Source organism: Bordetella parapertussis (assembly GCF_020735925.1).
In the GTDB taxonomy this organism is placed as follows: domain Bacteria; phylum Pseudomonadota; class Gammaproteobacteria; order Burkholderiales; family Burkholderiaceae_B; genus Bordetella; species Bordetella pertussis.
The window spans coordinates 3,521,369-3,635,558 of record NZ_CP085971.1 but is presented as its reverse complement, the minus strand read 5'-3'; the positions used below and the strand labels follow the sequence as shown (position 1 = coordinate 3,635,558).

Here is a 114,190-nt window from a genome sequence, read left to right as displayed (position 1 = left end):
CACGAAGGCTTCGGCCTGGCTTTCCAGGCGCACGCCGAGGCCGTCGGTGCGCTTGTCGATCGCCGCCGTGCCCGAAACCTCGGCGCTGGCGCCGACTTCCGCGCGTCCTTCGGCATCCAGCTTGAGCAGGCTGCCCAGCGTCACCGATCCCTGGGCTTCCAGCCCCAGCTTGCTCGACAGTTCGGCGCTCACGTTCAGCGACAGCACGGCGTTGGAGCTGGCCTCGGTATCGCCGTCGGCCTCCTCGCGCCCGATGCTGGCCGACAGGGCGGAAGGCTCGAACGACCCGGACACCTCGGCGCGTGCCGTGGACTCGCCGTACAGCCGCAACGAGCCTTCCGCCTCGCCGGCGGCGCCGGCGCGCGAGCCGCTCACGCTCATCTCGATGTTGGCGAACGCCTCCAGCACGGCTTCGCCGCTGATGCCCTTGCCCCTGAGCAGTTCGCCCTTGCTGGCCGGCGCCTCGAAATCGGCGCTGGCTTTGGCGCCGCTTTCGACGGACAGGCGGCCGCCGCTATCGGCGGCAGGAGCGCGGCTCCATAGCGCGCTATCGTCGTCGGCCTGCTGCAGGGCGATCAATCCTTCGACCATGCCGGCCAGCAACTGGGTGCGCAGCAGTCCGACGTCGCCCTGGTGCGAGACGCCGTCGGCCAGGCTGGCCTGCAGCGCTTCCTGCGCCCGCTGCAAAGCCAGTAGCTGCGTCTGCGTCTTGAGGATGGCGACGCCGTTTTCCTCGGCCGTCAGGTTGGGGCGTATGGTGTCCAGGCCCGCGAAGCGCTCGCGCAGCATGGCGGTGTATTCCTGCCATTGCGGCATGCCCACGACGTCGCTCGCCGTGGGCGGCGTTCCGTGTTGCTTCGCCCATTGGGCCTCCAGGTGGCTGTACAGCGCGTCGGTGGATTGCTGCAGGCGGGCGGTGAATTCGTCGGGACGCCGCGTATGCAGGTCTTCGAGGTTCTGCATCCAGACCTTGACGTCGCCTTGCAGCGCCATCGACCCGGCGCGCAGCCCATCCAGCCATTTCACGTCCAGATTGGCATGGCTGGGCGCATGCTCCTGCAGCTGCTGCTTGTAGGCGTCGATGGCGGTGCGCAATTCGGCCACCATGCCGCCGCGCTTGGCGAACTCCTTGGGCTGGCTGGCCTCCCAGTGATTGAGCGCCACTTCCAGGTCGCGCAGCTGCTGCAGCGAGCGGTCGCCGCTGGCCTGGAACTGCCTGACATCGTGCTTGACTTCGCGCAGCGCCTCGCTGCTGTGGCGCAGGCGCGGGCTGGCCACGCTGCGCACGAACTCGTCGTTGTTCGGCTCGAGCAGGCGCATGGAGGGATGTGCGGCGGCCTGGCCGCTGGGCGGCGTCTCGGGCAGGGGGCGGTACGACAGGCCGACGACCGGATTGACGTTGTTGCTCAACATATGCGGGTCCTCCGTGGTTTGGGCGGCGATGGCCGGATGCGGCGCGGGCGACAGCCAGCCCGCCGGGTGCCATGTTGGTAACCGCGGCCTGTCCGGCGTTCTACGCGTCCCGCGCGGCGCGGAGAAGTCCGTGCCCGTTTGGCCGCTTTCCCCCAAGGCGGGCAGCGTTCGCCTGATTAAGGCCGGGCGCCGGGGAGGGCAACATATGTGGCCCCATCCGTGCACATGCCCAGGAGACGCCTATGTTCCCCTTGCTCATCCGTAATCTGCGCCACCTGCTGGGGCTGCCCGCTGGCGCCGACGAGCCGGTCACCTCCCTGGCCATCGATGAGCAATGGGCGGTCCATATCGGATGCGAGGACGACATGGTGACCGTGCTGCTGCCGCTCGGTCCGGCGCCCGATCCGCTACCGGGCGCGGCGCTGGTCAACAGCCTGGCGCAGTGGCCGCCCGTGCTGCTGGACCTGTCCGAGCAGGGCGAGGCCATCCTGTGGGCGCGCGAGCATGTCGGCCGCCTGACGGCCGAGCAATTGCACGCGTTGCTGGTGCGGGTCGCGGCGCGCGCCGCGGCCCTCATGGCCCCGGCCGCCGCGCCGCCGGCGCCGCAGGGCACGGCCGAGGTCGCCGGCCGCAAGGCCTGAGGCCGGCCCTACGGCCGGGCCGTGTCGCTCTGGCGCACCAGCGGGGGCACGCGCTTGGCAAGAAAGTCCAGGAAAGCGCGCACGGCGGGCATCATGCCGCGCCGCGACGGGTAGATGCAATGCACGATGCCTTCCGGCGAGCGCCAGTCCGGCAGTACCCGCACCAGCTCGCCGCGCCGCAGCTCCGCTTCGCTGGCCATCGACGGCAGCAGCGCGATGCCGCGCCCGCGCACCGCGGCCTGGGTCAGCACGATGAAGTCATTGCTGGCCAGCACCGGCTGCACGGCAACGTCGACCGACTCCCCGCGCTGGTTGGTCAGCGGCCAGCGCACTTCGTTCTGCGGGTCGTTGAAGCTGAGCGTGCGGTGCGAAGCCAGCTCCTGCGGCGTTTCGGGCGTGCCATGGCGTTGCAGGTAGGCGGGGCTTGCCACCAGGGTGCCGCTGGCTATGCCCAGATGCTTGACCACCAGCTCGGCATCGGTATCCAGCTTGGTGCGCACGCGCAAGGCCAGGTCCACGCCCTCCCGGATCACGTCCACCCGCCGGTTGGTGACCAGCAGCTGCACCGATACCGACGGCCAGGCGTCGAGGAATTCCGGCAGCAGCGGCGCCAGCATCTGCTGGGCAATCGACACCGGGCAACTGACCACCACCGGGCCCGCGGGCTCGGATTGCAGCTGCCGCATGGCGTCCTCGGCCGCACGCGCGGACGCCGTCATTTCCTGGCAGTAGTGCAGGTAGCGTTCGCCGGCCGTGGTCAGGCGCAGGCGGCGCGTCGTGCGTTGCAGCAGGCGCACCCCCAGGCGGTCCTCCAGTTGCGAGATGCGGCGCGACAGGCGGGATTTCGGGATATCGAGCACCCGCGATGCCGCACTGAAGCCGCCTTGCTCGACGACTTGGGCGAAGTAGTAGAGGTCGTTGAGGTCTTGCATGAAAATTGTTCTAAATTCAGAACGAACAGTTCATCTTAACCGGGTTTATGTAAACAATGATGCCTCTTAAAGTAACGCCATGGCTACACGGCACGACGCCGTACCACTGGAGGCCCACCTTATGAAAACCCTCGTCATCCTGTCCTCGATCCTTGGCGATCGTTCGAATTCCAAGCAACTGGCCGACCATCTGCTGGCCCGCCTGAAGCAGTCCGAACCCGGCGGCACGGTCAAGATCCGCGATCTGGCCGCCGATCCCGTGCCGTATTTCGACGGCGCGACGGTCGGGGCGCTGTTCACGCCCGCCGAGGCGCGCAACGCGGAGCAGCAGCGCATCGCCGCGCTCAGCGATGACCTGGTCGCCGAACTCTTCGATGCCGATCGCATCGTCTTCGCCGTGCCGGTCTACAACTTCAACCTGCCGGCCCAGTTCAAGAGCTATATCGACCATATCGCCCGCGCCGGCGTGACGTTCCGCTATACGGCCGAAGGCAAGCCCGAAGGCCTGGTGCAGGGCAAGCAGGTGCTGATGCTGATCGCTCGCGGCGGCAAGTCCGAGGGTACGCCCGACGACACGATGACGCCCTACCTGAAGCAGATGCTGGCCTTCCTGGGCATGACCGACGTGACGTTCATCGCGGCCGAAGGCATGGCGATGGGCGAGCTGGCCGCCCAGGAAGGGTTGGCCCTGGCCAGGCAGCGCATCGATGCGCTGTCGCTGGATGCGCGCCAGGGTCTGGCGGCGGCCTGATCGAACGGGCGCCGGCCGCCCGGGCTGCGAGCGGCCGGCGCCGCGGCCTCAGTCGCGCAGCCGCTTGATGAGGCTGGACGTATCCCAGCGGTTGCCGCCCATTTTCTGCACATCGCCGTAAAACTGGTCCACCAGGGCGGTCAGTGGCAGGCGTGCGCCATTGTTGCGCGCCTCGGCCAGCACCAGGCCGAGGTCCTTGCGCATCCAGTCGACCGCGAAACCGAAATCGAACTGGTCGTCCACCATCGTGGCGCCGCGGTTTTCCATCTGCCAGCTTTGCGCGGCGCCCTTGCTGATCACGTCCAGCACCAGCTTCATGTCCAACCCTGCGGTCTGGCCGAAAGCGATGGCTTCGGACAGGCCTTGCACCACGCCGGCGATGCAGACCTGGTTGACCATCTTGGCCAGTTGGCCGGCTCCCGGCGGGCCCACCAGCGTCACGGCGCGGCCGAAGGCGTGCGCCACGGGCTTGATGTCCTCGAACGTGGCGCTGTCGCCGCCGCACATGATGGTCAGCGCGCCATTGACGGCGCCGGCCTGGCCGCCGGAGACCGGCGCATCGATGAACTGCAGATTCAGTTCGCGCGCCGCCGCATGGAGTTCGCGCGCCACATCGGCCGAGGCGGTGGTGTGGTCGACGAAGACCGCGCCGGCCTGCATGCCGGCGAAGGCGCCGTCCGCGCCCAGCACCACGCTGCGCAGGTCGTCGTCGTTGCCGACACAGCAGAACACGATTTGCGCGCCTGCCGCGGCTTCGCGCGGCGTGGCGGCGGCCGCCTTGCCGCCGAATTCGGCGGCCCAGGCCTGCGCCTTGGCTGCCGTGCGGTTGTAGACCGTGACCTGATGGCCCGCGCGGGCCAGGTGACCGGCCATGGGCAGGCCCATGACGCCCAGGCCCAGGAAAGCGACGTTGCGCGGGGTGGTGGTGTCGTACGTCTTCGAGCCGATGGTGGCCATGCCGGATCTCCGTTAAAGGGCGCTGTTGGGATACAGGACAGTAACCTTAACGCAATCAAAAGCCCGCGGCGAGTCCGTCGCGGCGGCTGTCGCTGGCCGCGACATAGCCATCGACCGCCGGATCCCCCAGGCGCCAGATGAACTGGCCCGAACCGAAATCCTTGTCGGTCGGCGCCGCGACCTCCACGATATGGCCGCGGGCACGCAGGGCGTCGGTCACCTGCGCGGGCATGGCGGCCTCGATATCGACCGAGAGTCCGCGGTTCCATTTCCAGCGCGGCGCATCGCATGCCGCCTGCGGCTGCTGCCGATAGTCGAGCATGCGCACCAGCGCCTGCAGATGTCCCTGCGGCTGCATGTTGCCGCCCATGATGCCGAAACTCATCAGTGGCGCGCCATCCTGCGTCAGGAAGGCGGGAATGCCGGTGTGGAACGGACGCTTGCCGCCGCCCACGACGTTCGGATGATCGGGGTCCATGCTGAAGCAGCAGCCGCGGTTCTGCAGGCTGATGCCGGTGCCCGGCACCACGATGCCGGATCCGAACCCCATGTAATTGGACTGGGTGAAACTGACCATCATGCCATTGCGGTCGGCGCATGCGAGGTAGACGGTGCCGCCTTGCGGCGCCTGCGCGGCGTTGTAGACGCGAGCGCGGCGCAGGTCGATCAGGCGCGCGCGTTCGGCCAGGTAGGCCGGGTCCAGCAGCTGTTCGACGCGAATGCGCATGTGCGCTGCGTCGGCCACGTGCGCATGGACATCGGCAAACGCCAGCTTCATGGCTTCGATCAGGATGTGCTGGGTATCCGGATGTTCGGCGGGGCGCGATGCCAGGTCGAAGTGTTCGACGATCCCCAGCGCGATCAGGGCCGCCAGGCCCTGCCCATTGGGCGGCAGCTGGTGCAACGCATGGCCGCGGTAGGCCTGGCTGATGGGCTCGACCCATTGCGGCGCATAATCGCGCAGGTCGCCCAGCGTCAGCGCCGCCTCGTGGGCCTGCGCGTGCGCCACCAGCTTCTGCGCTGTTTCGCCTTCGTAGAAATCGCGTCCGCCGCTGGCGGCAATGCGCCGCAGCGTGGCGGCCGCGCCCGCCAGCACGAAATGCTCGCCCACCTCGGGCGCGCGTCCATGCGGCAGGAAGTGTTCGGCGAATCCGGGCAGGCTGCGCAGCGGGTCCACCTGGTCAGCCCATCTTCGCTGCACCGTCGGGGGCACCGCGAAGCCGCGCTCGGCATATTCGATGGCGGGCGCCAGCACGTCGGCGAAGGGCAGGCTGCCCAGCTTGTCGTGCAGGCTGGCCCAGCCCGCCACGCAGCCCGGTATGGTCACGCTGTCCCAGCCGCGCAGCGGGATCGCGCCCTGATGCTTGCGCTGGAAATAGCCGGGGCTCCACGCCGCCGGGGCGGTGCCCGAGGCGTTCAGGCCATGCAGGCGGGCGCCATCCCAGACCAGGGCGAAACAATCCGAGCCCAGGCCATTGCTGGCTGGCTCGACCAGCGCCAGCGTCGCGGCGCTGGCCACCGCCGCATCCGCGGCGTTGCCCCCGAGCGCCAGGATGCGCAGCCCGGCCTGCGCCGCCAGCGGGTGGGACGTGGCGACCACGTTGCGCGCGAAAACAGGAATCCGGGTGCTGGGGTAGGGGTTGTTCCAATCGAACTTCATCACAAGCCGATAGACACGGGTAAACCCGTAGCTTAACGCACTCGCGGCCGATTCATGTCAAATTTGTTGTGATTGGTTGCAGTTTGAAATCTTACGGCCTGGTGCCCATGGCGTACGGGGCGCCCGTCCCTGCGGGGACCGGCACCCCGCGCGTCGGGGCAGGACAGGCATGCGGCACTGCGAAGCCGAGGCAAAAAAAAAGGTTCATCGCGCAATAGCGTGGAGGGGTTTGGCAAGTTTTCGTATTCTTGACGGCAGGTATTTGCCATCAGGAGTGCAGGGAGATGCTGGATCGCAAGTTGCTGGAGTCGCTGGGAGGCTGGCAGGGCTATGGCGTCGAACGCGTGGAATGGCCCGAAGACCCAGGGCGCACGCTGTCGATCTATTTGAAGCCAACGGCCAAGGTGATGCTGTGCGAGCAGTGCGGCGCGCGGTGTCGCCAGGTGCATGAGACCACGGTTCGACGGGTGCGAGATCTGCCGTTATTCGAGTATCGGGTCGTTCTGCACGTGCCGCGCCGACGCTTGTGGTGTGAGCAATGCGGCGGCCCGCGCCTGGAGCGGCTTGCCTGGCTGGGGCGATATCAACGGGTGACGGATCGGCTGGCGCAGGCCTGCAGCCAATTGCTGCAATCGAGCAACGTGCAGGCGGTGGCGAGGTTCTTCGAGCTGGGTTGGCATACCGTCAAGACGCTGGACAAGGCTCGGCTGCGTGCGTCGGTGCGCGAACCGGATTGGTCCAAGATCGAGTATTTGGCGATGGACGAGTTTGCCCTGCACAAAGGGCATCGCTACGCGACAGTGGTGGTCGATCCGATCGGCAGGCAGGTGCTGTGGATTGGCCCAGGACGCTCACGCGAGACGGCCCGGGCGTTCTTCGAACAATTGCCGCCTGGGGCCGCCCAACGCATCAAGGCCGTTGCCATCGACATGACCACCGCCTACGAGTTGGAGATCCAGGCCCACAGCCCACAGGCGGAGATCGTCTATGACTTGTTCCATGTCGTGGCCAAGTATGGACGAGAGGTCATTGATCGGGTGCGCGTGGATCAGGCCAATCAACTACGCCAGGATCGTCCCGCACGCAGGATCATCAAATCGAGTCGCTGGCTGCTGCTGCGCAACCGTGACAACCTGGATCGGCAGCAGGCCGTCCGGCTCGACGAATTGCTGCAAGCCAACCAGCCGCTGCTGACGGTCTATGTCCTGCGTGACGAACTCAAACGGCTCTGGTTCTACCAAAGACCTGCCTGGGCAAGACAAGCCTGGAACCACTGGTACGAGCAGGCCGAGCAAAGCGGAATAGCCGCCTTGAACACCTTCGCTCAGCGCTTGAAAGGCTATCTGCACGGCATCCTGGCCAGATGCCGACATCCCCTGAACACCAGCATTGTCGAGGGCATCAACAACACTATCAAGGTCATCAAGCGGCGCGCTTACGGCTACCGCGACCAGGAATACTTCTTCCTCAAAATCCGTGCCGCCTTCCCCGGCAATGCGCGATGAACCCAAAAAAACCGGGCCCGAGGGCCCGGTTCGCGCCGGCCGGCAGGCGCCGGCCGCATCGAGGGATCATTCTTCCTCGACGAAGGTTTCCTCGCGCTTCTTGCGGATCGCCGGCAGCGCCACCAGCACCACCAGGAAGAGCGCGACGGCCAGCAGGGTCGCCGACAGCGGGCGCGTCACGAAGGTGCTGAAGTCGCCACGCGACAGCAGCAGCGCGCGCCGGAAGTTCTCTTCCATCATGGGGCCCAGCACCAGGCCCAGCAGCAGCGGCGCGCCTTCGCATTTCAGCTTGGCCCACACGTAGCCCACCACGCCGAAGGCCGCGGTCATGAAGATGTCGAACGTGTTGTAGTTCAACGAGTACACGCCGATGGTGCAGAACACCAGGATGGCCGGGAACAGGATGCGGTAGGGCACTTTCAGCAGCTTGACCCACAGGCCGATCAGCGGCAGGTTCAGCACCACCAGCATCAGGTTGCCGATCCACATCGAGGCGATCAGGCCCCAGAACAGCTCGGGGTGGCTGGTCATGACCTGCGGGCCCGGCTGGATGTTGTGGATGGTCATCGCGCCGACCATCAGCGCCATCACCGCGTTGCCCGGGATGCCCAGGGTCAGCAGCGGGATGAACGAGGTCTGCGCGGCCGCGTTGTTGGCCGACTCGGGACCGGCCAGGCCGGCCGGGTGGCCCTTGCCGAAGCGCTCCGGGTTCTTCGAGATTTTCTTCTCGAGCGTGTAGGAGGCGAACGAGGACAGCACGGCGCCGCCGCCCGGCAGGATGCCCAGGGCCGAACCCAGGGCGGTGCCGCGCACCACGGCCGGGGCGGCTTCCTTGAATTCCTGGAAGTTCGGATACAGCGAGCCGATCTTGTCGGTGATGTCGACGCGGTTTTCCTTCTGCTCCAGGTTGGTCATGATTTCGGCGAAGCCGAACACGCCCATGGCGACGATGGCGAAGTCGATGCCGTCCTGCAGCTCGGGGATGCCGAAGTCATAGCGGGCCACGTCGGAGTTCACGTCGGTGCCGACCATGCCCAGCAGCAGGCCGAGGATGATCATGGCGATGGCCTTGGGCAGCGAGCCCGAAGCCAGCACCACCGCACCCACCAGGCCCAGCACCATGAGCGAGAAGTATTCGGCCGGGCCGAACTTGAAGGCGACTTCGGCCAGCGGGGGCGCGAAGGCAGCCAGCAGCAGCGTGGCGACGCAACCGGCGAAGAACGAGCCCAGGGCGGCGATGGCCAGGGCGGCGCCGGCGCGGCCATTGCGGGCCATCTGGTGGCCGTCGAGCACGGTCACCACCGCTGACGTCTCGCCGGGTAGCGCGACCAGGATGGCCGTGGTCGAGCCGCCGTACTGGGCGCCGTAGTAAATACCGGCAAGCATGATCAGGCCGGCCACCGGCGGCAGCACATAGGTGATGGGCAGCAGCATGGCGATGGTCGGAACCGGGCCGATGCCCGGCAACACGCCGATCAGGGTGCCCAGGATGCAGCCGAGCAATGCGTACGCCAGGTTCTCGGGGGTGAACGCCACCGAGAAACCCAGCATCAGGTTGTCAAACAATTCCATGACTCATGGTCTCCTTAGTTCATGCCCAGAAACGACGGCCACAGCGGGAAAATCAGGCCGAGTCCCTTGATGAACGCCAGATAGCTGAAGACCACGAGGAAGATGCCGTTGGCAACGGCCACCTTCCAACTGAATTCGTGGCTGGCCAGGCTGCTGACTACCACGAGGATGAAGACGGACAGATAGACACCCAGCGGCTTGAGGATCAGGGCGTACAGGACGACCGAGCCCACCACCAGGAAAACGATGCGCCAATCGAAGCCTTCGACCGCTGTCTCTGTGGCTTTCTTGGACAGCGCGCTGATCAGCACGATGGCGCCCAACAAAGCCAGGACGAGCCCCAGCCAGAAAGGAAAGTATCCCGGCCCCATGCGGGCGGCAGTACCCATTTGGTAGCTGCTGGCTTGCCAGGAAAATCCCAGTCCGAGGACGATGAACATCACCCCCGACCAGAAGTCCTGTCGATTGCGTAGCTGCATGATTGGTTGGCTCCTGTTTTACAGCATGTATTTAAAAGACTGCCTGCTCCGGCTCGTGCTGGGTGGCGGGCACAAAAAAGGCACTTGGTGGTGCCGTTTGGTTTTCTGAAATCGGCGCTTGCGTATTTTTGAAGGCCGAATGGTAATGGAGGGCAAGGGCGCTGGAAACCCTGGTTTTCCGCCAGTTGCTCGGGGTTTTCCCTAGAAATGCACCTGCGGGGGCTTGAATGTGTAACGGGATCGCCGTGGCGAAGCCAGAATGAAAGCAAACTGAAAGTTTGCAGACAGCTGGCCGACAGCCAAGCCGGCTGGCGGGCGCTCATGGCGCCAGGGCCGCGCCGCAAAGCGGCAAATGCAGGTTCTACCGAATATTGCCGTGTTTCTCAGCTTGCGTGAAGAGGCCCGTTCGGTTCCCGGATGGTTTACGATAGCGCCCATGCTGCAAGACCTCGACCAACTCGCCGCCCGTATCGGGCAATTGGTGCAACGCACCCGGCATCTGCATGCCGAGCGTGACGCGTTGCGTGTCCGCCTGAACGACAGCGAATCCGAACAGCGCAAGCTCAAGCAGCGTTGCGCCGATTTCGAGACGGAGCTGCAGGCTTTGCAGGCCCGCTTGCGCGAGCACGACGGCGCCACCGCGACCCAGTTGGCCGAGGCGCAGCAGACCGAAGTCGCGCTGCGCGAGCAACTGGCGCGCGAAGCCGCCGAACGCCAGGCGCTGGAGTCCCGCGTCAGTGCGCGCGAGGCCGAGCTGCAGGGCAACCTGCGGGCGCGCGACACCGATCTGCAACGCCTGCGCGTGGCCGCCTCGACGGCGCGCGAACGTATCGACGCCGTGCTGGCCCGCCTGCCGGGCGCGCCGGCCGGGGAGCAATCGTAATGGAACGTGTGGACGTCACGATTCTGGGGCGCGACTACTCGCTGGCGTGCTCCGCTGAAGAAAAACCCGTGCTCATGGCCGCCGTGCGCCATGTCGACCAGCTCATGCTGCGTATTCAAGGTTCGGGCAAGGTGTCCAGCAACGAGCGCATCGCCGTGATGGCGGCGCTGCAAGTTGCTGGCGAACTGCTCGCCATGAAGGCGCCGGATGGTCCGCTGGGCGGTTTGGCGGTGGGCGACTTCAAGCGTAGAATCGAGGAAATGAATTTGATGCTGGACGACGCGCTGTCCGGACAGGAAAAGCTGCTCTAGCGTCAACGCGGTAACCCGCGCGCAGTATCGGAATTCATGCAGTATTCATGGTTTGTCCCTGCCGTGCTCGTGACTTGGCCATACATTCTCTGAACCTATGTCTTACGGCATATGGGTTGCGGGAGTGTAGAGCTGGAGTGATCGTCTACTCGTAGACGAACCCGATGCTCTTCGGATCGCGACCACCTTGAACCTCAGGGTTCGAGATGCCGGCCTTGACGGCACAGGCGGGGCATCTATCCAGGCAGGCCTGTATCGCAGGCCTGCCTTCGGATGTCTCTCTCCCTCCCCCACGTTCCCTCACAGGTCCACCATGCTTCGACATTCCGCGTTTTCGCTGACCCGGCTGGGCGCCGCATGCGCTGCCGCCCTGGCCCTGGCCGCCGCGCAGCCCGTCCTTGCCCAATCGCAGCCGCCCGCGGCGGCGCCGCAGGCCCAGGCCGACAGCGCCAGCCGCGCGCCCGAGCTGACGCTGCAGGCGAGCGCGTCTTCCGAGGTCAAGCAGGATACGGTGCGCATCACCCTGTCCGCCGAGGTCGAGGCCAATGACCAGCCGGGCGCCGGCAAGAAGCTGTCGGCCGCGCTCGAGGACGTCGTCAAGCGCGCGCGCGGCGCCAAGAACATCGACGTGCGCACCGGCGGCTACAACGTGTGGCCCAATACCAACTCCAAGGGCAAGGTCATCAACTGGCGCGGCCAGGGCGAGGTCGTGCTCGAGTCCAAGGACTTCCAGGCGGCCTCGGCGCTGGCTGCCAAGCTGGGCGACAAGACCGCCATCACCAACATCAGTTTCCAGCTGTCGCGCGCCGGCCGCGAAGCCGAGGAGCGCAAGCTGCTCAGCCAGGCCGCCACGGCGTTTCGCGAGCGCGCGCTGGCCGCGGCCAATGCCTTCGGCTTTTCGGGTTATCGCCTGATCAAGCTGGACCTGGGCGGCAGCGGCGGGGCGCCCGTCCCGCGCGCGGTGGGCGCGCAGATGATGATGGCCAAGGACGCCGGCGGCGGCGCGCCCAACCCCGAGGCTCCCCTCGAGGCGGGCGAAGTCACCGTCAGCATCGCCGTCAACGGGACGGTGGCCTTGCAGTAAACAGGTACAGGCCGGCGCCGGCCAGCACCATGGGTATCGACAGCCATTGCCCCATGCTGAGTCCGGCCGCCAGCAGCCCCAGGAAGTTGTCCGGTTCGCGCGTGAACTCCACCAGGAACCGGAATGCGCCATAACCCATCAGGAACATGGCGCTTACCTGCCCCGCCGCGCGGGGCTTGCTCGAATACCACCACAGCAGCGCGAACAGGACGATGCCTTCCAGGCCCAGTTCGTAGAGCTGGGACGGGTGCCGCGGCAGCCCGTCGCCCGATTGCGGGAAGACCATCGCCCAGGGTACGTCGGTCGGCCGGCCCCACAATTCGCCATTGATGAAATTGCCCAGGCGGCCGGCGGCCAGACCCAGCGGAATCAGCGGCGCGATGAAATCGCTCACGGTGAAAAAGCCCAGCCGCTTCTTGTGGGCGAACAGCAGCATTACCACGATGACGCCGATCAGGCCGCCGTGGAACGACATGCCGCCTTCCCACAGATAAAAAATCTCCAGCGGGTTGGCCAGATAGTAGGCGGGCTTGTAGAACAGGACATAGCCCAGCCGCCCGCCCAGCACCACGCCCAGCACGCTGTAGAAAATCAGGTCTTCCAGGTCGCGCACCGTCATCGAGGTCGTATGGCCTGACGTGATGCGGCGGCGGCCGAGCGCATAGACCAGCGCGAATCCGATCAGATACATCAATCCATACCAATGGATGGCGAGCGGGCCGATACGCAGGGCTACGGGGTCGATTTGAGGGTACTGAAGCATGTTCCGCCTGGCGCAAGAAGATGTCCGATAATAACCGGCGAGCGTGTTGTTCCGTAGCGCTGCCTTCCGACAGCGATCTGGCCGGCCCGGCATGGGCCTACGCACCTGGAGACAAGACCATGTCCGACAACAATCGTTCCCGTCACATTACCGAGGGCGTGGCGCGCGCGCCCAATCGGGCCATGTACTACGCGCTGGGCTACACCGAGGCGGATTTCCAGAATCCGATGATCGGCGTGGCCAACGGACATTCCACGATCACTCCATGCAACAGCGGGCTGCAGCGCCTGGCCGACGCGGCGATCGAGGCCATCCGCGTCTCCCGCGCCAACCCCCAGGTGTTCGGCACGCCGACGATTTCCGATGGCATGTCCATGGGCACCGAAGGAATGAAGTATTCGCTGGTGTTGCGCGAGGTCATCGCCGACTGCATCGAGACCGCCGCGCAGGGGCAGTGGATGGATGGCGTGGTGGTCATCGGCGGATGCGACAAGAACATGCCCGGCGGCATGATGGCGCTCGCGCGCATGAATGTGCCCGGCATCTACGTGTATGGCGGCACCATCAAGCCCGGCCACTACAAGGGCAAGGACCTGACCATCGTATCGGTGTTCGAAGCCGTCGGCGAATACACCATGGGCCGCATGGACGAAACCGACTTCAAGGCCATCGAGCAATGCGCCATCCCCGGGTCGGGTTCCTGCGGCGGCATGTACACGGCCAACACCATGAGCTCGGCCTTCGAGGCCATGGGGATGAGCCTGCCTCATTCCAGCACCATGGCCAACGAGGACCAGGAGAAAGTCGCGTCGGCGGCGGAATCGGCGCGCGTGCTGGTCGAGGCGGTGCGGCGCCAGCTGCGGCCGCGCGACATCATCACCCGCGCTTCCATCGAGAACGCCGTGGCGGTGATCATGGCCACGGGCGGCTCGACCAACGCCGTGCTGCACTTCCTCGCCATCGCCCACGCGGCGGAAGTGCCGTGGAACATCGACGACTTCGAGCGCATCCGCAAGCGCGTGCCGGTCATCTGCGATCTCAAGCCGTCCGGCAAGTACGTGGCGACCGACCTGCATCGCGCCGGCGGCATCCCACAAGTGATGAAGATCCTGCTGAACGCCGGCCTGTTGCATGGCGATTGCATCACCATCACCGGCAAGACCGTGGCCGAGACGCTGGCGAACGTACCCGATGCGCCGCCGCCCGGGCAGGACGTCATCATGCCCATCGAACGCGCGTTCTACCCGCAGGGGCACCTGGCGATACTCAAGGGCAATCTTTCGCCGGAAGGCTGCGTGGCCAAGATCACCGGGTTGAAGAATCCGGTCATTACCGGCCCGGCGCGCGTGTTCGATTCCGAAGACGATGCCATGTCCGCCATCATGGACCGCCGCATCCGCGATGGCGATGTGGTGGTGATCCGCTACGAGGGCCCCAAGGGCGGTCCAGGCATGCGCGAGATGCTCGCGCCCACTTCCGCGCTGGTCGGCCAGGGGTTGGGCGAAACCGTCGGCCTGATCACCGACGGGCGGTTTTCCGGCGGCACCTGGGGCATGGTGGTCGGGCACGTGGCGCCCGAGGCGTTCGTCGGCGGGCCGATCGCGCTGATTCGCGAGGGCGATTCGGTTACCATCGATGCCCATCAGCTGCTGCTGCAGCTCAACATCAGCGATGAGGAAATGGCGGCTCGTCGCAAGGCTTGGGCCCAGCCCAAGCCGCGCTATGTGCGCGGCGTGCTTGCCAAGTTCGGCAAGCTGGCCTGTACCGCCAGCCGTGGGGCAGTAACCGATGCATTTGAAGAGTAGTCTGGCCGCGTGGGCGGTCCTGGCCTGTCTGGCCGGCGGTAGCGCCGGCGCGCAGCCGGCTGGCGAGGCGCTGGCGCGCAACAAGAACTGTATGGCCTGCCATCAGGTCGACAGCAAGCGGGTGGGGCCGCCTTTGCGCAGCATATCCGAACGCTACGCGGGGCAGTCCGAGGCCGCGGCCTATCTGGCGGGCAAGATCCGTGGCGGCGGGCGCGGCGCCTGGGGCGCGGTGCCCATGCCGGCCCAGCCGCAGGTCAGCGACGCCGACGCGCATGCGCTGGCCGAGTGGATCCTGTCCTTGCCCGCCAAGCCCTGAGCATTCTTTCCGGAGCGAAAGCCATGTCTTCATCCCAACCGGCCGGCCCGGCCACCGAAGCAGCCGTTCTCGGGGGCGGCTGCTTCTGGTGCGTCGAGGCCGTCTTCAAGGACCTGCGTGGCGTGACCGGCATCGAACCCGGCTATGCCGGCGGCCACGTCGAGCATCCCACCTACGAACAAGTCTGCGGCAAGGACACCGGCCATATCGAAGTGGCGCGCGTCGAGTTCGACCCCGCCGTGCTGTCGTACGGCGATCTGTTGCGGGTCTTCTTCGCCACCCATGATCCCACCACCCCGGGGCGCCAGGGCAATGACGTCGGGCCGCAGTACGAGTCCGCCATCTTCTGGCAGGACGAACGGCAACGCGAGCAGGCGCAAGCCGTCATGGACGAATTGCGTGCGCAACAGGTCTTCGATGCCCCCATCGTGACCCGCCTGCTCGCGCCGGCGAAGTTCTGGCCGGCCGAAGACTATCACCGCGACTATTACGCCCTGCATCCAGAGCAGGGCTATTGCCAGTTCGTCATCGCGCCCAAGGTCGCCAAGTTCCGCAAGCAGTTCCAGGACCGCCTGGCACGCTGAGCGCGCCGCGGCGCCCGAAATGACAAGGCCCACCGCGAGGGTGGGCCTTGCTCGCGCCAGGCAGGGCTCAGTCGACCTGCTTGACCACGCCTCGGCGCATCTGGTCGAGTTCGATCGATTCGAACAGCGCCTTGAAGTTGCCTTCGCCGAAACCGTCGTTGCCCTTGCGCTGAATGATTTCGAAGAAGATCGGGCCGATCTGGTTTTCCGTGAAGATCTGCAGCAGCAGCCCGCCGCCGGGCGCGCCGTCGAGCAGGATGCGATTCTTCCGCAGGCGCGTCACGTCCTCGCCATGGTCGGGCAGGCGGCGGTCCAGCAGTTCGTAGTAGGTGTCCGGCGTATCCAGGAATACCACGCCGTTGCGGCGCAGCGCCTCCACCGTCTGGTAGATATCGTCGGTGGCCATCGCGATGTGCTGGATGCCTTCGCCGCGGTACAGGTCCAGGTATTCCTGGATCTGCCCCTTCTCTTCGGTGCCTTCCTCGTTGATCGGGATACGGATATTGCCGCAGGGCGAGGTCATGGCCTTCGACTTCACGCCGGTCACCTTGCCTTCGATGTCGAAGTAGCGGACCTCGCGGAAATTGAACAGGCGCTCGTAGAACTCGGACCACTCGGCCATACGGCCCTTGTGCACGTTGTGCGTCAGGTGGTCGACCAGCGTCAGGCCGGCGCCGGCGTGGTTCACGTCGGTCTGCGCGGTATCGCGATCGATCGGCTCGAAGTCGACGTCGTAGATGCTGATGTCGCCGATGCCGCCGTGGCCCTGCTTGCCGCGCCAGCGGTCCACCAGATAGATGAGCGAGTCGCCGATGCCCTTGATGGCCGGGATGTTCAGCTCCATCGGGCCGCTATGCGAGTCGAACCCCCACGCGCCGAGTTCGAGCGCGCGCTTGTAGGCTTTGTTGGCGTCCTGCACGCGAAAGCCGATGGCGCAGATCGACGGGCCGTGCAGGCGCGCGAAGCGTTGGGCGAACGAATCGGGTTCGGCGTTGATGAGGAAGTTCACCCCGCCCTGACGGTACAGCGTCACATCCTTGTGCCGGTGCTTCGCGATGGCCTTGAAGCCCAGCAGTTCGAAAACCTTGCGCAACGCGACAGGATCGGGGGCGGTGTATTCGATGAACTCGAAACCGGCCGTACCCATCGGATTTTCCCAGGGTTGGAAATTCTCAGCCATGGCTGCTCTCCCTTGTATGTTGTGCAATCAATTTGCTTGAAACCAGAACGCAGATTGTAGGCAGCGAAGGCGGGCAGGCGATTGCAAATATGCCCTGAAAAAGCCTGTTATCGGCAATAATATTGCCGTACTGGTCAAATTTGGGGCTGATGATGCTAGGGGTTGAGTTGGATAGGACAGATCGGCGAATTCTTGCCGAATTGCAGCGCGACGGGCGGCTCAGCAACCAGGAGCTGGCCGAGCGGGTTTCGCTTTCTCCCAGTCCGTGCCTGCGCCGGGTACGGCGCCTGGAGGAGCAGGGCTATATCAAGCGCTACGTGGCGCTGGTCGATGCCGAGAAAGTCGGGCTGGGCCTGCTGGCCTACGTCACCATCAAACTGAACAAGCACAGCGGCGGCAGCCACGCGCCAATGGGCAACTTCGCCCGGGATGTCCAATTATGGCCCGAAGTGGTGGAGTGCTACGCGATGTCGGGGGACATGGACTATCTGCTGCGCATCCAGGTGGCGGACCTGGCGCACTTCTCCCGGTTCGCCATGGACACCCTGATGCAGCATCCGGCCGTGGTCGACATGAAATCCTACTTCGCGCTGCAGCAGATCAAGGAAACCACCGAGCTGCGCGTATAGCGGTCGCCGTATATATAGGGACACGGTGCCGTGTTCCACCATGCCCTCTATATATAGGGGCCATGGAAGGGCGGCGGGCAGCCGCCATCCAGCCTGTCCGAAATAAAAAGGGCGGTTCGTTCCGGAGGGAAAATATGGCGGGCACACAAAATAATTAACGAACCAGCAAAATTGGTGTCACAACGCCAGCGTACGAATTTTTTCTGTGCTATAGTCTCGCTTCTTCGCCGCACTGATCTTTCAGCGCGACGAAGCCGGAACCGCGAATCATGCGGTTTGCAGGTTCTCCGCCCAGGTGTGGGAGCCGGCAAGCCAGGGCAGGGGGCGCGGGCAGCACCGGGGCAGGGCGAGCGGGATTATGCCGATGTGGCGGTTCCCGGGGTTCTGGCAGGTGTTGTTGCACGACGGTTAACGAATCGCTGCCTTCGGGTTGCAAATTCTGCAAAAGTCGTGTTATAGTTTCGGGCTTGACAGTTGCCGAAATCCAAGGGTTAACCCTGATGCCGATCGGCGCGGGTGCTGGGGTTTCGAGAAGTGCCAGGTGAGAGGCGCAGGCCTTGAGGAAGGGGGTGAGTCAGGTGCGGAGCAGGCGAGGCCGACTTGACAAGCTGAAAAAACTTCTTCATAATCTCGTCTCTCTGCTGCTGAAAACGCAGCGCCGGTCGGAAGGCCGGATGGCAGGGCCGCTCTTTAACAATTTAACAACCGATAAGTGTGGGCACTTGGTGCGAGCGCACGGTGGCGGCTACGGTCGTCATCGAAAGCAAAGCATTATCAAGTGCTCACTGAATGAAGTAAGGTTTTTTAAACCTCACTTCCTTTGAGCAAGCGATACGGATCCTGGTTTCGATCAGGGTCCACACACAGAGATTGAACTGAAGAGTTTGATCCTGGCTCAGATTGAACGCTGGCGGGATGCTTTACACATGCAAGTCGGACGGCAGCACGGGCTTCGGCCTGGTGGCGAGTGGCGAACGGGTGAGTAATGTATCGGAACGTGCCCAGTAGCGGGGGATAACTACGCGAAAGCGTGGCTAATACCGCATACGCCCTACGGGGGAAAGCGGGGGACCTTCGGGCCTCGCACTATTGGAGCGGCCGATATCGGATTAGCTAGTTGGTGGGGTAACGGCCTACCAAGGCGACGATCCGTAGCTGGTTTGAGAGGACGACCAGCCACACTGGGACTGAGACACGGCCCAGACTCCTACGGGAGGCAGCAGTGGGGAATTTTGGACAATGGGGGCAACCCTGATCCAGCCATCCCGCGTGTGCGATGAAGGCCTTCGGGTTGTAAAGCACTTTTGGCAGGAAAGAAACGGCACGGGCTAATATCCTGTGCAACTGACGGTACCTGCAGAATAAGCACCGGCTAACTACGTGCCAGCAGCCGCGGTAATACGTAGGGTGCAAGCGTTAATCGGAATTACTGGGCGTAAAGCGTGCGCAGGCGGTTCGGAAAGAAAGATGTGAAATCCCAGGGCTTAACCTTGGAACTGCATTTTTAACTACCGGGCTAGAGTGTGTCAGAGGGAGGTGGAATTCCGCGTGTAGCAGTGAAATGCGTAGATATGCGGAGGAACACCGATGGCGAAGGCAGCCTCCTGGGATAACACTGACGCTCATGCACGAAAGCGTGGGGAGCAAACAGGATTAGATACCCTGGTAGTCCACGCCCTAAACGATGTCAACTAGCTGTTGGGGCCTTCGGGCCTTGGTAGCGCAGCTAACGCGTGAAGTTGACCGCCTGGGGAGTACGGTCGCAAGATTAAAACTCAAAGGAATTGACGGGGACCCGCACAAGCGGTGGATGATGTGGATTAATTCGATGCAACGCGAAAAACCTTACCTACCCTTGACATGTCTGGAATCCCGAAGAGATTTGGGAGTGCTCGCAAGAGAACCGGAACACAGGTGCTGCATGGCTGTCGTCAGCTCGTGTCGTGAGATGTTGGGTTAAGTCCCGCAACGAGCGCAACCCTTGTCATTAGTTGCTACGAAAGGGCACTCTAATGAGACTGCCGGTGACAAACCGGAGGAAGGTGGGGATGACGTCAAGTCCTCATGGCCCTTATGGGTAGGGCTTCACACGTCATACAATGGTCGGGACAGAGGGTCGCCAACCCGCGAGGGGGAGCCAATCCCAGAAACCCGATCGTAGTCCGGATCGCAGTCTGCAACTCGACTGCGTGAAGTCGGAATCGCTAGTAATCGCGGATCAGCATGTCGCGGTGAATACGTTCCCGGGTCTTGTACACACCGCCCGTCACACCATGGGAGTGGGTTTTACCAGAAGTAGTTAGCCTAACCGCAAGGGGGGCGATTACCACGGTAGGATTCATGACTGGGGTGAAGTCGTAACAAGGTAGCCGTATCGGAAGGTGCGGCTGGATCACCTCCTTTAAGAGCTTGAGTGCTCGTGTCAAGTGTCCACGCTTATCGGTTGTTGTTATATAGCTGCTGGATCGGTGGCTGCTGATCCGAGAGAGAAAGGTTTCGCGGGTCTGTAGCTCAGTCGGTTAGAGCACCGTCTTGATAAGGCGGGGGTCGTTGGTTCGAATCCAACCAGACCCACCAAGGTTTCCTGAGAGGGAAATGGGGGTGTAGCTCAGCTGGGAGAGCGCCTGCTTTGCAAGCAGGATGTCATCGGTTCGATCCCGTTCACCTCCACCAGAACCCGTCTTGAAGATGGGAGCGGGTTGGCAGGCGAGACCAGGAAGGCGAGAGAGCAACGCTTAGTGCTGCGAGTCAGTGTTAAGCGTTGGGTTTTGGCCCGACAGCTATATATGTTCTTTAACAATTTGGAAGAAGCACAACGTAAAGTGTTCGTTTAGTAGTCGACGCGAGTCGATGAAGACGGATACGGGTTGTGATTGCATGATTTTGTTCCAAGTCTCAAGAACTGGCTGGGCGCGCAAGCGTTTGGTCAGGTGCTTTGAACTTATGAACGGCACAAGCGCGAATGAACAGCACCTATAAGACTTTAGTGTTATAGGATCAAGCGACTAAGTGCATATGGTGGATGCCTTGGCGATCACAGGCGATGAAGGACGTAGTAGCCTGCGAAAAGCTGCGGGGAGCTGGCAAACAAGCATTGATCCGCAGATATCCGAATGGGGAAACCCACCGCGCAAGCGGTATCCCTGGCTGAATACATAGGCCAGTGGAGGCGAACCGGGTGAACTGAAACATCTCAGTAGCTCGAGGAAAAGAAATCAACCGAGATTCCGAAAGTAGTGGCGAGCGAAATCGGAAGAGCCTTTACGATTTAGCATTTTGCATAGTCGAACGGAATGGAAAGTCCGGCCGTAGCAGGTGATAGCCCTGTAGACGAAATGCAGAGTGTGGAACTAGGCGTAAGAGAAGTAGGGCGGGACACGTGAAATCCTGTCTGAAGATGGGGGGACCATCCTCCAAGGCTAAATACTCGTGATCGACCGATAGTGAACCAGTACCGTGAGGGAAAGGCGAAAAGAACCCCGGAAGGGGAGTGAAATAGATCCTGAAACCGTATGCATACAAACAGTCGGAGCCTCTTTATGGGGTGACGGCGTACCTTTTGTATAATGGGTCAGCGACTTACATTCAGTGGCGAGCTTAACCGAATAGGGAAGGCGTAGCGAAAGCGAGTCCGAATAGGGCGTCCAGTCGCTGGGTGTAGACCCGAAACCAGATGATCTACCCATGGCCAGGTTGAAGGCACGGTAACACGTGCTGGAGGACCGAACCCACTAGTGTTGAAAAACTAGGGGATGAGCTGTGGATAGGGGTGAAAGGCTAAACAAATCTGGAAATAGCTGGTTCTCTCCGAAAACTATTTAGGTAGTGCCTCAAGTATTACTGCAGGGGGTAGAGCACTGTTATGGCTAGGGGGTCATGGCGACTTACCAAACCATGGCAAACTCCGAATACCTGCAAGTACAGCTTGGGAGACAGAGCACCGGGTGCTAACGTCCGGACTCAAGAGGGAAACAACCCAGACCGCCAGCTAAGGTCCCGAATTATCGCTAAGTGGGAAACGAAGTGGGAAGGCATAGACAGTCAGGAGGTTGGCTTAGAAGCAGCCACCCTTTAAAGAAAGCGTAATAGCTCACTGATCGAGTCGTCCTGCGCGGAAGATGTAACGGGGCTAAGCGATAAACCGAAGCTGCGGGTGTGCACTTTTAGTGCACGCGGTAGGAGAGCGTTCTGTAAGCCTGCGAAGGTGGCTTGTAAAGGCTGCTGGAGGTATCAGAAGTGCGAATGCTGACATGAGTAGCGATAAAGGGGGTGAAAAGCCCCCTCGCCGTAAGTCCAAGGTTTCCTGCGCAACGTTCATCGGCGCAGGGTGAGTCGGCCCCTAAGGCGAGGCAGAGATGCGTAGCTGATGGGAAGCTGGTTAATATTCCAGCACCGTCGTACAGTGCGATGGGGGGACGGATCGCGGAAGGTCATCAGGGTGTTGGACGTCCCTGTTGCTGCATTGAAGATGGCGCTTAGGCAAATCCGGGCGCGAGAATCAAGGGTGTGGCACGAGCGAGCAAGTCTCGCGAAGTGATTGGAAGTGGTTCCAAGAAAAGCCTCTAAGCTTCAGCTGTACGAGACCGTACCGCAAACCGACACAGGTGGACGGGATGAATATTCCAAGGCGCTTGAGAGAACTCAGGAGAAGGAACTCGGCAAATTGATACCGTAACTTCGGGAGAAGGTATACCCTGGTAGTGTGAAGCGCCTGCGCGCTGAGCATGAAGGGGTCGCAGAGAATCGGTGGCTGCGACTGTTTATTAAAAACACAGCACTCTGCAAAGACGAAAGTCGACGTATAGGGTGTGACGCCTGCCCGGTGCCGGAAGGTTAAGTGATGGGGTGCAAGCTCTTGATCGAAGCCCCGGTAAACGGCGGCCGTAACTATAACGGTCCTAAGGTAGCGAAATTCCTTGTCGGGTAAGTTCCGACCTGCACGAATGGCGTAACGATGGCCACACTGTCTCCTCCTGAGACTCAGCGAAGTTGAAGTGTTTGTGATGATGCAATCTACCCGCGGCTAGACGGAAAGACCCCATGAACCTTTACTGTAGCTTTGCATTGGACTGTGAACCGGCCTGTGTAGGATAGGTGGGAGGCGCAGAACTCGAGTCGCCAGATTCGAGGGAGCCATCCTTGAAATACCACCCTGGTTTGTTTGCGGTTCTAACCTTGGTCCGTTATCCGGATCGGGGACAGTGCATGGTAGGCAGTTTGACTGGGGCGGTCTCCTCCCAAAGCGTAACGGAGGAGTTCGAAGGTACGCTAGGTACGGTCGGAAATCGTGCTGATAGTGCAATGGCATAAGCGTGCTTGACTGTGAGACTGACAAGTCGAACAGGTGCGAAAGCAGGACATAGTGATCCGGTGGTTCTGAATGGAAGGGCCATCGCTCAACGGATAAAAGGTACTCTGGGGATAACAGGCTGATACCGCCCAAGAGTTCATATCGACGGCGGTGTTTGGCACCTCGATGTCGGCTCATCTCATCCTGGGGCTGTAGCCGGTCCCAAGGGTATGGCTGTTCGCCATTTAAAGAGGTACGTGAGCTGGGTTTAAAACGTCGTGAGACAGTTTGGTCCCTATCTGCCGTGGGCGTTGGATACTTGACGGAGCCTGCTCCTAGTACGAGAGGACCGGAGTGGACGTACCTCTGGTGTACCGGTTGTCATGCCAATGGCATTGCCGGGTAGCTAAGTACGGAAGAGATAACCGCTGAAGGCATCTAAGCGGGAAACTCGTCTGAAGATTAGGTATCCCGGGGACTAGATCCCCCTGAAGGGTCGTTCGAGACCAGGACGTTGATAGGTCGGGTGTGGAAGCGCAGTAATGCGTTAAGCTAACCGATACTAATTGCCCGTGAGGCTTGATCCTATAACTCTCAAGTCTTAATTATTACCGCTGGACAGTAAGCGCCAGCGCCGTTCATACCAACACAACATACACACGCAACCCGCGTCGCTGCCAGTCCCAACCGACTGCCAGGCGCACGCTGTGCTTCTTCCAGATTCAAGCCGTTGACCATGCGTCAACCGCTTAGCCGGTTACGCCTGACGACCATAGCAAGGTGGTCCCACTCCTTCCCATCCCGAACAGGACAGTGAAACGCCTTCGCGCCGATGATAGTGGATGTACATCTGTGAAAGTAGGTCATCGTCAGGCTTTTATTGCTCAAAACCCCGCAGCCTCATGGCTCGCGGGGTTTTGTTTTTGGGGGGACGCCCAGGCGCCCGCACCTCGCCGGGTGCCTGTCCCCGCAGGGGGGGCGGGCACCTGCAGACATCCCCCGCTTCTGACCGTGCTGCCTGCAGCGTGTGTCAGTCCCCGTGCGGGGACAGACACCCGCCGTGGAATCAAGCCTCGGCATCGCTCCTGCCAACCGTGACCGCGGGCAGGCGCCCATGCGCCCGCATCCGCCGCACCTCGCCGGGTGCCTGTCCCCGCAGGGGGACTGGCACCGCTAACCCGCTCGCCAGCTCCGCGCGCTTCGCCGTTGCTTCCATCGGATGCCCCAGGCGTGGCAACGCAAGGCCGAAGCGATGTCCGGACGAGGTCACGGCGATGCGGATTAGGTGTCGCTGGCCTGGCCGTGCCGTGCACTTTCAGGCGCCTTGCCCACGCACGGCGGCAATTCTTCCAAGGCGCGCGAGTCGTCGTCAATACGGAGTGAACCGCCGTCAACAGCGTTGAACAGGACGCCGTCTACAAATAACAACGCCGGCCGAGGCGGGCGTGCATCTTGCGGTAAGATTGCTGTGAACTTATTCGATGGAGCAGTAATCGTGAGTGACCCCCAGACCCTTCAGCCGGGCGGTGCCCCGGATCTGCGCACGCTTACCCATGTGGCTTACGGTCTGTACGCGCTGGGCTTTTTGACCGGCGGTTTTCTGGGTATAGCCACGCTGGCTGCCGTAGTGCTGATGTACGTCAAGCGCGGCGACACCGCGGGCACGATGTACGCAAGTCATTTCGACTGGCTGCTGCGCACCTTCTGGTGGGCCTTGCTGTGGCTGGCCATCAGCGCCATCGCCACGTTGATTTTCATCGGCTGGATCGGCGTGGTGGCAACGGTGGTATGGGTGCTGTATCGCCTGATCAAGGGCTGGCTGGCCTTGCTCGAAGGCAATGCACCGTCGAGCTACACCTGACTCGGGTACAGGCCGCGGTTCCGCTCGCAACGGCTGGCTTTGTGCCAGCCGTTTTCGTTTGCAGGCGGCTGGTGTGTACAGTGCGCAGCAGAAGCAGGATGCGGCAGGATGCGGCAGGATGCGGCAGGATGCGGCAGGATGCGGCAGGATGCGGCAGGATGCGGCAGGATGCGGCAGGATGCGGCAGGATGCGGCAGGGTGCGGCAGGGTGCGGCAGGGTGCGGCAGGGTGCGGCAGGGTGCGGCAGGGTGCGGCAGGGGCCGTCTGGCGGTGCTGCGGATGTTCGCGTGGGGGGGGGAGGCAGGGGAGCAGCTGCGAGGCGGTGCGGACCGGATGTGGGCCAGCGCGTGCGGAGATTGCTTGAAGCGGATTGTGCCAACCGAATGCCCGCTGTTGCGGCAGGCCCGGCACTGAGACGGGAAGGGACGTACGCCGTACGCCCTTTGGCCCGATCGATTACTTCAGGTGCGCGTTGACCAGCTTGGTCAGTTCGAACATCATGACCTGGTCTTTGCCGAAGATGGGGCGCAGCTTGGCGTCGGCGTTGATGTTGCGCTTGTTGCTGGCATCCTGCAGGTTGTGCTTTTTGATGTAATCCCAGATCTTCTTGGTGACCTCGGTACGCGGCACGGCTTCCGAGCCGATGACAGCGGCCAGCTCGGCGCTGGGGGTCAGGGGCTTCATGAACGCGGCGTTCGGCTTGCGTGCGGTCGCGGTTTTGGAGGGTGTGGCCATAATGCGGCGCTCCTTCTCTGGCTTGTTGGAAAAATAGTCCTGCGGGCCGCAGCATAACGTGTCTCTCCCCTAAAGACAAAGCCATTTATCCTCTGTAGCAACTAAAATTACTGATCGGTCCCCCTCGGGACAGCAACCTGTAACTGCCCATGTACGCCCGTTCCCCGCTCGAATCCATCCGGCTGTTTCATGACGAATTGACGGCGTTGAGGCGCGATCTGCATGCCCACCCCGAGCTGGGGTTCGAGGAGGTCCGTACTTCGGGCATTGTCGCCGGCGCGCTGGAAGCGCTGGGCATCGAGGTGCATCGCGGCATCGGCAAGACGGGCGTGGTGGGGATCATCCGGGGCCGTACATGCGACAGCGGCCGCATGATCGGCCTGCGTGCCGACATGGACGCGCTGCCGATGACCGAGGACAACGATTTCGGGCACAAATCGACGAAACCGGGCCTGATGCATGGTTGCGGCCATGACGGCCATACGGCGGTGCTGATCGGGGCGGCGAAGTATCTTGCGCAAACCCGCAATTTCGATGGCACGGCCGTACTGATCTTCCAGCCGGCGGAGGAAGGGCGCGGCGGCGCCAAGGCGATGATCGACGACGGGTTCTTCGATACGTTTCCCTGCGACGCGATCTACGCCCTGCACAACTGGCCAGGCCTCAAGCCGGGCACGGTGGGGATCAATCCGGGTCCGATGATGGCGGCGGCCGATCGTTTCGAGATCACGATCAACGGCCGCGGCGGCCATGGCGCGCATCCTTATCAGACGATCGATCCGGTCACGGTGGCGGGGCACCTGATTACCGCGCTGCAGACCATCGTGTCGCGCAACGTCAATCCGCTCGATTCGGCGGTGCTGTCGATCGGTTCGGTGCAGGCCGGCCACCCGGGCGCGATGAGCGTGATTCCGCGCGAGGCCCGGATGGTGGGCACGGTGCGCACGTTCCGCCGTTCCGTCCAGGAGATGGTGGAGTCCCGCATGCGTGAACTGGCCAGCGCCATCGCCAGCGCTTTCGGCGCCACGGCGGAAGTGCTCTACGAGCGCATTTACCCGGCCACGCTGAATACGCCGCAGCACGCCAACCTGGTCGCCGATATCGCCACCGAGATGATCGGCCGCGAGAATGTGGTGCGCGATCTGGTGCCCTCGATGGGCTCGGAGGATTTTTCGTTTATGCTGCAGATGCGGCCCGGCGCGTATTTCCGGCTCGGCCAGGGCGGCGCCGAGTCGGGCTGTGTGCTGCACAATAGCCATTTCGATTTCAACGATGCCGTGATTCCCCTGGGCAGCGCGATGTTCAGCGCGCTGGCCGAGCGCGGCATGCCTTTGGCCGATTGAGGCCCGCTTCCATGTCCAACCAACACGCTACAGAACTTACCATCACCCGCCCGGACGATTGGCACCTGCACCTGCGCGATGGCAGCGCCCTCGAGGCGGTGGTGCTGGATACGGCGCGGCAGTTCGCGCGCGCCATCGTGATGCCCAACCTCCGCCCGCCGGTGACCACCACCGAGCAGGCGCTGGCCTATCGCGCGCGGATCGAAGCGGCGCTGCGCAAGGCGGGTGGCGATACGGCTGCCTTCACGCCCTTGATGACGCTGTACCTGACCGACAACACGCCGGCCGAGGAAATCGTGCGCGCGCATGAGTCCGGGCAGGTCGCCGCGGTCAAGCTGTATCCGGCCGGGGCCACCACAAACTCCGATGCCGGCGTGACCGACCTGCTGGGCAAGTGCGGCGCCGCGCTGGCTGCGCTGGAGCGCTGCGGCATGCCGCTGCTGGTGCACGGCGAGGTGACCGATCCGGCGATCGACGTGTTCGACCGCGAAGCGGTGTTCATCGAACGTGTCATGCAGCCGCTGCGGCGCGCGTATCCCGGCCTGAAGGTGGTGTTCGAGCACATCACGACCCGGGAAGGCGCCCACTACGTGCGCGACGCGGAAGGACCCACCGCCGCGACCATCACGCCGCAGCACATGCTCTACAACCGCAATGCGATTTTCACGGGCGGCGTGCGGCCGCATTGGTATTGCCTGCCGATCCTCAAGCGCGAGGTGCATCGCCAGGCCCTGGTCGAGGCGGCCACCAGCGGCAGTCCGCGTTTCTTCCTGGGTACCGACAGCGCGCCCCATGCGCGCGGCCTGAAGGAACATGCCTGTGGTTGCGCGGGCTGCTATACGGCCCTGCATGCAATGGAGCTTTACGCCACCGCGTTCGACGCGGTCGGCCGCCTGGATCGGCTGGAAGGCTTTGCCAGCTTCCACGGCCCGGATTTTTACGGCCTGCCGCGCAATACGGGTACGCTCACGCTGCGGCGCGAAGCCTACGAAATTCCGGCGGAGGTCGCGTTCGGCGATACGACCCTGGTGCCGCTGGCCGGCGGCGAGTCGCTCGGCTGGCGGGCCCTGGCCTGAGCCAGGGCAGGCCGGACCTTGCGAGGCCCGGCCTGCGTGTCAGGCGGAGTCGCCCCGACGCGCTTCCAGGAGTTCCCAGCGCGCGAATTTTTCTTCCAGTTCGCTTTCCAGGGTGGCCAGTTCCGCGTTGATGCGTTCGACTTCGTCCGGCGCGTCGCGGTACAGGCTGCCGTCGGCCAGCTTGCCGCTCAATTCGGCCTGACGGGCCTCGATGGCGGCGATGGCATCGGGCAGGGCTTCCAGTTCGCGCAGATCCCAGGCGCTCAGCCGTGCCGCGCGCACCGGCTTGGGGCGCGCCGCGGCGGGCTTGGCGGTTTCGGCGGGTTTCTCGGCCTTGGGCGCGGCGGCCTGGGCGGGCCGTTGCGCCTGCCATTCGTCGTAGCCGCCGACGTAGTCGCGCCAGCGGCCGTCGCCTTCGGCGGCGATGGTCTGGGTGACGACGTTGTTCAGGAAGGCCCGGTCGTGGCTGACCAGCAGCACCGTGCCGGCGTATTCCTGCAGCAGTTCTTCCAGCAGTTCCAGCGTTTCGATGTCCAGGTCGTTGGTGGGTTCGTCGAGCACCAGCACGTTGGCCGGGCGCGCGAACAGGCGCGCCAGCAGCAGGCGGGCCCGCTCGCCGCCGGACAGGCTGCTGACGGGCGAGCCGGCGCGGGCCGGCGAGAACAGGAAGTCGCCGAGATAGCTCATCACGTGCTTGCGCGCGCCGCCGATCTCCACCCACTCGCTGCCTGGGCTGATGATGTCCACCAGCGTCGCGTTCTCGTCGAGCTGGGCGCGCATCTGGTCGAAATAGGCCACCGAGACGTTGCTGCCCTGGCGCACCGTGCCGCTGTCGGGCGGCAGTTCGCCGAGCAGCAGCTTGAGCAGGGTAGTCTTGCCCGCGCCGTTGGGGCCGACGATGCCGATGCGGTCGCCGCGCAGGATGGTGGTCGAGTAGTCGCGCACCACGACCTTGTCGCCGAACGCCTTGCCGACGTCCTGGAGTTCGGCGACCAGCTTGCCCGAACGCTGGCCTTGGGCCAGCGCCAGACTGACGTTGCCGACGCGTTCGCGGCGCTCGGCGCGTTCGACGCGCAGCTGTTCGAGCCGGCGCACGCGGCCTTCGTTGCGGGTGCGGCGCGCCTCGATGCCCTTGCGGATCCAGACTTCTTCCTGGGCCAGCAGCTTGTCGAAGCGGGCCTGCTCCAGGCGCTCGGCTTCGAGCCACTGCGCCTTGCGCTCCTGCCACTGCGAAAAATTGCCGGGAAAGCTGAGCAGGCGGCCGCGGTCGAGCTCGACGATGCGGGTCGCCACCGCGTCGAGGAAGCGCCGGTCGTGGGTGATGATGACGGCCGCGCCCTTCCAGTTGCGCAGCATGGCTTCCAGCCATGCGATGCCGTCGAAGTCCAGGTGGTTGGTCGGTTCGTCCAGCAGCAACAGGTCGGGTTCGTCGACCAGGGCGCGCGCCAGCGCGACGCGCTTGCGCATGCCGCCGGACAGGCTGGCGATCGCCGCTTCGGCCGGCAGTCCCAGGCGTTCGAGCGCGGCCCGTACGCGCGCCGGCCGCTGCCAGTCTTCGGGATGGGCATGGGCGTCGCACACGACGTCGAACACCGTGCCGGTTTCATCCAGTGCGGGTTCCTGCTCGACCGTGGCCACGCGCAGGCCCGAACTGCGGGCGATGTCGCCGTCGTCGGGCTGCGTGCGGCCATCGAGCAGGCGCAGCAGCGAAGATTTGCCCGCGCCGTTGCGCCCGATCAGGCCGATGCGCTCGCCTTCCTGGATGGCGAAATCGGCGTGGTCCAGCAAGGGGTGGTGGCCGTAGGCCAGTTGAACGTCGGTAAGCGTAATAAGGGAAGCGAGGGCCATGGACAGACAGAGTGATGCGTATTGGTCTGTATTGTCGCAGGAACGCGCGGGGCGGGCAGCGCGCGGCCGGGAGCCGGGGCGCCGACTGTACTAAAATGCCGCTCGCAGGGCAGATCGGGCAATCGCGGGGGATGCAAATCCTTCGAGGAAGGTCCGGACTCCACAGGGCGGGATAGCGGCTAACGGCCGTCCGGCGACGCTGGCGGGCTTGCCCGCCGGAAAAGCCGAGGAACAGGGCCACAGAGACGAGTCTGTCATGAGGGCGCGCCTGGCGCGCACCGGCACGGCCATCTCCGTGCCGCGCCGTCCGGAAACGGGCGGCGGCATGACAGGGTGAAACGCGGCAACCTCTATCCGGAGCAACATCAAATAGGCATGCGTACGGCCGTAAGGCCGGGAAGGGCGGCTCCGTCCAAGCATGCGGGTAGGTGGCTGGAGCGGTCCAGCAATGGTTCGCCAAGAGGAATGATTGCCCGCCGGGGAAACCCGGCGTACAGAATCCGGCCTATAGATCTGCTCTGCACTGCATTTTCATGACAGCCGGCCGGAATCCGGCCGGCTGGCTTACGGCGCCCTACGTAAAACAATGAAAACACGCGCCCGGGCCCTACTTCTGATGAATGACATTTAATAGTCGGCGCAAGCTGCTGATTTATCAGCAAGTTTTCCGCGCGCCGTTTTTACAATTGGCTCTAAGTCCTTGTTGTGATTGAAAAAATTGCAACCACGGCCTTGACCCATGAAGTTGCTTCCCGTAGAGTGGGAAAAAGTAGGAATTTGTGCAACTAAGTGGGGCAAACGGGTGTTCCAGGGAAGCAGCGCACTCACGTTGGATGCTAAGGGGCGGATCTCGATTCCGACCCGGCATCGTGACGCGCTCATGGACCGTGCCGAAGGCCGGTTGACCCTGACCCGTCATCCCGATGGCTGCCTGTTGGTGTATCCGCGTCCCGAGTGGGAAGAGAAGCGCGCGCAGATCGCGGCGTTTCCCATGTCGGCGCGTGCGCTGCAGCGTCTGCTGTTGGGCAACGCGCAGGACGTGGACATCGACGGGTCGGGTCGGGTTCTGATCGCTCCTGAGCTGCGCAACGCTTCCGGTATGACGCGCGACGTGATGCTGCTCGGTATGGGCGCGCACTTCGAGCTCTGGGATGCCGCTTCCCTGGCCCGCCGAGAGGCAGAGGACCTGGCTCAGGGAATGCCGGATGTGTTGAATCAGTTTTCGTTCTGAAGCCGGATATGGAATTCGAACATCGGCCCGTGCTGCTGGAGCCGACGGTTGACGCGTTGGTGCTGCCGGATTTCGGCGGCAAGGGCGCCCACCGTCAGGCCGGCGAGCCGGGGCCGGATGCGGCCACGCGCCTGCAGCACGGCGTCTTCGTCGACGGCACGTTCGGCCGCGGCGGACACAGCCGCGCGCTGCTGGCCCGGCTGGGCGCGCAGGCGCGCCTGGTGGTGTTCGACAAGGATCCGCAGGCGATCGCGGTGGCCCGGGAACTGGCCGCCGGCGATGGGCGGGTGGAAGTGGTGCATGGCGGCTTTGCCACCATGGCCGAGGAATTGACGGCGCGCGGCATCGAGCAGGTCGATGGCGTGATGCTGGATCTGGGCGTGTCATCGCCCCAGATTGACGATGCCGAACGGGGGTTTTCGTTCATGCGGGACGGTCCCCTCGACATGAGGATGGATACGACCCGCGGCCCCACGGTGGCGGATTGGCTGGCGCAAGCCAGCGTGGATGAGATGCGGGAGGTCATAGCAGATTATGGCGAAGAACGGTTTGCTTTTCAGGTTGCAAAAGCGATTGCTGCTTGCCGCGCAACACGGCCGCTGCACACCACGCTCCAGCTTGCCGAGTGCGTCGCCGGCGCCGTCCGCACGCGCGAAAAGGGGCAGCATCCGGCCACACGCACCTTTCAGGCTCTACGGATTTACATCAATCGGGAGCTCGAAGAGCTCGCTCGCGCCCTCGCGTCAGCTCTAGACCTGCTTGGCCCGGGGGGGAGGTTGGCGGTGATCAGTTTTCATTCGCTGGAAGATCGCATGGTCAAGCAATGCATCGCGGCGGCGGCTCGTCCGGCCGCCGCGCACGCGCGCCTGCCCTTGCGTGAAAGCGAATTGCCGCAACCGCTGGTGCGCTCGCTGGGCAAGGTTGTCGCCGACGACGTCGAAGTCGCCGGCAATGCGCGCGCCCGTTCGGCCATCCTGCGGGTGGCCGAACGCACGGGCGAGCCGCTGCCGCCTGGCGGCGGGGCTGGTTTCGTCAAGGCCGGCCGGGTGCCCGGCGAGCCGGTGCGCGGCACGCGCGCCGGTTCCAAGGGGAGGCGTCGCTAATGGGGCGCACCAGTCTCATCGTTGCCGCGTTGCTGATGCTGTCGGCCATTTTCCTGGTCACCAGCCGCTACCAGTCGCGCCAGCTCTTCATCGAACTGGGGCGCAGCCAGGCCGAGGCGCGCGATCTCGATACGAACTGGCGCCGCCTGCAGCTGGAGCGGGCCGAGCTGGCGCGCAACGCCCGCATCGACCGTGCCGCGCGTGACGACCTGAAGATGATTCCGATCGTGCCCGACCGCACGCTCTATATGAACCAGCCCGCCGGAGGCGCCCAGTGAGGCGGGTGCCTTTCTTCGACAATCCCGTGCTGCGCGGGCAGCTGCCCATGTGGCGCGCCCGTCTGGTGCTGATACTGTTGTTCGGCGGCTTTGTCGTGCTGGCCGGGCGCGCCCTGTTCCTGCAGGGCCTGTCGACCGAGTTCCTGCAGCAGCAGGGCGAGCGCCGCTACGAGCGCACGCTGACCCTGGCCGCCACGCGCGGCAAGATCCTGGATCGCAACGGCGTGGTGCTGGCATCCAGCGTGCCGGCGCGCGCCATATGGGCGATTCCCGAGGACGCCAAGCCGATCCCGCCCGAGCAGGTGGCCGCGCTGGCGCAACTGCTTCAGACGCCGGTGGCCGAGCTGCGTCGCCGGCTGGCCGACGAAGACCGCAATTTCGTGTACCTGAAGCGTCAGGTGCCGATGGACGTTGCCGACAAGATCAAGCAAATGGCCCTGCCCGGAATCCACCAGCAGCCGGAGTCGCGCCGCTACTACCCGGAAGGCGAGGTCACGGCCCACATCGTGGGCTTCAATAATGTCGAGGACCAGGGGCAGGAGGGCGTCGAGCTGACGTTCAACCAGCAATTGTCGGGCCAGCCGGGCTCGCGCCGCGTCATCAAGGATCGCCTGGGCCGCGTCATCGAGGACGTGCAGGCGGTGACCTTGCCGGTCGACGGCCGCGACCTGCGCCTGTCCATCGACACGCGCCTGCAGTACCTGGTGTACAAGGAACTGCAGGACGCGCGCGTCGCGCACCAGGCCAAGAGCGCGACGGCCGTGGTGATCGACGTGCATACCGGCGAGGTCCTGGCGCTGGTCAACCTGCCCTCGTTCGATCCGAACCATCGCGAGACGTTCCAGGTCTCGACGCTGCGCAACCAGGCGATCACCGATACATTCGAGCCGGGTTCGATCATGAAGCCGTTCACCGCCGCGCTGGCGCTGGATCTGGGCCGCATCTCGACCGCGACCATGTTCGAGACCGGTAACGGCCGCTTTCAATACCAGGGCAGCACGATCAGCGATGTCAGCCGCAACGGCACGCTGGATCTGGCCGGAGTGCTGCTGAAGTCCAGCAATATCGGCATGACCATGATCTCCGAGAAGCTGCAGTCGCGCGAGATGTGGGATCTGTTCACCGGGCTGGGGCTCGGGCAGGCGCCCCAGCTGGGCTTTCCCGGTGCCGCGCCCGGCCGCCTGCGTCCGTGGAACCGCTGGCGCCTGATCGAGAAGGCCACCATGGCCTACGGCTACGGGCTGTCCGTGTCGCTGCTGCAGGTGGCTCGTGCCTATACCGTTTTCGCGCGCGATGGCGACATGGTGTCGCTGACGCTGGTCAAGCGCGAAAGCGCGCCCACCAGCGTACGGGTCTACAACCCCAAGACCGCCGCCACCGTGCGCGCCATGCTGGAGGCCGCCGCCGGGCCCGACGGGGCCAAGCGCGCCCAGGTTCAGGGCTACCGGGTGGCCGGCAAGAGCGGCACCGCGCGCAAGATTGTCGACGGAAAGTACAGCGCTCAGCGCCACCGCAGCTCGTTCGTGGGTTTTGCGCCTGTCTCCAATCCCAAGATCGTGGTGGCGGTCTCGATCGACGAGCCGCAGGTGGGCGGTTATTACGGCGGCGCCATCGCCGCGCCGGTGTTCTCGCGCATCGTGGGCGGCAGCCTGCGGCTGATGGGCGTGCAGCCCGACGCGCCGTTCGAGTCGACCATCGTGGCCGGCAATCCGGAGGGCGCGCGATGAGCCCGACGAATCGCCTGAACGCCGTGCAACGGCAGCACCTGGACCAGGCGCTGGCGTGGCTGCGCGGATGCGTCGCCCCGACGGCCGATCTGCGCCTGGATTCGCGCGAGATCGAGCCGGGCGATGTGTTCGTCGCCTGCCCCGGCCTGGCCAGCGACGGCCGCCAATTCATGGATCAGGCGCTGGCGCGTGGCGCCAGCGCCATCCTGTACGAAACCGAAGGCGCGCCGGTCGCGCCCGCGGGCGCGCAGGCCTTGCCGGTCGCGCAGCTGCGCACCTTGCTTGGCGCGCTGGCCGATGAATGGTATGGCCGTCCGTCGCAGGACCTGAGCGTGGTGGCGATAACCGGCACCAACGGCAAGACCTCGTGCACCCAATGGCTGGCGCAGGTGCTCACGCGCATGGGCAAGCCGTGCGGCAGCATCGGCACCCTGGGCGCGCTGCTGCCCGACGGCCAGTCGCTGGGCGGCAGCCTGACCACGCCAGATGTGCTGACCATGCACCGCACGCTGGCCCGGATGCGCGCCGCGGGCGCGCGCGCGGTGGCCCTGGAGGCCTCGTCCATCGGCATCGAGCAGGGCCGGCTGGACCATATCCGCATCGCGGTGGCGGGTTTTACCAACCTGACGCGCGATCATCTCGATTACCACGGCACCATGCAGCGCTACGAGCAGGCCAAGGCGGCGCTGTTCCAATGGCCGGACCTGCAGGCCGCCGTCGTCAATGCGGACGATCCCGCCGGCGAACGCTTGCTGGCGTCCCTGCCGGCCGCGCTGAAGACCGGCTACTCGCTGCAAGGGGCTCCCGCCGACGTCCACGCGCGCGACCTGCAGGCCACCGCGCATGGCCAGGTGTTCACGCTGGCGCTGCCCGATGGCGAAGCGCAGATCGTCACGCGCCTGCTCGGCCAGCACAATATCTCCAATCTGCTGTTGGTGGCCGGCGCGCTGAGCAAGCTGGGCTGGCCGCTGCCGCAGATCGCGCGCGAACTGGCGGCGATTTCGCCGGTTGACGGCCGCCTGCAGGCCGTGACGCCGGTGCCGTTGCAGCACCTGACCGCGGGCGCCCAAGGGGCGCTGGTGGTGGTCGATTACGCCCATACGCCCGACGCCCTGGCGCGCGCGCTGACCGCCTTGCGCCCGGTGGCGCAGGCGCGCGGCGGGCGCCTGGTGTGCGTGTTCGGCTGCGGCGGCGAGCGCGACCCCGGCAAGCGACCCGAAATGGGCCGTATCGCCGTCGAGCGGGCCGACCGGGTGGTGGTCACCAGCGACAATCCGCGCAGCGAATCGCCGCAGGACATCATCGACCAGATTCTGGCCGGCATTCCCGCCGGCATGCGCGCGGCGGTGCAGCCTGACCGCGCGCTGGCCATCATGCAGACGCTGTGGAGCGCGGCTCCCGACGACGTGATACTGCTGGCCGGCAAGGGACATGAAACCTACCAGGACATCGGCGGCCGCAAATTGCCGTTCGACGATCGCCAGTGGGCCCGGCTGGCGCTGTTGCTGCCGCATGCGGGCGCGGTGTCGACCGATACGCGCCGCATCGGCCGCGGCGAGCTGTTCGTGGCCCTGTCGGGCGAAAATTTCGACGGCCACGACTATCTGCCGCAGGCGCAGTCGGCCGGCGCCTGCGCCGCCGTGGTGGCGCATCCAGTGGCGGATGTGGCGCTGCCCCAGCTGGTGCTGGGCGATACGCTGGCCGCGCTGGGCCGCATGGGCACGGCCTGGCGTTCCAGTTTCACGCTGCCGGTCGTCGCCGTGACGGGCAGCAATGGCAAGACCACCACCAAGGAAATGATTTCCGCCATCCTGGCGCAGTGGCAGGGCGACGACGGCCGCCTGGCGACGGCTGGCAATTTCAACAACGAGATCGGCGTGCCGCTGACCCTGCTGCGCCTGCGCGCGCGGCATCGCGCCGCCGTTTTCGAGCTGGGCATGAACCATCCCGGCGAGATCGAACGCCTGGCCGCGATGGCGGCGCCGACGGTTGCGCTGGTGACCAATGCCCAGCGCGAACACCAGGAATTCATGCATACCGTCGAGGCGGTGGCGCACGAGAACGGCGCGGTCATCGGCGCCTTGCCGGAGGACGGCGTGGCCGTCTATCCGGGCGACGAACCCTACGCCGCCATCTGGGACAAGCTGGCGGGCGCGCGCCGGGTGCTGCGCTTCGGCCTGCAACCGGGCCTGGATGTCTACGCCGAGCGTGTCGTGACGCAGGCGCATGGCACGCAATGCGGCCTGGTGACCCCGGCCGGCAGCGCCGAGCTGGATCTGCCCGTGCCGGGCCTGCACAACCTGCGCAACGCGCTGGCGGCGATCGCTTGCGGCCTGGCGGCCGGCGCGCCCCTGCATACCTGCATCGCGGCGCTGGCCGGTTTCCAGGCCGTCGCCGGGCGCATGCAGCATCGGCAAATGAGTGACGGAACCGTGCTCATCGATGACACCTACAATGCCAATCCTGACTCGGCGCGCGCCGCCATCGACGTGCTGGCGCGGCTGCCCGCGCCGCGCGCATTGGTGCTCGGCGACATGGGCGAAGTCGGGGACAACGGGCCCGCCATGCATCGCGAGGTGGGCGATTACGCGCGCGAGCATGGCATCGACGCGCTTATCACGCTAGGCGAGGCCAGCCGGGATGCCGCACACGCATTCGGTCCGGCGGCGCGCGCCTGCGCATCGGTTGACGAAGTCGTGGCCGCGTTGCGCGGCCTGCGCCCGTCCAGCATTTTGATCAAGGGTTCGCGCTTTATGCGCATGGAGCGGGTAGTGACGGCTTTCAGCGGCAACAATCAGGCGCCTTCGGGGCAGGGGGACAAGCATGCTGCTTGAGATCGCCCGGTGGCTGTCCGACGACGTGCGCGCCATTGGCGTATTCGAGTACATCACGCTGCGCGCCGTGCTGGCGTGCGCGACGGCGCTGCTGATCGGCCTGGTGGCGGGGCCGCGCGTGATCCGCCGCCTGACCGAAATGAAGATCGGCCAGGCCGTGCGCGCCTACGGCCCGGAGTCGCACCTGGTCAAGACGGGCACGCCGACCATGGGCGGCGCGCTCATCCTGATCGCGATCGCCATCAGCACGCTGCTGTGGGCGGACTGGATCAATCGCTTCGTCTGGGTGGTGTTGCTGGTGACGTTCGGCTTTGGCTGGATCGGGTGGATGGACGACTATCGCAAGGTCGTCTACCGCGATCCCGAAGGCATGCCGGCCCGGCAGAAGTTCTTCTGGCAGGCGACCATCGGGCTGGTCGCCGCCGTGTATCTGGCCTTCGCTGTCTCGGCGCCCGCCAATACCGAACTGTGGCCGCTCTTCAAGGCATGGGTGGGTAGCGGGTTCACGATGCCGCTGCCGACGCGGGCCGACCTGATCGTGCCGTTCTTCAAGTCGGTCAGCTATCCGCTGGGCGTGCTGGGCTTCGTGGCCCTGACCTGGGCCGTCATCGTCGGCACCAGCAACGCCGTCAACCTGACCGATGGCCTGGACGGCCTGGCCATCATGCCTACGGTCATGGTCGGCAGCGCCCTGGGCATCTTCGCCTACGTGGTTGGCCGCGTCGATTATTCCAAGTACCTGCTGTTCCCGTACATTCCCGGCGCGGCCGAGCTGATGGTGCTGTGCGCCGCCATCGGGGGCGCGGGCCTGGCCTTCCTGTGGTTCAACGCCTATCCGGCGCAAGTGTTCATGGGCGATGTCGGCGCGCTGGCGCTGGGCGGCGCGCTGGGCACCATCGCGGTGATCGTGCGCCAGGAAATCGTGCTCTTCATCATGGGTGGCGTGTTCGTGGTCGAAACCCTTTCGGTCATGGTGCAGGTCACCTGGTTCAAATACACCAAGCGCAAGTACGGCCAGGGCCGGCGGATATTCCGCATGGCGCCGCTGCATCACCATTTCGAGGTGGGCGGCTGGAAGGAAACCCAGGTCGTCGTGCGGTTCTGGATCATCACCATGATGCTGGTGCTGGTCGGCCTTTCCACACTGAAGTTGCGATGAATACGACTGAAACCTCCCGTGCCGCCGCACCGCTTGTCCTGATCCTCGGATTGGGCGAGACGGGCGTGGCCGCCGCGCGCTGGTGCGCCCGCCAGGGTTCGCCCCTGCGCGTGGCGGACACGCGCGCGCAACCGGGAGGGCTGGCCGCGCTGCAAGCGGCGCTGGCCGATGCCACGGTCGAATACCGGCTGGGCTGCGGCGAGCAGTTCCCCCCGGACCTGCTCGACGGCGTAGCGCAGATCGTGCTGAGCCCGGGATTGGTGCCGCACGAGTCGCCTACCCGCGAACTGCTGGAGCAGGCCCGTGAGCGCAACGTGGAAGTGGTGGGCGAGATCGAGCTGTTCGCCCGCGCGCTGGCCGGCCTGGCCGAATCCCGAGAGTATCGTCCGCGCGTGCTGGCGATCACTGGCACCAATGGCAAGACCACCGTCACCGCGCTGACCCGGCAGCTGATCGAGGCAGGCGGGATGAGCGCGCGCGCGGCCGGCAATATCAGCCCCGCCGCGCTGGCCGCGCTGATAGATGCGCTGGACCAGGATGATCTGCCTCAGGTGTGGGTGCTGGAACTCTCCAGCTTCCAGCTGGAAACCACGCGGACGCTGGCGCCCGACGCCGCGGTCGTGCTGAACGTGACCCAGGACCACCTCGACTGGCATGGCGACATGCAGGCCTATGCGCAAGCCAAGGCCCGCATCCTCAAGCCGGCGCGCCTGGCCATCGTCAACCGCGACGATCCGTTGACGGTCGCCATGGTCGAGAGCCTGCAAGCCTTGAATGTACGCAGCTTCGGCCGCGACGTGCCCGCCCTGGTCGGTGACATGGGCCTGGAGCTGGGTCAGGGCGTTGCGTGGCTGACCGCCTGCGAATCCAACGATTTCGACGAGCCGGCGCCGCGACGCAAGAAGGACGCGCCGCCGCCCACCCGCGCCGGTGGCCGCATGAGCCGCCTGATGCCGGTGGATGCCCTGCGCATCCGTGGCGTGCACAATGCCCTCAATGCCCTGGCCGCGATGCAGCTGGCCCGCTCGCTCGACCTGGGCTGGGGCCCGATGCTGCGCACCCTGCGCGACTATGCCGGCGAGCCGCATCGCGCCGAACTGGTGCGCTCGATCGGCGATGTCGACTACATCAATGACAGCAAGGGCACCAACGTGGGCGCCACCGTGGCCGCCCTGGAAGGCCTGGGCCAGCAGGTCGTGCTGATCGCTGGCGGACAGGGCAAGGGCCAGGATTTCTCGCCGCTGGTGCCGGTGGTGCGCCGCCACGCGCGCGCCGTGGTGCTGATCGGCGTCGACGGGGCGGCTATCGGCAAGGTGCTCGAGCCCACCGGCGTTCCCTGCGTGGCCGCCGCCGACATGCGCGAGGCCGTGCGCCGCGCCGCCGAGCTGGCGCAGCCCGGCGATGCCGTGCTGTTGTCGCCGGCCTGCGCCAGCTTCGACATGTTCCGCAATTACCCGCACCGTGGCGAAGTATTCGCCGCGGAGGTGCAGGAACTCGCGCTCGACCGGGGAGAGGTGGCATGAGCCTGTTCGCCGAACTCACCGCCAGTGTGAACGCCGTACGGCCCGGCCGCACGCGCATGCGCAATTACGACATGCCGCTGATCGTCGCCGCGTCGACCCTGCTGCTGCTGGGCTTGTTGATGGTGTATTCGGCTTCCATCGCGTTGGCCGACGGGCCGCGCTACGCCTCCTACGGCCGCTATTACTTCGTGATCCGCCACGGGCTGTTCCTGACGGCCGGCCTGCTGGCCGCCGCCGTCGTGCTGAGCGTGCCGATCCGGGTATGGCAGCGCCTGGCCGTGCCGCTGTTCATGTTCGCGCTGATCCTGCTGGTGGCGGTGCTGATTCCCGGCATCGGCCGCGAGGTCAACGGCGCGCATCGCTGGATCCCGCTGGGACCGCTGAATTTCCAGCCCTCCGAATTGATGAAGCTGGCCGCTCTCCTGTATGCCGCGGACTACACCGTGCGCAAGCAGGAGCACATGCAGGCGTTCTCGCGCGGCTTCCTGCCGATGGCCTGCGCGCTGGGCGGCGTGGGCATGCTGCTGCTGCTGGAGCCGGACCTGGGCGCGTTCATGGTGATCGTGGCGATCGCCATCGGCATCCTGTTCCTGGGCGGCATCAACGGCAAGTATTTCAGCAACCTGCTGGCCGTGCTGGTGGGCACCTTCCTGATGCTGATCTGGGTGTCGCCCTGGCGGCGCGCGCGCCTGTTCGCCTACCTGGACCCCTGGAACGAGGCCAATGCCTACGGCAGCGCCTACCAGTTGTCGCATTCGCTGATCGCCCTGGGGCGCGGCGAGTGGTTCGGCGTGGGCCTGGGCGCCAGCGTCGAGAAACTGCACTACCTGCCGGAGGCCCATACCGACTTCCTGATGGCCGTGGTGGGCGAGGAGCTGGGGTTCGCCGGCGTCATGCTGGTGATCACGCTGTTCGCGATCATCGTCTACCGCGGTTTCGACATCGGCCGGCAGGCCATCGCGATGGAGCGCACGTTCGCCGGGCTGGTGGCGCACGGCGTGGCCATGTGGGTGGGCGTGCAGGCCTTCATCAACATGGGCGTGTGCCTGGGCCTGCTGCCCACCAAGGGCCTGACCCTGCCGCTGATGAGCTACGGCGGCTCGGGCATCGTCATGAACCTGTGCGCGCTGGCGATGCTGATCCGCGTGGACGTCGAGAATCGCGTCATGATGCGGGGAGGCCGGGTATGAGCGCACCGACCATCCTCATCATGGCGGGCGGCACGGGCGGCCACATCATGCCGGGCCTGGCGGTGGCCGAAGTGCTGCGCGAGCGCGGCTGGCGCGTGCTGTGGCTGGGCAATCCCGACAAGATGGAAGGCCGGCTGGTGCCGCCGCGCGGCATCGAACTGGTTCCCCTGCGCTTCCAGGGCGTGCGCGGGCGCGGCGCCGCCGCGCTGCTGAAACTGCCGTTCCTGTTGGCGCGCGCTTGCGCGCAGGCCTGGCGCAGGCTGGCCGATATCCGGCCGGACGTGGTGCTGGGCATGGGCGGCTATGTGGCTTTCCCGGGCGGCGTCATGGCAGCGCTGCGCCGCATGCCGCTGGTCGTGCACGAACAGAATGCGGTGGCCGGCACGGCCAACCGCTGGCTGGCCAGGCTGGCGCGCCGCGTGCTCAGCGGTTTTCCCGGCGTGTTGCCGCGCGGCGAGGCGCTGGGCAACCCGGTGCGCGCCGACCTGTGCGCGCTGCCCGAGCCCGCCGAACGCTATGCCGGCCGCAGCGGCGCGTTGCGCGTGCTGGTGGTTGGCGGCAGTCTCGGCGCCCATGCGCTGAACACCACCGTGCCGCAGGCGCTGGCGCTGTTGCCGGAGCAGGCGCGGCCCCAGGTGGTGCACCAGGCGGGCGAGCAGCATCTGCCCGCCTTGCAGCAGGCCTATGCGCAAGCGGGCGTGCAGGCCGATTGCCGCGCCTTCATCGACGACATGGCCGGCGCCATGGCCCAGGCCGACCTGCTGATCTGCCGCGCCGGCGCCATGACGGTGTCGGAAGTGGCGGCGGCCGGCGTCGCGGCCCTGTTCGTGCCGTTCCCGCACGCCATCGACGACCACCAGACCGCCAACGCGCGCTTCCTGAGCGACGCGCAGGCGGCCTGGCTGCAGCCGCAAGCCACCCTGACGCCGCAGTGGCTGGCGCAGTGGCTGGGCCAGCGTACCCGACAAGAACTCCAGGCCGTGGCCGGCCGGGCGCGCACGCATGCGCTGCCGCGCGCCGCGGCCCATATCGCCGACGTTTGCGAGCAGGCAGCGAGGCGGGCATCATGAAACATCGCATCCAACACATACACTTTGTCGGCGTCGGCGGCTCGGGCATGAGCGGCATCGCCGAGGTATTGCTCAACCTGGGCTATACCATCAGCGGTTCCGACCTGAACGAATCCGCCGTGACGCGCCGCCTGGCCGAGCTGGGCATGCGCATCGCCATCGGGCACGACCGCGCCAACGTGGCCGGCGCCGGCGCCATCGTCACCTCCACCGCCGTGGCCGGCGACAACCCGGAAGTCCTGGCCGCGCGCGCCGCGCGCATCCCGGTCGTGCCGCGCGCCGTGATGCTGGCCGAACTGATGCGCCTGAAGCGCGGCATCGCGGTCGCGGGCACGCATGGCAAGACCACCACGACCAGCCTGGTGGCCAGCGTGCTGGCGGCCGGCGGCCTCGATCCGACCTTCGTGATCGGCGGGCGGCTGACCTCGGCCGGCGCCAACGCGCGCCTGGGCCAGGGCGAGTACATCGTCGTCGAGGCCGACGAGTCGGACGCCTCGTTCCTGAATCTGCTGCCGGTGATGGCCATCGTGACCAACATCGACGCCGATCACATGGATACGTACGGCCACGACGTGGCGCGCCTGAAGAGCGCCTTCATCGAATTCACCCAGCGCCTGCCGTTCTATGGCAGCGCCATTCTTTGCGCCGACGACGCCAACGTGCGCGAGATCATGCCGTTCGTGTCGCGGCCGATCACCACCTACGGACTCAGCCCCGACGCGCAGGTGTGCGCCCAGGACGTGCAGGCCGACGGCACCCGCATGCGCTTCACGGTGCAGCGGCGCGACCGCGACGTGGTACTGCCCGCGCTGCAGGTCGAGCTGAACCTGCCCGGCCTGCACAACGTGCGCAATGCGCTGGCGGCCATTGCCGTGGCCACCGAGCTGGGCGTGGACGACGCCGCGATCCGCGAGGCGCTGGCCGCCTTCAAGGGCGTCGGGCGGCGCTTTACCCAATGGGGCGACCTGCCGGTGCCGGCCGCGCATGGCGGCGGCACCTTCACCCTGGTCGACGACTACGGCCATCACCCGGTGGAAATGGCGGCCACGCTGGCCGCGGCGCGCGGCGCCTGGCCGCAGCGGCGCATCGTGCTGGCTTTCCAGCCGCACCGCTACACCCGCACGCGCGACTGCTTCGAGGATTTCGTGCGTGTGCTGGGCTCGGCCGACGGCGTGCTGCTGACCGAGGTCTACGCGGCGGGCGAGGCGCCGCTGGTGGCGGCCGACGGCCGCGCCCTGTCGCGCGCGCTGCGCGTGGCCGGCAAGGTCGAGCCGGTCTTCGTCGAGGACGTGGGCGAATTGCCGCAGGCCATCCTCGATTTCGTGCGCGACGGCGACGTCGTGGTGGTGATGGGAGCAGGCTCGATCAGCAAGACGCCGGCCCTCGTGGGAGAACTGGCATGAGCAAGCAATTCGGCAAAGTCGGCGTGTTGTACGGCGGCCGTTCGGCCGAGCGGGAAGTGTCGCTGATGTCCGGCAAGGGCGTGCACGAAGCCCTGCTGAGCGCCGGCGTGGACGCGCACCTGTTCGACACCGGCGAGCGCAGCCTGGCGGACCTCGCCGCGGCGGGTTTCGAGCGCGTGTTCATCGCCCTGCATGGCCGCTATGGCGAGGACGGCACGCTGCAGGGAGCGCTGGAGCTGCTGGGCATTCCTTACACCGGCAGCGGGCCGCTGGCCTCCAGCCTGTCGATGGACAAGATCATGACCAAGCGGGTGTGGCTGCAGCACGGCTTGCCCACGCCGGCCTTCGAGGTGCTGGGCGGCAGCACCGAACTGCGCCTGGTGCCCGACCGCCTGGGCCTGCCGCTGATACTCAAGCCGCCGCACGAGGGCTCGACCGTCGGCATCACCAAGGTGGCGGGCTATTCGGACATGAAGGCGGCGTACGAGCTGGCCGCGCGTTTCGACGCCGAGGTGCTGGCCGAACAGTTCATCACGGGCCGCGAACTGACCGTCGCCGTGCTGGGCTCGGGCGCCGCGGCGCGCGCCTTGCCGGTGATCGAGATCGTCGCGCCCGGCGGCAATTATGACTACGAACACAAGTACTTCTCGGACGACACGCAGTACTTCTGCCCGGCCGACCTGCCCGCGGACGTGGCCGCGGACGTGGCCGCCGTCGCCGAGCGCGCCTACGCCGCGCTGGGTTGCGAGGGTTGGGGCCGGGTCGACTTCATCCTGGACCGGGAGAACCGGCCCTGGCTGCTGGAAATGAATACTTCGCCCGGCATGACCGGCCATTCACTGGTGCCGATGGCGGCGCGCGCGGTGGGCATGAGCTATGCCGACCTGTGCGTGGCCATCCTGGCCGAGGCTGCGTGCAAAGTGCGCAGCCCGGCGCGACAAGATTGAACGGGACGCTCTGTGTGGAACGACGCTCGCACCATCAACCTGATCGCCAACACACTGGCCGTGCTGGCGGTAGCCGCCATGCTGTTGGCCGGCGTGGCGTGGGTGGCGCAGCGTCCCTATTTCACGTTGGCGGCCATCGAGATCGAGTCCATGCCCGAGACCGAGATGCACTATGTCTCGACCAGCGCCGTGCGCGCGGCGATCGCGGGGCGCTTCGGGGGCAATTTCTTTACCGTCGACCTGGACGAAGCCCGCGAGGCGTTCGAGTCGGTGCCCTGGGTGCGCCATGCCACGGTGCGGCGCATCTGGCCCAATACCTTGCGCGTGCGCGTCGAGGAGCAGCAGCCGCTGGCGCTGTGGAACGAGAACCAGATGATCAACACCTGGGGCGAAGCGTTCACCGCCAACACGGGCGAGCTGGCCGACGACATGGTGCTGCCGCACTTCACCGGGCCGGAAGGCACGGAGAGCCTGGTGGTGCAGCGCTACGCCGAGCTGGCGCGCTGGTTCGCGCCGCTGGACATGCATGTGCGCGAGCTGGTGCTCAACCCGCGCTATGCGTGGGCCGTGACGCTGTCCAACGGCATGAAGCTGGACCTGGGCCGCGATCCGGGCGCCGATGCGCCCGATCCGCACGGCCTGCCCGGCGCCTTGCCGTTCGCCGCGCGCATTCAGCGCTTCGTGCAGGCCTGGCCGGTGGTCAGCAGCCGGCTCGAAGGACGCACGGTGACGCAGGCCGACCTGCGCTACCCAACCGGATTTGCCCTGGCGCTGGCGCCGCTGCCGCCCGAGCATGCATCACATTCCAAATCGAAACCTGCCAAGAAACGCTAACGCCATGACCCGTGACATCAAGGACCTTATCGTCGCCCTCGATATCGGCACCAGCAAGGTGGTGGCTGTCGTGGCCGAGATCTTGCCCGAAGGGCGCTTCGAAGTGCTGGGCCTGGGCCAGCATGAATCGCGCGGCATGCGCAAGGGCGTGGTCGTCAATATCGAAACCACGGTCAACTCCATCCAGCGCGCCCTCGAAGAGGCCGAGCTGATGGCCGACTGCAAGATCCGCGACGTGTACGCCGGCATCGCCGGCAGCCATATCCGCAGCTTCAATTCCAGCGGCATGGTGGCCGTCAAGGACAAGGAAGTCACCGCCACCGACGTCGCCCGCGTGATCGAAACCGCCAAGGCGGTGAACATTCCCACCGACCAGCAGGTGCTGCACGTGCTGACGCAGGAGTTCATCGTCGACGGCCAGGAAGACATCCGCGAGCCCATCGGCATGAGCGGCCTGCGCCTGGAAGTGCGCGTGCACATCGTCACGGGCGCGGTCAGCGCCGCGCAGAACATCGTCAAGTGCGTGCGCCGCTGCGGCCTGGAAGTGCAGGATCTGATCCTGCAGCCCCTGGCCTCCAGCCTGGCGTGCCTGACCGCCGACGAGAAGGAGCTGGGCGTGGTGCTGGTCGATATCGGCGGCGGCACCACCGACGTCGCCATCTTCACCGGCGGCGCGATCCGCCACACGGCCGTGATCCCGATCGCGGGCGACCAGATCACCAACGACATCGCGGCGATGCTGCGCACGCCCACGCCCGATGCCGAGGAAATCAAGCTGCGCTACGGCGTGGCCAAGCAAGTGCTGGCGCGTCCCGACGAGGCGGTCGAAGTGCCGGGCCTGGGCGATCGCGGCCCGCGCCAGGTCAAGCGCCAGGCCCTGGGGGCGGTGATCGAGCCGCGCGTCGAGGAATTGTTCACGCTGATCCAGCAGGTGGTGCGCGACTCCGGCTACGAGGACCTGCTGGCCTCGGGCGTGGTGCTCACCGGCGGTTCGGCGCAGATGCCCGGCATGATCGAACTGGCCGAGGACGTGTTCCTCAAGCCGGTGCGCGTGGCGGTACCCGAATATGAAGGCAGCCTGGCCGACGTGATGCGCAACCCGCGCTTCTCGACGGTGATGGGCTTGCTGCAGGAAGCGCGCATGCAGCGTCTGCGCGGCCGCAAGGTGGCGGCGCAGACCGGCAACTTCAAGACCCTGCTGGCGCGCATGAAGGAATGGTTCATGAACTGATCAGGAAGGGACAGGTCGGGGCCTGTTCCTCGGTGCGCGCGGCGGCGGTATTGCCGGGCGGACCGGAAAGGGGAGGCGTCTCAAACCCGTTGCGGACCACGGTCGGCTTCGGCTTTGAGGCGATTCACAAAAGATAGGTTGTTGGGGAATTTTTGTGATTTGCAATTCGGACTTGTGAGGGAGTCATCATGATGAACTTTGAGATGCTTGAGAACAACGCCAAGGGGACCGTAATCAAGGTCGTTGGTGTTGGGGGCGCGGGCGGCAACGCCGTCGCGCATATGATTCGCAGCGGTGTCAGCGGCGTGGACTTCATTTGCGCCAATACCGACGCGCAGGCGCTGGCGGCTACCAATGCGCCGGTGCAGATCCGCCTGGGCCGCACCGGCCTGGGCGCGGGCGCCAAGCCCGAGCAGGGCCGTGCTTCGGCCGAGACGGCGCGCGAGGAGATTCGCGCGGCGCTCAACGGCGCGCACATGGTGTTCATCACCGCGGGCATGGGTGGCGGCACCGGCACGGGCGCCGGCCCCGTGGTCGCGGAAGTGGCCAAGGAGCTGGGCATCCTGACCGTCGGCGTGGTCACCAAGCCGTTCACCTTCGAAGGCAACAAACGCCTGCGCATGGCCGAAGACGGTATCGGCGAGCTGGGCAAGCACGTGCATTCGCTCATCGTGGTCCTCAACGAGAACCTCTACGAGCTGATGGACGACGACGCCACGCAGGAAGACTGCTTCAAGGCGGCCGACGACATCCTGCACAACGCTTGCGCGGGCATTGCCGAGATCATCAATGTCGAGGGCAACGTCAACGTCGACTTCGAAGACGTCAAGACGATCATGGGCGAGCAGGGCCAGGCCATGATGGGCACGGCCGCGGCCAGCGGTGCGGACCGCGCGCGCGTGGCGGCGGAAAAGGCGATCGCCTGCCCGCTGCTCGAAGGCGTGGACCTGAACGGCGCGCGCGGCGTGCTGGTCAACATCACCGCCAGCCGCACGCTGAAGATGCGCGAAACGCGCGAAATCATGGAAACGATCCGCAGCTACGCTTCGGACGACGCCACCGTGATCTTCGGCACCGCCTACGACGAGCAGATGGGCGAAGAGCTGCGCGTGACCGTGGTGGCCACCGGCCTGGGCCGCGAGGCCGTCCGTCCGCAACTGGTGCAGCACACCAGCGAGGCGTTGCGTACCGGCACCGACAACATGCCGGTGGGCAACATGCTGGCTGGCCAGCAGGGCGATTACCGCGGGCTGGACATGCCGTCGGTGATGCGCAACCCGCGCAGCCAGGCTTCGGCCCAGGTGCGCGCGTTGGAAAGCTCCGGGATGGACCACTTCGACATTCCGGCCTTCCTGCGCAAGCAAGCCGATTGACGTAGTGAACCAAAGAGCCGTCCTACGGCTCTAACTCCCTCAACTCCGGCCCGCCCTTTCCCCGGCGGGCCGGAGTCGGAGCGGTCCGCCTGTCCGCCAATAAAAGGGACGCATTATTTATTGGCAATGGACTTGGCTGGCAGCATTGTTCCCTGGAGGTTACAATAGCCCGGTTATGCCGGTGTCTATTGGTAGATTTCCGGCTTTCGCAAGAATAATAGAGTCGTCATGTTCCGACAGCGCAGTATTCAAAATCTCGTACGCACGATAGGCGTGGGCGTCCATTCGGGTCGCCGGGTCGAACTCACCCTGCGTCCGGCCGAGGCGAATACCGGCATTGTCTTCCACCGCGTCGACCTGCCCCAGGTCGTGGACCTGCCGGCCTCGGCCATCGGCGTGGGCGACACGCGCATGGCGTCGGTGCTGCAGCAGGGCAACGTGCGCGTTTCCACCGTCGAGCACCTGATGTCGGCACTGGCCGGCCTGGGCATCGACAACCTGCATGTCGACCTGACGGCCGAAGAAGTTCCCATCATGGATGGCAGCGCGGCCACGTTCGTGTACCTGCTGCGTTCGGCCGGCATCGTCGAGCAGAATGCGCCCAAGCGCTTCATCCGCGTGTTGAAGCCCATCGAGGTGCGCGAAGGCGAGGGCCGCAACGAAAAATGGGCCCGCCTGGAGCCGCACGAGGGTTTCGCGCTGGCGTTCTCGATCGACTTCCGCCATCCGGCCATCGATTCCACGGCCAATTTCGCCGAAATCGATTTCGCCACCCATTCGTACGTGCGCGAAATCGCGCGCGCGCGCACCTTCGGCTTCGTCAACGAGGTCGAGGCCCTGCGCTCGATGGGCCTTGCGCGTGGCGGCAGCCTGGACAACGCTATCGTCATGGACGAGTTCCGGGTGCTCAACAGCGACGGCCTGCGCTACGATGACGAATTCGTGAAGCACAAGATCCTGGACGCCATCGGCGACCTGTATCTGCTGGGCAAGCCGCTGGTGGCGCGCTACGTTGCCTACAAATCGGGCCATGCCCTGAACAACCAGCTGGCCCGCGCCTTGCTCGAACAGCAGGATGCCTGGGAGCTGGTGACGTATGAATCCCAAGCCGAGGCGCCGCAGGCGTTCCGGCACGAATGGAAGCTGGCCTGACCAGGCCTTGCCGATATCGGTTTTCGCCCTATGGCCGCGCTGAGCGGCCATAGGCTTTTTGGTGGGGATGCTCAGGCATCCCCGGTTTGCCGGCCGCTGGCCGGCCCCGCGTCAGCGGTTCTTGTGGTGTTTCAGCAGCCGCGCCACGGCGTCGGCCAGGGGGCCGGGGCGCAAGCCCCGATGCAGCGTCTCGAAGGCATCCAGGGCAGTCGAGCCCAGGGGCTGGGCCAGCTTGGGCGGGCGTGGCGCTTTTTGTCCCGGCCGCGGCATGCCGGCTTGCACCCGGACGCTGATTTCGTTTACGTTCCAACCTTGACCTGTCAGGGTCTGGGCAATGCGCGGCGCCATCTGGCGCAGCTTGGCCGCGTGGGCCGGGCCCGGCACTGCCAACTGCAGATGCTGGTTCTCCAGCTTGGCGACCACGCACAGCGCTCCCAGCGCCGGCGGCAGGACCGCCGCCACGGCGTGCTGTATCTGCAGGTGCTTGCGCGCCGTGGCTAATACGCCGGCGCCGCGCATGTCATGACCCAGCCACCCCAGGGCGCTACGGTCGCCGGGGCGGTTGGTGGAAGAACGCGGAGGACGGTATGTGTTTCGACTGGCCATGCCGGCTCAAATAACAGGATGCAAGCTTGAAGATCGTGATTATGCATGCCCAGCCCGGGCGGGAAGGGCATTTCACTCTCGGGGGCGGGCGCCTGGCATTGCTGGTGGGCGCCACCTTGCTGACCGCCGCCATCGTGGGCGCGGCCGTGCAACGCTATATGTCCCCGTCGGCTCCGGCCGCGTACGCGGTCGATTGGCCTGCCTACGCCCAGGCCGTCAGCCCCGACCGGGATACGGCGTTCGTGCGTGAGAACGTTACCATGCTTGCCACCAAGGTCGGCACGCTGCAGGCCAAGCTGGCCAGTATCGACGGGCTGGGGCGGCGCGTGGCCCAGGTGGCCGGGGTCGCCTATACCGACCCGGAACTGGCCACCCAGCTGCAGGGCATGCCCGAGGAAGCCACCCACGTGATGGATGACCTGTTCACCGACCGGCAGCCGCCGTCGCCGGCCACGGCCGCCGACCTGGCGCAGCAGCTCGACGAAATCCAGGTACGCATGGCGCAGCAGGCCGACAACCTGCGGCTGCTGGATGCAGCCCTGACGCGCCGTTCCGCGGACAAGGCGCTGCTGCCTTCGGCCATGCCCATCACTGAATACCGCTACCTCAGTTCATCGTATGGCTGGCGCCGCAACCCGGTGACGGGCCGCTACGCCATGCACGAAGGGCTCGATTTCTCGGCGCCCAGCGGCACGCCCATCCTGGCGGCGTCGGGGGGCGTGGTGCTGGTGGCCAAATACCAGAGCGGCTACGGCAACAGCGTGGAAATCGACCACGGCAACGGCCTGATCACACGTTACGCCCACGCCTCGCGCCTGCTGGTCAAGCCGGGCGACGTGGTCGAGCGCGGCCAGGAGATCGCCCGCGTGGGCTCGTCGGGCCGTTCCACCGGGCCGCACCTGCATTTCGAGGTGCGGCTGGCCGGCCAGCCGCTGGATCCGCGCCTGTTCCTGGGGCCCCAGCAGACGGCGCCGCCCACCGTGGCCCAGGCGCCGGCCACGGCGCCCGCGGCTTCGGCGACCCGCTGAACGGCGCGTCGCGAGGCCGGACGGGGCCGCCGTGCGCACGGCAGGCCGTTGCGGTCCAGGTGCGTTAAACTGGATCGTTTCCCGGCGGGTTTGCCCCCTCAACCAGACAACAACAATCCAGTCACGGGTCTGTCCGCCGCCGTTGCGGCGCAAACCGGCCGGTGCCGCCAACGACACGCATGGTTTCTCTGCTCAAAAAACTCATTGGTAGTCGTAACGACCGCTTGCTGAAGGAATATCGCAAGCAGGTAGCTCAGATTAATAGCCTGGAGCCCAAGATTTCGGCTCTTTCCGATGAGGAATTATTGGCAAAGACTCAGGAGTTTCGCGATCGGCATCAGCAGGGCACGTCGCTGGACGACCTGCTGCCGGAAGCCTTCGCGGTGGTCCGCGAGGCGGGCAAGCGCGTGTTCGGCATGCGCCACTTCGACGTCCAGATGCTGGGCGGGATCGCGCTGCACAACGGCAAGATCGCCGAAATGCGTACCGGCGAGGGCAAGACGCTGATGGCCACGCTGCCGGTCTACCTGAACGCCATCGCCGGCAAGGGTGTGCACGTCGTGACGGTCAACGACTACCTGGCCCGCCGCGACGCCGAGTGGATGGGGCGGCTGTACCGCTTCCTGGGCATGTCGACCGGCGTGGTGGTGCCGCAGCAGCCCAACGACGAGAAGATCGCCGCCTACGCTGCCGACATCACTTACGGCACCAATAACGAATTCGGCTTCGACTACCTGCGCGACAACATGGAGTATCGCGTCGAGGACCGCCGCCAGCGCCGCCTCTTCTACGCCATCGTCGACGAAGTGGACTCGATCCTGATCGACGAGGCGCGCACGCCGCTGATCATCTCCGGCCAGGCCGAGGACCACACCGAGCTCTACGTGCGCATGAACGCGGTGCCGCCGCTGCTCAAGCGCATGGCGTCCGAACCCAAGCCGCACGAGCCCGAGCCCGAAGGCGACTACTGGGTCGACGAGAAGAGCCAGCAAGTCTACATGTCCGAGGCCGGCCACGAGAGCGCCGAGAAGATCCTCACGCGCGTGGGCCTGCTGCCCGAGGGCGAGTCGCTCTACGACCCGCGCCACATCGCCCTGATGCACCACATGATGGTGGCATTGCGCGCCCATACGCTGTTCTTCCGCGACCAGCAGTACGTGGTGCAGGACGACGAGGTCGTGATCGTCGACGAATTCACCGGCCGCCTCATGGTTGGCCGCCGCTGGTCCGACGGGCTGCACCAGGCCGTCGAGGCCAAGGAAGGCGTCAAGATCCAGCATGAGAACCAGACGCTGGCCTCGATCACTTTCCAGAACTACTTCCGCATGTACGACAAGCTGTCGGGCATGACCGGGACCGCCGATACCGAAGCGTACGAATTCCAGGAGATCTACACCCTGGAAACCGTCATCATCCCGACCAACAAGCCGATGGTCCGCAAGGACCAGAACGACCAGGTCTTCAAGACGACGCAAGAGAAATACCAGGCGATCCTCAACGACATCCGCGACTGCCACGAGCGCGGCCAGCCGGTGCTGGTGGGCACCACCAGCATCGAGAACTCCGAGCTGCTGGCCGGCCTGCTGCGCCAGGCCAAGCTGCCGCACGAGGTCCTCAACGCCAAGCAGCACGCGCGCGAGGCGGAGATCGTCGCCGAGGCCGGCAAGCCGGGCCACATCACCATCGCCACCAACATGGCCGGCCGCGGCACCGACATCGTGCTGGGCGGCAGCGTCGACAAGCAGGTCGACCTGATCCACGCCAACGAGGCGCTGAGCGAGGCCGAGAAGGAGGTGCGCATCGAAACGCTGCGTGCCGAGTGGAAACCGCTCAACGAGCGCGTCAAGCAGGCCGGCGGCCTGCGCATCATCGGCACCGAGCGCCATGAGTCGCGCCGTATCGACAACCAGCTGCGCGGCCGCGCGGGGCGCCAGGGCGACCCGGGCTCGTCGCGCTTCTACCTGTCGCTCGAAGACCCGCTGATGCGCATCTTCGCCGGCGACCGCGTGCGTGCCATCATGGAGCGCCTTAAGCTGCCCGAGGGCGAGCCCATCGAGGCCGGCATGGTGACCCGTTCGATCGAGACTGCCCAGCGCAAGGTCGAGGGCCGCAACTTCGACATCCGCAAGCAGCTGCTCGAATACGACGACGTGGCCAATGACCAGCGCAAGGTGCTGTATTCGCAGCGCAACGAGGTGCTGGAAGCCGCTTCCATCGGCGCGACCGTCGAGGGCCTGCGCGATGCCGCCGTGGCCGAAATGTTCCGTGGCTTCATCCCCGAGGAATCGGTCGAGGAGCAATGGGACGTCGCCGGGCTGGAAAAGGCGCTGGCGGGCGACTGGCACATCCAGCTGCCGCTGACCGATATGCTGGAGCAGGAGCCCAACCTGACCGACGAGGAACTGCTCGAGCGTGTGGTGGCGGCCGCGCGCCAGATCTACACGGCCAAGGTGGAGCAGGTCGGGGCCGAGTCGTGGGCGCAGTTCGAGCGCTCGATCATGCTCCAGTCGATCGATACGCATTGGCGCGAGCACCTGTCTGCGCTGGACTATCTGCGCCAGGGCATCCACCTGCGCGGCTACGCCCAGAAGAACCCCAAGCAGGAATACAAGCGCGAGGCTTTCGAGCTGTTCTCGGGCATGTTGGACCGTATCCGCGACGACGTGGTGCGGGTGCTGATGACGGTGCGGGTGCAGTCGGCCGAGCAGGTCGAGCAGGCCGAGGCCGATGCGGCGCAACGCCACGTGCAGAACGTGCAGTACCACCACTCCGACTACGACGAGGCGCTGGCCGACGATGGCCAGCCGCAGGGCGCGCAGCCGGTGCGCAATGTGCTGCCCAAGGTCGGCCGCAACGAACCCTGCCCGTGCGGCAGCGGCAAGAAGTACAAGCATTGCCACGGCCAGTTGGCCTGACGCACCGGAGAACGCCATGCTGCATGCCGTCGGCCGCACCGAATTCGACCATGCCGTGGTCATGGTGCGCGACCGGCTGGATGCGCTGGCGCCGCATTTCGAGCGCCAGGGCTTTCACCTCAGCGAGAAGGCGGTGCACAACCTGGGGTCGTGCAATCGCCTGATCGTGCTGGAAGGCACCTACGTCGAATTGCTGGGCTGGCCGCCCGGCGCGCCGCCGGCGCGCAAGGAAATCGCCGACTCGCCGCTGGGCCTGGAGGCCCTGGTGTTTCGCACCTACGACGCCGAGGCGACGTACCGGCGCCTGCTCGAGGCAGGTTTCGCCGTCAATCCCGTGCAGGAACTGACGCGCGCGGCGCAGTGGCAGGGCCGCGAGGTCCAGGCGCGCTTCCATACCGTGCGTTTCGCCGAGCAGCCCATCCCGGGAATCCGGATGTACTTCTGCCGCCATCTCACGCCCGAGCTGGTCTGGAACGACGAACTCCTGTCCCACCCGAACGGCGCCCGCGGCATCGTCAGCATCGAGGCGGACGCCGCCGACGCGCAGGCCGTGGCGCAGCGCCTGGCAGCGGTGGTGGACGTGCCGGCCGAGGCCGTCGCCGGCGGCTGGGACGTACCCCTGGGCAACCTGCGGCTGCGGGTGCGGCAGGATCCGGCCTGCGCCACGCCGCGGCTGCGCACGCTGACCTTGGAAAACCGCGACGGCGCGCATTACACGCTGGATACCGGCGTCTGAGCGGCACGCATGCCGCCGGCTTTGCGCCGGCGCATGCGCGGCGCACGCCGATGGCGCATCATAGTGGCTGAGCATGGCCTGGGTCGGGCCGAGGCCGCGCAAGGCGGCCGGCGATCCGCATGCGTGATCCATGGATGGCCGGCAGGCCGTTTTCACTGACCTTATGGGGCAGAAAATCTATGAAACCTCGAATACTGAAGGGTTTTGCGGCCAGCCTGTGCGCGTTGGCCCTGTTGGGCGCAGCCTGCGCGCCCGCGCACGCCGACGAACGGCCGCTCGTGCTGGTCGTCCCGTATCCGCCGGGCGGCAGCACCGATATCCTGGCGCGCATCATGCAGCCGCGCCTGTCCAAGGAGTTGGGCGGGCGCGCGGTCGTGGTCGAGAACAAGGTCGGCGCGGCAAGCCAGATCGCCACCGCGTACGTGGCGCGTGCCGAGCCGGACGGCAACACCCTGCTGGTCAGCTTCGACAATCATGCGATCAACCCGGCGGTCAAGCCCAAGCTGCCCTACGACACCTTCAAGGACTTCGTGGCGATCAGCCAGACCGTGCGGTTCCCGCTGGTGGTGGGGGCCAATCCGTCGGTGCCGGGCAAGACGCTGGCCGAGTTCCTGGACGCCGCCCGCAAGCGGCCGGCCAACACCTTCAATTACGCCTCCACGGGCGTGGGCTCACTGAATCACCTGGCGCCCGAAGAGCTGAAGCGGCGCGCCAAGGTCGAACTGCTGCACGTACCCTACGGCGGGGCGGGGCCGGCGGTGCAGGCGGTCGTGGGCGGGCAGGCGAACATGACCTGGCTGAGTTACGCGGCGTTGCGCGGCCAGATCCAGGCCGGCAAGATAAAGCCGCTGGCGGTGGCCGGCGACAAGCGCCTGAGCGACTTGCCCGAGGTGCCCACGGTGATCGAATCGGGCTTTCCCGGTTTTGTCGCCTACTCCTGGAGCGGCATGTTCGCGCCGGCCGGCACGCCCGCCGATACGGTGCGCAAGCTGACCGCGGCGTTCCAGACGGTGCTGGCCGACCCCGAGGTGAGCCGCAAGCTGAACGAGGCGGGTTTCGAAATCGTCGCCTCGGACGGTCCGGCGCTGGAACAGTACGTGCGCAGCGAGTACGAGCGTTGGGATTCGTTCATCAAGGCCAACAACATCAGCCTCGAGAACTGACGGCGGCGCCTAGTGCGGGCGTGGCGCGGCTTCCTGCACGACGTGGTTGACGCCGGTGGCGATATCGCTCTGGGCCACGCCATAGATGTGCAGGGAAATGGCAACCTCGTCGCCGGCGTTGCCCAGCCGGTGGATCTGCGCCAGGCCGGGGGTGGCGGTGACAATGTCGCCCGGGCGGCGCGCCACGGCGCCGGTGCGCAGGGCCAGCCCGAGTTCGGGGTCCCAGCGGTAATGGGATTCGGTGAGCTCGCCCTGCAGGACCCGGTAGGTGCACCAGGTCTTGTGGCCGTGCACCGGGCTGAACTGTCCCGGACGCCAGATCAGGTAGGCGATGGTGAAGCTGCCGTGCGGGTCGGCGTAGGCGACGTGCCGGCTGTAGTGATCGGGATGCCCTGCGCGCAGCTCGGGCGGCAGGTCGGCCAGCGCGCCGTTCGCGCCGGCCACGCTGGCGGCCAGTTCACGCAGCAAGGCCTGCGCCGCGTTCAGTTGCGCGGACTGCACCGAGGCGCACAAATTCTGCAGGCTGGGTGAAATAGGGACGGATACAAGCGGTGGCGTGCGCATGGGATGGACGAATGCTGACAGTCTTCCTATCCTAGGGGCTACGTTCCGGAATGGGTTTGCCAAATGGCAGGCCGGCAGGGGACGGATTAGAAAAATATTTCATCAGGAGTCGGCATGGATCTGGGTATCGCAGGCAGGACGGCGCTGGTGTTCGGCGGCAGCCGTGGAATGGGACGGGCCTGTGCCCGCCAACTGGCGCTGGAGGGGGTCAAGGTGACGCTGGCGGCGCGCACGGCGCAAACGCTGGAGCAGGCCGCGGCGCAGATCACCCGCGAAGCCGGTATCGGCGTGGGCTGGGTGGCCGCCGACCTGACCCGCGCCGAGGGTCGCGAGGCCGCGCTGGCGGCCTGTCCGGCGCCCGACATCCTGATCAACAATGCCGACGGCCCCTTGCCGGGCGACTTCCGCGACTGGAGCCGCGATGACTGGATCAGTGCATTGGACGCGATGATGCTGGGACCCATCGACATGATCCGCCGGGTGGTCGATGGCATGACGCAGCGCGGCTTCGGCCGCATCGTCAATATCGTCTCGCGCAGCGTCAAGGCGCCGCACGCGGAGCTGGGCCTGTCCAATGGCGCGCGCTCCGGATTGATCGGGTTCGTCGCGGGCCTGGCGCGGCAGACCGTGCGGCATAACGTCACCATCAACAACCTGCTGCCCGGCGCCTTCGCGACCGATGCCCAGGTGCGCCACATCCAGGGCCTGGTGGAGCAGTCGGGCCAGCCGTTCGAGAAACTGTGGGAAGAGCGCGGCCGTGCCAATCCGGCCGGCCGCTACGGCCAGCCCGAGGAACTGGGCGCGTTGTGCGCCTACATATGTTCGATGCATACCGGCTACATGACCGGTCAGAATATTCTGATCGACGGCGGGGGCTATCCAGGCACCTATTGACGCGCACGCGCGGCGCGGGCGCTGCGGCATAATGCGCCCCTTATCGAAAAGGGCGGCCACGCGGCCTCTCACACAAGGAAGCCATTGATGCGTGTATTGGTCCTGGGGGCGGGCGTGGCCGGCATGACCGCAGCCTACTACCTGTGGCGCGATGGCCATGTTGTGACCGTGGTCGAGCGCCAGGCCGGCCCGGCGCGCGAAACCAGTTTCGGCAACGCCGGCGGGCTGTGCCCCAGCTTCGCCGGGCCGTGGGCCGCGCCCGGCATGGTGGCCAAGGTGCTGCGCATGGCGTTGCAGCGCAATGCGCCGATCCGCTTCTCGCTGGCGCCGCGGCCGCGCAAGCTGGCATGGCTGGCATGGCTGGCATGGCTGGCATGGCTGGCATGGCTGGCACGCTGGCTGGGCGAGTGCTCCGCCGAGCGCTTTCGTGTCAACAAGCTGCGCATGCAGCGCGTGGCCCACTACAGCCAGGCCTGCCTGCGCGAGATCGCCGCAGCCGGGCTGCCGATTTCGTTCGACTTCCACCAGGATGGCACGCTACAGCTGTTTCGCGGCGAGGCCGACCTGAAGGCCGTGCCCAATATCACGCGTGCGCTCGACGAGTTCGAGGTGCCATGGCAGTTCTTGAGCGGCGCCGAGGCCGCCGCACGCGAGCCGGCGCTGGCCGGCGCCGGCGCGCCGGTGGCGGGCGGCCTGTTCCTGCCGCTCGATGGCTCCGGGGATTGCTACAAATTCGTTTGCGGCATGGGCGCCTGGCTGGCCGGCCAGGGCGTGGCGTTCCGTTACGGCTGTACCGTGGCGAGCCTGGCGCAAGCCGGCGGGGCGATCGCGGGCGTGCACACCGACCAGGGATTGCTGCAGGCCGACGCCTATGTGATCGCCCTGGGCGGCAGCACACCTTTCCTGCTGCGGCCGCTGGGCTTGAAGCTGCCCATTTACCCGGTCAAGGGTTACTCGATCACCGCGCCGATTGCCGACGAGGCGCGCGCGCCGCGGACGGCCATCATGGACGAATACAACAAGGTGATGATTTCCCGGCTGGGCCCGCGTCTGCGCGCGGCCGGCATGGCCGAACTGAAAGGGTACGGCCTGGCGATCGACCCAGGCCGCGTGGCGTTTCTCAAGCGCGTGGTGCGCGAGTGGTTTCCGCAAGGCGCCGATTACGACGCGGCGCAGGCATGGGCCGGCCTGCGGCCCATGACGCCGGACGGCCCGGCCATACTGGGGCCGACCCGCTACGCCAATCTCTACCTGAACTGCGGCCACGGCTCGAATGGCTGGACACAAGCCTGCGGTACCGGCAGGATCGTCGCAGACATCGTTGCCGGCCGCACGCCGCAGATTGACCTGGATGGCTTGACCGCCGACCGCTACACCTGACGCTATTTGGGGGTTCCCGTGGATCAAACCGATATCAAGATTCTGCGCCTGCTGCAGAAAGACGCCACCTGCTCGGTGGCCGAGATCGCCGAGCAGGTGAACCTGTCGGTGACGCCATGCTGGCGCCGCATCCAGAAGCTGAAGGACGACGGTGTGATCGCGCGCAACGCGGTGCTGCTCGACCCCAAGGCGCTGGGGCTGAACCTGACCGTCTTCGTGTCCATCAAGACCAACCAGCACAATGCCAAATGGACCGACAACCTGATCAACGCGGTCATGTCGCTGCCCAATGTGGTGGAGTTCTACCGCATGGCGGGGGATATCGACTACCTGCTCAAGGTCGTGGTCGAGGACATGGCGGCGTACGACCGGTTCTACCGGCGTCTCATCGAAGCGGTCGACTTGCTGGACGTCAGCGCCAGCTTTTCGATGGAAGTCATCAAGAGCACCACGGAACTGCCGCTGGACGCTGTGTAGAGGGGGCGCCGAGCGCGTGCAAAAATTTTTCGCCGCGGGCGTGCGCCGTGAACGGGTTTTGCCTGGCGGGGCATGCCAGGCCCGTCATCTCGCAAGGTAATTTCTTCGGCGCCGGCGTAGCATAGCTCGCTATCCGGCTCGCGCAGCGCGTGCCGGCGCACAGGCAGAGGTGGTTTTGGTTATGTCATTGCGGGAGTCCGCCGCCGCGGCGGACGCAGGGGCCGGCCCGCTGGCCGGTTCGGCGCGCGACCTGCTGGCGCAGTGGAACGGCGGCGAGGACGTCTGGGTATTTGCGTATGGATCGCTGATCTGGCGACCCGACTTCGCCTGGCAGGAGCGCCGGCTGGCGACGGTGCGCGGGTACCATCGCTCGCTGTGCCTGTGGTCGCACGATCATCGCGGCTCGCCCGACAATCCGGGCCTGGTGTTCGGCCTGGACCGTGGCGGATGCTGCCGGGGCGTGGCGTTCCGGGTGGCCGGGCGCGACGTGCCCGAGGTCTTCCAGGCGCTATGGCATCGCGAAATGAGCGGCGGGGCATACAAGCCGCGCTGGCTACGCTGCCATACCGGGCAGGCGCCGGTGCGCGGGCTGGCCTTCGTGCCGGACCGGCGTTGCCGGCACTACGCGGGCGCGCTCAGCGACGAGCTCCTGATACGCGCCGTACGCCAGGCGGTGGGGCGTTCGGGCGCATGCCTGGATTACGTGCGGGAAACCCATCGGGCGCTCAACGAGCATGGCATTGTCGATTGGCGCCTGGGGGCGCTGGTCGACAGGCTGGCGCAGCCTTAGAACTCCCAGCGGCCAAACATGAACAGCACGTTGCCGTTGCCCTTGCCGCCCGGGATATACGTGGCGTAGAGGGTGGCATCCCTGTAGCCGGCAGAGACCAGCGGCAGGATGCCGGGAAACGGCACCCGGCTCATGATGTCGGAGCGCGAAGTCAGGAAGACGGTGTAGCCGATGCCCAGGCGGGTATCGGCGCCGATGCGGCCGATTTTCTGGAAACCATAGCCGGCTATCGGTTCGATGTCGCTGTGCGAATCGAGAAACGCCATGGCGTACAGCCCTTGCCAGTCGCCGTCCTCGTCGTAGATGCTCTTGCCCAGTCCGCCGCCCCAGGCCAGCTCGTTGAAGCTGCGGATCTTGTCGCTGCTGTACATGGCCCGGTTGTGCCACGAGTAGCCGGTCAGGTAGAGGTCGTTGCCGCCCTCATTCCATATCTGGTCCACGCGCTGGCAGGCGCCACGCGCCCAGGAAGGCCAGTCGTCACAGGCCATGGCCGTTGCCGGCACCAGCAAAAGAAAGAAAGCCAGGGCCCGGAAATACTGGGTCATATGCTGCGCTAACGGGAAAAAGTGCAAACCGACACCTTAACCGATGGCGCAACATATAGCCTTTCAGGGAGCTGTCAAGGGAAATGGCCTACCTGGAATGCGGAGCTACAGTAGGAAGATCGTGGCCAGCCCGAGGAAAATGAAAAAGCCGAGCGAGTCGGTGGCGAAGGTCAGCAGCACCGACGAGCCGATGGCCGGGTCCTTGCCGAAGCGCGCGCGCAACATGGGCACCATGACGCCTACCGAGGCGCCGACCAGCATGTTGCAGATCATCGCGGCCATCATGACGACGGCGATGGACAGCGAATCGGAAATGGCCCAGGCGAACAGGGCGGCCACCAGGCTGCCGCACAATCCCACCAGCAGCGTGACCAGCATTTCGCGCTTGACCAGTTGCCAGAGGTTGCGGCCGGTGATGCGGCCGACGGCCAGCGCGCGGATGATCATGGTCATGGTCTGGTTGCCGGAGTTGCCGCCGATACCCGCCACGATGGACATGAGAAACGCCAGGATCACGATGTGGCTGACGGTATCCTCGAAGCGCGAAGCCACGAACGAGGCGGTGGCCGCGGTACAGAGGTTGAACAGCAGCCAGGGGGCGCGGTTGCGCAAGGCCATGAGCACGGGCGCGAAGATGTCTTCTTCCTGCAGGCCGGCGCGCGACAGCGCCTGCTCCTGCGAGTCTTCCTGGATCACGTCCACCACGTCGGCAATGGTGACGCGGCCGATCAGCCGGCCCTGTTCGTCGGTGACCGGGGCCGAGACCAGGTCGTAGCGTTCGAACGCGCTGGCGGCGTCGGCGTCGGAATCCAGCGGGCCCAGGGTCAGGAAATCCGAGTTCATGACCGCGCGCACTTCGGTATCGGGCTCGCTGACCAGCAGCGTGGCGATCGGCAGGACGCCTTGCAGCTTGTCCTGGCGGTCGACCACGAAAATCTGGTCGGTGTGGTCGGGCAGTTCGTGCAGGCGGCGCAGGTAGCGCAACACCACCTCCAGCGACACGTCCTCGCGCACCCGGACCATTTCGAAGTCCATGATGGCGCCGACGCTGTCCTCGGGGTAGCCCATGGCCTCGAGCAGCTGGGCACGCTCTTCCTCGGTCAGGCCCTTCTGGACTTCGGCTACCACGTCGGGCGGCAGGTCGGGCGCCAGGTCGGCCAGCTCGTCGGCGTCCATGCTGCCGGTGGCGGCGACCAGGTCCTGGCGGTCCATCGCCTCGATCAGCGATTCGCGCACCCAGTCTTCGACTTCGATCAGGACATCGGCATCGTGCTCGGTACTGACCAGCCGCCACACCGTCTGGCGTTCGTCCTTGGGCAGCGATTCCAGGATGAAGGCAATGTCGGCCGGGTGCAGCCCGTTGATCAGGGTCGCCAGCTCCGCCTCATGCTGGCGGTGCACCAGGTCTTCCACCAGGTGGGCCTTGTCGTCGCCCTGTTCCTGGCGATGGACCAGGTCTTCGACCAGATGTTGCCGGCGCAGGCACTCCTGGACCTCGGCCAGTGCGTGCTGGGCGTCTTCGGGGTCGAGCCGGCGGGGCGTCGCGGGCGGCTTGGGCGTGGCGGAGGACTGCGTCATGCAACAGGACTCAAAGGGTGGGCAGCGGGCGGCTGCGCCGGGCTTCGTCGGTGGCGACGTAGGTGAGCACCGCTTCGGTGACCTTCACGACTTCGGCGTCCAGGCGCTGGCGTTCAGCATACACTTCGACCGACACCGTGACCGAGGTCGTGCCGGTGCGCGTGATGGAGGTATAGAAACTGAGCAGGTCGCCGACGAATACCGGTTGCTTGAACTGGAATGCGTTGACGGCCACGGTGGCCACGCGTCCGGCGGCGCGCCGGGCGGCAGGGATCGAGCCGGCGATATCCACCTGCGCCATGATCCAGCCGCCGAACACGTCGCCATGGATATTGGCATCGGCGGGCATGGGCATGACGCGCAGGACCGGCTCGCGCCCGCTGGGCAGGCTGGTGAAGGGGGATTTGGGTGGGTTGGTCATGCGGGCCGGCTCCTGAAGGGACCCGGCCGATTATGCAGGAAAAACGTGTCCTAAGCGCGCGGCTCAGGTCGCCAGCTTCACGATTCCGTAGCCGCCGAACACCAGCCAAGCGTACAGGACCAGTCCCAGCGCCATGACGCGCGGTCCGGCCTTGCGGATCTGGGCGAAGCGGGTTTCGATTCCCAGCGCCGTCATGGCCATGGTCAGGACGAACACATCCAGCTTGCGGATGGCGGTGACCAGGTCGGACGGCAGGATGTCGAGGGAGTTGACGATGGCCAGGACCAGGAAGCCGATCGCGAACCACGGCACCGGCAGCTTGGCGTGGGATTTGCCGTCGGCGCCGGCGGCGGCGCTGGCGCGCAGCCAGAAGCCCAGCACCAGCAGGACGGGCACCAGCAAGGCGACGCGCGTCATCTTGACGATGGTGGCGACCTCGGTCGTGGCCGGATCGATGTTGCTGGCCGCGCCGACCACCTGGGCAACCTCGTGCACGGTGCCGCCGATATAGATGCCCAGCGCCTGGGTGTCGAAGGGCAGCCAGCCGGCGTGGTAGATCACCGGGTAGAGGAACATCGAGAGCGTGCCGAACAGGACGACGGTGGCGACCGCCACCGCGCTCTTGTGAGGGGCGGCGCGCAGGGTCGGTTCGAAGGCCAGCACGGCGGCGGCGCCGCAGATCGCGCTGCCGGCGGCCGTCAGCATGGCGGTGTCGCGGTCCAGGCCGAGCAGCCGCTGGCCGGCCACCGTGCCGATGAGCAGGGTGGAGGCGACCACGCCGACCGACACCGCCAGGCCGGGCAGTCCTACCGCGGCGATTTGCTGGATGCTGATGTTCAGGCCGTAGAAGGCGACGGCGATGCGCAGCAGGCGGCGCGCCGTGAAGTGCACGCCGGCGCCCCAATCGGCCGGCATGGTGCCGCGCAGGAAATTGCCATACAGCATGCCACAGACGATGCCGACCACCAGGGGCGAGAAGCCGAATTGCCGGATGAACGGCAGGTCGGCCAGTTGCACCACGGCCGCCGCCATCAGGGCGACGAACAGGATGCCATTGAGCTTGTCGCGCCACGGGGTGGGCAAGGGCAGGGTAGAGGTAGTGGTGGTCATAGCGCCGTCAGCGATAACTAAATAACTGGCAGAAATATTACGATCCGGACTATTATCTGAAAAATCTTTATTTTTAATATCTATCATCAGGAATTACGATATCGGCATGACACCGGAGCAATTGCTTACCTTCGCCAGCGTGGCCGATGCCGGCAATATCAGCCGCGCCGCCGAACTGCTGCACCTGTCGCAGCCGGCGGTGTCCGGCCAGTTGCGCATGTTGCAGGACTGGTTCGGCGAGCCGTTGTATCGGCGCAGCGGCCATGGCATCGTCCTGACCGCGGCCGGCGAGCGGCTGGCCGAGCACGCGCGCCAACTGCGCCAGGTATACAGCCAGGCCGGCGCGCTGCGCGACGCCTGGCGCGGCCTGGAAACCGGTTCGTTGTGCCTGGGCGCCAGCACCACGCCGGCCAGCTACCTGCTGCCCGGCCTGGTGGCCGCCTTCCGGGCCCGCTACCCGGCCGTCGGCGTGCATCTGTCGGACGGCAATACGCGCCAGATCGTCGAGCGGCTGCCGTCCCTGGACCTGGCTTTCATCGAAGGCGAAGTGCCGGCCGGCCTGCCCGCCGATACGGTGGTGCACCTCTGGCGCCAGGACGAGGTGGTGGCGATCGTGCGCTCCGACCACACGCTGGCGGGCAACGGCGCGGCCACGCTGCGCGACCTGGCGGCCTGGCCCCAGGTCACGCGCGAGCCGGGTTCGGGCGTGCGCGGGCTGGTCGAGCGCGCCTTCGCCAGCGCGGGGCTGGCGCCGGCCGTGGGGCTGGAGCTGGCGGGCGTGGAAGGGGTCAAGCAGGCGGTGCGCGCCGGCCTGGGCGTGGGCTTCGTCTCCATCATGTCGGTGCGGCACGAAGACGGCTCGCTGGCGACGCTGCGGCTGCTGCCGCGGCCGCTGACGCGCACGCTCAGCATCCTGGCGCCGCACGCCAGCGCCGCGGCGCGCGCTACCCAGCGCTTCCTGGACGCCTGCCTGGCGCTGCCCTAGGGGCCTGGCCGGCTCAGGGGCGCGCCAGCCACTGGCGCGCCAGCTCTACCCAGTAGGTGGCGCCCAGCGGCAACAGTTCGTCGTTGAAGTCGTAGCTGCCGTTGTGCAGCATGCAGGGGCCGGCGCCATGGCCGGCGTCGCGGTGGTCGCCCGATCCGTTGCCGATCCAGACGTAGCAGCCGGGCTTGTCCTGCAGCATGAAGGCGAAGTCCTCCGCGCCCATGGTGGGCTGGACGTGGTCGTTGACGTTCTCCGCGCCCACGATGCCGCGCATGACGCCGGCGCAGAACGCCGATTCGGCGGGGTGGTTGATGGTGGGCGGATAGTTGCGCCGGAATTCCAGCTCGCCCTCGCAATCGAGGGCGGCACAGGTCAGGCGCGTGATTTCGCCCATGCGGCGCTCGATCAGGTCGAGCGTTTCCAGCGTGAAGGTGCGCACCGTGCCGCGCATGACGGCCTCGTTGGGCACCACGTTGTCGGCGCTGCCGGTGTGGATCTGGGTGATGCTGAGCACGGCGGCGTCGAGCGGGTTGCGGTTGCGCGTGACGATGGTCTGCAGCGATTGCGCCAGCTGCACCGCCGCCATGACCGGATCGACGCCCAGGTGCGGCATGCCGGCGTGCGTGCCCTTGCCCTTGATGTGGATCGCGAACTCGTTGCTCGAGGCCATGATGGGCCCGGCGGTCAGGCCGAACTGGCCGACTTTCATGCCCGGCCAGTTATGCATGCCGAATACCGCTTCCATGGGGAAGCGGGTGAACAGGCCATCGTCGATCATGCGCTTGGCGCCGCCGCCGCCTTCCTCGGCCGGTTGGAAGATCACGTACACGGTGCCGGCGAAATCGCGCTGCTGCGACAGGAAGCGCGCCGCGGCCAGCAGCATGGCGGTATGGCCATCGTGGCCGCACGCGTGCATCTTGCCCGGATTGCGGCTGGCGTGCTCGAAAGTGTTGGCTTCCTGCATGGGCAAGGCGTCCATGTCGGCGCGCAGGCCGACCGCCCGCGCGCCTTCGCGCGTGCCGCGGATGATGCCGACCACCCCCGTGCCGCCCAGGCCGCGGTCGACCTCGATGCCCCATTCCTGCAGCCTGGCCGCCACCACGTCGGCGGTGCGGAATTCCTCGAATGCCAGTTCGGGGTGCGCGTGTATGTCGCGGCGTATGGCGGCGATATCCTGGCGCCACGCGACGATGGGTTCGATCAGTTTCATGCCGTGGGCTCCATGCGGAAGTCCGAGGCAACAAGGTTATCATCAAACAAAACTCGAATTAATGGAGGCAAACACCATGCTGCGCCCCTGGCTCGCCCACTATCCCGCGGGGGTTCCCCACGAGATTTCGCCGCAGGACTACACGTCGCTGACCGACCTGCTGGACCAGGCCTGCCGGCGCCATGCCGGCCAGGTGGCCTGCCGCTCGATGGGCTCGGACATGACCTATGCGCAACAGGATGCCCATGCGCGGCACTTCGCCGCCTGGCTGCAGGGGCGCGGCCTGGCGCGCGGCGCGCGCGTGGCGCTGATGATGCCCAACGTGCCCGCCTACCTGGTGTGCCTGCTGGGGACGCTGCGCGCCGGCATGGTGGTGGTGAACGTCAATCCGCTCTACAAGGCCGACGAATTGCAGCGCCAGCTGCTCGACAGCGGCGCCGAGACGATCGTCATCCTGGAGAATTTCGCGCACACGCTGCAGGCGGTGCCCGATCGCGGCGCGCTGTCGCATGTCGTGGTGGTCGGCCCTGGCGACTTGCTGGGAGGCCTGAAAGCGCCGCTGGTCAACCTGGCGGCGCGCTATGTGAAGAAGCTGGTTCCGCCGTGGCGCATCGACGGGGCGCACCGCCTGCCGGATGCCTTGCGCGACGGCGCGCGCGCCACGTTCACGCCGCCCGCACTGGGCATGGACGACCTGGCCGTGCTGCAGTACACCGGCGGCACCACCGGCGTACCCAAGGGCGCCATGCTGTCGCATGGCAACCTGGTAGCCAACGTGCTGCAGACCGAAGCCGTGGCGCAGCCGGTGCTGCACGACCTGCATGGCCGGCAATTGACGATCATCAGCGCGCTGCCGCTGTACCACGTGTTCGCCATGACGGTCTGCGGCCTCTACGGCATGCATGCCGGCATGCGCAATCTGCTGGTCATCAATCCGCGCGACCAGGCGGCGCTGATCGCTGCCTGGCGCCAGGCGCCGGTCAATATCTTCCCCGGCGTCAATACCTTGTTCAACGCCCTGGTCAACAACCCGGATTTCGCCAAGCTGGATTTCACCGACCTGCGCCTGACCCTGGGCGGCGGCATGGCGGTGCAGCGCCAGGTCGCCGAGCGGTGGCTGGAGCTGACCGGCCATCCGCTGATAGAAGGGTACGGCTTGTCGGAGACCTCGCCGGTGGCCACCGTGAACCCCACCGACGCCAAGACCTATTCGGGCTCCATCGGCCTGCCGCTGCCATCGACCGACGTGGCCATTCTCGATGATGACGGTGCGCCGGTGCCGCTGGGCGAGCGTGGCGAGGTTGCGATCCGCGGCCCGCAAGTCATGCTGGGGTATTGGCAGAAGCCCGAGGAAACGCGCAACGTCATGACGGCCGACGGATTCTTCCTGACCGGCGACATCGGCATCATGGACGAGGCCGGCTACACGCGCATCGTCGACCGCAAGAAGGACATGATCGCGGTGTCGGGCTTCAAGGTGTATCCCAATGAAGTCGAGGCCGTCATCGCGGCGCATCCGGGTGTCCTGGAGTGCGCGGTCATCGGCGTGCCCGACGAGCATTCGGGCGAGGCGGTCAAGGTATTCGTCGTGAAGAAGGATCCGGCCCTGACGGCCGAAGCGGTGCTGCAATGGTGCGAGGAGCGGCTGACCGGCTACAAGCGTCCGCGCCACGTGGAATTCCGCGACGAACTGCCCAAGAGCAACGTGGGCAAGATCCTGCGGCGCGAACTGCGGCCCGAGGCGGGAAGCTAGCGCGGGCCGCGCGGGCGCTCAGGCCTGGCTGGAATCGGGCGCGGGCGCGTCCAGGTGCGGGCTGACCATGTCGAACAGCGCGCCGTGGATGTGCCGGTTGCCGGCCACCACGCGGCCGCCGCTGGGCCACGACTGCTGTCGCATCATGTCGGTGCACACGCCGCCGGCCTCGCGCACGAGCAAGGTGCCGGCCGCGACATCCCACGGCGCCAGGCCCATTTCCCAATAGCCGTCGTAGCGGCCGCAGGCCGTCCAGGCCAGGTCCAGCGCCGCCGCGCCCATGCGGCGCACGCCGCGGGTGCGGCGGATGGCATCGTGCAGCATCGGCATGTACTGGTGGGCGAAGGAAAAATCGCGGAACGGAAAGCCCGTGGCCAGCACGGCATCGTCGAGCGTCGACGTGCGCGAGCACGAGATGCGATGGCCGTTGAGCCACGAGCCGATGCCATGGACGGCGGTGAAAAGCTCTTCGCTGCTGGGGTCGTAGACCACGCCGATGACCGGCGTGTCTTCCTGCAGGTCGGCGCCCGCCACCACGCGCGTGCCCGCGTGGGCGACCAGCGCGATCGACACCGCGTAGTGCGGGATGCCGTGCAGATAGTTGGTGGTGCCGTCCAGCGGGTCGATGTACCAGGTTGCCGGCCCTTGCGCCGCGCCGCCGGTTTCTTCGGCCACGATGCCGAACTGCGGCGTGCGCTCGCGCAATACGCTGATGACGGCGGCCTCGGACTCGCGGTCGGCCTGCGAGACCAGGTCGTTGCGCGCCTTGCGGTCGATGACCAGATCCGAGCGATGGTGCGCGTACGACTGCAGAATGGCGGCGCCTGCATGGGCCGCTGTGACGGCTGCGTCGACGGCCGCGCCGAGGTCCAGGGTGGCGGAGGCAGGGGAGCGTTGGGCGGAGGTCTGCATAGCCCAAGTGTAAGCCCATGCTCGCAACGCATTCCGCAACCAGGGAGAATTCGGGCCCGCTGCCAGGTATTTCGTTGCAACGGCGTGGTGCTTATCCAACGGCCGGCGATGGCTTTATAGTGGCAAACCTTTGAATAGTCGGATCTTTCCTGCCGCCATGTCTGCCCCGTATGCGCCCCTGCAGCCCGCCGTCGTCGTCCATGACGAACAGGGCCGCCTGTACAGCGCCGCCTATGGCGATGTCTATCACTCGCGCGACGACGCGGCCGGCCAGGCGGAGCATGTTTTTCTGCGGGGCAACGGCCTGCCGCAGCGTTGGCGCGGCCGGGCGCGCTTTACCGTCTGCGAGACGGGCTTCGGCATGGGGCTGAATTTTCTCACCCTGTGGCAAGCCTGGCGTGACGATCCGGCGCGGCCGCGCCGCCTGCACATGCTGTCGCTGGAGGGACACCCGTTTGCGCGCGAGGATCTGCTGGCCGTGCTGCGCGCCCATGCGCCGGCGGGACTGCAGGCGCTGGCCACCCAGTTGGCCGCGCAGTGGCCCCCGCTGCTGCCCGGGCTGCACCGGCTGGAGTTCGAAGGCGGCGCGCTGACCTTGACGCTGGGCTTCGGCGCGGCGCAACAGCTGGCGCCGCGCCTGACGGCGCGCGTCGACGCCTACTTCCTGGACGGCTGCGCGCCGCGCGGCAATCCCGCCATGTGGGACCCGCACATGCTGCAGGCCCTGGCGCGGCTGGCAGCGCCGGACGCCACGCTGGCCTCCTGGTGCAGCGCCGGGCAGGTGCGGCAGGCGCTGCAACAGGCGGGCTTTGCCGTCCGGCGCGCGCCGGGCTTTGGCGGCAAGTGGCACATGACGCTGGGCCAGCGCCTGCCTGGGGTGGCGACACCCGACGATGCGCCCGATGATGACGGCGCGCCGGTGCTGGTGGTCGGCGCCGGGCTGGCCGGCGCGGCGGTGGCGCATGCGCTGGCCTTGCGCGGCCGGGCCGTGACGGTACTGGATGCGGCGCGGCTGGCGGGCCTTGCGTCGCACGCCGGCCATGCCGCCGCGGCCCTGACGCCGGTCATCGCGCGCGACGACAATCCGCGTGCGCGCCTGTCGCGCGCGGGCAGCCAGCGCGCCTGGCTGCGCTGGCGCGACCTGCCGGCGCCGGCCGCGCCCCGGCGCTGCGGCACCGTGCAGCTCGAGCGCGATGCCGGCCGCGCGGCGGCGCTGGCGCAGACGCTGCAGATCCTGCAATTTCCGGCCGACTGGGTGCGCATGGTGGACCGCGACCAGGCGGGGGCGCTGGCCGGCTTGCCGGTGGCGCGCGGCGGCGTGTTCTTCGCCGACGGCATGCTGGTGCGGCCGGGCGCGCTCATCGATGCGCTGCTGGCGGGCGAGGGCATAAGCACGATCGCGGCGCAGGCTGCGCGGCTGCGGCGCCACGGCGCCCAGTGGCAGGTGCTCGACGCGCAGGGACGGCAGGTGGCGCAGGCGCCGGTGGTGGTCCTGGCCAATGCGGCCGACGCGCCGCGCCTGCTGGCCGACAGCGGCCTGCTCGAACCCTTGCCGCGGCTGGCCCGGATGCACGCGCTGGCCGGCGAAGTGACCCTGCTGCCGGCCGAGGCCCTGTCCGGCGGGCCGCGCTGCGTCGTCGGCGGCGAGGGATACCTGCTGCCCGCCGTGGACGGCTGGTGCGTGGCCGGCAGCACCTATGTGCATGGCGCCGCGCAGGCGCTGACCGGCGCCGAAGGCCAGCGCGTCAACCTGGACAAGGCCGCGGGCCTGCTGGGCCAGGCGCCGGCCGCCTTCGCGTCCCTGCAGCCCGGTTCGTTGCCCGGCTGGGCGGGATGGCGCGCCGTGCTGCCGGGCCGGTTGCCGGCGGCCGGGCCGCTCGCCCATGCGCCGGGGTTGTGGCTGGCGGCGGGATACGCATCGCGCGGGCTGAGCTGGGCGGCGCTGATGGGCGACGTGATCGCGGCGCGCCTCTGCGGCGAGCCCGGGCCGCTCGAAACCGACTTGCTGGCGCAAATCGCGCCACGATGAAAATAAAATGGTGTCGCATCTATTGCCGACCACGCGCGGCGCAGTGGGCGCATAATCGGCCGGGGTTGGCGGCAAAATAGGGCCCGAAACACCGATATAAGCTGAACGATAGCGGTGATTGGCGATTTTGCGGGGGTTGGAAGTAAGTGACTGCTCAGGCCGCAAAATGGCGCCTGAAGCGCCGCCTACGGCATGCCGGCACCCTCAAAATGAGGGGGCGAGTTTATTTCAGGGCCCAAATCCGTCAAAATAGCGTCTTTTAATGGTTTTTTGGCTAAAGCCGGGGGATGCTCTGTGCCGCCGAAGTTCGACTTTGCTCATACTACCCAGCTCGACACCGTCGAGTTGTTGACGTCCCGCCCTAGCCGCATCGACTTCGACGCGGGCGACGGCTTGCACCTGGTAGTCGAAGCGCACGCGCCGGGCGTATACCGCCTGCGTTGTGGCGAGGCGAGTCTCCTCACCGATGAAAAATCCAGCGCGCGTGCGCGCGCCGTGGCTGAAATGTTGCTGGCGCGCCAGGAGGCCGTGGGCGAGGCGACGTTGACGCCGCGCGACGACGGCGGCGGCTGGCGTATCGCCCAGGGCGATACCACGCTTGAGGTGCTCTCCGATCCCGTGCGCGTGAAACTGTATCGCGGCGACCAGGAAGTCTTTGCTTCCGAAGTGTCCGCGCATACGCCCGCGTTCGGCCACAACGCGCTCGACGAAACCGACGAGGCCGTGTGGACCGTGGGCCTGGGCCTGGAGGGCGCCGAGCCCGTCTATGGCCTGGGCGAAACGCCGGGAGATCTCAACCGCCGCGGCGAAGCCGTGGTGTCCGATGACCCCGAGCATCGCGCCTTGCCGCTGGCCTGGAGCCCGCGCGGCTGGGGCGTGTACGCCAACACGATGCGGCGCGTCGAGCACGCGGTGGGCCTGGAGCCCGCCGAGGGCGCCTATGTGCTCACCATCGACGACCCGGTGCTGGACCTGTTCCTGTTCGTCGGCGAGCCGGCCGAGATCCTCAACCAGTACACCGCGCTGACCGGCCGCGCCGGCCAGCCGGTGCTGTGGGCGATGGGCGCATGGCTGCAGCAGGCCGACGGCCAGATGCCGACCGAGACGGCGGCCCTGGTGGCGCGCCTGCGCGATCAGCAGATTGCGCTGGATGCCGTGACGCTGGCCTTGCCGGCGGCCTGGAGCTTCCAGGCCGACAAGCCGGTGCTCGAGTGGGATGCCCAGCGCTTCCCCGACGCGCGCCAGATGCTGGCGCTGTTCCACAAGCATCATGTCCATGTGGCGGCGAGCGGTTTTCCGGGCGTGCTGAAATCCAGCCTGTTGTTCGAAGAGCTGGAAGACCGCGGTTGGCTGCTGACGCGCGACGATGGCAGCGCCCAGGTGTTCGACGGCAACGCCGCCACCGGCGGGCAGCCCTACGGCCTGCTGGATCTGTCGTATCGCGACGCTTACGCGATGTGGGTGGAGCGGCACCGCCAGTTGATCGAGGACGGCCTGGACGCGCCGGCCTGCGACGCGCAGATCGCGATTCCCGATGGCGTGTCGGCGCGCAACGGCGAAACCGGCCCGGCGCTGCGCACCATGTATCCGCTGCTGGCCCGCCGTGCGCTGTTCGACGCGGTGGCCGGCCTGAAAGTGCCGCCCGAGGGCGTGGTGCCCAGCACCGACCTGTTCCCGGCGGCGCAGCGCCTGCCGTGGCAGGTGGGCCCGCGCGTGACCAACGACTGGGCCGGGCTGGAGCACAGCCTGCGCACCGCGCTGTCGATCGGCGCGAGCGGCGTGCCGGTGCAGGTGCATGCGCTGGGTTCGGCGCAGGCGCCGCTCGAGGGCATGACCGCCGAGCTGTACCTGCGCTGGCTGGGGGCCTGCGTGCTGTCGGCCAATTTCAGCTTCCAGGGCGTCCCTGGCCTGCTGCCCGACGCCTTCGGCGAAGAAGCCCTGGCGCATGCCCGCACCTGGATGCAGTGGCGCTACCGCCTGATTCCCTACGTGCTCGGCGCCATCGAGGACTCGGCGCGTACCGGCCTGCCGGTGCAGCGTTCGATGGCCATGTCGTTCCCGCACGATCCGCATGCGCATGCCTGGGACCTGCAATACCTGCTGGGGCCGGCCTTGCTGGTCGCGCCGGTGACGCAGCCGGGCAAGCAGGTGCGCGTCTATCTGCCCAAGGGCGACGCCTGGTGGGACCTCAACACCGGCCACCGCTACGAGGGCGGCACGACCTGGACCGTCGAGTGCGAACTGGACCGCTACCCCGTGTTCGGCCGCGAAGGCCACATGCTCTGTCTCGGCCCGGCCGCGCAGCACACGGGCGAGTTCAACTCGGCGCGTATCCTGGACGAGGTCTGGATGTTCGGCATGCCGGTCCACAATCCGGTGGTCATGCGCAATAAAATCCGCGTAATGCAAATGCAGGGTTCCAGCTATATCAAGGGGCTGGAAGGACTGCGCATCCTGCCTTCCGAAGGGCTGGAAGTGAAGCGCCGCGGCGCTGAAGTCCGCATCTCGCGCGCTCGTTGACGCCTGCCGGGCCTGGTGCCCGGCGCGTTCCCTTCCGACCCGATGCGTCGCCGGCCCGTTGCCGGCACGCATCGGGTCTTATCCATTTTATATAACTAATAGTTATAAAAAGAGGAATAAACAGTCGTTCTCTTAAGAAGAGCGGCGATTCACAATCGCATGCCATGATTCATATCGAAAATCTATCCAAGACGTACGCCACCCCGCATGGCCGCTTCGAAGCGCTGCGGGGCATCAACCTGCACATCCAGCAGGGCGAGGTGTTCGGCATCATCGGGCCGAGCGGCGCGGGCAAAAGTACGCTGGTTCAATGCATCAACCTGCTCGAGCGCCCGGACCAGGGCAGCATCGCCATTGGCGGCCAGGCCCTGGTGGGGCTGGGCGAGGCGCAGCTGCGCAACCAGCGCCGCCGCATCGGCATGGTGTTCCAGGGGTTCAACCTGCTGGCGCGCCGTACCGTGTACGGCAACGTGGCCCTGCCGCTGGAGATCGCCGGCGTGGCGCGCGCCGAGATTCCCGCCAGGGTCGAGCGGCTGCTGGCGCTGGTCGGCCTGGAGCACCTGCGCGACCGCTATCCCAGCCAGATCAGCGGCGGGCAGAAGCAGCGCGTGGGCATCGCGCGCGCCCTGGCCAATGACCCCGACGTGCTGCTCAGCGACGAGGCGACGTCGGCGCTGGACCCCGAGACCACCCACAACATCCTGGCGCTGCTGCGCGATATCAATCGCAAGACGGGCGTGACGGTGGTGATGATCACCCACCAGATGGAAGTGGTGCGCGAGATCTGCGACCGGGTCGCCGTGCTGTCGCATGGCGAGGTGGTGGAGCTGGGCAGCACGCGCGAAGTGTTCGCCGCGCCCCGGCACGAAGTCACCCGCGCTATGGTCTCGGCCGCGACCGCGTCGGATCTCAGCGAGGCCACCCTGGCCGCCGTCAAGCAGCGCATCGACGCGCTGGCGGCCGCCGAGCCCGGCCGCGCCGTGCGCCTGTGGCGCCTGTCGCTCAAGGGCGTGGCCGCCGGCGAGCCGCTCTGGTCGGACCTGGCGCGCGAGTTCGCGCTGGACGTGAGCCTGGTGCAGGCGCGCGTCGAGGACATCCAGGGCGTGGCCGTCGGCACGCTGTTCGTACTGGCGCAAGGCGCGCCGCACGCGGTCAAGGACGCGCTCGCCGCGCTGGCCGCCCGTGAAATCACCGTAGAAGAAATCGCCCATGAGCCCGCAACTGATCGATCTGCTTATCACGTCGCTGCATGAGACCCTGCTGATGGTCGGCGTGTCCGGCGCCATTTCGGTGGTGGTCGGCATTCCGCTGGGCGTGCTGCTCATCGTCACTGGACGCGGCGGCATGCTGCAGAACCTGGCGGTCAACCGGGTGCTGGCGGCCGTCGTCAACGGCACGCGCTCGGTGCCTTTCATCATCCTGATGGTGGCCATCATCCCGTTCACCCGCCTGCTGGTGCAGACCTCCATCGGCACCACCGCAGCCATTGTTCCGCTGGCGGTGGCGGCGATTCCCTTCATGGCCCGCGTCGCCGAGAACGCCATGCGCGAAGTGGACCCAGGCCTGATCACCGCGGCGCGCGCCATGGGCGCTTCGCCCTTGCAGATCATCTGCAAGGTGCTGCTGCTCGAGGCCCTGCCTGGCCTGGTGGCCGCCACCATCGTCACCATCGTCAGCCTGATCGGCTACTCGGCCATGGCCGGCGCCATCGGCGGCGGCGGCCTGGGCGATCTGGGCATCCGTTATGGCTACCAGCGCTTCCTGCCTGAAGTCATGCTGGCTGTCGTGGTCGTGCTGATCGCGCTGGTGCAGGTCGTCCAGAGCCTGGGCGACTGGCTGGTGCGCCGCATGTCGCATCGCTGAATCCCGCACGATTCTTTTCATCACTCCGTATCTGGGAATATCGCAACATGAGCACCAAGTTCCTGAAAACTCTCGCCGCGTTTGCCCTGGGCGCCGCCGTGTTTGCGCAGCCTGCGCTGGCGCAGGACAAGCCGCTGAAGATCGGCGTGACCGCCGGCCCGCACGCGCAGATCTTCGAGGTGGTCAAGCAGGAGGCCGCCAAGCAGGGCCTGAATATCCAGGTCATCGAGTTCTCGGACTACGTGCAGCCCAACGTGGCGCTGGCGTCCGGCGACCTCGACGCCAACAGCTACCAGCACCAGCCGTACCTGGACAACGCCAATGCCGACCGCGGCTACAAGCTGGTCAGCATCGCCAAGACCGTGATCTTCCCCATCGGCGTCTACAGCAAGAAGGTCAAGAACCTGAACGAGCTGAAGGACGGCGCGCGCATCGGCATCCCCAACGATCCCACCAACGGCGGGCGCGCCTTGCTGCTCTTGCAGGAGCATGGCCTGATCAAGTTGCGTCCGGAGGCCGGACTGAAGGCCACGCCGATCGATGTGGTGGAGAATCCGCGCAAGCTGCGCTTCATCGAACTGGACGCCGCCCAACTGCCGCGCTCGCTGGACGACACCGACGCTTCCGCCGTGAACACCAATTTCGCGCTGGAAGCCGGCCTGGATCCGAGCAAGGATGCGCTGGTGCGCGAATCGGCCGAATCGCCCTATGCCAACGTTCTGGTGGTGCGCGAGCAGGACAAGGACCGCGCCGACCTGCGCAAGCTGGTTTCCATCTACCAGAGCGCGCCGGTCAAGGAGTTCATCCTCGGCAAGTACAAGGGCGCCGTGGTCGCCGCCTGGTAAGCCTCGGCAGTACGCGTCCGGCGGTGGCCGGGCCCGCATCCCGCCAATCCGCCCTCGGGCGGCTTGGCTTTTGCACCCGGCCGATTTTGACACAGGGCTGGAAATCCGTCATAATTCCTGGCTTCGGTCGGGTCGTTAGCTCAGTTGGTAGAGCAGCGGACTTTTAATCCGTTGGTCGCGCGTTCGAGTCGCGCACGACCCACCAACCAGATTCAGCAAGCAAGGTCAGCAACAAGGCCAGCAAGAAAAAAGCCGCTCATGGAAGCGGCTTTTTTCTTGCTGGCCTTTTTCATGCGGTGCGCCTGGTTGTTGCGCGCGGCCATCTTCCCGCCTTCGATATCCGCTTGCCGCGACGCGGTTTCCCGACAATTGGGAAACCGCCGCGCCTGCCTGCCTGCGCGATCCCGCAGCCTGCTAAGCTGGTTTTCCGAGTCGCGCCGCGCGGGCGGATGCCGTGCGTCGGCGCGCGGACTTCAGCCTGTTCTGAGCGAGGTGGCGATGTTTGAGTTCTGTACGCATGCGAGGACGCTGGTCGGCGCTGGCGCCAGCGACGCCCTGGGAGAGACGCTGGCGGCCCGATGGGGCGCCAGCCGCGTCCTGCTGGTGACGGATGGCGCGCTGGTTTCACTGGGCCTGGCGGGCCGGCTGCGCGACGCGCTGGCCAGCGCGGGCCATACGGTGGCCATGTTCGATGAGGTGGTCGCGGATCCGCCGGAGTCGGTGGTCGAGCGCGCCATCATTGCGGCGCGCGATGCCCGGGCCCAGGTGATCGTGGGCTTTGGTGGCGGTTCTTCGATGGATGTGGCCAAGCTGGCTGCCGCATTCGCCGGGACGACGCAGGACTTGCGCCAAGCCTATGGCATAGGCCTGGTCGCGGGGCCGCGCTTGCCGCTGGTGCAGGTGCCGACCACGGCGGGCACCGGCTCGGAGGCCACGCCGATCGCCGTCGTGACGACCGGCGATGGCGCCAAGGCCGGCGTCATCTCGCCTGTGCTGTATGCCGACCTGGCCGTCCTGGACGCCACCTTGACGCTGGGCCTGCCGCCGGCCATCACCGCGGCCACCGGTATCGACGCCATGGTGCACGCGACCGAGGCATATACCAGCCGGGTGCTCAAGAATCCCATTTCCGACGCCCTGGCGCGCGAAGCGTTGCGGTTGCTGTTTCGCGCGTTGCCGCTCGCCTGCCGCGACGGCGGCGACCTGGCGGCGCGGCAGGACATGCTGCTGGGCGCGATGCTGGCGGGCCAGGCGTTCGCCAATGCGCCGGTGGGCGCCGTGCATGCGCTGGCCTATCCGTTGGGCAGCGCATTCCATGTGCCGCACGGGCTGTCCAACTCCCTGGTGCTGGGGCCGGTGCTGCGGTTCAATTCGCTGCGTTGCGAGACCCAGTACGCGGAGCTGGCGGACGTGATCCTGCCGGGGTATGCCGACGGCGTGGCGGAAAAGGCCGCCGCGTTCGTGCAGGCGATGGCCGAGGTGGCGGGGGCGCTGGAACTGCCGACGCGGCTGGCGCAGGTCGGCGTCACGGCGGCGGACATCCCGGCGCTGGCCGGGCTGGCCCTGCAGCAACAGCGCCTGTTGGGGAACAATCCGCGCGATGTCACGCTGGCCGACGCCACGCGACTCTACGAAGAGGCGTTCTGACGCTGCCGGCGCCGCGCACGCCGCCGTTGCGGCGGTGCGCGCGGACCCCGGGCGGCGTCAGCTGTCCGGGGTGACCATGTGGCTTTCGACCTCGCGCCTGGCCAGCAGGGGAATGATCTGGCCGATGCCGATTGCCTGGAAATGCGCGGTCTGGCGATGCTCATCCAGGCCGTGCATGTCGCGATACTTTTCCAGGATGACGAAGTGGCACGGATCGCTTCCCGACTGGAAGTACTCGTAATACAGATTCGCCGGTTCGGTGCGGGTGTGTTCCGCCAGCCGGGCAAGCAGCGCACCGACTTGCTCCTGGGCGCCTGGCTGGGCGTGATAGTGCGCGATGACCTGCAGATAGGGTTGGGACATAGGGGTACCTTTGGTGGAGGGGACGGTATCAGGCTTGCCCGGGGGCGAGGGTGATCGTACCGTTCTCGCCGTCTATCCGCACCAGGTCTCCGTCCTGGATCTGCTCGAACGGATCGAATCCGGTCGCCTGCAGCAAGGGAATGTTGTTGACGAGACAGCCCATGACGGTCACGGGGTCCATCTCTACCTGGATCATCGCCGCGGGCGCGTGGCCGGCGCGCGTCGCCAGCGAGAGCATGCCCGATGTTCCGGACGAGCCTTTCGAGGACAGCAGGATCAGGACGCAATCGGAGATGTCGCGTCCGCGCAGGGAGGAATAGGGGTCCACGATCCTGCCGGTCTGCGGGTCGAAGCCGCCCCAGAACGAGATCCGTTCGCGAGCGATGACCGCCTTGCCCTGTGTCTGGCCCGTCACCCAGGTCTTGCAGTGAAAAGTGCGGGACGCCGTATCGATAGTGAGCATGTCAAAGTCCTTGCCAAGTGCCGGTCAGCGCCGCGGAAACCAAGTCGGTCAGTTTGCCGACGGCGACCTCGTGGCCGGTCATTCCCTGTAGATAGTTGCCTTGCTTGACCGCATTGGTGACCATGCGGCGGCCATGGCCGGAGCGGGTGATCGAGGGACACGAGTCGGTCAGCACCTTGCCGCCGGCCCGTTCGATCACATCGACCAGCCCCATGCGCTGCGCGACCGCGCGCACTGCCCAGGCCGTCCAGACTTCCAGGCGCACGCTCGGGCAGACGCGGCGGCCCTCCAGCTGGCTGGCGATGACCTGGATCTCGTGCAAGGTGGCGTGCGGACAGCCCAGCACGACGTAATCGATCCGTTCGCTCGTCAGGGTGTTCAGTTTGGCAGCGATGCGCGTGCGGTCCGCCGCCCTGTAGTGGATGCGCGACAGCGGGCGCCTGGCCACGGCGTCCAGCGTGGGGGCCTCGGGGGTGACGCCGGCGATATGGAACATGGTGCAGCCGCCGCCGGTGGCCACCGCGGCGGACAATTGCTTGGCTTCTTCCAGGGACGGCGCGCGCAGCTGATCGAGGACCGGGGTTCGCAGGCCCGATACTTCGCCGGCGAAATAGCCCAGGAAGCCCCAGTCGCACAGTTCCTCGGAAGGGGCGGCCTCGACTTCCACGATGAGATCGGCCTGGCGGTTTTCTTCCAGCAGCACGCCGAACTCGGGGAACCAGCCGGACATGGCCGCCGCGATGGCGCTTTCGGTGCCGTTGCGGGTGGATCGGGCTCCGACCATGGCATTGATGTAGACGACCGCCGAGGACTCGGTCCAGGCGCAGATCTGGTTCTTGCTGGGCAGTATGCCCGCGATGTACGGCGCGCAGGTCCAGGTCAGCTGGATGCCCGCGTCGCGCGCCCGGTCTATCACCAGCTTCTGGAATGCCTGGTCCTCCGCCGACAGGCCGCCGCCCTTGTCGTCCTCCACGCATACGCGCGCCACGTGGGTGGCAGTCGGCGCCCGCATGCGGACGCTGGTGAACTCGATGACTTGTTCGAGGGTTTTCTTGCGGGCTTCGGGGCTTACCGCGCCGGCGACCCTGCCTTGCGCGGTGATACCGGAAGTGTGCACGCTGTCGACCTTGACCAGTCGTTGCGCGCCCATCAAGCGGCCCCATTCGACCAGCCAGGTGAAGTACTTCGCAACGACGTCGCCGGCGTCGCCGTTCAACAGACCTTGTTGTTCGTCCGTCAGTATCATGATTTCTTCTTTACGTATTTCGAGTCCCAGAAGCGTTCCGCGCTGTTCAGGTGGGTCCGGATGGCCGTGCTGACGGCATCCGGGTCGCCTGACGCCACGGCGTTGAGGATCTCCTGGTGCTCGATGATTGATTGTTTACCCAGCTTGGGCTGCGAGAAATACTCGACGCGCCGGCGCCATGACAGGCGCAGGAACAGATCCAGCACCTGGCTCAGGGTGACGTTGCCGGCCGCGTCCGACAGCGCCCGGTGGAACGCCTCGTCGGCCTCGGCGGCCTCCAGGCCCCGCGCGCCGGTGGCCGCCAGCCGCTCGATTTCGGCCGCCATCCGGTCCAGGTCCACTTGCCGGTGGTTGAGCGCGGCCAGGCGGCCGGTTTCCAGTTCCAGGATCGCGCGCACCGACATCGCTTCGGCGATGGAGCGTGGCGACAGCGGCGCCGATTGCTCCAGCAGCACCAGCGCTTCGGGGCTGCGCTTTTCCGGCGCAACGATGTACAGGCCGGAACCCTGGCGGCGCGTCACCATGTTGAGCGATTCCAGTCTCGAAAGACTCTCGCGTATCACCGGACGGCTGATACCCAGCTGGGCGGCCAGCTCCATTTCGGTCGGCAGTTTCGCGATTCGACGGGCGTCGGCCAGTTGAATCATCCGCACCAGTTCCTGGGTGATTTCGTCAGCGCGGGAGGCAGGTCGTTTCGTCGAGCTCAAGTGGGAATCCTTTGTTATTCGGGCTTGGCGTTGGTCGCGATGATGATCTCCCGCCAGCGTTTGATTTCGTCCTGGATGTGCTGCTTGAACACTTCCGGGGGGCCGCCGTGCAAGGTAGCACCGACCTCAGCATAACGGGAGCGCAGTTCGGGATCCTGCAGCGCCTTGTTGCCGGCCTGGTTCAGCACGGCGACCACGTCCGCGTCCATGCCCGCGGGGCCTACCAGCCCGAACCAGCCGTAGGCACTGTAGCCCGGGAGGGTTTCCGCCACGGCGGGGATGTCGGGCGCGCTCGGTATGCGTTCCGGGGAAGTGACGCCCAGCGCCTTGATGGTGCCGCGGCGGATGTGCTGGATGGACGACGGATAACCGTCGCACAGCGTCTGCACGGTGCCGCCGATCAGATCCTGCAAGGCCAGCGCGCCGCCGCGGTACGGGACGGTGGTGAATTGGGTGGCCGTGACGTGGCGCAGCAATTCGGCGGCCATGTGCTGGCTGCTGCCCAGGCTGCCCAGCGCCATCATGACCGCGGGGCCTTGCTGCCTGGCGATGTCGACGAAATCGGCAATCGTGTCGCCCGGGAAGTTCTTGTTCGCCACGAACAGGTTCGGCTAGGAGGAACAGTACAGGATGGGCGTGAAGTCGCGTTCGGCATCGAAGTTGATGCTCTTGAACAGGGTGGGGTTGATGCCGTGCGTGGCGGAGTTGTTGAAAAGAATCGTGTAGCCATCCGGCGCGGCATCGGCCACGTATTTGGCAGCGATATTGCCCGCCGCGCCCGGCTTGTTCTCGGGAATGATGGTCTGCCCGAGTTCCTCGGCCATCGCCGCCGCCAGCAGGCGCGCCGAAATGTCGGTCACGCCGGCTGCGGGAAAGGGAATGATCATGCGGATGGGCTTGCCCGGATATTTGCGGGGGCTGGCCATCGCGCGTCGGGCCAACAGCGGCGCCGCAATACCCGCGGCTAGGCCGCCCAATAACAACCTGCGTCTTTCCATCATCGGATCCTCAAAAGTTGTATTACCAATTGCGCGTTTTCATCTTACCAAATAAACTCGCCGCAACACTGAGGGTTATCCAGAAAGCGATGGGAATACCGCCGCGGCGAGGGCGTCAGCCGGCGTTCGCGGTGGGGTCATGAACAGTGCAAGCATCCGGCGCGACGGGATGCGCCACGCGCGCGGAGGGCGTCGGCATGAATGTGCGGCATGGGTGGGAAAGCAGCAGCGCCGGCGCGCGCGCGCCGCGGGCCGCGGCGCGCGCGGCAAAACAGACAAGCCTAGCAGGATGGCGAGGCCGGTCCCATAGGGGAGTAACCGCGGTTTCATGGAAATTCCCAGAAACTGCGAAACTCTCGCCGCGCACAATTGTGCCGTGCCGCGTTGTCCCCAATACTCCGGCCATCTTTTGCCACGGGAAACGCGCCATGTTCTTCGAAGACATAGAAAGAATCCGCAGTGCCTTGCAGCGCAGCGGACGTAAATACCTGACGCCAAGGCTGGAAGCAGTACTGGGCACGGTCTATCAGCTCAAGCGCGGCGAAGAGTCCGTGTACCTGTGCGTGGAGCCGTCCATGGTCGTGCGCGAGCACGCGCATCGGCCCCATTGCACGATCCAGCTCGGCGCGCCCGACTGGGATACGGTGCTCAGCGGCGAGCGTTCCATCATGAGCAAGGTGCTGGCCGGGAAGTGCGGCTTCCTGAAGCACGAACGTCGCTACATCATGCATTTCTCCATGTTGCTGCAGGCCGTCCTGCTCGAGGAAAAACAATGACCAGCTCGGCTCCCCTCATCGATTTCGCCCATGACCTGCGCTACGAGGATATTCCCGTCCACGTGAGGTCCATCGTGCGGGAACAGATCATCGCCACGGTCGGCTCGATACTGGGCGGCGCGCAATTGCCGGTCGCGAAGTCCTTCGAGCAATCCATCCTGGCGACGTTCGGCCGCGGCGAAAGTTCGGCCTTCGGCGCGGGCACGGGCATGTCCGCCGCTTCGGCGGCGCTGTACAACTCGGGCCTGGCGCAGCTCCTGGACTGGGAAGACTGGGTGCTCATCAGCCACGTCGGCGCCGCCGTCGTGCCGGTGGCATGGGCGCTTGCCGAAGAGCGCGGCCTGCGGCTCAACGACGTGATCGTGGCCGTGACGATCGGCAATGAAATCGCGGGCCGTACGTCGCGGGCGATCCAGCGCGGCGCTTACCTCGGCAACGGCCTGCCCAACCATCAGATCGAGTTGCCGCTGGTGGCCGGCCGGTTGCTGGGGCTGGACAGGCGGCAGCTGGGCTATGCCTTGGGCCATAGCTGCTACATGGCGATGGAAAACTGTCCGGTGGGCTGGACGACCGATTCCAAGCTGCTGGTCAATGGCCTGCCCGCGATGTGGGCCATCGCCTCGGCCAACATGGCCCGGCAGGATATCGTGGGCCGCGGCGACATCGTGGAACACCCGGCGGGCTATCTCGCCACGGTGTCCGAGTCGATCGATTTCAAGGAGCTGACGCGGGATATCGGCGTCAAGTGGTACACCGAAACACTGTCGACCAAGAAGCACGCGGGTTGCGCGTACAACCTGCCCGCGGCCGAGTGCGCCATGTCCATCCGCGAAGAGATCGCGCCCGAGGACGTGGAGCGGATCGTGGTCGAATGCAGCACGGCCATGCTGTATGTGGGCGGCCGCTACGACGACTTCGAACCCGGCGTCCTGGACGCTTACGAGCAGGGGCTGCTGACGCACGTGGGCCTGTGTTTCGACACGAAATTCTGCGTGGCCGCCGCCTATGTCCATGGCGATCTCATCCACGAGCAATACCTGGTCGAAAACGCCACCGACGCGCGGGTCAAGGCCCTCTACGGCAAGATCAGCCTGGTTCCCAGCGAGCGGCTCCAGAAGGCGCAGTTCCAGGACTTCAAGTACGGCGCGACGGTGACCGTCCATGGCCGGGACGGGCGCACGGCTACCCGGACCGTCGAGCAGATGCTCGGCGGCTACGACCGTCCTTTCGACCATGCCACCAAGCTGGCCGACGGCGCGCGGGGCTTGCTGCCGCCCGAGGCGGTCGACGGCATCGTGGCGCGCCTGCGCGACGAAACCGGCAACCCGCTGGCAAGCGAAATCTCGACACTGATCAATGGCGCGCCATGAAAGAGAACCGGCTGGGAATGCTGCTGCTCAGCCCCGCGCTGCTGGTCCTGACGGCGCTGGTGATCGTCCCGTTGCTTGCCACCATTGCGTTCTCGTTCTTCGACCTGAGGCTGGGCGAGTCGAGCGCGAAGTTCATCGGCTTGCAGAACTACGGCGATCTGCTGGCCAGCGAGCAGTTCTGGCGATCGCTCAGGATCACTTTCCTGTGGATCGTGCTGTCGGTCATTCCACAGCTGGCGCTGGGCACCATCATCGCGGTGCTGCTCGATCGCGTCACCCGGTTCAGGGCGTTCCTGCGGGGCGCGATCTTCCTGCCCTGGGTGATACCCGTCGCGGTGGTGGCGTACATGTGGCAATGGCTGCTGACACCGGAGACCGGCCTGGTCTCCGGCATCGCGGGCGGCGCGGGGCTGGAAGGGCTGGCGCGGTTTCCCTTCCTGTCCTCGCCCGACACGGCATTCGCGACGGCGCTGATCGTGAGCGCATGGCGCGGGATTCCGTTCGTCGTGATCATGGTCTTCGCGGCCTTGCAGGGCATCAGCGACGAGGACTATCACGCAGCCCGGGTCTCGGGGGGGCAATTCGATCCAATGCTTCGTCTACGTGACGCTTCCGTATCTCAAGGGCCTGCTGCTCATTCTTGCCGTGATCCGCACGATGCAGATCGCCAACAACTATTCCCTGATGGCCTTGCTGACCAATGGCGGACCGGCGGACAGCACGCGGATCCTGCCGCTGATGATCTACGAACTGGCCTTTCGGGAGTTCGCGTTGGGCAAGGCCTCCGCCCTGGGCGTCATCGCCCTCGCGCCGACCTGCCTGTGTATCGCTTTCATGATGAGACGACGCCATGCGGATAATTAACCGATTCCCGCTTCCGGCCGCGATGGCGTGGCTGGTCGGCGCGGTGCTGTTCGTTCCGATCGCCTGGATGGTGCTGACCGCTATCCGGCCGGAACACGAGCTCTACCAGGTGCCGTTGCGCATCCTGCCCGGCGCGCTCGACATGGCGAACATCCAGTCGGCCTGGTACGAGAAATCGTTCGGCCAGTTTTTCTTCAACAGCGCGGTCAACTCGGTGCTTTCGGTGCTGTTCTCCATGCCGATCGGGATCCTGGCCGGTTATGCCTTTTCGCGGTTCGAGATCCGCCACAGCAAGTACTACCGGGCCTATGTGCTGTTCGCGTACATGGTGCCGATCATCATCCTGGTCGTGCCGTTCTACCTGATCGCGGTCTGGCTGAACATCTACAACACGCGCATGGGCCATGTGCTGGGGCTTTCCACCTATGCCATACCGTTCGCGACCTGGGTCATGATCGGGTATTTCGAGCAACTGCCCAAGGAGGTGGAGCATTCCGCCGCCATCGATGGCGCGGATCGGATGAAGACGCTGATCTACATCCTGGCTCCGATGATCAAGCCCGGCGTGGTCGCCACGGCCTTGCTGACGTTCATCCTGGCCTGGGACGATTACATCTTCGCCCTCATCCTGCTCGATTCGGAAACCCTGCGAACGCTGCCGCTGGCGATCGGATACCTGTCGTCCGATTATGAACTGACCGACGGCCTGATGATGGCGATGGGGACCATCACCACGCTGCCGATCCTGCTGCTTTTCGTCTTCTTCCAGAAGTATTTCGTGGGCGGGATGACGTCGGGCGCAGTCAAAGGATGAGAACCACTCTATGAAGTCAACAAGCACGGCAATCCAGCTGAATTCGGTGTCGAAGTCGTATGGCGGCTCGCCCATACTGGACGATATTTCCCTGGCGATCGCGCCGGGGGAGTTCGTGGTGATACTCGGCGAGTCGGGGTGCGGCAAGAGCACGCTGCTCAAGATCATCGCCGGCCTCGAGCAACCCACATCCGGAGCCGTTCGCATCGGCGATGCGGTCATGACGGACGTGCCGCCGAAGGACCGGCGCCTGGCGATGGTCTTTCAAAGCTACGCGCTGTATCCGCACCTGAAGGTCTGGGAGAACATCTCGTTTCCCATAAAGATGAGCCTGTGGAAGTATGCGTACTCGCTTCCCCTGTTCGGCCGGCTGTTTCCGAACCGCAAGCGTATCCTCAATACCATGCGCGAGGCCGCCGAGCGGGCGGCCGGCAAAGTCCGGCTGACGCCCTTGCTCGACAGGAAGCCGCGCGCGCTGTCGGGCGGGCAACGGCAACGCGTGGCGCTGGCCCGGGCCATTGTCGATGGCCGGGAAATCTGCCTGATGGACGAACCGCTTTCCAACCTGGATGCCCAGCTGCGGGCCTCGACACGGCGCGAGATCGCCGACCTGCACCGCGACCTCGGCCACACCATTGTCTACGTGACCCATGACCAGACCGAGGCCATGACGATGGGCACGCGGGTTATTCTCATGCGGGAAGGGCGCATCGAGCAGGACGGCGCGCCGGCCGAACTGTACGAACAGCCGGCTACCACGTATGCGGCGGAGTTCCTTGGCTCGCCCCGGATCAATTTCATGCGTGTCGCGAGCGCGCAGTTTTCCCAAGCCGCGGCGCAGGCCGTCGTGACGCTGGGCGATGGACGTTGTCCGCTCGATCCGCACGGCGACCTGCTCATTGGGGTCAGGCCCGACCACCTGGAGATCACGCCCGACGCCCAGGGGGAGTTCCTGTTTCTTTCTTCCGAGTATCTCGGCGGAAAGACCATTGTTTCCCTCAAGCGCGAGTCCGGCGAGACGATGGTCCAGGCCTTCGGCTCGGACCGGCTCGACCGGGCGCAGCGTTACAGCGTCCGCTTCGAGGGCAGGCATGCAATGTGTTTCGATCCGCAAAGCGGAAGGAGGATTCGTGAGTAGGAATATGGATATTCCACAGGACAGTTATGACCTGGTCGTCGTGGGCGGCGGTACCAGCGGCGTCTTCGCGGCCATCAGCGCGGCCCGCAGGGGGTTGCGCGTGGCGCTCGTCGAGGCATCCGGGATGCTCGGCGGGACGCTGACGCAGGTGACCCTGGGCGGCATTTGCGGCGCGTGGACGGGCACCGCCCATACCCAGGTCGTGCATGGCCTGTTCGACGAGTTTGTGCACGCGATGCGCAAGGCGCAGGCTTGCGATGGCCTGTACTCGTACGGCCATGTCACGGCCTTGCCTTACGAGCCGGTCAAGGTGCGATACCTGCTGGATCAACTCCTGCCGCCCAACGTGACGGCTTTCTTCCATTCGCGGCTGTTCGCGGTCGACATGGAAGGCGAGCGGATCGCGCGCGTTCACCTGGCCGGCGTGGAAGGCCCGTTCTCCCTTGCGGCGCGCGCGTATGTCGACGCGACCGGCAACGCCTCCCTGGTAGGCCTGTGCGCGACGCCCTTGCGCCGCGGCGAGAACGGCACCGTGCAGGCGGCATCGTCGATGTTCCGCGTCATCGGGGCCGACGTGGACCCGCGCGTGCGCGACGTGCGCACGGAAATCAGGCTGGCCATCGAGAAGCACAATGCCAGCGGCCAGGCGGAGGCGTTCAAGCGCAGCGCGGTCGCCGTCTATGTGCATCCCGACCAGCGGCTGCTGCATTTCAACGCGACCAGGGTGTATTTCGAATCGACCGCCGATGATGCGCTGGCCGCCGCGCTGGATATGTCCCGGGTGGAGACCGAGGCGCGCAAGGAAGCCTTCCGGCTGGTCGAGCTGCTGAAGCGGGAGGTGGACGGCTTCGCCAATATCGAGATCGTCGACCTGGGGTCGTCGGTGGGCGTGCGGGACTCGCGCAACATCGTCAATGACCATCCCCTGACCGAAGCCATGGTGCGCGACGGGGACAAGCCGGCCAACTCGGTCGCCTATTCAGCCTGGCCGATCGAGTTCCACGGCTCGAATACGCAGACGCACTGGGAGCCCCTGGAAGGGGACCGCTACTACGGCATACCCTACGAGTCGTGTTTGCCGCAGGGCATCCAGAACGCCCTGGTCATCGGCCGCGCGATCAGCAGCACGCCGCTGGCGCAGGCCTCCTGCCGTGTTACCGCACCGTGCATCCAGATGGGCGAGTCGGCCGGCATCGCGGCCCATGAGCTCGTTGCCAGCTCATCCAGGACAGCGTTTTCCGAGCTGGCTTCCATGAAGTTCATATAGACAGGCGTCGACCTGTTTCAACCAGAATCGTCTAAGGGGACATGATGAAACGCGTTGCTTCACTGTTGGTGTCGTCGCTGCTGTATTCCGGCTGTGCGATGGCTGATGGTTCCATCGTCGTGTGGATGACGGACTCCCGTCCAGGCTACAAGAAATGGCTCGAAACGGAGGCTGCCGCGTTCAAGGCCAAGCATCCCGGCGTCAAGGTCAGCGTGGTGCAGATGTCTCCCAACGACGCTTACCTCAAGATTCCCGCCGCGGCGGCGGCGGGCGGCTTGCCCGATGTCATCTGGACGACCTATGGGCTGGCGCCCTGGCTTGACGGGATGAAAGGGGGAAAGCTGGCGGATGTGTCGGACCTCATCGACCGTCTGGGGAAAAACCGCTTCGATGAAGACGCGCTCAAGCAATGGAGCTACCGGGGCGCGGTGGCCTGCGTGCCGGTGGCGCGCACGCCGACCTACCTGATGTACCGGGCCGACCTTTTCAAGAAGGCCGGCCTGGCGGCTCCCGAGAGCTGGGAGGACGTGATCCGCGCGGCGCAGAAGCTGAATGACCCCGCCAATGGCAAGTACGGCATCGCCATGCCGGGCAAGACCGATTTCTCGCCGCGTTTCGCCTACGGCATGATTCTGTACTCGATGGGCGGCAGCACGTTCGACGCGCAGGGCAACCCCATCTTCGAGTCCCCTGCGTCCATCGATGCGCTGAAGGTCTACAAGCAGCTGTATGCCTACTCGCCGCCGGGGTCGTTGAATTTCGGCTTCTCGGAGATCCAGCGCGCGCTGGCGCAGGGCAGGGTGGCCATGACCATCTCCAATCCCTCGTCGATGGCAACCTTCCAGCGCACCAATCGCGACGAGGGCTCCACCCTGGCCCTGGCCTTGCCGGGCAAGGTGAACCGCACGATCCAGAACCAGCGCGGCTGGTGCATCGCCGACGGCAAGAACAGCCAGGACGCCAAGGCGTTCGTCGAGCATCTGTTCTCCACCAGCTCGTTCGCCGCCTACCTGGATGCCGCGTCCATCAGCTCGTTTCCGGTCTACCACGACCAGGCGGCCTACGACCAGTTCCAGGCGTCGAACGAGACGGTCAAGCGCTTTCCCGGCGCCACCGATTTCATCCGCCGCCATACGGTCGGCACCATGCCGGGGATCGACGGGGTCGGGCTGACGCCGAAGTCCGGCGATCTGATCAGTTCCGGCCAGATCGAGAGCGCCATCAACAGAATGCTGGCCAATGACATGTCGGAGCAGGAGACGGCGGCGGCGATGCAGAAAGAAACCCTGCGGCTGCTGAATTGACCTGACATGGCGCCATTTTCGATCTGCGTGTCGATACTGCTGCTGGTGGGCGACAGCAACCGCGCCGGGGTGACGGCCCGCTACGTCAGCGAGCAGCTCGGCCTGTCGCTATCGACGGCGTATCGCTGGATAGACATGCTGCGGCAGTCGGGCCTGGTCGTGCGCCACCCCAATACGCGCAAGCTGCACCTGGGCCCGGTGGCGTTCGACCTGGGGGTGCAGGCGGTCGCGCGTCCGTACGTGCCGCCCGCCATCGAGGAGGTGCTCAAGCCGATTGCCTCCCGGCATGCATGCCGCCTGCATCTGGTTCGCTGCTCGGGCGATTATTCGGTCCTGCAGCGGACCTACTTCGACCGTGCCGAACTGGAGATCGTGCCGAGCAAGGTGGCGGCCATGCGCCTGCTCGGCATCGGCCCCGCCGGCGTCTGCCTGCTGTCCCGTTGGCCGGACTACGAAATAGACCGCTACCTGGTGCGCAACCAGGACGGGCTGCTCGCCGCCGGCTACCAGGGGGCGGATATCCGCGAGCGGGTCCGGCAATGCCGCAAGCTGGGGTGTTTCGTGACCCGGAGCGTGCTGACGCCCGGTTATACGGCCGTGGCCATCGATTTCGAGGTCGACGGGGTGGTCTATGGGGTCAGCGCGGCTTCCGCCGGCAGCGAGGGCGGCAAGCAGTTTCACGCCATACGCGAAGCCCTGGATCGGGCGCGGGCGTCGTTGGCGACCCAGGCGATTCCGGAGTTCGCGTTGCACGGATAAAGACGGGCCGCGACGGCTGGCGCGCCAGGACGAGGCTGTCCTGGCCGTTTTCTATGACACGTTGCTCCAGGCGCGCACCAGTTCGTGCTCGATCGCATCGCGCGGCCGGCCGGACGCGTTGGCGCCAGCGCGCGCCGCGGGGCGCGAGCGCGGCGCCTGCCGCGGGGCCATCGGCTCGGCGGCGGACGAGGCTGGCTGCTTGCCCGGGCGGGAGGCGGTGCGTACGGGTTCGGACATGGGTACTCCTTGGTGTGGCGGCGCGGCGCATGCTGCCGATGCTCGAAGCATTAGGATCGTCCGGCCGGGCATAAGTTCATTGCACCGTGGTGACCGGGCAACGTGCCCTGGATGTCTACACTGCCCGGCGTGCGGACGTATCGACGACGGACACCACTATGGACCCTCAAGCGAGCTTGAGGTCAAGCGCAAAGCCCCTGCGTGTCGCGGGGTTGTGGGCGTTCGGCGCGGGCGCGCTGTTAGCATTTCGCGATGACCAGGATTTGGGGTGGGTGATGATGCGATCCGCGCAGGCCGTCCGGCGTCCGGACTTGCTGTCGGTGGGCGAGGTGGCCGCGCGCACCGGGCTGGCCGTATCGGCCCTGCATTTCTACGAAGCCAAGGGGTTGATCGCCAGCACCCGCACGGCCGGCAATCAGCGCCGCTACGCGCGCGCCGTATTGCGGCGGGTGGCGGTGATACGCGTGGCGCAGCGCATGGGTTTGCCGCTGGCCGCGATCGCGCAGGCGCTGGCCACCCTGCCGACCTCGCGCGCGCCCACCGTGGCCGACTGGCGGCGCCTGTCGCGTGCCTGGCGCCAGGAGCTGGACCAGCGCATCCTGGGGCTGACGCAACTGCGCGACCAGCTCGATGGCTGTATCGGCTGCGGCTGCCTGTCGCTGCGGGAGTGCCCGTTGCGCAATCCCGACGACGCCATGGCGCGCCTGGGCGCGGGGCCGCATTTCCCGCCGCACGAATGATGCCGGGCAGGACAGGAGTTTTCCGGAAGATTTGCTAGCATCGGTGGTTCCGGAACTTGCCTTTCTGTCTCCCCGCATCATGGACCCTCGTACCGATTTTGCCGATGGCCTGACCCGCTGCGGCTGGCTGGATCATTCCGTCGATTATGTGGCCTACCACGACCACGAATGGGGCCGGCCGCAGGCCGACGATCGCGCCCTGTTCGAGCAACTGAGCCTGGAAGGCTTCCAGTCCGGCCTGAGCTGGCGCACCATCCTGAACAAGCGCGCGGCCTTCCGGCGCGCCTTCGCCGACTTCGACATGGAGCGGGTGGCGGCTTTCGATGAGCGCCGGGTCGAGGCGCTGCTGCAGGACGCCGGCATCGTGCGCCACCGGGGCAAGATCGAGGCGGTGATCAACAATGCGCGGCGCGCCCTGGCCCTGCGCGACCGGGAAGGTTCGCTGGCGGCTTTCTTCTGGCGCTACGAGGCGCCGCCGCGCGGCGCGGATGCCCCTTTCGAGGTGCTGGCCTGCACCGCCGAGTTCGAGGCCCTTTCCAAGGCGCTCAAGAAGCAGGGCTGGTCCTTCGTGGGGCCCACCACCGTCTACGCCTTCATGCAGTCGGTCGGCATGGTCAACGACCATCATCCCCAGTGTCATCATCACGCCGCCTGCGAGCAGGCGCGTTATCGCTTCCAGCGCCCCGATTGAGGGGGCGCCGAGTACACGTAAGGCAGTATTGCCGGCTGTATCCCGATGGTGCGCCGGTCTTTTCGCCCGCGCATGCCTGCGCTACCCTAAGCAAGGATAAACAGCCGGATCCGCCCCGGGCGGCAAGGCAAAGGGATCCGCGGGATGACGCGCAAGAAGAAGATTTTCCTGGGAGTGGCCGGCGCCGTGCTGGTCCTGTTGGCGGCCGTGCTGGTGGTCCTGGCCACGCTGGACTGGAATCGCTTGAAGCCGACCATCAACGAGCAGGCGAGCGCCGCGCTGGGCCGGCCGTTCGCCATCCAGGGCGACCTCAGCGTGCAATGGGCGCGCGAACCCGGGCAGGGCGGCTGGCGCGGCTGGGTGCCGTGGCCGCATTTCGTCGTCCATGATGTCGCCATCGTCAACACCGTCTGGGCCCGCGATCCCAACCTGCTGACGCTGCGCCGCGGCGAATTCCGCCTGGCGCCCTTGCCGCTGCTGCGGCAGCGCGTGGTCATCCGGCGCATCCAGCTGAGCGGCTTGCGCGCCGACCTGCAGCGCCGCGCCGATGGCGTGGCCAACTGGGAATTCACCATGCCCGATACGGGCGAGCCCTCGCCCTGGAAGGTGGATATCGACGCGATCGGCTTCGACCAGGGAGCCATCCGCTATGCGGACGCCATTGCGCAGGCCGACCTCGACGTGCTGGCCGACCCATTGGGCAAGCCCGTGCCGTTCGCCGAGCTGGCCGGAGCGCCGGCCGCCGGCGGCGCCGCGGACCAGGCGGCCGGCAAGGCGGCCGGCAAGGCGGACAGCGGCAAGGCGGACAGCGGCAAGGCGGACAGCGGCAAGGCGGACAGCGGCAAGGCGGACAGCGGCAAGGCGGACAGCGGCAAGGCGGACAGCGGCAAGGCGGCGGATGCCGCCGCGCCTGCCGCGCCGCCCGATTACGCGTTCGGCTGGCAAGTGAACGGCCGCTACAAGGACCTGCCGCTGGAAGGGACGGGCAAGGTCGGCGGCATGCTGGCGCTGCGCGACGCCCGCCAACCGTTTCCGGTGCAGGCCGAGGTGGCCATCGGCTCGACCCGGATCGCGGTGGCGGGCACCCTGACCGACCCCATGAGCCTGGGCGCGCTGGACCTGCGCCTGAAGCTGGCCAGCGCTTCGATGGCCAACCTGTATCCCCTGACCGGGGTGACCTTGCCCGATACGCCGCCGTACTCCACCGACGGCCGCCTGGTCGCCCGGCTGCAGGACCCCCAGGGCGCGCGCTTCGAATACCGCGATTTCAATGGCAAGGTGGGCGCCAGCGACCTGCACGGCGACATCACCTTCGCCTTGCAGCAACCGCGCCCCAGGCTGAGCGGCAAACTGTCTTCCCGCCTGTTGCGCATGGCCGACCTGGGGCCGCTGATCGGCGTGCAATCGGGCGGCGCCAAGTCCGTCAAGGCCGAAGGCGAGAAAGCCGTCGCGCAACCGGCGGACAAGGTCCTGCCGGTACAGGAGTTCCGCACCGACCGCTGGCGCGTCATGGACGCCGACGTGGAATTGCGCGGCGAGCGCATCGTGCACAGCGACAGGCTGCCCATCAGCGACCTGACCGCGCACGTGCTGCTCGACGACGGCGTGCTGACCCTGGCGCCGCTGCGTTTCGGCATGGCGGGCGGCAGCCTGGACGCCACGCTCAAGCTGGACGGGCGCCAGGCGCCCATGAGCGGCAATGTGCGCCTGGCCGTGCGGCGGCTGCGCCTGAAGCAGCTGTTTCCGAACGTGCAGGCCATGCAGAAGGCGCTGGGCGAGGTCAACGGCGACGTGGCGATCTCCGGCCAGGGCAACTCCGTGGCGGCCCTGCTGGGCAGCGCCAGCGGCGAGACCAAGCTGCTGGTCAACGATGGCGTGATCAGCCGCGCGCTGATGGAGATCGCCGGCCTGAATGTCGGCAACTATGTGGTCAGCAAGCTGTTCGGCGACGACGAGGTCAAGATCAATTGCGCCGCGGCCGACATGGGCATGACGCGCGGGGTCATGACGCCGCGCGTGTTCGTGATCGACACCGAGAACGCCGTCGTCAACATCACCGGCTCGATCGACTTCCGCAAGGAACTGCTCAACCTGGATATCGATCCCGACAGCAAGGGCTTTCGGCTGTTCTCGCTGCGCTCGCCGCTGTACGTCAAAGGCAGCTTCAAGAAGCCCGACGCCGGCGTGCATGTCGGGCCGCTGGCCGCGCGCGGCGCCGGCGCGGTGGCCCTGGGCATACTCCTGACGCCGGCCGCCGGCCTGCTGGCGCTGATCGCGCCCAGCACCAGCGACGACAATCACTGCGCCACCCTGCTGACGGAAATGCGCAAGCCCGCCCAGGCGCCGCGCCGCTAGGTCAGCGGGCGGCGGCGGGCGGGCGCGCCAGTGCTTCCCAGGCGTGCATGGCCTGCCGCGCCACCGCTTGCAGCGCCGCGCGGTCGGCGCCGTCGCGGGCCTGGATCGACATGCCATGCAGGACGGTGGCGTAGAAGGCCGCCAGCGCGGCCAGGTCGGCGTCCGGGCCGATCTCGCCGTCGCGGCGCCCCTGCTCCAGCCGCCGCAGGATCAGGGCCTGCATATCGCGGCGGTGCTCGCCCAGCCAGCCGCGCACCGGCGCATGCTGCGCCGGGCCCGCGGTGGCGCCCAGCACCATCAGGCAGCCGGGCGGCTTGCCGTTCAGCGTGCAGGTCTGCGCGCCGGCCAGCAGCATGCCTTCGATGGCGGCGCGCGCGTCGGGGGCCTCCAGCAGGGCGCGCCGCGTCCGCGCGCCCTCGGTGTCGGCGTAGCGTTGCACCGCTTCGCGGAACAAGGCCTCTTTCGAGCCGAACGCCGCGTACAGGCTGGGCGCATTGATCCCCATGGCCGACGTCAGGTCGGCCAGCGACGCTCCTTCATATCCCTTGGACCAGAAAACTTCCATTGCCTGGCGCAGCGCTTCGGTCCGTTCGAAGCTGCGCGGGCGACCACGTTCTGCCATGCCTGGATTCTACCCGTGGGGCCCGCTGTCGCCGGGGTATTGACAGACCGGGTGGCCCGCCTTCATTATATATGTATCGATCACTACATAAATGGAGCTGGCCATGGCCGCACTCGACGGAAAAGTTGCTTTCATCACCGGCGCAAGCCGCGGCATCGGCGCGGCCATCGCGCGCCGCCTGGCCGCCGACGGCGCCGATATCGCGCTGACCTACGTCAGCGCCGCCGACAAGGCCCACGCGCTGGTGGAAGAACTGCGCGCCACCGGGCGGCGCGCCCACGCCTACGCCGCCGACGCGGCCGATGCCGGGCAGGTCCGCGAGGCCGTGGCCCGGGCCGCCGCCGACCTGGGCCGCCTCGACATCCTGGTCAACAACGCCGGCATCTTCCTGGCCGGGCCGGTCGAGGACATCTCGGCCGACGACTACGACCGCTCGATGGACATCAACGTGCGCGCCGTGTTCGTCGCCACCCAGGCGGCGCTGCCGCACCTGGGCGAGGGCGGGCGCATCGTCAACATCGGCAGCTGCCTGGCCGGACACACCGGCCGGCCGGGCGTGGCCCTGTACGCCGCCGGCAAGGCCGCCGTCGCCGCCTTCACGCGCGCGCTGGCGCGCGAACTGGGCCCGCGCGGCATCACCGCCAACGTGGTGCACCCCGGGCCCATCGACACCGACATGAACCCGGCCGGCACCGACCAGGCCGCGGCGCTGGTCCAGATGCTGGCCGTGCCCCACTACGGCGAGCCGGCCGACATCGCCAACATGGTGGCCTACCTGGCCGGACCCCAGGCGCGCTACGTCACCGGCGCCGAGATCTCGGTCGACGGCGGCTACGCCGCCTGAGCGCAAAGAAAACCGGGCGCGGCTGGACAGGTCCGAAAATTCGTGTACAATGCGCCCTCTTGCAATTGCATCAGTACTGCAAACCGGCTGACCCGGAATGACAGGCAGCAATCGCCGGGCTGTTAGCTCAGTTGGTAGAGCAGCGGACTCTTAATCCGTAGGTCGAGTGTTCGAGCCACTCACAGCCCACCATGATTTGTAAAGCCGTTAGTGATAGTAGTCACTGACGGCCTTTTTGCTTTTCGGCTTCATGCAGGCGCTGTGCAGGCATTCTGAGTCTGCATCGATCAATTCAGGTCATGGTGAGGCGGTAGGCGATGCCCGAACATGGAACACGAACGGGGCCGGGTGGCAGTGACGAAAGCAAGAGCGCGCTGGTGCTGGACATTTTTCAAGGCAAGACCATCGTGGCCGAGGCCAGCCCCCAGTACGACCTGTCGCCCTCGGAAGTCGAGCAGTACGAACTTTAAAAGGCCTTGCAACGCATCGAGTTGCAAGGCCTTGGTTTTTAGAGCCGGAAGTAGGACACGCCGCCAATCGACAGTTCGCGCCCGTCGTAGCTGCAGGCGACAGTGCCGCCGGGCATGCGGGTACGCTGCATTTCATTGCCCGCCGCATCGCGGTAGACGGCTTCGTCGTAGTCGAACGTCATCTTGGAATCAGTGCTCGTCCAACGGAAATCGACGTCAAAGGTATAGGCGCGCGCGCCACCATATGTTTTTTGCCAGAAATGCCCGCGTCCGCCGGCATCGAAAGACACCTTGCTCAAACCCGTGGTGGTGGAAAACCGGCCCTCTACCCGCGCGCAACCGCTGGCCGCTCGCGCGGCATTCGATAGTTGCGGGCGATCGAGTTTGCCGTCGACGGCGGGCGCGTCCTGATGACGGGCCTGGTTTTCCTGGGCGGCGGCAACCGCCGCGGCAAGGCCTTGTTTACTCATGGGATCGGTTCGCGAGGCCGGCTGGGTTTGCCGGGCAACCTCGGCCAACTCGCGCGCCTGCGCAACCTCACGCGCTGTCGCGGCCTGCCGCGCCTTGTCGCGACGCTTGTATTGCGCAAGAGAAGCCTGTCTTTCGCCCTCGAAATAAGCGCAGTTGACGGCGCGGCCGCTCGGCGCGGTGCATTCGTACTCGCCGTCAAACGCCGACTCGTCGATGCCCGGCACATCGTGAACCACCGTACCGTCGGGCAACGTCAAATCTCCGTTGCCTGTCGGCTGTCCATTGCTCACCTTGCCTGTCCACGTCCTGCCATCGGTCAGGGTCAACTTGCCTGTGTCGGGTTCCGTGCCGGTATAGCCGCCCTGGAAAACACGGCCGTCCGGAAAACGCATGACGCTGCCCTCGGCCAGGCTCCTGCCCTGCCAGCGGCCCGCCACTTGCCGGCCGTCGTCAAATACCGGCACGCCCTCGAAACCGCTTCGCGCACCCGGCAATGCCTGGGCATTTTCGAGGCGAGCCACGCGAGACTGGGCTCGGAAGAGCTCCAGCCTGCCCGTACCGCGGGCCTGTCCATCGCTCCTGGGGCCATGCCAGCGTCCCTCCAGACCGCCGTCGAATATCAGACGAAACGGGCTGAAAGTCTGCGCCAGACCCAGGTCCCGGGACAGCGCCAAGGACTCGGCAAGACGTTTCAGGGCATCTTCGCCATGCAGGACTAGAACGTCGTCCGTCACGACGCCCAAGTCCACATGGATGACAGTGTGCCTTCCGGCCTCGACCGTCACCCACTGGGACAAGCGTGTATCGCCACGCAAAGACACCCGGACCTGGTATTGATCAGGCCACAAGGTCAGCTTGAGGTGATAGCCCAACCTGGCATCGGACTGCAAAGGGATGAAGCCAGCCGTGGACTTGGCCGCCAACGCCTCGAAACGCCAACCCTCCGTACCCCAGGGGGAATCGGGCAGAACGAAATGCAGGAAACCCGGCGCGAGAGGATCCTCGGCGGATTCGTCGGCAGGGCCAGCCGACGAATCCGCCACGGAAGTCCCGGGAGCCGGCGGGGCCTCGACCGCCGCATCGCTTTGAGGCGCGGGCGCAAAGGCATCGCGCACGCTGGTCGCCATATTGGTCAGCGTTTCGCACCCCGAAAGCGCCAGGCTTGCCAAGGCTACCAGGGCCAACCGCCGCGCGGCATGGATGATATTCATTCGACGCACTGCGGCGAACCGCAGCCCTGTGCGCATTGCCGCGCGACTTGTTCAAACTCGCCCACCAGATTGCAAGCGTAGACGCGCGCCATTTCCTGCTTGGCCGCGAGGCAGGAAGCGCTTTTGTATGGAATGGGCACCGTGCTGGAATGCCCCGCCGGGCAGGTGACACGGTATTGCTGAGTGCGTTCGGCGCCGCCGCGGGCGGGCGTATTGCCGGCGGACGCAACCGCGGCTCCGTCCAGCGTGCTGGGCGCGTATGCGCCTCGGCCACTTCGCGCGATGGCGGCCAGCGCCTGTGTTTGGCCGTCGGTCATCACGTCCTGGAACAAGGCCGCGCCGATCTGGGCGACATCCGCCCCGGGAATATCGGCCGACGACAAAATCAAGCCACCCAGGCCCAGCGCCAGCAAGGCCCCGAATCCGTCGCCGCCGCCAGAGGCCTCGGCTTGCCGCCGCCGGCGCTCCGACTCGCGGAAAGACGCCACCTGATCGGCGTAGCGCTGCTCCATTTGGGCAAGATAGGCAGGCGTGGCCCTGGTGAATTTCAACGCGTGATTGCCATTGGCAAAATCCGCCACGTAAATGCCCGGTTCCCGCACGCCATCGTGACGGACAAAGGTGCCAATCATCACGTAAGACCCCGTGCGAATGGCCGGGTCGGTCAATTCCAATTCCTGGTCAAGCTCGCTGGGCGCCTGCAGGAACATGTTGAAATCACCCTGGTACTGCCCGTTGAATCCAGCCGGCGCCTGGTTCAAGCCCGATGCGGGACCGAGGTAGGTGGACGCCGGCGAGGAATGATACGTACCTTTGTGATAGGTGAGCGCCAGTTTATGGGTATATGCATCAAGCACCAGGCTCATTTGCCCGTCAAAGCGATCAAAGTCGCCGCGAACGCGCACCCCCTCGAACAGCGATGTATCCCCTGAGCGCATGCGGTACGCCAGCATTTCATCGGCAACGGTTTCCAGCGCTGCGTTGTTTGCCTTCTCTTGCGTGAACTGCTGATGGAAGGCAGCGAGGCGAGCATTGTCGTCCGCTTCTAGCTTGGCTCGTTCCGCGGGCGCATAACCCGCGTAAGGGTCGTGGTCCCCCATGCAACCGGCCAATACGCCGCACGCCAGCAGGATCAGTCCCGCGCTGATTTTGTTTTTACATTGCATGGTCATCCCGTGCCTCAAAGGTCGGCGCATTCGGTCGCATGGATTTGCACGGCATGTTGGTAGCACACGCTATTTCCGCGTGGCTTGAGGTATTCGTACCAACCATGCAAGACGTATTGCCCGTCCATTTTTCTGGCACGAAAGCGCCTGACGGGCTCGCCATCCTCATAAATCGTGACGACTCTGCGCGATGCGTCAGGGTATGCGGCCACCGTGATCGTGGTTTTGAGAGGCTGTGCCAGCCAGTCCGGAGAAAAGAAATCGACCGTCCCGCCAACGGGCGTTCCGGCCAGTTCCGGCGCGCCGCCGCCTCCGTAGCTTTGGTAGTAGACGGAATACATGGGTTTGCCGGCGTCACGGCCTGCCGCTCGCATCTCCATGATCTCCCCGGAAAACAGGCGACGATAGTGCTTGTGCAATGCGTGCCCGAATTCCTTGTGCTCACCGACGGGCATGCCCCCGGCGTAAACCCCCACGCGGCGCTCCTGCAACAGAATGTCGTCATGGTCGTCGCCCGTGGTCTTCTTGCGTTTGTGCGTGACCAGTATGTAATCCACCGGCCCTTCGAACTTGAAATCCTCCGCGCTCGATCCCTGGCTGGGGCAAGCGCCCGAGACGACATTCAAGGCATATACCAGCGGTGGCGCCTCTTCCGGCGACCCGTTGGCGCGCAAGCGCCTGTTAACCGCTTCCAACGGGTAAGAAACCGGGCACGAAACACCCTGCCCCGGAGCGAACAGGGCTTCGCCTTGCGTCAGCAGATGGTTGATGTCCCGCAAGGCACGGGCTTGCAGCGCAGCGGCAGGATCGGGAACCGGCCCCAGCGAACGCAGTTGGCCGCTAGCGGATGGGACCGAGGCATACGCGTCCGGCGCAGCGGATGATCCGCCTGGCGTGGTTTCGCAGCCCGAAACGCATAACCCTGATACCGCCACAGCCAGCAATCGAGGTGTCATGCGGGACTTTCGCTGCTGGCGTCGGGTCATTAGCCGTCTCTCGAAAATTCAGGAATTCGTCAGGGAATGTACTGAACTTTACTTTTTATTTCAATAATTAGCGCGAGCGCCGATGGCGGCGGCTGCGGTTCCTTGCCCCGCACCTCCTCGCGCAACTGCCCCGCAATACGGTTCGCATGCCCCCACGACAGCGCCTTGTACTTGCTCGCGTTGGCCTTGATCTTTGTGCCGTCCAGCGCAATGTGCCTCAGCTTGAGCAGCTTCATCTCGCGCGCCAGCAGCAGCACCGGCACGAACAAACCCTCGATCTCCTTGAGAAACCACTGCCGGCAACTCGCCGGCAGCATTTTCATGTCAGGGACTCCTCTCTTGCGGGATCAGTTCGACTTCTTTCCAGAAGTCGCTCAGTAAGGTGGAGGCATCCACGTAAAGGTAAAAGCGGACACGCTCCGTAGGTCGAGTGTTCGAGCCACTTACAGCCCACCAGAATGATCAAGGACTTAGCGAGCAGTCGCTAAGTCCTTTTCCATTTGCGGACATCCCGCCCGGCTTGCTGCGGGGATTCCCGGCGCAGGCCGCAAGGCCCATTGAGGCGCGGGGTGGCATGGCCGCGCCTGGTCCGCGTCTTGACGACTTACTCGTTACCGACCGTGTTTTCGAGTACGCCCAATCCCGCGATCTCGATGCGGACACGGTCTCCCGATTGCAGGAAGCGTGGGGGCGTAAAACCTATCCCCACGCCGGCCGGGGTGCCGGTCGCGATGATGTCGCCCGGCTGCAGCGTCATGCCGGCCGACAAGGTCTCGATCAGGGTCGGGATGTCGAAGATCAGTTGCCGCGTGTTCGCGTTCTGTCGCAGCTCGTCATTGATCCAGCATCGCACATCCAGGGCCTGTCCATCCACTTCATCGGCCGTCACGATATACGGGCCCATCGGGCAGAAGCCATCCAACGATTTGCCGATGAACCACTGACGATGCAATTTCTGAAGGTCTCGGGCCGTGACATCGTTGATGATGGTGTAGCCGAAGACGTGCGACATGGCGTCAGCCTTCTTGATGCCTTGTCCGGCCTTGCCGATCACGACCGCCAGGTCGGCCTCGTAATCCAGCTGCTGCGTCACCTGGGCATGCCGGGGAATGACGGCCCCGGGGGCCACGATCGCCGAGGCCGGTTTGGTGAATACCACCGGCGCTTCGGGGGCATGCTCTCCATCCTTTGCGCTGCTGTCGAACCCCGAGCGCTGGAACTCGGCTGCGTGCTCGTGGTAGTTTTTCCCGACACAGAAGATGTTGCGCCGGGGCGATGAGATCGGGGCGAGGATGGTCGCCCGATCGAGAGCAATGCCGGCGCCCGACGGCGCGATCCGCTGGTGCACACTGTCCCAGGCGCTGATCAGCTCGACCAGGTCGCCTTCGTCGCGCAAAAGCCCGGACAAAGGCCAGAACACGCCGGCCTCCGTGTCCAAGATCGCCACCTGTGCCTTGCCTTGATAGTCGAGGCTTGCAAACTTCATTCCTGTTCCTTGATGAGTGGATTGACCGGCCAGGCCTGCGCCACGCCGTAATCCATATAAGCCATCCCGCAGATCCACTCGGTGACCGCTTCGTATTCGAGCAGCGTCGCGGGAGCCCCCTTCATGGCTCCCATCAGCTCGATCCAGTTGATGATTTCCTGGCCGCGATGTCCGCCGTCGCGTTTTACGTCCTCGTATTGCAAGCCGCACAGGAACTCGACGTCGCCGCGAGCCAGGGCATCGAGCATCTGGCGATCCCAGGCCTCGTTGACCAGGGGGTGCGGCGAGTTCAGCGGCCACTGGTTGCGCTCGGCCATCTCGATTTCATAGGCCGCCAGGTCGCGCAGCAGGTGGGGATCCTTTTCGAGGACGGACTTGCCATGCGTCTGGAATGCCTTCATTCGCGCCAGGAAGGCGTCGGCCTCGGGGCTGGAGTCGTTCCAGAACGGCGGCCAGTGGGACATGCCCCCGGTGGCCATGAAGGCGACGCGCAGGTCCGCGTCGAGCGCCTCCGCCGCGTTGCGCAGCGCGGCGCCAAACGCGTACGCGCGCCGGTATGGCATCACCGGTGGGGAGAACACATTGGTGAAGACGGGAATGATCGCCGGCGCGCTCCTGGGCGCCATCAGCTTCCACGGCACCATCAGGTTGTTGCCGTATTCGATCTCGCCCATTCTTGCTACGTCGTATCCATCGGCGACCAGCGACCGCAACAGCCGTTCGGCAATCTCGGGCGCGCCGCCAAAGCGCTCCTGCCGGGTCAGGCGCAGCGCTTCCAGCCATTGCGTGGCGGGGCCAGGATGGCTGTCCGCCACGCCGATGCCCACCGTCGGCATCAGCGAGCGGAAGTGGTTCTCGAAGTGGTCATCGAGGAAGGCGATGATCACGTCGGGGCGTGCGGCATCCAGGCTGCGGCCCAGGCGGTCGGCGGCTTGCAGAAGACGCCGCCGCACGGACGCCGAGGGCGCATCCGGCCATCCCAGGGCGCCGGGCGCATGGGACATGCCGATTCCAGCCACGATCTTGGCCATGATTGCCTCCGATCAAGCCGGTTGGTACGCGATTGCCTCGACTTCGAGCAGGAACTCTTCCTTGACGAGGCGATCGACGATCAGCAGGGTATTGGGCGGAAGACTTCCCGGAAAGATCGTGGGGAAGTATTCGGCACGCAGTTTCATGAACGTCTCGATGTCCTGGGAATGAACCAGGAACGTGGTGAATTTCACCAGGTGCTTGTGGGACAAGCCGAGGCCGTGCAGCACGTCGGCCAGGTTCTTGAAAACCTGGCGGAACTGCGTTTCGAAGCTGCCTTTGCCCGCAACGCTGCCATCCGGCGCCACGGAGAGCTGGCCGGCGATGAAGTACGTGTTTTCTCCTGCGGGCACGCGAGTCGCGTGCGAGTAAAGACCCTGGGCCGGGCAGGCGCCTTCGGGGTTCATGTACTGCAGTTCTGTGCTCATAATGATTCCTGGTGGTTGTGGGATGCGAATAGACGCAGCGGCGCCTACGGCGCCGGATGAAAGAAAAGGCGCGCGAGGGCGGCCAGCTTGCCGGGATGCTCCAGGGCGGGGGAGTGCCCGCAATGCGCCAGTGCAACGAGATCGGCATGCGGCAGGCGGCGGGCAATTTCCAGCGCGCTTCGTTCGAACGGGATCGGCAGATCGTTACGGCCGTGCACGAGCATGACGGGGCACTGGATGCGTCCCCACGCCTGGGCGGGCAGCACGGCGGCGTCGATGTACTGCTGCTTGTCGCCGGCGAACATCGCGCTGAAATACGCGCCGTAATCCCCCTGGTGCAAAACGTCGACGCGGCCCTGAACGTAGGCCTCGGTCAGTACGTCGCGGTCATAGACCAGCGATTCGCCTGCCCGCACGATCGCCTCGCGGGTCGGGGGGAATGACCAGGTTCTTTCCAAGTCGTCATTCAAGGGAAATGGCACGCCCATCGCCCCGGTCGTCATGACGGCGCGCACGCGCGCATCCTCGCTGGCCAGCCGCAAGGCCAGGTAGCCGGAAAGGGAATGCCCCAGGACGTTGATCCGGGCGCTGTCAAACAGATCCAGCGCTGCCTTGGCTTGGACGGCCCACAGGTCGAGATCGAAATACGGGGCCTCGGGCTTGCGGTCGCTCTGCCCGAATCCGATCAGGTCTGGCGCGATAACGTGGAAATCCCGGGCCAGTTCGTCCAGGACGAGCCGCCAGTTGCCCAGCGTGGATGCGCCCGGCCCGGAGCCGTGAATCAGACGCAGCGGCTCTCCGCTTCCTCCCTCCCAATAGGCCACGCGCAGTCCGTTGAAGGTGGTTTGCTTTCGGTCCATTGTCTTTTGCGCCATCCCCGGTCAGTCTTTCTGCTTGAGATTGGCCTTGGCTATCAGCGCTGCCCATTTGCTGTATTCAGCGTTGACGTATTGCCCGGGATCGGCCAGCTTGGTCCCCACCGGGGTTTCACCCAGGCCGGCGAGCCCTTTTGCGTAGGCCGGATCCGCATAAACGGCCTGCACCGCGGCGGCCAGTGATTGCTGAATCTCGTCAGGCACCTTCGCGGAAATGAACAACCCGGTCCAGAACAACACGCTGTAGTCGGATTGGGTAACTTCCGCGATTGTCGGCAAGTCAGGCAGAACCGTGGAGCGCGCCGTGCCCGAGGTAGCCAGACCTTGCAAACGGTTTTCCTTGAGGAACGTCGCCGCCGCGGTGATGCTCATGAAGCCGACATCGACCTGGCCGGAAATGACATCCGCCGTGGCGGGACCGCTGCCCTTATAGGGCACCTGAGTCAGATTCGCGCCCTGCGTTTCGCGCAGCAGTTCACCGGCCATATGGGGGGTGGTGCCAATGCCCGGGGTTGCGTACGTCACGCCCTTGCCTTCGACCTTGGAGATTTTCAGCATCCCGGCAAGGGAATCGAATCGCGAGTTCTTTGCCGATACCAGGACGAGGGGTGAACCGGTAAGAATGCCGACAGGCTTGAGATCGCTGACCTTGTACGACACCTGCGGTTGAAGGCTGGGGTTGATGACAAATGCCGGATCGACGATCAGCAATGTATAGCCGTCCGGACGAGCCCGGTTCGCGTAGTCGATGCCAATCATGGCGCCGGCGCCGGGGCGATTTTCTACCACGACGGATTGCTTGAACTTATCGCTCAGGGATCTGGCAAAGACGCGGGCGACCGCGTCGACTCCGCCACCGGGAGAGTAGGGCACGACCAGGGTCACGGGACGGTTCGGATACTCCGCCCGCGCGGGACTCGTGACAGGCAGCGTACAGGCCGTCGCGACAATGATTGAAGCAAGCGTTCCGCCGGCACGACGTAGGCGGGAACGGAAACCGCCGCGAGGCGACTTTTTACGGCTCATGAAACGTCTCCTTTTTGCGGTTGCTGCGCGGTAGCGCGGATAGGGCAACCGATCATCCTGGCCAGTCCGGGTAAACCCCGAACTACAGTTGTGGCCATGTGTTGATGTGTAATCTACGAAGGCGCATGGCAACTTGCGGCCTCGCTGATGCGGCAACACAATCGTGTCATCGCAGGCGCACGGGCTTGATCGCATGATAGATAGCGCCTGCGGCACATTCAATCGAGCATTCGTCATCTCAGAACTCAATTAAATTCATCTACTCATGTCGCTTCCTTCTCTCACTGCCCTGCGGACGTTCGAGGCGGCCGCTCGATATCGCAGTGTCAAACTCGCGGCGGCTGAACTGCATGTCACCCCCACCGCGGTCAGCCATCAGATCCAGCAGTTGGAAGACCTGCTCGGCGTCAAGTTATTCGAGCGCACTGGACGAGGCCTGGTCCTGACAGATGCGGCGGTTTCCTGCCTGCCGTACCTGCAGCAGGGGTTCGAGTTGCTGAAGGTGGGCGTTGACAAGTTGCGCAAACATCGCGGGCCCGACATCATTACCGTCAACACGTCGCCGTCGTTCGCGTCGCTGTGGCTGTTCCCGCGCTTGCACCGCTTCTCGCTGCTGTATCCGGATATCGACGTGCGTGTCACGACACGGCTGCGGCAGGCGGCCCAGCTGCGCCAGGAACAGCAAAGCGGCGTGAACAACGTCCAGGATTGGATCCAGGAAGCGGACCTGGTGATTGCCTATGGCAACGGGCAATTCGGCGGGTTCGAACATGAGGAACTGATTCCTCTGTACATCGCGCCGATGTGCTCGCCCGCGCTGCTGCCGAAGGGCGAGAAACAAGCCATGGGCAGCCGCTTGCTGGAGCTTCCCTGGTTGCACGATGATCGTGGCACGCTGTATGGCAGCGCGTCGTTTTGGCAACGCTGGCTGGCGGCCGCCGGCCTGGCCGACGGCAAGCCTGCCAAGGAAATGCACTTCACCCACGCCTTGCTCGCGCTGTCGGCGGCGGCCGACCAACTGGGCGTCGTCGTATCGACGCCTGTGCTGGCGGAGTCACTCCTGCGCGATGGCATCCTGTATCTGCCGTTCGATGAGCAGGTGCGAATCGACCGAAGCTATTATCTGGTCAAGGATGCATCGACGGGCAATGACAGCCGGCTCACGATATTCAAGGAGTGGCTGAGGCAGGAAGCGGCGCTGTCCAATGCCAAGGGCACGTCGGCGCAACGGCTGGCTTGACCGCCCGCGGCGGCGGCCGCGGAAGCGCTCGGCAACCACCGGCGCCGGCTCGTCGCCCCATGCCAGGCGGCGACGATCGGCGTGAGGGCAACGAGTCGTGCGCTACCAGGCAGCGCAGGGCGCGGCCCCTAGAACGGCTGCGTCAGCGTATGGAAGGCGTGGTCGCAATTGGTCAGATCGACCCGCTTTTGCCGGATACGGAACGCTGCGCCATTTTGCACAAGCAAGTAATTGAACGTGCCGGCGAATTGCTGCCGAGGGCTGCCCAGCCGGTCTTCGACCATGATGAATCGACATTCCACCTGATAGGCATCTTTCTCGCCGCCGGGTGCCACGGCCGCCCTGAAGTTGCTGGTCAGCCGGACCGTCACCGAAGCCGGAATCTGGCTGTGGATTTCCGGGTGCAGCAGGCGTTGCACGCGTGTCTGCATCGTCTCCTTGTCGTCCCAGAACAGCGATACCTGCGAATCCGGATCGGGGTTGTCGCGTGTCGCCGGCGCCCAGTATGTGGCCTCCGGCAAATAGAGCGCCAGCCATTCCTCGAAGCGCTGTTCGTCCAGCAGACGGCATTCGCGCTCGACAAACCGCTGCAGCGGCGCCAGGGCGGCGGTATCCAGCAACGACTCGCTATCGTCGATCTTCTTCAACATTATCCTTACTCCGCCATCATGAGTTCGCGCCAATACTGATGGCGCATGCGCTGGCCGACCTCGCTGGCGCGCGGCCCGAAATATGCGCCATTGCCCTCGTCGATCTCGCTGCCTTGACCACGCGCCACGATCAGCCATTGCGGCGAGCGGGCGGCCAATCCCTCCTGCTGGCGCTTGAACGCTTCCAGGTCATCGGTCTGGATGAAGGACGCCGCGGAATGAGTGATATTGAGGAACTTGATGATCTGGCGGTTCAACTCATCCGGCGTGCCATCCAGGTGGACGGGATAGATGCGCACCTCGGTACGGTTGTAGGCAAGCGGGATGACCACCCGCACGGACGTCTGCACCATGAGCACATCCAGATTCGGGAACAGCGTCATGCTGTGGCGGCGGTTCTTCAGGATTTCATCGGTCTTTTCCACGCCATGCTGTTCGATCAGCAGGGATCGATATTCGTCGATGATGCCTCCGCGCTGCCGCGTCTCTTCCTTGACGATATCGTTGGCGCCGAACAGGCTTGCCTCGGAGCTGTGTCCCCGGAGAAATCCGCGCACGCCGGTCTGGATGACGATGGGTTCGCCATCGGCACCCAGGAAGGCGGCGCGGCCGCCTTCGTCGCCAGGCCGCCGCTTGAACTGCTTGCCGTCCTCGTCGACGGTGGAGCTGTGGCACGCCACGGGGTGGTACATATCGCCCAGGTTGTCTGTCTGCAGTTTCCAATTGCCTTCGTAGATATAGCGATGGCAGCCGGCGCTCAGGCGGATCGTGCCGGCCGGGGCACGATCAACGATTTCGTCGATCCCGGAGGCGGCTGCTCCCAGGTAGTCGCGGAGCGGCTCCACATCGGGATTCAGGCTCGCGAAGATGAATCCGCGATACGCGTCCACGCGTGGTGGTCGGGCCAGGCTTGCCTTGCACGGTTCGACCGCCTCGGCGGGGAAATCCTTTTTCAAGGGAATTCCGCGCAATTCGCCATCGTGCCCGAAGGCCCAGCCGTGGTACATACAGGTCAGCAGGCGTTCGTTGCCGCGCTCGCGATTGACGATTTTGGCGCCGCGGTGGGTGCAGCGATTGAACAGCACGTGTATCTGCCCGGCGCGATCGCGGGTCAGGATGATCGGCTGCTGAGCCAGGTAGCCGGTCATATAATCGCCCGGATTGGCGACCTGGCTTTCGTGGCCCACGTATACCCAGACCTTCGAGAATATCCTCTCCATTTCCAGGCCGAAGATCTCCGGGTCGGTGTAGATGCGTCCATTGACAAGCGCTCCGTCCCTTTGGACCAGTTCGCCTAGCCCCGCCGCTGTATAGCTCGTCATTTGTCACTCCATATATTGGAAATGGACGGTCAATTACCCGTCCATTGCTTTGCGTGTGACAGATACTATGGGGCGTGGCGTGCGGTGTCACCCGACGATATTTCATCTCCGGCCTGAAGAAAACTTCATCGTGCGGTCGCGCGCCGCGGCGCGCGGTTTACGCAGCGGCAGAACCCCGAATCAACCCCTGCGCGCGTGCTGGCTTAAAATGGCCGCTTTGTGGAAAGAACCGTCATGGCCGTGGCCATGAAGGGCTTTCATTCTTTACAACCAAATGTGGTGAAGATGAACAAGCCTTTCATTTCGCTGTGTCCGGAAATTACCCGGGCGCACGCGCTGACTCTGATGGATTGGCTGGAGGACGAGCATGTCACCCGTCATCTGAGCGATTCGCGCCATGTCTCGCGGTTCATCGAACAGGTCATCGACCGGGTCCAGTTGCCGGTCCTGACCCATCTGTTCAACCAGGGCGGCCGATTCTTCATGGCCTATGACCGGCATGACGTGCCGGTGGGTTTTGTCCGTCTCGTCAAGACGGGGTCGGACTGCGAGATCGTCCTGGTCATCGGAAACCGCGACAACTGGGGCCGCAAGCTGGGCGCCAGCGCCATCCGCGAAGGCATGAAGCTGGCCTTCTTCGAGATGCGGGCCGCGCGGCTCATCGCCAAGGTCCACCCGGACAACGAACGTTCGTTGAACGCCTTCCTGCGTTGCGGTTTCGTGCTGGAAAGCGAAACGCCGACGCTGAAGTCATTCTCCATGACTGTGGAGCGCTATCTCCGGTTCTTGCGCGAAAGCGCGGCGGGCGAGCCCAGTGGAATCCAGATCACCGAAATCGACCAGGCCCGGCTCAGGAGCCTGCTCGAGCTCGAACAGGGCCCGGCGCTTGCCGAGCTGGAGCACGAGGTCGAGCGCGCCGTCGTGGTGGATCCGCGGCAAGTGGCGGGCAATGTCGTGACGATGAACTCCAGGGCCTTGCTGAACGTGGACGACGAGCAAGTGGAGGTGGCGCTGGTCTATCCTGACGACGCGGACGACAGCGCCGGGAAACTATCTGTCTTTTCCGACTTCGGCACCGCGATCCTGGGCTACCAGGAAGGCGATGCCGTCGACTGGCGGATTTCGGACCGCACCCGCCGGATCTGGATAGAGAAAGTGCTCTACCAGCCGGAAGCCGCGGGGGATTTCCACCTGTAGGTTCGCACGCTCCGGCGGCCGGCTGGCCTGGCCGCCGCCATGAACCAGGGCGCTTCCGGTTTCCGGAGGCCAGGCACCAAAGCGCATCCATGAAGAAAAACTACCCTGCCTATTTCGCCGCCACGCTCCTGGCGCTGGCTGGCCTGTCGGCGCAGGCCGCGCCGGTCGATTACCAGATCGATCCGGAGCACACCGAAATCGTGGTGACCTGGGACCACCTGGGCTTCTCCAAGCCCACGGCGCACGCGGGCGGCGTCACCGGCGTGGTGCGCTACGACGCGGCCAGTCCGGCGGATTCGGCGGTCGATCTGCGCATACCGGTGTCGAAGCTGACTTCGCACGTTCCCAAGCTGGACGGGATGCTGCAGGGCGTCCAGTTCTTCGAGGCAGCCAGGTATCCCGATATCCGCTTCAAGAGCACCTCGGTGACCGACCGGGGCGACGGCAGGCTGCAGATCGACGGCATCCTGCGCATCAAGGGCATCGACAAGCCGGTGGTCCTGCAGGCGCGCCGGAACGGGCAGGGCATGCACCCGATGGCGCAGCGTCCCGCCATCGGTTTCGACGCCACGACGACATTGAAGCGCAGCGATTTCGGCGTGGACGCGTTCGCGCCGGATGTCAGCGACGAGGTCCAGCTGCGCATCACCATCGAGGCGGTCGCGGAAGCGGCGCGCTGACGCCGGCCGCGTTCCCTACCATTTGTACGTGACCCGGCCCAGCACGGTCCTGCCTTCTCCGTAGAAGCAGGCATAGGTGCACGAGGCCACGTAGTCCTTGTCGAACAGGTTGCGCACGGTGAGATCGGCCGTCCAGCCTTTCAGGGACGGGCTGCGCGCCCCGAAGTCGTAGCGCACGGCGGCGTCGAACACGGTGTAGTCGCCGACCTTGGCGGCATTGGTGTTGTTGTAGGTCGAGCCCATGTAGCGCACGCCGGCGCCGATATTCAGCCCCGCCAGCGCACCGGACGGGACGGTGTAGTCGGACCATAGCGACGCCATGTTGCGCGGCACGGCCTCGGGCGTGTTGCCTAGCGTGTTGGAGTTGCTCTTGGTGATTTCCGCGTCGGTATACGTGTAGGCCGCGATCAGGTTCCAGCCCGAGGCCAGGTTGGCGGTGGCCGACAATTCGAGGCCGCGCGAGCGCACCTCGCCTTCCTGCACGCTGTAGACGGGGTTGGCGGGGTCGGTCGTGGGGACGTTGGTGCGCGTCAGCTCGAAGACGGATGCGGTGATGAACAAGTTCGAACCATTGGGCTGGTACTTCACGCCGGCTTCCCACTGCTTGCCCTTGGTCGGGTCGAAGGGCGTGGTGCCGCGTGCGGGCGAGGTGGTGCCGGCCTGCGGCTGGAACGAAGTCGAATAGCTGATATAGGGCGCCAGACCGTTGTCCGCAAGGTAGAGCAGGCCGGTGCGCCACGTGAACGCGTTGTCGCCGGTGCGGGTATTGACGCCGCTCAGCTTGTTCAGCGTCGAGCCGTCGGCATTGTCGTAGCGGCCGCTGAGCACCACCACCAGTTTGTCGTCGAACTTTATCTGGTCCTGCAAGTACAGGCCGAGCTGGCTGCGCTTCTCGTTGGTGTAGGTGTCCGGCTTCGCCGGCAGCAGTACGTCCGAGCCGTACGCCGGATCGAAGAAGTCGATCGGGGCGAGGTTGTTGTAGCCGGCGTACTGTTTGCGGGTGAACGAGGTTTCGGTGTAATCGAGGCCGGACAGCGTGTTGTGCCTGAAGCGGCCGGATTGCCACGTGGCCTCGAACTGGTTGTCGATGCTCACGCCGTGGGCGTCATCGTCGCGGCGGTAGGCGCCGCGCTCGGCCGTGGAGAAGTCGCTTCCGGGCACCCAGGTCCACCAGTAGGCGTGGTTGACGCGGTTGCGCGACTGGGCGTAGCCCAGGTTCTGCTTGAATTGCCAGGTGTCGTTGAAGCGGTGCGCAAACTGGTACCCCACGTTGGCGACCTCCTGGTCCCACTTGCTCCAGTCGGGCTCGCCGGTGAAGCGGTGACGCGGGATGCGGCCGTTGGGGTTGTACTTGACCGTGCCTTCGAGCGGGTAGCCGGCGTTGTTGATGGTCTTGTTCTTCATGTAGCTCGCCAGCAGCGTCAGCGAGGTGTCCGGGCTGATGCGCCAGGTCAGCGCGGGGGCGAGATAGTAGCGGTCGTCCGGGACATGGTCGATCATCGTGTCGGCATTGCGCGCCAGGCCGGTCAGGCGGTAGGTCAGCCGTCCCTCGTCGTCGATGCGTCCGCCGAAGTCGCCGGCGAGCTGCCTGTTGCTGTGCGAGCCGCCGCTCAGCTGCAGTTCGCGCAGCGGGCTGTCTGTCGGCCGCTTGGACACCACGTTGACGATGCCGCCTGGCGAGGCCTGTCCGTACAGCACCGAAGCGGGGCCTTTCACGACCTCGATGCGTTCGAGCGCGTAGGGTTCGGACATCGCGCTGTAATGGGGCAGGGGGATTTTCAGCCCGTCGCGGAACATGACGCCGGGATTGGTGCGGACGTCGAAGCCGCGGATGATGAAAGGATCGTCGGTGCGGTTGAATCCTTCCTGCACCACGATACCGGGCGTGTAGCGCACGGCGTCGCCCAGCGTCTGCGGATTCTGCTCGCGGATCTGCGCGGCGGTCACCACCGAAATGGATTGCGGTATTTCGATCAGCGGCGTGTCCGTCTTGGTGCCGGCTGTCGTGCCTGTGGCCACGTAGGTGTCGGAGTCAGGCAGGGCGCCGACCACGCTGATTGCCGGCAGCGTCGCAGTCAGCGGCATGGGCGTGAGCGTGACGGTGTTGTGCTGGATCGAATAGCGGATGTTGCGGCCTTTCAGCAGGCGTTCCAGCGCTTCGGCAGGTTCCATGCGGCCCTGCACGGCGGGGCTGCGCTGGCCATCGACCAGGTCCTGGCTGTACAGGACCTGCAGGTTGGCTTGCCGGCCAAGCTGGTGCAGGGCTTGGGCCAGGTTCTGGGGCGGGATATCGACGTCGATGGGCGCGGCCTGTACGCCAGTGCCCAGGCAGGCAAGCGCGCCCAGCAGGGCAGGGATCAGGCGGCGGGGGCGCGACGATGAGTGCAGGGCGCGGGTTGCCGCGCTCGGTCTGGCTCGCATGGAATGTTTAACCGAAAAGAGATTGAAAGTAATTACCACTACCAATCTCTAAGACGGAACGGCCAGACCTCCTGGGAATGCAAAATTGAAACAAAATGAAACGTCACGCGAGTCTCGGCCGGCCGCTGCGCGGCGCTATCGCAAACCTGCGCCGCGGCTTATCGAGGCGGGTTGGGAACCAGCGCCAGGCTGCCGTCGGCCTTGCGTACCGTACGCACGGGCAGGATGTCAGGCAGCGCGCGGGCCAGTTCGCCCACATTGCGCACATCGTAGGTGCCGCCCAGGCGCAGGCCCGCGATGGCGGGATCCACCGTCGTGTAGCGCGCCTCGGCGGGCAGGTAGCGGTTGATCTGCATGATGGCGTCGCGCAGCGTGGTGTTGTCGAGCACCAGCTTGCCGTGGCGCCAGGCCGCGGACTGCGCGCCGTCGACGGCGCGCGTGACAGGCTCGCCGCGCCCGGCGTAGCGTGCCTGCGTCAGCGGTTGCAGGCTTACCGTCTTGCCGGTGGCGCTGGCGCGCAGGTCCACGCGGCCCTCGACCAGCGTGACGACGACGTTGTCGCCCGATTTCCAGACATTGAATGCCGTGCCGGTAACGGTGATCGTCCCGGCCCCGGCTTCGACCACGAAGGGATGGCTGGCGTCGTGGAACACGCGGAAATAGGCCTCCCCGTCGCTCAGGCGCACACGGCGCGCGTCCCGGTAGTTGCGATACACCATGGCCGTGTCGATGTTCATGTCGACTTCGGTGCCGTCGCCCAGCGTGACCGTGGCCACCCGCGCATCGCTGGCGTAGCGGTGGTAGGAACTGGGCAGTACGGCGAACCACCAGCCGGCTGCCCAGCAGGCCAGGCCCAGCGCGCAGGCGCCCAGCGCCCGGCGGGCGGCGGGATAGGGACGGCGCCGCGGCGCGCAGGCCTTGGCCGGCGCCTCATGGGCCGGCAGGTCCTGCGCCAGCGTCCAGATATCGCGCACCGCTTCGTACTCGCGGGCGTGGCGCGGATCTGCTTCGAGCCAGGCTTGCAGCGCCGCGCGGTCCTGCTCGGAACAGGACGCATCGTGGATGCGCACGCACCATTGCACGGCCTGCTCGGTCAGGAGGTCGTCCTGCTTGCTGGGTGGGACAGCCATGGCTGTTAATATAAATGAGATTTGTTACACATTTGGCGCCGTGCACGGCCTGGGGAGAGCACGGTTTCAGGCGGCATTATGCAGGATTCCGCATTTGCGCCTTGGTCGGTCGACGCGGGGGAAGGCCTGGATGGAGCAGTACTACACGGAGTTGTTGCGGTTCCTTGCGCGAAAACTCGGCAATTCGCATGACGCCGCCGATGTCGCCCAGGAGGCCTATGCGCGCGTGCTCGATCGCAATGGCAGCTGCGCCATCGTCCAGCCGCGCGCATTTCTGTTCCGGGCCGCCCTGAATCTTTGCACGGACCTGTATCGCAACCGTCGCGGCAGCCAGGTCATGCCGCTGGACGCCGCCGCAGAAGCCGTCCGGTGCGAAGCGCCGCTGCAGGACGAGCGGCTCTACCGCCGGCAGCAACTGGCGCGGCTGGAACGGGCCCTGCAGGAGTTGCCGCCGGCCTGCCGTCAGGCCTTCCTGATGCGGCAGGTTGAAGGCATGTCGCACGATGAAATCGCCAACAGCCTCGGCATTTCCGTTGATATGGTGCACAAGCACCTCACGCGCGCGCTACGGCACTGCCGCTCCCGCATGCGCGCGTGGGAACACGGCGCCGATGCCTAGCTGACCAGCGCGCGGGGCCCGGCCCGGGATGGCGCAGGCCGGGGCGATGGCGGCGTCAGGCGGCTTTCAGCAGCTTCCCGCATGGGCTGAGCAGCGCGCGGTCGCCGTGCGCATCGCGGATCCGGGACGGCAGCCCCATGGTCTCCAGCAGCTGCAGCCACGGGCGCGGCGCGAGTTGCTCGATGTTGTTCATCTTGCGGTTGTCCCACGCGCCGTCGGCGATCAGCAGCGCGGCCGCGGTGGCGGGCACGCCGGCCGTATACGAGATGGCCTGGCTGCCCACTTCGCGGTAGGCCTGCTCGTGGTCGCACACGTTGTAGATCAGGACCTCATGGGGGCGGCCGTCCTTGACGCCGCGGACCAGGTCGCCGATGCAGGTCTTGCCCTTGTAGGTGCGGGCCAGGGACGCGGGGTCGGGCAGCACGGCCTTGACCACTTTCAGCGGGACGACCTGCTGGCCCTCGGCCGTGCGCACCGGTTGCTCGGACAGCAGGCCGAGGGAGTTCAGCACGGTGAAGACGTTGATGTAGTGGTCGCTGAAGCCCATCCAGAAGCGGATGTTGGGGACGTTCAGGTGCGTCGACAGCGAGTGGATCTCGTCATGGCCGGTCAGGTAGGTGGTCTGGCGGCCGACCACGGGCAGGTCCCAGGCGCGCTGCTCTTCGAACATGCGGTTCTCGCACCAGCGGCCTTCCTGCCATGACCAGACGGATCCGGTGAACTCGCGGAAGTTGATCTCGGGATCGAAGTTGGTGGCGAAGTACTTGCCGTGCGAGCCCGCGTTGGTATCGATGATGTCGATCGAGCTGACCTCGTCGAACAGTTCGTCGACCGCCAGCTTAGCGTAGGCGTTGACCACGCCGGGGTCGAAGCCCGCGCCCAGGATCGCGGTCACGCCGGCGTCGGCGCAGGCCTGCGCCTGCTTCCACTCGTAGTTCGCGTACCAGGGCGGCGCCTCGCAGGTCTTCGCGGGGTCTTCGTGGATGGCCGTGTCGATGTAGGCCGCGCCGGTTTCGATGCATGCGGCGAGCACGGCCATGTTCAGGAACGAGGTGCCGGCCTGGATGACGATGCGCGCATTGGTGGCGCGGATGAGCGCGGCGGTCGCCTTTATGTCCAGTGCGTTCAGGCCATGCGCTTTCACGACGCCGTTGGTTTGCAGGTTGCTCATGGCATGGACCGAGCGGACGATTCCCTGGGCCTTGTCCAGCGTGCGCGACGCGATGTGGATTTCGCCGAGCGTGGCGTTGTGCTGCGCGCATTTGTGCGCGACCACGTGCGCCACGCCGCCGGCGCCGATGATCAGGACGTTTCGTTTCATTTTGACCTCGCTTCAATCAACAGAGCCAGTTCCTCAGGACAGGCTGTCTACGTAATCCTGGTAGCCGAACTCCCGCACCAGCCGAATTTCTCCATCCAGTTCCCGGATCGCGATGGCGGGCATGCGCACGCCGTTGAACCAGTTCTTCTTGACCATCGTGTACCCCGCGGCGTCCTGGATGGAAATCCGCGAACCGGGTTGCAGCGGCGATTCGAAGCTGAATTCGCCGAACACGTCGCCCGCCAGGCAGGAGTTGC

General features: G+C 65.8%; 97 protein-coding genes, 4 tRNA genes, 3 rRNA genes, 2 other RNA genes and 3 pseudogenes (2 of these 109 cut by a window edge). 69 read left to right on the top strand and 40 right to left on the bottom strand.

The genetic code is table 11. The features are described 5' to 3' along the window. Positions 1 to 1,413: the 5' portion of a type III secretion system effector BopC gene (gene bopC / locus LK409_RS17120; RefSeq protein ID WP_010929242.1), read on the bottom strand. It extends 561 nt beyond the left edge of the window; the window shows 1,413 of its 1,974 coding nt (coding positions 1-1,413); it begins with the start codon at positions 1,411 to 1,413; its stop codon lies beyond the left edge, outside the window. Between the two features lie 242 nt (positions 1,414 to 1,655). Between bopC and LK409_RS17115 the strand changes: the two genes are divergently transcribed. Next, positions 1,656 to 2,054: a type III secretion system chaperone family protein gene (locus tag LK409_RS17115; RefSeq protein WP_003820736.1), complete on the top strand. Its 399-nt coding sequence runs from the start codon at positions 1,656 to 1,658 to the stop codon at positions 2,052 to 2,054. An 8-nt stretch (positions 2,055 to 2,062) separates the two neighbouring features. On the opposite strand, the gene LK409_RS17110 is transcribed toward LK409_RS17115, so the two are convergent. After that, the gene (locus LK409_RS17110) at positions 2,063 to 2,986 is read right to left on the bottom strand and encodes a LysR family transcriptional regulator (RefSeq protein ID WP_004567628.1); all 924 of its coding nucleotides are present in this window, start codon (positions 2,984 to 2,986) and stop codon (positions 2,063 to 2,065) included. 121 nt (positions 2,987 to 3,107) lie between these two features. Here LK409_RS17110 and LK409_RS17105 point away from each other — a divergent pair, with 121 nt between their 5' ends. Next, positions 3,108 to 3,737 carry an FMN-dependent NADH-azoreductase gene (locus tag LK409_RS17105; RefSeq protein ID WP_010929241.1) on the top strand — a complete coding sequence of 210 codons (630 nt, stop codon included), beginning with the start codon at positions 3,108 to 3,110 and terminating at the stop codon, positions 3,735 to 3,737. Positions 3,738 to 3,785: 48 nt separating this feature from the next. Here LK409_RS17105 and LK409_RS17100 read toward each other — a convergent pair whose 3' ends face one another. Together LK409_RS17100 and LK409_RS17095 are read right to left on the bottom strand one after the other, a co-directional pair. Next, on the bottom strand, positions 3,786 to 4,694 hold the full coding sequence (locus LK409_RS17100; RefSeq protein WP_010929240.1) for an NAD(P)-dependent oxidoreductase: 909 nt from the start codon (positions 4,692 to 4,694) through the stop codon (positions 3,786 to 3,788). Between the two features lie 55 nt (positions 4,695 to 4,749). Further along, complete coding sequence (locus LK409_RS17095; protein ID WP_010929239.1) at positions 4,750 to 6,357, bottom strand: gamma-glutamyltransferase family protein; 1,608 nt, start codon at positions 6,355 to 6,357, stop codon at positions 4,750 to 4,752. Between the two features lie 281 nt (positions 6,358 to 6,638). Here LK409_RS17095 and LK409_RS17090 point away from each other — a divergent pair, with 281 nt between their 5' ends. Next, positions 6,639 to 7,859, top strand: a complete 1,221-nt coding sequence (locus LK409_RS17090; RefSeq protein ID WP_010927279.1) for an ISL3-like element IS1001 family transposase — start codon at positions 6,639 to 6,641, stop codon at positions 7,857 to 7,859. Between the two features lie 66 nt (positions 7,860 to 7,925). Here LK409_RS17090 and LK409_RS17085 read toward each other — a convergent pair whose 3' ends face one another. Then, the gene (locus tag LK409_RS17085; RefSeq protein WP_010929238.1) at positions 7,926 to 9,431 is read right to left on the bottom strand and encodes a tripartite tricarboxylate transporter permease; all 1,506 of its coding nucleotides are present in this window, start codon (positions 9,429 to 9,431) and stop codon (positions 7,926 to 7,928) included. A 14-nt stretch (positions 9,432 to 9,445) separates the two neighbouring features. Beyond that, the gene (locus tag LK409_RS17080; RefSeq protein ID WP_003820744.1) at positions 9,446 to 9,910 is read right to left on the bottom strand and encodes a tripartite tricarboxylate transporter TctB family protein; all 465 of its coding nucleotides are present in this window, start codon (positions 9,908 to 9,910) and stop codon (positions 9,446 to 9,448) included. A gap of 352 nt (positions 9,911 to 10,262) precedes the next feature. Between LK409_RS17080 and LK409_RS17075 the strand changes: the two genes are divergently transcribed. From LK409_RS17075 to LK409_RS17060, 4 genes are all read left to right on the top strand, one after another. Further along, a complete protein-coding gene (locus LK409_RS17075) occupies positions 10,263 to 10,793 on the top strand; it encodes a hypothetical protein (protein ID WP_003814613.1) in 531 nt (176 codons plus the stop codon). Further along, entirely contained in the window at positions 10,793 to 11,104 is a 312-nt protein-coding gene (locus LK409_RS17070; protein ID WP_003814611.1) for a cell division protein ZapA, read from the top strand. Before LK409_RS17075 ends, LK409_RS17070 begins: the two co-directional genes overlap by 1 nt. 52 nt (positions 11,105 to 11,156) lie before the next feature. Further along, positions 11,157 to 11,342, top strand: a non-coding RNA gene (gene ssrS / locus LK409_RS17065) — 6S RNA. A 75-nt stretch (positions 11,343 to 11,417) separates the two neighbouring features. Then, on the top strand, positions 11,418 to 12,188 hold the full coding sequence (locus LK409_RS17060; protein WP_003814609.1) for an SIMPL domain-containing protein: 771 nt from the start codon (positions 11,418 to 11,420) through the stop codon (positions 12,186 to 12,188). Here LK409_RS17060 and lgt read toward each other — a convergent pair. After that, complete coding sequence (lgt, locus tag LK409_RS17055; RefSeq protein ID WP_010929237.1) at positions 12,163 to 12,951, bottom strand: prolipoprotein diacylglyceryl transferase; 789 nt, start codon at positions 12,949 to 12,951, stop codon at positions 12,163 to 12,165. The two genes, LK409_RS17060 and lgt, sit on opposite strands and share 26 nt — an antisense overlap. Before the next feature lie 119 nt (positions 12,952 to 13,070). On the opposite strand from lgt, the gene ilvD reads away from it, so the two are divergent. From ilvD to msrA, 3 genes are read left to right on the top strand one after another with little or no spacing between them, the layout of a single operon-like run. Next, positions 13,071 to 14,756 carry a dihydroxy-acid dehydratase gene (ilvD, locus tag LK409_RS17050; RefSeq protein ID WP_010929236.1) on the top strand — a complete coding sequence of 562 codons (1,686 nt, stop codon included), beginning with the start codon at positions 13,071 to 13,073 and terminating at the stop codon, positions 14,754 to 14,756. Then, the gene (locus LK409_RS17045; protein ID WP_010929235.1) at positions 14,740 to 15,072 is read left to right on the top strand and encodes a c-type cytochrome; all 333 of its coding nucleotides are present in this window, start codon (positions 14,740 to 14,742) and stop codon (positions 15,070 to 15,072) included. The genes ilvD and LK409_RS17045 overlap by 17 nt, the downstream gene beginning before the upstream one ends. Before the next feature lie 23 nt (positions 15,073 to 15,095). Beyond that, positions 15,096 to 15,656, top strand: coding sequence for a peptide-methionine (S)-S-oxide reductase MsrA (gene msrA / locus LK409_RS17040; protein WP_003814600.1), 561 nt, complete (start codon positions 15,096 to 15,098; stop codon positions 15,654 to 15,656). A 67-nt stretch (positions 15,657 to 15,723) separates the two neighbouring features. Here msrA and hppD read toward each other — a convergent pair whose 3' ends face one another. After that, on the bottom strand, positions 15,724 to 16,836 hold the full coding sequence (gene hppD / locus LK409_RS17035) for a 4-hydroxyphenylpyruvate dioxygenase (RefSeq protein ID WP_003814597.1): 1,113 nt from the start codon (positions 16,834 to 16,836) through the stop codon (positions 15,724 to 15,726). Positions 16,837 to 16,988: 152 nt separating this feature from the next. Here hppD and LK409_RS17030 point away from each other — a divergent pair, with 152 nt between their 5' ends. The 7 genes from LK409_RS17030 to LK409_RS17000 all read left to right on the top strand — a co-directional run bounded on the left by LK409_RS17030 (position 16,989) and on the right by LK409_RS17000 (position 24,616). Further along, positions 16,989 to 17,465, top strand: coding sequence for an Lrp/AsnC family transcriptional regulator (locus LK409_RS17030; protein ID WP_003814595.1), 477 nt, complete (start codon positions 16,989 to 16,991; stop codon positions 17,463 to 17,465). An 872-nt stretch (positions 17,466 to 18,337) separates the two neighbouring features. Further along, a 16S ribosomal RNA gene (locus LK409_RS17025) occupies positions 18,338 to 19,868 on the top strand. A gap of 97 nt (positions 19,869 to 19,965) precedes the next feature. Next, positions 19,966 to 20,042: transfer RNA gene (locus LK409_RS17020), tRNA-Ile, on the top strand. A gap of 20 nt (positions 20,043 to 20,062) precedes the next feature. After that, positions 20,063 to 20,138: transfer RNA gene (locus LK409_RS17015), tRNA-Ala, on the top strand. Positions 20,139 to 20,460: 322 nt separating this feature from the next. Then, positions 20,461 to 23,342 (top strand): 23S ribosomal RNA (locus tag LK409_RS17010). 175 nt (positions 23,343 to 23,517) lie between these two features. Beyond that, positions 23,518 to 23,630, top strand: a 5S ribosomal RNA gene (gene rrf, locus LK409_RS17005). The 16S, 23S and 5S rRNA genes sit together here with 2 tRNA genes alongside, the layout of an rRNA operon. A 593-nt stretch (positions 23,631 to 24,223) precedes the next feature. Then, on the top strand, positions 24,224 to 24,616 hold the full coding sequence (locus LK409_RS17000) for a DUF4870 family protein (protein WP_003814593.1): 393 nt from the start codon (positions 24,224 to 24,226) through the stop codon (positions 24,614 to 24,616). Between the two features lie 456 nt (positions 24,617 to 25,072). On the opposite strand, the gene LK409_RS16995 is transcribed toward LK409_RS17000, so the two are convergent. Beyond that, positions 25,073 to 25,351 carry an SWIB/MDM2 domain-containing protein gene (locus tag LK409_RS16995; RefSeq protein ID WP_010929234.1) on the bottom strand — a complete coding sequence of 93 codons (279 nt, stop codon included), beginning with the start codon at positions 25,349 to 25,351 and terminating at the stop codon, positions 25,073 to 25,075. 149 nt (positions 25,352 to 25,500) lie between these two features. Here LK409_RS16995 and LK409_RS16990 point away from each other — a divergent pair, with 149 nt between their 5' ends. Together LK409_RS16990 and pyrC are read left to right on the top strand one after the other, a co-directional pair. Then, positions 25,501 to 26,694, top strand: coding sequence for a M20 aminoacylase family protein (locus LK409_RS16990; RefSeq protein ID WP_010929233.1), 1,194 nt, complete (start codon positions 25,501 to 25,503; stop codon positions 26,692 to 26,694). Continuing rightward, complete coding sequence (gene pyrC, locus LK409_RS16985; protein WP_003814588.1) at positions 26,691 to 27,770, top strand: dihydroorotase; 1,080 nt, start codon at positions 26,691 to 26,693, stop codon at positions 27,768 to 27,770. Before LK409_RS16990 ends, pyrC begins: the two co-directional genes overlap by 4 nt. A gap of 39 nt (positions 27,771 to 27,809) precedes the next feature. Here pyrC and LK409_RS16980 read toward each other — a convergent pair whose 3' ends face one another. After that, positions 27,810 to 29,618, bottom strand: coding sequence for an ATP-binding cassette domain-containing protein (locus LK409_RS16980; protein ID WP_003814586.1), 1,809 nt, complete (start codon positions 29,616 to 29,618; stop codon positions 27,810 to 27,812). A 106-nt stretch (positions 29,619 to 29,724) separates the two neighbouring features. Here LK409_RS16980 and rnpB point away from each other — a divergent pair. The 16 genes from rnpB to lpxC all read left to right on the top strand — a co-directional run bounded on the left by rnpB (position 29,725) and on the right by lpxC (position 48,673). Further along, positions 29,725 to 30,142: RNase P RNA component class A (gene rnpB, locus LK409_RS16975), an RNA gene on the top strand. Positions 30,143 to 30,420: 278 nt separating this feature from the next. After that, the gene (mraZ, locus tag LK409_RS16970) at positions 30,421 to 30,849 is read left to right on the top strand and encodes a division/cell wall cluster transcriptional repressor MraZ (protein WP_010931263.1); all 429 of its coding nucleotides are present in this window, start codon (positions 30,421 to 30,423) and stop codon (positions 30,847 to 30,849) included. An 8-nt stretch (positions 30,850 to 30,857) separates the two neighbouring features. Next, entirely contained in the window at positions 30,858 to 31,952 is a 1,095-nt protein-coding gene (rsmH, locus tag LK409_RS16965) for a 16S rRNA (cytosine(1402)-N(4))-methyltransferase RsmH (RefSeq protein ID WP_003814582.1), read from the top strand. Next, the gene (ftsL, locus tag LK409_RS16960) at positions 31,952 to 32,230 is read left to right on the top strand and encodes a cell division protein FtsL (RefSeq protein ID WP_010929232.1); all 279 of its coding nucleotides are present in this window, start codon (positions 31,952 to 31,954) and stop codon (positions 32,228 to 32,230) included. Before rsmH ends, ftsL begins: the two co-directional genes overlap by 1 nt. Next, positions 32,227 to 33,957 (top strand): peptidoglycan D,D-transpeptidase FtsI family protein, encoded by a 1,731-nt coding sequence (locus LK409_RS16955; RefSeq protein ID WP_010929231.1) that lies wholly within the window; start codon positions 32,227 to 32,229, stop codon positions 33,955 to 33,957. Before ftsL ends, LK409_RS16955 begins: the two co-directional genes overlap by 4 nt. Continuing rightward, the gene (gene murF / locus LK409_RS16950; RefSeq protein ID WP_003814577.1) at positions 33,954 to 36,791 is read left to right on the top strand and encodes a bifunctional UDP-N-acetylmuramoyl-L-alanyl-D-glutamate--2,6-diaminopimelate ligase MurE/UDP-N-acetylmuramoyl-tripeptide--D-alanyl-D-alanine ligase MurF; all 2,838 of its coding nucleotides are present in this window, start codon (positions 33,954 to 33,956) and stop codon (positions 36,789 to 36,791) included. The genes LK409_RS16955 and murF overlap by 4 nt, the downstream gene beginning before the upstream one ends. Beyond that, the gene (gene mraY / locus LK409_RS16945) at positions 36,781 to 37,950 is read left to right on the top strand and encodes a phospho-N-acetylmuramoyl-pentapeptide-transferase (protein WP_041937291.1); all 1,170 of its coding nucleotides are present in this window, start codon (positions 36,781 to 36,783) and stop codon (positions 37,948 to 37,950) included. Before murF ends, mraY begins: the two co-directional genes overlap by 11 nt. Beyond that, on the top strand, positions 37,947 to 39,473 hold the full coding sequence (murD, locus tag LK409_RS16940) for a UDP-N-acetylmuramoyl-L-alanine--D-glutamate ligase (RefSeq protein WP_010929229.1): 1,527 nt from the start codon (positions 37,947 to 37,949) through the stop codon (positions 39,471 to 39,473). Before mraY ends, murD begins: the two co-directional genes overlap by 4 nt. Further along, a complete protein-coding gene (gene ftsW / locus LK409_RS16935; RefSeq protein ID WP_010929228.1) occupies positions 39,470 to 40,663 on the top strand; it encodes a putative lipid II flippase FtsW in 1,194 nt (397 codons plus the stop codon). The genes murD and ftsW overlap by 4 nt, the downstream gene beginning before the upstream one ends. Beyond that, positions 40,660 to 41,733 carry an undecaprenyldiphospho-muramoylpentapeptide beta-N-acetylglucosaminyltransferase gene (murG, locus tag LK409_RS16930; protein WP_010929227.1) on the top strand — a complete coding sequence of 358 codons (1,074 nt, stop codon included), beginning with the start codon at positions 40,660 to 40,662 and terminating at the stop codon, positions 41,731 to 41,733. The genes ftsW and murG overlap by 4 nt, the downstream gene beginning before the upstream one ends. Further along, positions 41,730 to 43,136 carry a UDP-N-acetylmuramate--L-alanine ligase gene (gene murC / locus LK409_RS16925; protein WP_003814572.1) on the top strand — a complete coding sequence of 469 codons (1,407 nt, stop codon included), beginning with the start codon at positions 41,730 to 41,732 and terminating at the stop codon, positions 43,134 to 43,136. The genes murG and murC overlap by 4 nt, the downstream gene beginning before the upstream one ends. Beyond that, positions 43,133 to 44,083 carry a D-alanine--D-alanine ligase gene (locus LK409_RS16920; protein ID WP_003814571.1) on the top strand — a complete coding sequence of 317 codons (951 nt, stop codon included), beginning with the start codon at positions 43,133 to 43,135 and terminating at the stop codon, positions 44,081 to 44,083. The genes murC and LK409_RS16920 overlap by 4 nt, the downstream gene beginning before the upstream one ends. Before the next feature lie 12 nt (positions 44,084 to 44,095). Beyond that, positions 44,096 to 44,917 (top strand): cell division protein FtsQ/DivIB, encoded by an 822-nt coding sequence (locus LK409_RS16915; protein WP_010929225.1) that lies wholly within the window; start codon positions 44,096 to 44,098, stop codon positions 44,915 to 44,917. Between the two features lie 4 nt (positions 44,918 to 44,921). Beyond that, entirely contained in the window at positions 44,922 to 46,148 is a 1,227-nt protein-coding gene (gene ftsA / locus LK409_RS16910; protein ID WP_003814569.1) for a cell division protein FtsA, read from the top strand. 188 nt (positions 46,149 to 46,336) lie between these two features. Continuing rightward, complete coding sequence (gene ftsZ, locus LK409_RS16905; protein WP_003814568.1) at positions 46,337 to 47,521, top strand: cell division protein FtsZ; 1,185 nt, start codon at positions 46,337 to 46,339, stop codon at positions 47,519 to 47,521. A 228-nt stretch (positions 47,522 to 47,749) separates the two neighbouring features. Further along, on the top strand, positions 47,750 to 48,673 hold the full coding sequence (lpxC, locus tag LK409_RS16900) for a UDP-3-O-acyl-N-acetylglucosamine deacetylase (protein ID WP_003814567.1): 924 nt from the start codon (positions 47,750 to 47,752) through the stop codon (positions 48,671 to 48,673). Positions 48,674 to 48,784: 111 nt separating this feature from the next. On the opposite strand, the gene LK409_RS16895 is transcribed toward lpxC, so the two are convergent. After that, positions 48,785 to 49,192 (bottom strand): flagellar hook-length control protein FliK, encoded by a 408-nt coding sequence (locus tag LK409_RS16895; RefSeq protein ID WP_010931255.1) that lies wholly within the window; start codon positions 49,190 to 49,192, stop codon positions 48,785 to 48,787. Between the two features lie 128 nt (positions 49,193 to 49,320). Here LK409_RS16895 and LK409_RS16890 point away from each other — a divergent pair, with 128 nt between their 5' ends. From LK409_RS16890 to LK409_RS16875, 4 genes are all read left to right on the top strand, one after another. Then, a complete protein-coding gene (locus tag LK409_RS16890; RefSeq protein WP_041937456.1) occupies positions 49,321 to 50,307 on the top strand; it encodes a M23 family metallopeptidase in 987 nt (328 codons plus the stop codon). 179 nt (positions 50,308 to 50,486) lie between these two features. Further along, positions 50,487 to 53,222: a preprotein translocase subunit SecA gene (gene secA / locus LK409_RS16885; protein ID WP_010929223.1), complete on the top strand. Its 2,736-nt coding sequence runs from the start codon at positions 50,487 to 50,489 to the stop codon at positions 53,220 to 53,222. A gap of 16 nt (positions 53,223 to 53,238) precedes the next feature. Further along, positions 53,239 to 53,958 (top strand): VOC family protein, encoded by a 720-nt coding sequence (locus LK409_RS16880; protein ID WP_003814563.1) that lies wholly within the window; start codon positions 53,239 to 53,241, stop codon positions 53,956 to 53,958. 179 nt (positions 53,959 to 54,137) lie between these two features. Continuing rightward, complete coding sequence (locus tag LK409_RS16875) at positions 54,138 to 55,121, top strand: tripartite tricarboxylate transporter substrate binding protein (protein WP_003814562.1); 984 nt, start codon at positions 54,138 to 54,140, stop codon at positions 55,119 to 55,121. 9 nt (positions 55,122 to 55,130) lie between these two features. Here LK409_RS16875 and LK409_RS16870 read toward each other — a convergent pair whose 3' ends face one another. Further along, entirely contained in the window at positions 55,131 to 55,685 is a 555-nt protein-coding gene (locus LK409_RS16870; RefSeq protein WP_003814561.1) for a cysteine dioxygenase family protein, read from the bottom strand. 114 nt (positions 55,686 to 55,799) lie between these two features. Here LK409_RS16870 and LK409_RS16865 point away from each other — a divergent pair, with 114 nt between their 5' ends. From LK409_RS16865 to LK409_RS16850, 4 genes are all read left to right on the top strand, one after another. Then, on the top strand, positions 55,800 to 56,579 hold the full coding sequence (locus tag LK409_RS16865) for an SDR family oxidoreductase (protein WP_003814560.1): 780 nt from the start codon (positions 55,800 to 55,802) through the stop codon (positions 56,577 to 56,579). A gap of 84 nt (positions 56,580 to 56,663) precedes the next feature. Then, complete coding sequence (locus LK409_RS16860) at positions 56,664 to 57,959, top strand: D-amino acid dehydrogenase (protein ID WP_010929222.1); 1,296 nt, start codon at positions 56,664 to 56,666, stop codon at positions 57,957 to 57,959. 18 nt (positions 57,960 to 57,977) lie between these two features. Beyond that, positions 57,978 to 58,436 carry an Lrp/AsnC family transcriptional regulator gene (locus LK409_RS16855; RefSeq protein WP_023852720.1) on the top strand — a complete coding sequence of 153 codons (459 nt, stop codon included), beginning with the start codon at positions 57,978 to 57,980 and terminating at the stop codon, positions 58,434 to 58,436. Between the two features lie 181 nt (positions 58,437 to 58,617). Further along, positions 58,618 to 59,226 carry a gamma-glutamylcyclotransferase gene (locus LK409_RS16850; RefSeq protein ID WP_003814557.1) on the top strand — a complete coding sequence of 203 codons (609 nt, stop codon included), beginning with the start codon at positions 58,618 to 58,620 and terminating at the stop codon, positions 59,224 to 59,226. Here LK409_RS16850 and pagP read toward each other — a convergent pair. From pagP to LK409_RS16830, 4 genes are all read right to left on the bottom strand, one after another. Continuing rightward, entirely contained in the window at positions 59,223 to 59,771 is a 549-nt protein-coding gene (pagP, locus tag LK409_RS16845; RefSeq protein WP_010929221.1) for a lipid IV(A) palmitoyltransferase PagP, read from the bottom strand. The two genes, LK409_RS16850 and pagP, sit on opposite strands and share 4 nt — an antisense overlap. 105 nt (positions 59,772 to 59,876) lie before the next feature. Beyond that, the gene (gene mgtE / locus LK409_RS16840) at positions 59,877 to 61,349 is read right to left on the bottom strand and encodes a magnesium transporter (protein ID WP_003814555.1); all 1,473 of its coding nucleotides are present in this window, start codon (positions 61,347 to 61,349) and stop codon (positions 59,877 to 59,879) included. Between the two features lie 10 nt (positions 61,350 to 61,359). Then, positions 61,360 to 61,770, bottom strand: coding sequence for an acyl-CoA thioesterase (locus LK409_RS16835; protein WP_003814554.1), 411 nt, complete (start codon positions 61,768 to 61,770; stop codon positions 61,360 to 61,362). 63 nt (positions 61,771 to 61,833) lie between these two features. After that, positions 61,834 to 62,880: a YeiH family protein gene (locus LK409_RS16830; RefSeq protein ID WP_010929220.1), complete on the bottom strand. Its 1,047-nt coding sequence runs from the start codon at positions 62,878 to 62,880 to the stop codon at positions 61,834 to 61,836. A gap of 106 nt (positions 62,881 to 62,986) precedes the next feature. Between LK409_RS16830 and LK409_RS16825 the strand changes: the two genes are divergently transcribed. Next, entirely contained in the window at positions 62,987 to 63,865 is an 879-nt protein-coding gene (locus LK409_RS16825) for a LysR family transcriptional regulator (RefSeq protein WP_010929219.1), read from the top strand. Between the two features lie 13 nt (positions 63,866 to 63,878). Here the strand turns inward: LK409_RS16825 and LK409_RS16820 are convergent, their stop codons facing one another. After that, the gene (locus tag LK409_RS16820; protein WP_010929218.1) at positions 63,879 to 65,075 is read right to left on the bottom strand and encodes a M20 aminoacylase family protein; all 1,197 of its coding nucleotides are present in this window, start codon (positions 65,073 to 65,075) and stop codon (positions 63,879 to 63,881) included. A 76-nt stretch (positions 65,076 to 65,151) separates the two neighbouring features. On the opposite strand from LK409_RS16820, the gene LK409_RS16815 reads away from it, so the two are divergent. Further along, entirely contained in the window at positions 65,152 to 66,828 is a 1,677-nt protein-coding gene (locus LK409_RS16815) for an AMP-binding protein (RefSeq protein ID WP_169507379.1), read from the top strand. An 18-nt stretch (positions 66,829 to 66,846) separates the two neighbouring features. Here LK409_RS16815 and LK409_RS16810 read toward each other — a convergent pair whose 3' ends face one another. Continuing rightward, the gene (locus tag LK409_RS16810) at positions 66,847 to 67,740 is read right to left on the bottom strand and encodes an inositol monophosphatase family protein (RefSeq protein ID WP_003814549.1); all 894 of its coding nucleotides are present in this window, start codon (positions 67,738 to 67,740) and stop codon (positions 66,847 to 66,849) included. A 130-nt stretch (positions 67,741 to 67,870) separates the two neighbouring features. Here LK409_RS16810 and LK409_RS16805 point away from each other — a divergent pair, with 130 nt between their 5' ends. The 7 genes from LK409_RS16805 to LK409_RS16775 all read left to right on the top strand — a co-directional run bounded on the left by LK409_RS16805 (position 67,871) and on the right by LK409_RS16775 (position 76,644). Continuing rightward, positions 67,871 to 69,769 carry a bifunctional tRNA (5-methylaminomethyl-2-thiouridine)(34)-methyltransferase MnmD/FAD-dependent 5-carboxymethylaminomethyl-2-thiouridine(34) oxidoreductase MnmC gene (locus LK409_RS16805; RefSeq protein ID WP_010929216.1) on the top strand — a complete coding sequence of 633 codons (1,899 nt, stop codon included), beginning with the start codon at positions 67,871 to 67,873 and terminating at the stop codon, positions 69,767 to 69,769. A gap of 294 nt (positions 69,770 to 70,063) precedes the next feature. Next, positions 70,064 to 72,289, top strand: coding sequence for a glycoside hydrolase family 31 protein (locus LK409_RS16800; protein WP_003814547.1), 2,226 nt, complete (start codon positions 70,064 to 70,066; stop codon positions 72,287 to 72,289). Between the two features lie 164 nt (positions 72,290 to 72,453). Then, positions 72,454 to 73,542, top strand: coding sequence for a methionine ABC transporter ATP-binding protein (locus tag LK409_RS16795; RefSeq protein ID WP_003814544.1), 1,089 nt, complete (start codon positions 72,454 to 72,456; stop codon positions 73,540 to 73,542). Beyond that, positions 73,499 to 74,152: a methionine ABC transporter permease gene (locus tag LK409_RS16790; RefSeq protein ID WP_041937289.1), complete on the top strand. Its 654-nt coding sequence runs from the start codon at positions 73,499 to 73,501 to the stop codon at positions 74,150 to 74,152. Before LK409_RS16795 ends, LK409_RS16790 begins: the two co-directional genes overlap by 44 nt. A 47-nt stretch (positions 74,153 to 74,199) precedes the next feature. Further along, on the top strand, positions 74,200 to 74,997 hold the full coding sequence (locus LK409_RS16785) for a MetQ/NlpA family ABC transporter substrate-binding protein (protein WP_003814540.1): 798 nt from the start codon (positions 74,200 to 74,202) through the stop codon (positions 74,995 to 74,997). 129 nt (positions 74,998 to 75,126) lie between these two features. Next, a tRNA-Lys gene (locus tag LK409_RS16780) sits at positions 75,127 to 75,202 on the top strand. 287 nt (positions 75,203 to 75,489) lie between these two features. Beyond that, a complete protein-coding gene (locus tag LK409_RS16775; protein ID WP_169507378.1) occupies positions 75,490 to 76,644 on the top strand; it encodes an iron-containing alcohol dehydrogenase in 1,155 nt (384 codons plus the stop codon). Positions 76,645 to 76,701: 57 nt separating this feature from the next. On the opposite strand, the gene LK409_RS16770 is transcribed toward LK409_RS16775, so the two are convergent. The 5 genes and pseudogenes from LK409_RS16770 to LK409_RS16750 form a co-directional block, all read right to left on the bottom strand. Further along, positions 76,702 to 77,007 (bottom strand): putative quinol monooxygenase, encoded by a 306-nt coding sequence (locus tag LK409_RS16770; RefSeq protein WP_003814535.1) that lies wholly within the window; start codon positions 77,005 to 77,007, stop codon positions 76,702 to 76,704. A gap of 28 nt (positions 77,008 to 77,035) precedes the next feature. Further along, positions 77,036 to 77,470: an aconitase X swivel domain-containing protein gene (locus tag LK409_RS16765; RefSeq protein WP_003814534.1), complete on the bottom strand. Its 435-nt coding sequence runs from the start codon at positions 77,468 to 77,470 to the stop codon at positions 77,036 to 77,038. Between the two features lies 1 nt (position 77,471). Next, positions 77,472 to 78,716, bottom strand: a complete 1,245-nt coding sequence (locus tag LK409_RS16760; RefSeq protein ID WP_010929213.1) for an aconitase X — start codon at positions 78,714 to 78,716, stop codon at positions 77,472 to 77,474. Continuing rightward, positions 78,713 to 79,423: a FadR/GntR family transcriptional regulator gene (locus LK409_RS16755; RefSeq protein ID WP_010927064.1), complete on the bottom strand. Its 711-nt coding sequence runs from the start codon at positions 79,421 to 79,423 to the stop codon at positions 78,713 to 78,715. Before LK409_RS16755 ends, LK409_RS16760 begins: the two co-directional genes overlap by 4 nt. Positions 79,424 to 79,437: 14 nt before the next feature. Next, positions 79,438 to 80,349 (bottom strand): annotated as a pseudogene (locus LK409_RS16750) (Bug family tripartite tricarboxylate transporter substrate binding protein). Positions 80,350 to 80,792: 443 nt separating this feature from the next. On the opposite strand from LK409_RS16750, the gene LK409_RS16745 reads away from it, so the two are divergent. The 8 genes and pseudogenes from LK409_RS16745 (at position 80,793) to LK409_RS16710 (ending at position 88,713) form a co-directional block, all read left to right on the top strand. Continuing rightward, positions 80,793 to 81,197, top strand: coding sequence for a hypothetical protein (locus LK409_RS16745; RefSeq protein ID WP_010927063.1), 405 nt, complete (start codon positions 80,793 to 80,795; stop codon positions 81,195 to 81,197). Further along, entirely contained in the window at positions 81,194 to 82,567 is a 1,374-nt protein-coding gene (locus LK409_RS16740; RefSeq protein WP_010929212.1) for an MmgE/PrpD family protein, read from the top strand. Before LK409_RS16745 ends, LK409_RS16740 begins: the two co-directional genes overlap by 4 nt. Continuing rightward, positions 82,564 to 83,431 (top strand): annotated as a pseudogene (locus tag LK409_RS16735) (carbohydrate ABC transporter permease). The gene LK409_RS16740 and the pseudogene LK409_RS16735 overlap by 4 nt, the downstream one beginning before the upstream one ends. Beyond that, on the top strand, positions 83,418 to 84,245 hold the full coding sequence (locus LK409_RS16730) for a carbohydrate ABC transporter permease (protein WP_003814524.1): 828 nt from the start codon (positions 83,418 to 83,420) through the stop codon (positions 84,243 to 84,245). The pseudogene LK409_RS16735 and the gene LK409_RS16730 overlap by 14 nt, the downstream one beginning before the upstream one ends. Before the next feature lie 10 nt (positions 84,246 to 84,255). Continuing rightward, the gene (locus tag LK409_RS16725; protein ID WP_010929211.1) at positions 84,256 to 85,383 is read left to right on the top strand and encodes an ABC transporter ATP-binding protein; all 1,128 of its coding nucleotides are present in this window, start codon (positions 84,256 to 84,258) and stop codon (positions 85,381 to 85,383) included. Positions 85,384 to 85,387: 4 nt separating this feature from the next. Then, entirely contained in the window at positions 85,388 to 86,650 is a 1,263-nt protein-coding gene (locus LK409_RS16720) for an FAD-dependent oxidoreductase (protein ID WP_059565524.1), read from the top strand. A 41-nt stretch (positions 86,651 to 86,691) separates the two neighbouring features. Then, positions 86,692 to 87,954: an ABC transporter substrate-binding protein gene (locus LK409_RS16715; RefSeq protein WP_010929209.1), complete on the top strand. Its 1,263-nt coding sequence runs from the start codon at positions 86,692 to 86,694 to the stop codon at positions 87,952 to 87,954. Between the two features lie 6 nt (positions 87,955 to 87,960). Further along, positions 87,961 to 88,713, top strand: coding sequence for an IclR family transcriptional regulator (locus tag LK409_RS16710; protein ID WP_003820812.1), 753 nt, complete (start codon positions 87,961 to 87,963; stop codon positions 88,711 to 88,713). Between the two features lie 51 nt (positions 88,714 to 88,764). On the opposite strand, the gene LK409_RS16705 is transcribed toward LK409_RS16710, so the two are convergent. After that, entirely contained in the window at positions 88,765 to 88,950 is a 186-nt protein-coding gene (locus LK409_RS16705) for a hypothetical protein (protein WP_019248355.1), read from the bottom strand. Positions 88,951 to 89,225: 275 nt separating this feature from the next. Between LK409_RS16705 and soxR the strand changes: the two genes are divergently transcribed. From soxR to LK409_RS16690, 3 genes are all read left to right on the top strand, one after another. Then, positions 89,226 to 89,690 (top strand): redox-sensitive transcriptional activator SoxR, encoded by a 465-nt coding sequence (gene soxR, locus LK409_RS16700; RefSeq protein ID WP_003820813.1) that lies wholly within the window; start codon positions 89,226 to 89,228, stop codon positions 89,688 to 89,690. Positions 89,691 to 89,721: 31 nt separating this feature from the next. After that, the gene (locus LK409_RS16695) at positions 89,722 to 90,381 is read left to right on the top strand and encodes a DNA-3-methyladenine glycosylase I (protein ID WP_010929208.1); all 660 of its coding nucleotides are present in this window, start codon (positions 89,722 to 89,724) and stop codon (positions 90,379 to 90,381) included. A gap of 144 nt (positions 90,382 to 90,525) precedes the next feature. Beyond that, entirely contained in the window at positions 90,526 to 92,736 is a 2,211-nt protein-coding gene (locus tag LK409_RS16690; RefSeq protein WP_010929207.1) for an AsmA family protein, read from the top strand. Between the two features lies 1 nt (position 92,737). Here LK409_RS16690 and LK409_RS16685 read toward each other — a convergent pair whose 3' ends face one another. Next, positions 92,738 to 93,358, bottom strand: coding sequence for a TetR/AcrR family transcriptional regulator (locus LK409_RS16685; protein WP_003814509.1), 621 nt, complete (start codon positions 93,356 to 93,358; stop codon positions 92,738 to 92,740). Between the two features lie 103 nt (positions 93,359 to 93,461). Between LK409_RS16685 and LK409_RS16680 the strand changes: the two genes are divergently transcribed. Together LK409_RS16680 and LK409_RS16675 are read left to right on the top strand one after the other, a co-directional pair. Beyond that, positions 93,462 to 94,202 carry a glucose 1-dehydrogenase gene (locus LK409_RS16680; RefSeq protein WP_003814507.1) on the top strand — a complete coding sequence of 247 codons (741 nt, stop codon included), beginning with the start codon at positions 93,462 to 93,464 and terminating at the stop codon, positions 94,200 to 94,202. A 116-nt stretch (positions 94,203 to 94,318) separates the two neighbouring features. Beyond that, positions 94,319 to 94,394 (top strand) — tRNA-Lys (locus LK409_RS16675). A gap of 316 nt (positions 94,395 to 94,710) precedes the next feature. Here LK409_RS16675 and LK409_RS16670 read toward each other — a convergent pair. From LK409_RS16670 to LK409_RS16630, 9 genes and pseudogenes are all read right to left on the bottom strand, one after another. Continuing rightward, a complete protein-coding gene (locus LK409_RS16670) occupies positions 94,711 to 96,354 on the bottom strand; it encodes an MORN repeat-containing protein (protein WP_010929205.1) in 1,644 nt (547 codons plus the stop codon). Next, a complete protein-coding gene (locus tag LK409_RS16665) occupies positions 96,351 to 97,526 on the bottom strand; it encodes a hypothetical protein (RefSeq protein ID WP_010929204.1) in 1,176 nt (391 codons plus the stop codon). The genes LK409_RS16670 and LK409_RS16665 overlap by 4 nt, the downstream gene beginning before the upstream one ends. An 8-nt stretch (positions 97,527 to 97,534) precedes the next feature. Continuing rightward, on the bottom strand, positions 97,535 to 98,506 hold the full coding sequence (locus LK409_RS16660; RefSeq protein ID WP_059565526.1) for a hypothetical protein: 972 nt from the start codon (positions 98,504 to 98,506) through the stop codon (positions 97,535 to 97,537). A 107-nt stretch (positions 98,507 to 98,613) separates the two neighbouring features. Next, positions 98,614 to 98,805, bottom strand: a pseudogene (locus LK409_RS16655) (IS5/IS1182 family transposase); the annotation flags it as partial. Positions 98,806 to 99,110: 305 nt separating this feature from the next. After that, positions 99,111 to 99,992 (bottom strand): fumarylacetoacetate hydrolase family protein, encoded by an 882-nt coding sequence (locus tag LK409_RS16650; RefSeq protein ID WP_010929201.1) that lies wholly within the window; start codon positions 99,990 to 99,992, stop codon positions 99,111 to 99,113. Then, a complete protein-coding gene (locus LK409_RS16645; protein WP_059565528.1) occupies positions 99,989 to 101,023 on the bottom strand; it encodes a DODA-type extradiol aromatic ring-opening family dioxygenase in 1,035 nt (344 codons plus the stop codon). The genes LK409_RS16650 and LK409_RS16645 overlap by 4 nt, the downstream gene beginning before the upstream one ends. Before the next feature lie 12 nt (positions 101,024 to 101,035). Beyond that, positions 101,036 to 101,452 carry a RidA family protein gene (locus LK409_RS16640; protein WP_010929199.1) on the bottom strand — a complete coding sequence of 139 codons (417 nt, stop codon included), beginning with the start codon at positions 101,450 to 101,452 and terminating at the stop codon, positions 101,036 to 101,038. Between the two features lie 44 nt (positions 101,453 to 101,496). Next, entirely contained in the window at positions 101,497 to 102,312 is an 816-nt protein-coding gene (locus LK409_RS16635) for an alpha/beta fold hydrolase (protein WP_041937287.1), read from the bottom strand. A gap of 21 nt (positions 102,313 to 102,333) precedes the next feature. Beyond that, a complete protein-coding gene (locus LK409_RS16630) occupies positions 102,334 to 103,353 on the bottom strand; it encodes a tripartite tricarboxylate transporter substrate binding protein (protein ID WP_010927040.1) in 1,020 nt (339 codons plus the stop codon). 265 nt (positions 103,354 to 103,618) lie between these two features. Here LK409_RS16630 and LK409_RS16625 point away from each other — a divergent pair, with 265 nt between their 5' ends. Beyond that, positions 103,619 to 104,593 carry a LysR family transcriptional regulator gene (locus LK409_RS16625; protein ID WP_010929197.1) on the top strand — a complete coding sequence of 325 codons (975 nt, stop codon included), beginning with the start codon at positions 103,619 to 103,621 and terminating at the stop codon, positions 104,591 to 104,593. 128 nt (positions 104,594 to 104,721) lie between these two features. On the opposite strand, the gene LK409_RS16620 is transcribed toward LK409_RS16625, so the two are convergent. Continuing rightward, entirely contained in the window at positions 104,722 to 105,243 is a 522-nt protein-coding gene (locus LK409_RS16620) for an aromatic-ring-hydroxylating dioxygenase subunit beta (protein ID WP_003814492.1), read from the bottom strand. Between the two features lie 5 nt (positions 105,244 to 105,248). Continuing rightward, positions 105,249 to 106,565 carry an aromatic ring-hydroxylating oxygenase subunit alpha gene (locus LK409_RS16615; RefSeq protein WP_010929196.1) on the bottom strand — a complete coding sequence of 439 codons (1,317 nt, stop codon included), beginning with the start codon at positions 106,563 to 106,565 and terminating at the stop codon, positions 105,249 to 105,251. Between the two features lie 234 nt (positions 106,566 to 106,799). Here LK409_RS16615 and LK409_RS16610 point away from each other — a divergent pair, with 234 nt between their 5' ends. Together LK409_RS16610 and LK409_RS16605 are read left to right on the top strand one after the other, a co-directional pair. Next, positions 106,800 to 107,762, top strand: a complete 963-nt coding sequence (locus LK409_RS16610; protein ID WP_003814488.1) for a bifunctional GNAT family N-acetyltransferase/nucleoside diphosphate kinase regulator — start codon at positions 106,800 to 106,802, stop codon at positions 107,760 to 107,762. An 89-nt stretch (positions 107,763 to 107,851) separates the two neighbouring features. Beyond that, positions 107,852 to 108,442 (top strand): YceI family protein, encoded by a 591-nt coding sequence (locus LK409_RS16605; RefSeq protein ID WP_003814470.1) that lies wholly within the window; start codon positions 107,852 to 107,854, stop codon positions 108,440 to 108,442. A 15-nt stretch (positions 108,443 to 108,457) separates the two neighbouring features. On the opposite strand, the gene LK409_RS16600 is transcribed toward LK409_RS16605, so the two are convergent. Next, positions 108,458 to 110,902 (bottom strand): TonB-dependent siderophore receptor, encoded by a 2,445-nt coding sequence (locus LK409_RS16600; protein ID WP_010929195.1) that lies wholly within the window; start codon positions 110,900 to 110,902, stop codon positions 108,458 to 108,460. A gap of 119 nt (positions 110,903 to 111,021) precedes the next feature. Further along, positions 111,022 to 111,993 carry a FecR family protein gene (locus tag LK409_RS16595; RefSeq protein WP_010929194.1) on the bottom strand — a complete coding sequence of 324 codons (972 nt, stop codon included), beginning with the start codon at positions 111,991 to 111,993 and terminating at the stop codon, positions 111,022 to 111,024. A gap of 130 nt (positions 111,994 to 112,123) precedes the next feature. Between LK409_RS16595 and LK409_RS16590 the strand changes: the two genes are divergently transcribed. Next, positions 112,124 to 112,612, top strand: coding sequence for a sigma-70 family RNA polymerase sigma factor (locus LK409_RS16590; RefSeq protein WP_003814464.1), 489 nt, complete (start codon positions 112,124 to 112,126; stop codon positions 112,610 to 112,612). A gap of 55 nt (positions 112,613 to 112,667) precedes the next feature. Here LK409_RS16590 and LK409_RS16585 read toward each other — a convergent pair whose 3' ends face one another. Further along, the gene (locus LK409_RS16585) at positions 112,668 to 113,933 is read right to left on the bottom strand and encodes a saccharopine dehydrogenase family protein (protein ID WP_010929193.1); all 1,266 of its coding nucleotides are present in this window, start codon (positions 113,931 to 113,933) and stop codon (positions 112,668 to 112,670) included. 33 nt (positions 113,934 to 113,966) lie between these two features. Continuing rightward, a protein-coding gene (gene nspC, locus LK409_RS16580; RefSeq protein ID WP_003814461.1) for a carboxynorspermidine decarboxylase crosses the window boundary here: on the bottom strand, positions 113,967 to 114,190 show its 3' end. Its footprint extends 874 nt past the window's final position; the window shows 224 of its 1,098 coding nt (coding positions 875-1,098); the start codon falls outside the window, past its right edge — the gene reads right to left on this strand; its stop codon occupies positions 113,967 to 113,969.

Coding starts and splice junctions, on each gene's coding strand:
- LK409_RS16680 (WP_003814507.1), top strand. CDS start 93,462: ATGGCCGCACTCGACGGAAAAGTTGCTTTCATCACCGGCGCAAGCCGC.
- ftsW (WP_010929228.1), top strand. CDS start 39,470: ATGAGCCTGTTCGCCGAACTCACCGCCAGTGTGAACGCCGTACGGCCC.
- LK409_RS16895 (WP_010931255.1), bottom strand. CDS start 49,192: ATGCGCGGCGCCGGCGTATTAGCCACGGCGCGCAAGCACCTGCAGATA.
- LK409_RS17100 (WP_010929240.1), bottom strand. CDS start 4,694: ATGGCCACCATCGGCTCGAAGACGTACGACACCACCACCCCGCGCAAC.
- soxR (WP_003820813.1), top strand. CDS start 89,226: ATGATGCGATCCGCGCAGGCCGTCCGGCGTCCGGACTTGCTGTCGGTG.
- ftsL (WP_010929232.1), top strand. CDS start 31,952: ATGGGGCGCACCAGTCTCATCGTTGCCGCGTTGCTGATGCTGTCGGCC.
- LK409_RS16865 (WP_003814560.1), top strand. CDS start 55,800: ATGGATCTGGGTATCGCAGGCAGGACGGCGCTGGTGTTCGGCGGCAGC.
- LK409_RS16730 (WP_003814524.1), top strand. CDS start 83,418: ATGCGGATAATTAACCGATTCCCGCTTCCGGCCGCGATGGCGTGGCTG.
- LK409_RS16825 (WP_010929219.1), top strand. CDS start 62,987: ATGACACCGGAGCAATTGCTTACCTTCGCCAGCGTGGCCGATGCCGGC.
- mraY (WP_041937291.1), top strand. CDS start 36,781: ATGCTGCTTGAGATCGCCCGGTGGCTGTCCGACGACGTGCGCGCCATT.
- LK409_RS16605 (WP_003814470.1), top strand. CDS start 107,852: ATGAAGAAAAACTACCCTGCCTATTTCGCCGCCACGCTCCTGGCGCTG.
- LK409_RS16685 (WP_003814509.1), bottom strand. CDS start 93,358: ATGGCAGAACGTGGTCGCCCGCGCAGCTTCGAACGGACCGAAGCGCTG.
- LK409_RS17075 (WP_003814613.1), top strand. CDS start 10,263: ATGCAGGTTCTACCGAATATTGCCGTGTTTCTCAGCTTGCGTGAAGAG.
- murF (WP_003814577.1), top strand. CDS start 33,954: ATGAGCCCGACGAATCGCCTGAACGCCGTGCAACGGCAGCACCTGGAC.
- LK409_RS16590 (WP_003814464.1), top strand. CDS start 112,124: ATGGAGCAGTACTACACGGAGTTGTTGCGGTTCCTTGCGCGAAAACTC.
- LK409_RS16635 (WP_041937287.1), bottom strand. CDS start 102,312: ATGGACCGAAAGCAAACCACCTTCAACGGACTGCGCGTGGCCTATTGG.
- LK409_RS16770 (WP_003814535.1), bottom strand. CDS start 77,007: ATGTCCCAACCCTATCTGCAGGTCATCGCGCACTATCACGCCCAGCCA.
- LK409_RS16835 (WP_003814554.1), bottom strand. CDS start 61,770: ATGACCAACCCACCCAAATCCCCCTTCACCAGCCTGCCCAGCGGGCGC.
- LK409_RS16705 (WP_019248355.1), bottom strand. CDS start 88,950: ATGTCCGAACCCGTACGCACCGCCTCCCGCCCGGGCAAGCAGCCAGCC.
- LK409_RS16630 (WP_010927040.1), bottom strand. CDS start 103,353: ATGAGCCGTAAAAAGTCGCCTCGCGGCGGTTTCCGTTCCCGCCTACGT.
- LK409_RS16880 (WP_003814563.1), top strand. CDS start 53,239: ATGCTGCATGCCGTCGGCCGCACCGAATTCGACCATGCCGTGGTCATG.
- LK409_RS16625 (WP_010929197.1), top strand. CDS start 103,619: ATGTCGCTTCCTTCTCTCACTGCCCTGCGGACGTTCGAGGCGGCCGCT.
- LK409_RS16760 (WP_010929213.1), bottom strand. CDS start 78,716: ATGATACTGACGGACGAACAACAAGGTCTGTTGAACGGCGACGCCGGC.
- LK409_RS16815 (WP_169507379.1), top strand. CDS start 65,152: ATGCTGCGCCCCTGGCTCGCCCACTATCCCGCGGGGGTTCCCCACGAG.
- LK409_RS17060 (WP_003814609.1), top strand. CDS start 11,418: ATGCTTCGACATTCCGCGTTTTCGCTGACCCGGCTGGGCGCCGCATGC.
- LK409_RS16615 (WP_010929196.1), bottom strand. CDS start 106,565: ATGACGAGCTATACAGCGGCGGGGCTAGGCGAACTGGTCCAAAGGGAC.
- LK409_RS16875 (WP_003814562.1), top strand. CDS start 54,138: ATGAAACCTCGAATACTGAAGGGTTTTGCGGCCAGCCTGTGCGCGTTG.
- lpxC (WP_003814567.1), top strand. CDS start 47,750: ATGTTCCGACAGCGCAGTATTCAAAATCTCGTACGCACGATAGGCGTG.
- murD (WP_010929229.1), top strand. CDS start 37,947: ATGAATACGACTGAAACCTCCCGTGCCGCCGCACCGCTTGTCCTGATC.
- LK409_RS17090 (WP_010927279.1), top strand. CDS start 6,639: ATGCTGGATCGCAAGTTGCTGGAGTCGCTGGGAGGCTGGCAGGGCTAT.
- LK409_RS16820 (WP_010929218.1), bottom strand. CDS start 65,075: ATGAAACTGATCGAACCCATCGTCGCGTGGCGCCAGGATATCGCCGCC.
- LK409_RS17080 (WP_003820744.1), bottom strand. CDS start 9,910: ATGCAGCTACGCAATCGACAGGACTTCTGGTCGGGGGTGATGTTCATC.
- LK409_RS16645 (WP_059565528.1), bottom strand. CDS start 101,023: ATGGCCAAGATCGTGGCTGGAATCGGCATGTCCCATGCGCCCGGCGCC.
- LK409_RS16690 (WP_010929207.1), top strand. CDS start 90,526: ATGACGCGCAAGAAGAAGATTTTCCTGGGAGTGGCCGGCGCCGTGCTG.
- pagP (WP_010929221.1), bottom strand. CDS start 59,771: ATGACCCAGTATTTCCGGGCCCTGGCTTTCTTTCTTTTGCTGGTGCCG.
- LK409_RS16710 (WP_003820812.1), top strand. CDS start 87,961: ATGGCGCCATTTTCGATCTGCGTGTCGATACTGCTGCTGGTGGGCGAC.
- lgt (WP_010929237.1), bottom strand. CDS start 12,951: ATGCTTCAGTACCCTCAAATCGACCCCGTAGCCCTGCGTATCGGCCCG.
- LK409_RS16790 (WP_041937289.1), top strand. CDS start 73,499: ATGAGCCCGCAACTGATCGATCTGCTTATCACGTCGCTGCATGAGACC.
- rsmH (WP_003814582.1), top strand. CDS start 30,858: ATGGAATTCGAACATCGGCCCGTGCTGCTGGAGCCGACGGTTGACGCG.
- LK409_RS17115 (WP_003820736.1), top strand. CDS start 1,656: ATGTTCCCCTTGCTCATCCGTAATCTGCGCCACCTGCTGGGGCTGCCC.
- LK409_RS17105 (WP_010929241.1), top strand. CDS start 3,108: ATGAAAACCCTCGTCATCCTGTCCTCGATCCTTGGCGATCGTTCGAAT.
- LK409_RS16665 (WP_010929204.1), bottom strand. CDS start 97,526: ATGACCATGCAATGTAAAAACAAAATCAGCGCGGGACTGATCCTGCTG.
- ftsA (WP_003814569.1), top strand. CDS start 44,922: ATGACCCGTGACATCAAGGACCTTATCGTCGCCCTCGATATCGGCACC.
- LK409_RS16650 (WP_010929201.1), bottom strand. CDS start 99,992: ATGAAGTTTGCAAGCCTCGACTATCAAGGCAAGGCACAGGTGGCGATC.
- murC (WP_003814572.1), top strand. CDS start 41,730: ATGAAACATCGCATCCAACACATACACTTTGTCGGCGTCGGCGGCTCG.
- LK409_RS16620 (WP_003814492.1), bottom strand. CDS start 105,243: ATGTTGAAGAAGATCGACGATAGCGAGTCGTTGCTGGATACCGCCGCC.
- LK409_RS16990 (WP_010929233.1), top strand. CDS start 25,501: ATGTACGCCCGTTCCCCGCTCGAATCCATCCGGCTGTTTCATGACGAA.
- LK409_RS16725 (WP_010929211.1), top strand. CDS start 84,256: ATGAAGTCAACAAGCACGGCAATCCAGCTGAATTCGGTGTCGAAGTCG.
- LK409_RS16740 (WP_010929212.1), top strand. CDS start 81,194: ATGACCAGCTCGGCTCCCCTCATCGATTTCGCCCATGACCTGCGCTAC.
- LK409_RS16830 (WP_010929220.1), bottom strand. CDS start 62,880: ATGACCACCACTACCTCTACCCTGCCCTTGCCCACCCCGTGGCGCGAC.
- LK409_RS16980 (WP_003814586.1), bottom strand. CDS start 29,618: ATGGCCCTCGCTTCCCTTATTACGCTTACCGACGTTCAACTGGCCTAC.
- secA (WP_010929223.1), top strand. CDS start 50,487: ATGGTTTCTCTGCTCAAAAAACTCATTGGTAGTCGTAACGACCGCTTG.
- LK409_RS16870 (WP_003814561.1), bottom strand. CDS start 55,685: ATGCGCACGCCACCGCTTGTATCCGTCCCTATTTCACCCAGCCTGCAG.
- LK409_RS17085 (WP_010929238.1), bottom strand. CDS start 9,431: ATGGAATTGTTTGACAACCTGATGCTGGGTTTCTCGGTGGCGTTCACC.
- LK409_RS16765 (WP_003814534.1), bottom strand. CDS start 77,470: ATGCTCACTATCGATACGGCGTCCCGCACTTTTCACTGCAAGACCTGG.
- hppD (WP_003814597.1), bottom strand. CDS start 16,836: ATGGCTGAGAATTTCCAACCCTGGGAAAATCCGATGGGTACGGCCGGT.
- LK409_RS16660 (WP_059565526.1), bottom strand. CDS start 98,506: ATGACCCGACGCCAGCAGCGAAAGTCCCGCATGACACCTCGATTGCTG.
- LK409_RS16715 (WP_010929209.1), top strand. CDS start 86,692: ATGATGAAACGCGTTGCTTCACTGTTGGTGTCGTCGCTGCTGTATTCC.
- mgtE (WP_003814555.1), bottom strand. CDS start 61,349: ATGACGCAGTCCTCCGCCACGCCCAAGCCGCCCGCGACGCCCCGCCGG.
- LK409_RS16890 (WP_041937456.1), top strand. CDS start 49,321: ATGCATGCCCAGCCCGGGCGGGAAGGGCATTTCACTCTCGGGGGCGGG.
- LK409_RS17070 (WP_003814611.1), top strand. CDS start 10,793: ATGGAACGTGTGGACGTCACGATTCTGGGGCGCGACTACTCGCTGGCG.
- LK409_RS16610 (WP_003814488.1), top strand. CDS start 106,800: ATGGCCGTGGCCATGAAGGGCTTTCATTCTTTACAACCAAATGTGGTG.
- ilvD (WP_010929236.1), top strand. CDS start 13,071: ATGTCCGACAACAATCGTTCCCGTCACATTACCGAGGGCGTGGCGCGC.
- LK409_RS16995 (WP_010929234.1), bottom strand. CDS start 25,351: ATGGCCACACCCTCCAAAACCGCGACCGCACGCAAGCCGAACGCCGCG.
- LK409_RS16920 (WP_003814571.1), top strand. CDS start 43,133: ATGAGCAAGCAATTCGGCAAAGTCGGCGTGTTGTACGGCGGCCGTTCG.
- LK409_RS17030 (WP_003814595.1), top strand. CDS start 16,989: ATGCTAGGGGTTGAGTTGGATAGGACAGATCGGCGAATTCTTGCCGAA.
- msrA (WP_003814600.1), top strand. CDS start 15,096: ATGTCTTCATCCCAACCGGCCGGCCCGGCCACCGAAGCAGCCGTTCTC.
- LK409_RS16785 (WP_003814540.1), top strand. CDS start 74,200: ATGAGCACCAAGTTCCTGAAAACTCTCGCCGCGTTTGCCCTGGGCGCC.
- LK409_RS16810 (WP_003814549.1), bottom strand. CDS start 67,740: ATGCAGACCTCCGCCCAACGCTCCCCTGCCTCCGCCACCCTGGACCTC.
- LK409_RS16640 (WP_010929199.1), bottom strand. CDS start 101,452: ATGAGCACAGAACTGCAGTACATGAACCCCGAAGGCGCCTGCCCGGCC.
- LK409_RS16595 (WP_010929194.1), bottom strand. CDS start 111,993: ATGGCTGTCCCACCCAGCAAGCAGGACGACCTCCTGACCGAGCAGGCC.
- murG (WP_010929227.1), top strand. CDS start 40,660: ATGAGCGCACCGACCATCCTCATCATGGCGGGCGGCACGGGCGGCCAC.
- LK409_RS16670 (WP_010929205.1), bottom strand. CDS start 96,354: ATGAATATCATCCATGCCGCGCGGCGGTTGGCCCTGGTAGCCTTGGCA.
- LK409_RS17110 (WP_004567628.1), bottom strand. CDS start 2,986: ATGCAAGACCTCAACGACCTCTACTACTTCGCCCAAGTCGTCGAGCAA.
- LK409_RS16850 (WP_003814557.1), top strand. CDS start 58,618: ATGTCATTGCGGGAGTCCGCCGCCGCGGCGGACGCAGGGGCCGGCCCG.
- LK409_RS16795 (WP_003814544.1), top strand. CDS start 72,454: ATGATTCATATCGAAAATCTATCCAAGACGTACGCCACCCCGCATGGC.
- ftsZ (WP_003814568.1), top strand. CDS start 46,337: ATGATGAACTTTGAGATGCTTGAGAACAACGCCAAGGGGACCGTAATC.
- LK409_RS16585 (WP_010929193.1), bottom strand. CDS start 113,933: ATGAAACGAAACGTCCTGATCATCGGCGCCGGCGGCGTGGCGCACGTG.
- LK409_RS17045 (WP_010929235.1), top strand. CDS start 14,740: ATGCATTTGAAGAGTAGTCTGGCCGCGTGGGCGGTCCTGGCCTGTCTG.
- LK409_RS16720 (WP_059565524.1), top strand. CDS start 85,388: ATGGATATTCCACAGGACAGTTATGACCTGGTCGTCGTGGGCGGCGGT.